At 71.3% G+C, this 114,131-nt stretch carries 100 protein-coding genes, 3 tRNA genes and 1 other RNA gene (2 of these 104 cut by a window edge); 53 read left to right on the plus strand and 51 right to left on the minus strand.

All coding sequences use genetic code 11. From position 1 onward, the window contains the following. Together BLU27_RS08535 and BLU27_RS28890 are read right to left on the minus strand one after the other, a co-directional pair. Positions 1–1,210, minus strand: partial view of a serine/threonine-protein kinase gene (locus tag BLU27_RS08535; protein WP_092652194.1) — the 5' portion only. Its footprint begins 236 nt before the window's first position; 1,210 of the gene's 1,446 nt are visible here — the first part of the coding sequence; it begins with the start codon at positions 1,208–1,210; the stop codon falls past the left edge of the window. A gap of 111 nt (positions 1,211–1,321) precedes the next feature. Then, complete coding sequence (locus BLU27_RS28890) at positions 1,322–2,284, minus strand: M23 family metallopeptidase (RefSeq protein WP_157728340.1); 963 nt, start codon at positions 2,282–2,284, stop codon at positions 1,322–1,324. 397 nt (positions 2,285–2,681) lie between these two features. Here BLU27_RS28890 and BLU27_RS08550 point away from each other — a divergent pair, with 397 nt between their 5' ends. Then, positions 2,682–4,598 carry a DNA polymerase gene (locus BLU27_RS08550; protein WP_241827856.1) on the plus strand — a complete coding sequence of 639 codons (1,917 nt, stop codon included), beginning with the start codon at positions 2,682–2,684 and terminating at the stop codon, positions 4,596–4,598. Between the two features lie 27 nt (positions 4,599–4,625). Here the strand turns inward: BLU27_RS08550 and BLU27_RS08555 are convergent, their stop codons facing one another. Next, positions 4,626–5,090, minus strand: a complete 465-nt coding sequence (locus tag BLU27_RS08555; RefSeq protein WP_241827857.1) for a Dps family protein — start codon at positions 5,088–5,090, stop codon at positions 4,626–4,628. 258 nt (positions 5,091–5,348) lie between these two features. Between BLU27_RS08555 and BLU27_RS08560 the strand changes: the two genes are divergently transcribed. From BLU27_RS08560 to BLU27_RS08570, 3 genes are all read left to right on the plus strand, one after another. Continuing rightward, positions 5,349–6,251, plus strand: coding sequence for an SDR family oxidoreductase (locus BLU27_RS08560; RefSeq protein ID WP_092652202.1), 903 nt, complete (start codon positions 5,349–5,351; stop codon positions 6,249–6,251). Positions 6,252–6,390: 139 nt separating this feature from the next. After that, a complete protein-coding gene (locus BLU27_RS08565) occupies positions 6,391–6,657 on the plus strand; it encodes a DUF6458 family protein (protein ID WP_092652204.1) in 267 nt (88 codons plus the stop codon). Next, a complete protein-coding gene (locus tag BLU27_RS08570) occupies positions 6,658–7,419 on the plus strand; it encodes an SDR family NAD(P)-dependent oxidoreductase (protein WP_092652206.1) in 762 nt (253 codons plus the stop codon). A gap of 82 nt (positions 7,420–7,501) precedes the next feature. Here the strand turns inward: BLU27_RS08570 and hpnH are convergent, their stop codons facing one another. From hpnH to BLU27_RS08615, 9 genes are all read right to left on the minus strand, one after another. Beyond that, complete coding sequence (gene hpnH, locus BLU27_RS08575) at positions 7,502–8,512, minus strand: adenosyl-hopene transferase HpnH (RefSeq protein ID WP_092652208.1); 1,011 nt, start codon at positions 8,510–8,512, stop codon at positions 7,502–7,504. After that, positions 8,509–10,023 (minus strand): 4-hydroxy-3-methylbut-2-enyl diphosphate reductase, encoded by a 1,515-nt coding sequence (gene ispH / locus BLU27_RS08580; protein WP_092652210.1) that lies wholly within the window; start codon positions 10,021–10,023, stop codon positions 8,509–8,511. The genes hpnH and ispH overlap by 4 nt, the downstream gene beginning before the upstream one ends. 11 nt (positions 10,024–10,034) lie before the next feature. Continuing rightward, positions 10,035–11,978 (minus strand): squalene--hopene cyclase, encoded by a 1,944-nt coding sequence (shc, locus tag BLU27_RS08585; RefSeq protein ID WP_092652212.1) that lies wholly within the window; start codon positions 11,976–11,978, stop codon positions 10,035–10,037. Continuing rightward, positions 11,979–13,004, minus strand: a complete 1,026-nt coding sequence (locus BLU27_RS08590; protein ID WP_092652214.1) for a polyprenyl synthetase family protein — start codon at positions 13,002–13,004, stop codon at positions 11,979–11,981. Next, positions 13,001–14,422 carry a hydroxysqualene dehydroxylase HpnE gene (hpnE, locus tag BLU27_RS08595; RefSeq protein ID WP_092652216.1) on the minus strand — a complete coding sequence of 474 codons (1,422 nt, stop codon included), beginning with the start codon at positions 14,420–14,422 and terminating at the stop codon, positions 13,001–13,003. The genes BLU27_RS08590 and hpnE overlap by 4 nt, the downstream gene beginning before the upstream one ends. Then, on the minus strand, positions 14,419–15,321 hold the full coding sequence (locus BLU27_RS08600) for a squalene/phytoene synthase family protein (protein WP_092652218.1): 903 nt from the start codon (positions 15,319–15,321) through the stop codon (positions 14,419–14,421). Before BLU27_RS08600 ends, hpnE begins: the two co-directional genes overlap by 4 nt. Before the next feature lie 7 nt (positions 15,322–15,328). After that, complete coding sequence (gene hpnC / locus BLU27_RS08605; RefSeq protein ID WP_241827858.1) at positions 15,329–16,255, minus strand: squalene synthase HpnC; 927 nt, start codon at positions 16,253–16,255, stop codon at positions 15,329–15,331. Between the two features lie 221 nt (positions 16,256–16,476). Then, a complete protein-coding gene (murJ, locus tag BLU27_RS08610; protein ID WP_092652220.1) occupies positions 16,477–18,030 on the minus strand; it encodes a murein biosynthesis integral membrane protein MurJ in 1,554 nt (517 codons plus the stop codon). Then, positions 18,027–19,550, minus strand: a complete 1,524-nt coding sequence (locus BLU27_RS08615) for a sensor histidine kinase (RefSeq protein WP_157728342.1) — start codon at positions 19,548–19,550, stop codon at positions 18,027–18,029. The genes murJ and BLU27_RS08615 overlap by 4 nt, the downstream gene beginning before the upstream one ends. 120 nt (positions 19,551–19,670) lie before the next feature. On the opposite strand from BLU27_RS08615, the gene BLU27_RS08620 reads away from it, so the two are divergent. Further along, entirely contained in the window at positions 19,671–20,357 is a 687-nt protein-coding gene (locus BLU27_RS08620) for a response regulator transcription factor (protein WP_092652224.1), read from the plus strand. Between the two features lie 198 nt (positions 20,358–20,555). Beyond that, complete coding sequence (locus BLU27_RS08625; protein WP_241827860.1) at positions 20,556–21,236, plus strand: hypothetical protein; 681 nt, start codon at positions 20,556–20,558, stop codon at positions 21,234–21,236. Positions 21,237–21,250: 14 nt separating this feature from the next. On the opposite strand, the gene BLU27_RS08630 is transcribed toward BLU27_RS08625, so the two are convergent. Then, positions 21,251–22,180, minus strand: coding sequence for a GAF and ANTAR domain-containing protein (locus tag BLU27_RS08630; RefSeq protein ID WP_172804911.1), 930 nt, complete (start codon positions 22,178–22,180; stop codon positions 21,251–21,253). A gap of 373 nt (positions 22,181–22,553) precedes the next feature. On the opposite strand from BLU27_RS08630, the gene BLU27_RS08635 reads away from it, so the two are divergent. Genes BLU27_RS08635 through fxlM form a run of 6 tightly spaced genes read left to right on the plus strand, consistent with a single transcriptional unit; the run spans position 22,554 to position 29,536 of the window. Then, positions 22,554–24,401, plus strand: a complete 1,848-nt coding sequence (locus BLU27_RS08635) for an ABC transporter substrate-binding protein (RefSeq protein WP_092652228.1) — start codon at positions 22,554–22,556, stop codon at positions 24,399–24,401. Further along, the gene (locus BLU27_RS08640; RefSeq protein WP_241827861.1) at positions 24,398–25,459 is read left to right on the plus strand and encodes an ABC transporter permease; all 1,062 of its coding nucleotides are present in this window, start codon (positions 24,398–24,400) and stop codon (positions 25,457–25,459) included. Before BLU27_RS08635 ends, BLU27_RS08640 begins: the two co-directional genes overlap by 4 nt. A 9-nt stretch (positions 25,460–25,468) precedes the next feature. Then, on the plus strand, positions 25,469–26,344 hold the full coding sequence (locus BLU27_RS08645) for an ABC transporter permease (RefSeq protein ID WP_092652230.1): 876 nt from the start codon (positions 25,469–25,471) through the stop codon (positions 26,342–26,344). Further along, the gene (locus BLU27_RS08650) at positions 26,337–27,236 is read left to right on the plus strand and encodes an ABC transporter ATP-binding protein (protein ID WP_241827862.1); all 900 of its coding nucleotides are present in this window, start codon (positions 26,337–26,339) and stop codon (positions 27,234–27,236) included. Before BLU27_RS08645 ends, BLU27_RS08650 begins: the two co-directional genes overlap by 8 nt. After that, positions 27,233–28,162, plus strand: a complete 930-nt coding sequence (locus tag BLU27_RS08655; protein ID WP_092652232.1) for an ABC transporter ATP-binding protein — start codon at positions 27,233–27,235, stop codon at positions 28,160–28,162. Before BLU27_RS08650 ends, BLU27_RS08655 begins: the two co-directional genes overlap by 4 nt. 51 nt (positions 28,163–28,213) lie before the next feature. Continuing rightward, complete coding sequence (fxlM, locus tag BLU27_RS08660; RefSeq protein ID WP_157728344.1) at positions 28,214–29,536, plus strand: methyltransferase, FxLD system; 1,323 nt, start codon at positions 28,214–28,216, stop codon at positions 29,534–29,536. 180 nt (positions 29,537–29,716) lie between these two features. Here the strand turns inward: fxlM and BLU27_RS08665 are convergent, their stop codons facing one another. Further along, positions 29,717–33,037, minus strand: coding sequence for a glycoside hydrolase family 2 TIM barrel-domain containing protein (locus BLU27_RS08665; protein ID WP_092652234.1), 3,321 nt, complete (start codon positions 33,035–33,037; stop codon positions 29,717–29,719). 143 nt (positions 33,038–33,180) lie between these two features. Then, positions 33,181–33,954, minus strand: a complete 774-nt coding sequence (locus tag BLU27_RS08670; RefSeq protein ID WP_092652236.1) for a dienelactone hydrolase family protein — start codon at positions 33,952–33,954, stop codon at positions 33,181–33,183. A gap of 89 nt (positions 33,955–34,043) precedes the next feature. On the opposite strand from BLU27_RS08670, the gene BLU27_RS08675 reads away from it, so the two are divergent. From BLU27_RS08675 to BLU27_RS08685, 3 genes are read left to right on the plus strand one after another with little or no spacing between them, the layout of a single operon-like run. Further along, positions 34,044–35,168 carry an NAD(P) transhydrogenase subunit alpha gene (locus BLU27_RS08675; RefSeq protein WP_092652238.1) on the plus strand — a complete coding sequence of 375 codons (1,125 nt, stop codon included), beginning with the start codon at positions 34,044–34,046 and terminating at the stop codon, positions 35,166–35,168. After that, the gene (locus tag BLU27_RS08680; protein ID WP_092652240.1) at positions 35,168–35,488 is read left to right on the plus strand and encodes an NAD(P) transhydrogenase subunit alpha part 2; all 321 of its coding nucleotides are present in this window, start codon (positions 35,168–35,170) and stop codon (positions 35,486–35,488) included. Before BLU27_RS08675 ends, BLU27_RS08680 begins: the two co-directional genes overlap by 1 nt. Beyond that, positions 35,481–36,866: an NAD(P)(+) transhydrogenase (Re/Si-specific) subunit beta gene (locus tag BLU27_RS08685; RefSeq protein ID WP_092652242.1), complete on the plus strand. Its 1,386-nt coding sequence runs from the start codon at positions 35,481–35,483 to the stop codon at positions 36,864–36,866. Before BLU27_RS08680 ends, BLU27_RS08685 begins: the two co-directional genes overlap by 8 nt. A gap of 55 nt (positions 36,867–36,921) precedes the next feature. Here BLU27_RS08685 and BLU27_RS08690 read toward each other — a convergent pair whose 3' ends face one another. Both BLU27_RS08690 and BLU27_RS08695 read right to left on the minus strand, forming a co-directional pair. After that, the gene (locus tag BLU27_RS08690; RefSeq protein WP_092652244.1) at positions 36,922–38,721 is read right to left on the minus strand and encodes an HNH endonuclease signature motif containing protein; all 1,800 of its coding nucleotides are present in this window, start codon (positions 38,719–38,721) and stop codon (positions 36,922–36,924) included. A gap of 371 nt (positions 38,722–39,092) precedes the next feature. Then, positions 39,093–39,644 (minus strand): cysteine hydrolase family protein, encoded by a 552-nt coding sequence (locus tag BLU27_RS08695; RefSeq protein ID WP_092652246.1) that lies wholly within the window; start codon positions 39,642–39,644, stop codon positions 39,093–39,095. Positions 39,645–39,787: 143 nt separating this feature from the next. Here BLU27_RS08695 and BLU27_RS08700 point away from each other — a divergent pair, with 143 nt between their 5' ends. Both BLU27_RS08700 and BLU27_RS08705 read left to right on the plus strand, forming a co-directional pair. Continuing rightward, positions 39,788–40,822, plus strand: coding sequence for an ABC transporter ATP-binding protein (locus BLU27_RS08700; RefSeq protein WP_092652248.1), 1,035 nt, complete (start codon positions 39,788–39,790; stop codon positions 40,820–40,822). Then, entirely contained in the window at positions 40,819–41,583 is a 765-nt protein-coding gene (locus tag BLU27_RS08705) for an ABC transporter permease (protein ID WP_092652250.1), read from the plus strand. The genes BLU27_RS08700 and BLU27_RS08705 overlap by 4 nt, the downstream gene beginning before the upstream one ends. A 69-nt stretch (positions 41,584–41,652) precedes the next feature. On the opposite strand, the gene BLU27_RS08710 is transcribed toward BLU27_RS08705, so the two are convergent. After that, positions 41,653–43,179: a glycosyltransferase family 2 protein gene (locus BLU27_RS08710; protein WP_092652252.1), complete on the minus strand. Its 1,527-nt coding sequence runs from the start codon at positions 43,177–43,179 to the stop codon at positions 41,653–41,655. Between the two features lie 153 nt (positions 43,180–43,332). Beyond that, a complete protein-coding gene (upp, locus tag BLU27_RS08715) occupies positions 43,333–43,974 on the minus strand; it encodes a uracil phosphoribosyltransferase (protein WP_092652254.1) in 642 nt (213 codons plus the stop codon). Positions 43,975–44,362: 388 nt separating this feature from the next. Between upp and BLU27_RS28900 the strand changes: the two genes are divergently transcribed. The 6 genes from BLU27_RS28900 (at position 44,363) to BLU27_RS08740 (ending at position 48,214) form a co-directional block, all read left to right on the plus strand. After that, on the plus strand, positions 44,363–44,611 hold the full coding sequence (locus BLU27_RS28900; RefSeq protein ID WP_157728350.1) for a hypothetical protein: 249 nt from the start codon (positions 44,363–44,365) through the stop codon (positions 44,609–44,611). 244 nt (positions 44,612–44,855) lie between these two features. Then, positions 44,856–45,350 (plus strand): tRNA adenosine deaminase-associated protein, encoded by a 495-nt coding sequence (locus BLU27_RS08720; RefSeq protein ID WP_092657403.1) that lies wholly within the window; start codon positions 44,856–44,858, stop codon positions 45,348–45,350. An 89-nt stretch (positions 45,351–45,439) separates the two neighbouring features. Next, positions 45,440–46,006: a tRNA adenosine deaminase-associated protein gene (locus BLU27_RS08725; RefSeq protein ID WP_197681741.1), complete on the plus strand. Its 567-nt coding sequence runs from the start codon at positions 45,440–45,442 to the stop codon at positions 46,004–46,006. A 20-nt stretch (positions 46,007–46,026) separates the two neighbouring features. Beyond that, positions 46,027–46,464, plus strand: a complete 438-nt coding sequence (gene tadA / locus BLU27_RS08730) for a tRNA adenosine(34) deaminase TadA (protein WP_092652255.1) — start codon at positions 46,027–46,029, stop codon at positions 46,462–46,464. Between the two features lie 34 nt (positions 46,465–46,498). Next, a tRNA-Ser gene (locus BLU27_RS08735) sits at positions 46,499–46,583 on the plus strand. Positions 46,584–46,678: 95 nt separating this feature from the next. Continuing rightward, positions 46,679–48,214, plus strand: coding sequence for a potassium/proton antiporter (locus BLU27_RS08740; RefSeq protein ID WP_241827863.1), 1,536 nt, complete (start codon positions 46,679–46,681; stop codon positions 48,212–48,214). 38 nt (positions 48,215–48,252) lie between these two features. Here the strand turns inward: BLU27_RS08740 and BLU27_RS08745 are convergent, their stop codons facing one another. Both BLU27_RS08745 and BLU27_RS08750 read right to left on the minus strand, forming a co-directional pair. Beyond that, complete coding sequence (locus BLU27_RS08745; RefSeq protein WP_092652257.1) at positions 48,253–48,825, minus strand: LytR C-terminal domain-containing protein; 573 nt, start codon at positions 48,823–48,825, stop codon at positions 48,253–48,255. A gap of 30 nt (positions 48,826–48,855) precedes the next feature. Then, a complete protein-coding gene (locus BLU27_RS08750) occupies positions 48,856–49,152 on the minus strand; it encodes a type II toxin-antitoxin system VapB family antitoxin (RefSeq protein WP_092652259.1) in 297 nt (98 codons plus the stop codon). Between the two features lie 208 nt (positions 49,153–49,360). Between BLU27_RS08750 and dhaK the strand changes: the two genes are divergently transcribed. From dhaK to ptsP, 3 genes are read left to right on the plus strand one after another with little or no spacing between them, the layout of a single operon-like run. Further along, the gene (gene dhaK, locus BLU27_RS08755; protein ID WP_092652261.1) at positions 49,361–50,362 is read left to right on the plus strand and encodes a dihydroxyacetone kinase subunit DhaK; all 1,002 of its coding nucleotides are present in this window, start codon (positions 49,361–49,363) and stop codon (positions 50,360–50,362) included. A 6-nt stretch (positions 50,363–50,368) separates the two neighbouring features. Next, positions 50,369–51,022, plus strand: coding sequence for a dihydroxyacetone kinase subunit DhaL (gene dhaL, locus BLU27_RS08760; RefSeq protein ID WP_197681742.1), 654 nt, complete (start codon positions 50,369–50,371; stop codon positions 51,020–51,022). A gap of 11 nt (positions 51,023–51,033) precedes the next feature. Next, positions 51,034–53,514 carry a phosphoenolpyruvate--protein phosphotransferase gene (gene ptsP, locus BLU27_RS08765; protein ID WP_092652263.1) on the plus strand — a complete coding sequence of 827 codons (2,481 nt, stop codon included), beginning with the start codon at positions 51,034–51,036 and terminating at the stop codon, positions 53,512–53,514. A gap of 24 nt (positions 53,515–53,538) precedes the next feature. Here the strand turns inward: ptsP and BLU27_RS08770 are convergent, their stop codons facing one another. Next, positions 53,539–54,798, minus strand: a complete 1,260-nt coding sequence (locus BLU27_RS08770; protein WP_241827864.1) for a PrsW family intramembrane metalloprotease — start codon at positions 54,796–54,798, stop codon at positions 53,539–53,541. A gap of 383 nt (positions 54,799–55,181) precedes the next feature. On the opposite strand from BLU27_RS08770, the gene BLU27_RS08775 reads away from it, so the two are divergent. Next, positions 55,182–55,520 (plus strand): YciI family protein, encoded by a 339-nt coding sequence (locus tag BLU27_RS08775; protein WP_092652265.1) that lies wholly within the window; start codon positions 55,182–55,184, stop codon positions 55,518–55,520. 48 nt (positions 55,521–55,568) lie between these two features. Here BLU27_RS08775 and BLU27_RS08780 read toward each other — a convergent pair whose 3' ends face one another. Beyond that, on the minus strand, positions 55,569–56,567 hold the full coding sequence (locus BLU27_RS08780; protein WP_092652267.1) for an ArsR/SmtB family transcription factor: 999 nt from the start codon (positions 56,565–56,567) through the stop codon (positions 55,569–55,571). A 102-nt stretch (positions 56,568–56,669) separates the two neighbouring features. Between BLU27_RS08780 and BLU27_RS08785 the strand changes: the two genes are divergently transcribed. Next, on the plus strand, positions 56,670–57,890 hold the full coding sequence (locus tag BLU27_RS08785; RefSeq protein WP_092652269.1) for an MFS transporter: 1,221 nt from the start codon (positions 56,670–56,672) through the stop codon (positions 57,888–57,890). A 93-nt stretch (positions 57,891–57,983) separates the two neighbouring features. Continuing rightward, on the plus strand, positions 57,984–58,691 hold the full coding sequence (locus BLU27_RS08790) for a response regulator transcription factor (protein ID WP_092652271.1): 708 nt from the start codon (positions 57,984–57,986) through the stop codon (positions 58,689–58,691). On the opposite strand, the gene BLU27_RS08795 is transcribed toward BLU27_RS08790, so the two are convergent. From BLU27_RS08795 to BLU27_RS08820, 6 genes are all read right to left on the minus strand, one after another. After that, positions 58,652–60,373 (minus strand): sensor histidine kinase, encoded by a 1,722-nt coding sequence (locus BLU27_RS08795; RefSeq protein WP_092652273.1) that lies wholly within the window; start codon positions 60,371–60,373, stop codon positions 58,652–58,654. The genes BLU27_RS08790 and BLU27_RS08795 overlap by 40 nt on opposite strands. 210 nt (positions 60,374–60,583) lie before the next feature. Further along, the gene (locus BLU27_RS08800; protein WP_172804912.1) at positions 60,584–61,828 is read right to left on the minus strand and encodes an ABC transporter permease; all 1,245 of its coding nucleotides are present in this window, start codon (positions 61,826–61,828) and stop codon (positions 60,584–60,586) included. After that, a complete protein-coding gene (locus tag BLU27_RS08805) occupies positions 61,825–62,535 on the minus strand; it encodes an ABC transporter ATP-binding protein (RefSeq protein WP_172804913.1) in 711 nt (236 codons plus the stop codon). Before BLU27_RS08805 ends, BLU27_RS08800 begins: the two co-directional genes overlap by 4 nt. Beyond that, positions 62,532–63,953 (minus strand): peptidoglycan-binding domain-containing protein, encoded by a 1,422-nt coding sequence (locus BLU27_RS08810; protein WP_157728352.1) that lies wholly within the window; start codon positions 63,951–63,953, stop codon positions 62,532–62,534. The genes BLU27_RS08805 and BLU27_RS08810 overlap by 4 nt, the downstream gene beginning before the upstream one ends. Before the next feature lie 2 nt (positions 63,954–63,955). Next, positions 63,956–64,552 carry a hypothetical protein gene (locus tag BLU27_RS08815; protein WP_092652275.1) on the minus strand — a complete coding sequence of 199 codons (597 nt, stop codon included), beginning with the start codon at positions 64,550–64,552 and terminating at the stop codon, positions 63,956–63,958. 676 nt (positions 64,553–65,228) lie between these two features. After that, positions 65,229–65,314 (minus strand) — tRNA-Ser (locus BLU27_RS08820). A 161-nt stretch (positions 65,315–65,475) separates the two neighbouring features. Between BLU27_RS08820 and ffs the strand changes: the two genes are divergently transcribed. From ffs to BLU27_RS08835, 3 genes are all read left to right on the plus strand, one after another. Then, an RNA gene (gene ffs / locus BLU27_RS08825) (signal recognition particle sRNA small type) lies at positions 65,476–65,572 on the plus strand. An 84-nt stretch (positions 65,573–65,656) separates the two neighbouring features. Continuing rightward, on the plus strand, positions 65,657–68,638 hold the full coding sequence (locus tag BLU27_RS08830; protein WP_422386079.1) for a DNA polymerase III subunit gamma and tau: 2,982 nt from the start codon (positions 65,657–65,659) through the stop codon (positions 68,636–68,638). A gap of 182 nt (positions 68,639–68,820) precedes the next feature. Then, entirely contained in the window at positions 68,821–70,074 is a 1,254-nt protein-coding gene (locus BLU27_RS08835; RefSeq protein ID WP_092652279.1) for an MFS transporter, read from the plus strand. A gap of 28 nt (positions 70,075–70,102) precedes the next feature. On the opposite strand, the gene BLU27_RS08840 is transcribed toward BLU27_RS08835, so the two are convergent. Next, positions 70,103–70,774, minus strand: a complete 672-nt coding sequence (locus BLU27_RS08840; protein ID WP_092652281.1) for a hypothetical protein — start codon at positions 70,772–70,774, stop codon at positions 70,103–70,105. A 499-nt stretch (positions 70,775–71,273) separates the two neighbouring features. Between BLU27_RS08840 and BLU27_RS08845 the strand changes: the two genes are divergently transcribed. The 3 genes from BLU27_RS08845 (at position 71,274) to BLU27_RS08855 (ending at position 73,047) form a co-directional block, all read left to right on the plus strand. Beyond that, complete coding sequence (locus BLU27_RS08845; protein ID WP_338417594.1) at positions 71,274–71,618, plus strand: YbaB/EbfC family nucleoid-associated protein; 345 nt, start codon at positions 71,274–71,276, stop codon at positions 71,616–71,618. Positions 71,619–71,687: 69 nt separating this feature from the next. Beyond that, positions 71,688–72,287: a recombination mediator RecR gene (recR, locus tag BLU27_RS08850; protein WP_092652283.1), complete on the plus strand. Its 600-nt coding sequence runs from the start codon at positions 71,688–71,690 to the stop codon at positions 72,285–72,287. After that, complete coding sequence (locus tag BLU27_RS08855; protein ID WP_241827865.1) at positions 72,280–73,047, plus strand: DUF5063 domain-containing protein; 768 nt, start codon at positions 72,280–72,282, stop codon at positions 73,045–73,047. Before recR ends, BLU27_RS08855 begins: the two co-directional genes overlap by 8 nt. Positions 73,048–73,164: 117 nt before the next feature. On the opposite strand, the gene BLU27_RS08860 is transcribed toward BLU27_RS08855, so the two are convergent. The 6 genes from BLU27_RS08860 to BLU27_RS08885 all read right to left on the minus strand — a co-directional run bounded on the left by BLU27_RS08860 (position 73,165) and on the right by BLU27_RS08885 (position 77,755). Next, positions 73,165–73,584 carry a VOC family protein gene (locus BLU27_RS08860; protein WP_092657423.1) on the minus strand — a complete coding sequence of 140 codons (420 nt, stop codon included), beginning with the start codon at positions 73,582–73,584 and terminating at the stop codon, positions 73,165–73,167. A 5-nt stretch (positions 73,585–73,589) separates the two neighbouring features. Then, a complete protein-coding gene (locus BLU27_RS08865; RefSeq protein WP_092652285.1) occupies positions 73,590–74,024 on the minus strand; it encodes a helix-turn-helix domain-containing protein in 435 nt (144 codons plus the stop codon). Further along, positions 74,021–74,599, minus strand: coding sequence for a GtrA family protein (locus BLU27_RS08870; protein WP_197681743.1), 579 nt, complete (start codon positions 74,597–74,599; stop codon positions 74,021–74,023). The genes BLU27_RS08865 and BLU27_RS08870 overlap by 4 nt, the downstream gene beginning before the upstream one ends. Before the next feature lie 87 nt (positions 74,600–74,686). After that, entirely contained in the window at positions 74,687–75,448 is a 762-nt protein-coding gene (locus BLU27_RS08875) for a decaprenylphospho-beta-D-erythro-pentofuranosid-2-ulose 2-reductase (protein WP_092652287.1), read from the minus strand. 38 nt (positions 75,449–75,486) lie between these two features. Then, complete coding sequence (locus tag BLU27_RS08880) at positions 75,487–76,842, minus strand: decaprenylphosphoryl-beta-D-ribose oxidase (protein WP_092652289.1); 1,356 nt, start codon at positions 76,840–76,842, stop codon at positions 75,487–75,489. Further along, positions 76,832–77,755 carry a decaprenyl-phosphate phosphoribosyltransferase gene (locus tag BLU27_RS08885; protein ID WP_092652291.1) on the minus strand — a complete coding sequence of 308 codons (924 nt, stop codon included), beginning with the start codon at positions 77,753–77,755 and terminating at the stop codon, positions 76,832–76,834. Before BLU27_RS08885 ends, BLU27_RS08880 begins: the two co-directional genes overlap by 11 nt. A 273-nt stretch (positions 77,756–78,028) precedes the next feature. Between BLU27_RS08885 and BLU27_RS08890 the strand changes: the two genes are divergently transcribed. Beyond that, positions 78,029–79,348: an aspartate kinase gene (locus BLU27_RS08890; protein ID WP_092652293.1), complete on the plus strand. Its 1,320-nt coding sequence runs from the start codon at positions 78,029–78,031 to the stop codon at positions 79,346–79,348. A 94-nt stretch (positions 79,349–79,442) separates the two neighbouring features. On the opposite strand, the gene BLU27_RS08895 is transcribed toward BLU27_RS08890, so the two are convergent. Beyond that, positions 79,443–81,143 (minus strand): DHA2 family efflux MFS transporter permease subunit, encoded by a 1,701-nt coding sequence (locus tag BLU27_RS08895; RefSeq protein WP_092657427.1) that lies wholly within the window; start codon positions 81,141–81,143, stop codon positions 79,443–79,445. 163 nt (positions 81,144–81,306) lie between these two features. Between BLU27_RS08895 and BLU27_RS08900 the strand changes: the two genes are divergently transcribed. After that, on the plus strand, positions 81,307–82,350 hold the full coding sequence (locus BLU27_RS08900; RefSeq protein WP_092652295.1) for a GNAT family N-acetyltransferase: 1,044 nt from the start codon (positions 81,307–81,309) through the stop codon (positions 82,348–82,350). Here BLU27_RS08900 and BLU27_RS08905 read toward each other — a convergent pair. Continuing rightward, positions 82,323–83,576, minus strand: coding sequence for a DUF418 domain-containing protein (locus tag BLU27_RS08905; RefSeq protein WP_092652297.1), 1,254 nt, complete (start codon positions 83,574–83,576; stop codon positions 82,323–82,325). The two genes, BLU27_RS08900 and BLU27_RS08905, sit on opposite strands and share 28 nt — an antisense overlap. A gap of 88 nt (positions 83,577–83,664) precedes the next feature. Here BLU27_RS08905 and BLU27_RS08910 point away from each other — a divergent pair, with 88 nt between their 5' ends. Then, entirely contained in the window at positions 83,665–84,642 is a 978-nt protein-coding gene (locus tag BLU27_RS08910; RefSeq protein WP_157728354.1) for a DprA-like winged helix domain-containing protein, read from the plus strand. A 10-nt stretch (positions 84,643–84,652) separates the two neighbouring features. Further along, on the plus strand, positions 84,653–87,652 hold the full coding sequence (locus BLU27_RS08915) for a glycine--tRNA ligase (protein ID WP_241827866.1): 3,000 nt from the start codon (positions 84,653–84,655) through the stop codon (positions 87,650–87,652). A gap of 18 nt (positions 87,653–87,670) precedes the next feature. On the opposite strand, the gene BLU27_RS08920 is transcribed toward BLU27_RS08915, so the two are convergent. Next, complete coding sequence (locus BLU27_RS08920) at positions 87,671–88,090, minus strand: ester cyclase (RefSeq protein WP_092652301.1); 420 nt, start codon at positions 88,088–88,090, stop codon at positions 87,671–87,673. 140 nt (positions 88,091–88,230) lie between these two features. After that, positions 88,231–90,339 carry an ABC transporter substrate-binding protein gene (locus BLU27_RS08925; protein ID WP_092652303.1) on the minus strand — a complete coding sequence of 703 codons (2,109 nt, stop codon included), beginning with the start codon at positions 90,337–90,339 and terminating at the stop codon, positions 88,231–88,233. A 340-nt stretch (positions 90,340–90,679) separates the two neighbouring features. Here BLU27_RS08925 and BLU27_RS08930 point away from each other — a divergent pair, with 340 nt between their 5' ends. Continuing rightward, positions 90,680–91,096, plus strand: coding sequence for a hypothetical protein (locus tag BLU27_RS08930; protein ID WP_092652305.1), 417 nt, complete (start codon positions 90,680–90,682; stop codon positions 91,094–91,096). Between the two features lie 241 nt (positions 91,097–91,337). Further along, positions 91,338–92,171, plus strand: a complete 834-nt coding sequence (locus BLU27_RS08935) for a class I SAM-dependent methyltransferase (RefSeq protein WP_092652307.1) — start codon at positions 91,338–91,340, stop codon at positions 92,169–92,171. A gap of 46 nt (positions 92,172–92,217) precedes the next feature. On the opposite strand, the gene BLU27_RS08940 is transcribed toward BLU27_RS08935, so the two are convergent. The 3 genes from BLU27_RS08940 to BLU27_RS08950 form a co-directional block, all read right to left on the minus strand. Beyond that, a complete protein-coding gene (locus BLU27_RS08940; protein ID WP_092652309.1) occupies positions 92,218–92,787 on the minus strand; it encodes a mycothiol transferase in 570 nt (189 codons plus the stop codon). A 94-nt stretch (positions 92,788–92,881) separates the two neighbouring features. Then, the gene (locus BLU27_RS08945; RefSeq protein WP_092652311.1) at positions 92,882–93,400 is read right to left on the minus strand and encodes an HNH endonuclease; all 519 of its coding nucleotides are present in this window, start codon (positions 93,398–93,400) and stop codon (positions 92,882–92,884) included. Continuing rightward, entirely contained in the window at positions 93,375–94,820 is a 1,446-nt protein-coding gene (locus BLU27_RS08950; RefSeq protein ID WP_092652313.1) for a 13E12 repeat family protein, read from the minus strand. The genes BLU27_RS08945 and BLU27_RS08950 overlap by 26 nt, the downstream gene beginning before the upstream one ends. 162 nt (positions 94,821–94,982) lie before the next feature. Between BLU27_RS08950 and BLU27_RS08955 the strand changes: the two genes are divergently transcribed. The 3 genes from BLU27_RS08955 to BLU27_RS08965 all read left to right on the plus strand — a co-directional run bounded on the left by BLU27_RS08955 (position 94,983) and on the right by BLU27_RS08965 (position 98,856). Beyond that, complete coding sequence (locus BLU27_RS08955) at positions 94,983–96,251, plus strand: ISL3 family transposase (protein WP_197681744.1); 1,269 nt, start codon at positions 94,983–94,985, stop codon at positions 96,249–96,251. 653 nt (positions 96,252–96,904) lie between these two features. Then, the gene (locus BLU27_RS08960) at positions 96,905–98,008 is read left to right on the plus strand and encodes an MASE1 domain-containing protein (RefSeq protein ID WP_157728356.1); all 1,104 of its coding nucleotides are present in this window, start codon (positions 96,905–96,907) and stop codon (positions 98,006–98,008) included. Positions 98,009–98,373: 365 nt separating this feature from the next. Then, the gene (locus tag BLU27_RS08965; protein ID WP_092652317.1) at positions 98,374–98,856 is read left to right on the plus strand and encodes a hypothetical protein; all 483 of its coding nucleotides are present in this window, start codon (positions 98,374–98,376) and stop codon (positions 98,854–98,856) included. Positions 98,857–99,665: 809 nt separating this feature from the next. Here the strand turns inward: BLU27_RS08965 and BLU27_RS08970 are convergent. Continuing rightward, positions 99,666–100,094 (minus strand): hypothetical protein, encoded by a 429-nt coding sequence (locus tag BLU27_RS08970; protein ID WP_092652319.1) that lies wholly within the window; start codon positions 100,092–100,094, stop codon positions 99,666–99,668. A 413-nt stretch (positions 100,095–100,507) separates the two neighbouring features. Between BLU27_RS08970 and BLU27_RS08975 the strand changes: the two genes are divergently transcribed. After that, entirely contained in the window at positions 100,508–101,566 is a 1,059-nt protein-coding gene (locus BLU27_RS08975) for an AI-2E family transporter (RefSeq protein WP_092652321.1), read from the plus strand. A gap of 635 nt (positions 101,567–102,201) precedes the next feature. Continuing rightward, positions 102,202–102,774 carry a tyrosine-type recombinase/integrase gene (locus tag BLU27_RS08985; RefSeq protein ID WP_197681745.1) on the plus strand — a complete coding sequence of 191 codons (573 nt, stop codon included), beginning with the start codon at positions 102,202–102,204 and terminating at the stop codon, positions 102,772–102,774. A gap of 75 nt (positions 102,775–102,849) precedes the next feature. Here the strand turns inward: BLU27_RS08985 and BLU27_RS08990 are convergent. The 3 genes from BLU27_RS08990 to BLU27_RS09000 all read right to left on the minus strand — a co-directional run bounded on the left by BLU27_RS08990 (position 102,850) and on the right by BLU27_RS09000 (position 104,413). Then, a tRNA-Pro gene (locus BLU27_RS08990) sits at positions 102,850–102,923 on the minus strand. A 16-nt stretch (positions 102,924–102,939) separates the two neighbouring features. Beyond that, on the minus strand, positions 102,940–103,503 hold the full coding sequence (locus BLU27_RS08995; RefSeq protein WP_092652327.1) for a GNAT family N-acetyltransferase: 564 nt from the start codon (positions 103,501–103,503) through the stop codon (positions 102,940–102,942). Positions 103,504–103,513: 10 nt separating this feature from the next. Beyond that, positions 103,514–104,413, minus strand: coding sequence for a metallophosphoesterase (locus BLU27_RS09000; protein WP_092657433.1), 900 nt, complete (start codon positions 104,411–104,413; stop codon positions 103,514–103,516). A 97-nt stretch (positions 104,414–104,510) separates the two neighbouring features. Here BLU27_RS09000 and BLU27_RS09005 point away from each other — a divergent pair, with 97 nt between their 5' ends. After that, entirely contained in the window at positions 104,511–104,963 is a 453-nt protein-coding gene (locus tag BLU27_RS09005; RefSeq protein ID WP_092652329.1) for a GatB/YqeY domain-containing protein, read from the plus strand. Positions 104,964–105,063: 100 nt separating this feature from the next. Here the strand turns inward: BLU27_RS09005 and BLU27_RS09010 are convergent, their stop codons facing one another. Then, positions 105,064–107,517 carry a penicillin-binding protein gene (locus tag BLU27_RS09010; RefSeq protein WP_092652331.1) on the minus strand — a complete coding sequence of 818 codons (2,454 nt, stop codon included), beginning with the start codon at positions 107,515–107,517 and terminating at the stop codon, positions 105,064–105,066. A gap of 218 nt (positions 107,518–107,735) precedes the next feature. Here BLU27_RS09010 and BLU27_RS09015 point away from each other — a divergent pair, with 218 nt between their 5' ends. After that, a complete protein-coding gene (locus BLU27_RS09015; RefSeq protein ID WP_092652333.1) occupies positions 107,736–108,059 on the plus strand; it encodes a WhiB family transcriptional regulator in 324 nt (107 codons plus the stop codon). Between the two features lie 172 nt (positions 108,060–108,231). Here the strand turns inward: BLU27_RS09015 and bagB are convergent, their stop codons facing one another. Both bagB and bagA read right to left on the minus strand, forming a co-directional pair. Next, complete coding sequence (gene bagB / locus BLU27_RS09020) at positions 108,232–109,386, minus strand: ArsA family ATPase (protein ID WP_172804916.1); 1,155 nt, start codon at positions 109,384–109,386, stop codon at positions 108,232–108,234. After that, positions 109,383–110,393 (minus strand): ATPase BagA, encoded by a 1,011-nt coding sequence (gene bagA, locus BLU27_RS09025; RefSeq protein WP_092652335.1) that lies wholly within the window; start codon positions 110,391–110,393, stop codon positions 109,383–109,385. The genes bagB and bagA overlap by 4 nt, the downstream gene beginning before the upstream one ends. A 131-nt stretch (positions 110,394–110,524) precedes the next feature. Here bagA and BLU27_RS09030 point away from each other — a divergent pair, with 131 nt between their 5' ends. The 4 genes from BLU27_RS09030 to BLU27_RS09045 are packed head-to-tail and all read left to right on the plus strand — an operon-like array spanning position 110,525 to position 112,967. Then, positions 110,525–110,680, plus strand: a complete 156-nt coding sequence (locus tag BLU27_RS09030) for a Sp36 family protein (protein WP_092652338.1) — start codon at positions 110,525–110,527, stop codon at positions 110,678–110,680. Continuing rightward, positions 110,677–111,138 carry a RidA family protein gene (locus tag BLU27_RS09035; protein WP_092652340.1) on the plus strand — a complete coding sequence of 154 codons (462 nt, stop codon included), beginning with the start codon at positions 110,677–110,679 and terminating at the stop codon, positions 111,136–111,138. The genes BLU27_RS09030 and BLU27_RS09035 overlap by 4 nt, the downstream gene beginning before the upstream one ends. 9 nt (positions 111,139–111,147) lie before the next feature. Further along, complete coding sequence (locus BLU27_RS09040) at positions 111,148–112,101, plus strand: NUDIX hydrolase (protein ID WP_241827867.1); 954 nt, start codon at positions 111,148–111,150, stop codon at positions 112,099–112,101. Beyond that, on the plus strand, positions 112,098–112,967 hold the full coding sequence (locus tag BLU27_RS09045; RefSeq protein ID WP_241827868.1) for an MBL fold metallo-hydrolase: 870 nt from the start codon (positions 112,098–112,100) through the stop codon (positions 112,965–112,967). Before BLU27_RS09040 ends, BLU27_RS09045 begins: the two co-directional genes overlap by 4 nt. 9 nt (positions 112,968–112,976) lie before the next feature. Here the strand turns inward: BLU27_RS09045 and BLU27_RS09050 are convergent, their stop codons facing one another. Then, positions 112,977–113,651 (minus strand): Crp/Fnr family transcriptional regulator, encoded by a 675-nt coding sequence (locus tag BLU27_RS09050; RefSeq protein ID WP_092652342.1) that lies wholly within the window; start codon positions 113,649–113,651, stop codon positions 112,977–112,979. A gap of 269 nt (positions 113,652–113,920) precedes the next feature. Between BLU27_RS09050 and nth the strand changes: the two genes are divergently transcribed. After that, a protein-coding gene (gene nth, locus BLU27_RS09055) for an endonuclease III (protein WP_422386098.1) crosses the window boundary here: on the plus strand, positions 113,921–114,131 show its start. Its footprint extends 533 nt past the window's final position; only the first 211 of its 744 coding nucleotides appear in the window; its start codon is at positions 113,921–113,923; its stop codon lies beyond the right edge, outside the window.

Here is a 114,131-nt window from a genome sequence, read left to right on the forward strand (position 1 = left end):
CGGTCTCCCACGGGATCTGCCAGCGCCGCCGTCCCTTCGCCGCCACCAGGCCCTGCCGGCTCACCTCCAGCGCGAACCCCCGCCGGGCGGACCGGACCAGATGCCTGAGGGCCAGGACGAACAACACGACGAAGGCGACCACGGCGACCACCCGCACGACCGGATCGGCGTCGGACGCCTGCCCGGCCCAGGTGACCAGCGCGAGCCCGACGACGATCTGGCAGGCCGCGACGATCAGCCCGGGCAGCCGGTTGGTACGGAAGCGCACCGTGCCGCCGCCGATGGCCGGCGCCGGCGGCTCGGCGGCCGGCACCTCCGCGGCAGGGGTGGTGTGCAGGTTGGTGGCGTACTGCTGAACCAGCGTCCGGACCGGCGCCGGCAGCCAGTCCGCCCCGTCCGGGCCCGGTGGGTCGATGCCACCGATGCGGTCCAGCACCTGTCCGGGCGTCGGCCGGCGGGCTGGATCGCGGTCCAGGCAGGCCCGCACCACGTCGACGAGTTCGGGAGGAAGACCGTCGAGAGTGGGCTCGTCGTGCATCGCGCGGTACATCAGCGCGTCGGTCGGTCCGGTACCGAACGGTCCCCGCCCGGTCGCGGCGAAGACGAGCACGGCGCCGAGCGCGAACAGGTCGGTGGCCGGGCCGACGGCGGCACCGCTGATCTGTTCGGGCGCCAGGAAGCCTGGCGTGCCGAGGAACTCACCCGTCGCGGTGAGCCGTACTCCCTCCAGCGCCTGGGAGATGCCGAAGTCGATCACCCGGGGGCCGTCCGCGGCGAGCAGCACGTTGGACGGCTTGAGGTCGCGGTGGACCAGCCCGGCCGCGTGGATCGCCTGCAGCGCCTCGGTCAGCCCGGCCGCCAGTCGGCGTACGGCGGGCGCGGGCAGCGGGCCGTACTCCGACACCGCCTGCTGGAGGGTGGGACCCACGACGTACTCCGTGGCCAGCCACGGCTGGGGCGCCTCCGGGTCGGCGTCGACGACGCCGGCGGTCCAGAAGCCACCGACCGACCGCGCCATCGCCACCTCGCGCCGGAACCGCTCCCGAAACTCCGGGTCGTCGGCCAGGTCGGTGCGGGCGACCTTCACCGCGACCGCCCGGCCGCCCGGAGAGGTGCCGAGGTAGACGGTGCCCATCGCGCCGCCGCCCAGGCGGCCACGCAGGGAGTAGGCGCCGACCCGGGTGGGGTCGGCTGTGCCCAGGGGCCGCACGCGCGCTCACTCCGTCTCGAGGCGTCGGCCGGATCGTTCCGGCGACTTCTCCCGCTCGGTTCTGCTTGGCATCGCTTCCAGGCCCGAGCTTAGGGTGTGCCGGCCGGAACCTCAGCAGGAGTTGGTGCTCGCCACCACCGGCTCGTCGCTGTCGGGCTGCACGGAGTACAGCACGCCCTGCAGGCGCGAGTGCACGATCTCGCCGGGGGTGTCGGCCCAGCCGTCGTGGTTGCCGTCGTAGATCTGCTCGTAGTGCAGGTGGGCGACGCCGGTGCCGACCGCGCCGGCCAGGCCGATCCGCTGGCCCTGGCCGACCTTCTGGCCGACGGAGACGTCGCGCTCCTGCAGGTGCAGGGACAGGGTGTACCACCCGTTGCCGTGGTCGATCTTCACTCCGCCCGGCTCGGAGAGCTTGACCACGGTGCCGGCGGCGGAGGCCACCACGACCATGCCGTCGGTCGGTCCGCTCTCGTTGAAGAAGTCGATCTTCATGTCGTCCGGGGCGTGGCCGGTGTACGTCGTGAACCGCAGCCTGGTGCCGCACCGGGCCGGCAGCGCGAAGTCGGGACGGCCGTCGCTGGAACGCGCCGGCTTCTTGACGACCGGCTTCCTGGTGACCGCCTTCCTGGTGGGCTTCGGCTCCGGCTTCGGCGCGGCCTTCCTGGTGGGCTCCGGCTTCGGCGTGGCCTTCTTCGTGACCTTCGGGGTCGGCTTCGGCGTGGCCTTCTTCGTCGCCTTCGGCGTGGGTGCCGTGGCGGTCGGGGTTGCCGGCGGTGCCACCCGGGTCTGCGAGCGGGAGGCGCGCTCACGCTCGACGCGTTCGCGGGCGGTGTCGACCTGCTTGCTCACCGAGTCGTACGCCGTGACCTTGGCGGCGGAGTCGTCGAGTTGCCCGGCCTGGCGGGCGAGGATCCACGGGGTCACGGCACCCGCGGTGAGGGCGAGCACACCGGCGACGACGGCGAGGGCGAGGAGTGGCCGGCGGAGGGTACGGGAGTCGTCGGGACGGCGGAGGCTGCTGGGGGCGTCGGAGCGGTGTCGGGCTGACCTGCGTCGCGGCGGTCTGGGCGGCATCGAGCGATCTCCTTCGTCAGTGGCGGCGCGTTCACGGCACGTCCTCAGGACGCGGGCAGGCGGCGCCCGCACACCCGACTCCGCCGAGCAGGCGGGGGTGCGCGGGGCAAAGGAAGATCACGCGACGAACGGTGGACGCCGGCAGATCTGCCGGCGTCTGAAGCCTTCCGGGAGCCGTGGTGCGATGGTGCTTTTGCGTTGTGTTGCCGGTTCGGCCCCCGTGGCCGACCTTGGGCAGTTTGCGGGATCCACCGGACGTCTGCCAAGCTCGCTGTCCGGATTGCGGGAATATCTGCGGGGAATTCCGGTCCGGTGAGGACCCTCGACGACCGGTCGGCGACGACGGCGGCGGCCGTGTCCGGCAGGCCTGTCGGTGGGCACGGGCAGGATGATCAGCATGGAGCCGTGGTCGACCGCCGAGCTTGCTCACCTGGTGGAAGCCACGCCCGGTCGCTGCCTCGCACTGGTCGTGGTCCGCGGCCTGGGTGTCGGACTCGCCGTCGACGGCAATCGCTGGGCCGTCCCCTGCGCCGATCCGCCCCGGTTGGTCGCCGACCTCGACCGGGAGCTACGGCCTAGGTGGGTCTGGTGGGACGCCCGCACCACCGCCGGCGAGCTGCTCGCCGCCGACGTCCGGGTCCGCGCCTGCTGGGACCTCGCCGCCGCCCATCGGGTGCTGTTCGGCGGACGGCGCGACGACCCGGCCGCGGTGTGGGCCGCGGCCACCGGCCTGCCCGAGCCGCCCCCGCCGCGCCAGGAGGTGACCCTGCTCGACTGGTCGCTCGACTGGGCCGAGCCCGCCGCCCACCCCGCTTCCCACCCTGGTGCCGGATCCGATGCCGGCGCCGATGCAGGGTCCACCGACTTCTTCACCCACGAGGGCCAACTGCGGCCCGACGTGGCCGGCCAGGACTGGCTCGCCGACCCCGTGACCGGGCCTGCCGGCGGCGTCCTCGACCGGGCGGCCAGGTGGGCGGCGCTCGCACTGCGGGTCCGTGCCGCCCAGGACACCGGCCTGCGCGCGTTACCCGATCCGCGGGCCACTCCCCGGGCGCTCCCGCTGTCCGTCCTCACCGCGTACGCCGAGTCCGCCGCCGCCCTGCTGGCCATGGAGCTCGAGCACGACGGACTTCCCCTCGACCGCGACGCGGCCGAGCAGTACATCTCGGCCTTCGTCGGGCCGCGCCCCGCCACACCCGCCGCCGAGGCAACCGCCCGGGCCGGCCGGGACGCCGCGGTGGTCGACCTCTTCCGTTCCGGCCCGGCCGAGGAGGCCGGGGCGCGCGTCGACCTGCGCAATCCCGTGCACGTACGCGAGTTGCTGGGCCGGATCGGGCTGCACGTCCCCGACACCCGCTCCTGGCGGCTGGAGCCCTTCCGCGACTCCCACCCGGGCGTGGCCGCGTTCCTCGACTGGCGCAAGGCCGAGCGCATCGCCACGACCTACGGCTACGGCTGGCTCGACCGGCACGTCGGGGGCGACGGCCGGCTGCGCGGAGCCTGGGCGGCCTCCGACGGCGCGGCCGGCCGGATGACCGCGGGCGCCGGGCTGCACAACCTCCCCGCCGGCCTGCGGGTGGCGGTCGCCGCCGAGCCGGGCCACGTGCTGGTCCGCGCCGACCTGGGCCAGATCGAGCCCCGGGTGCTGGCTGTGGTCTCCGGGGACGCCGCGCTGGCCCGGGCTGCGCGCGCCGACGACCTGTACGCCCCGGTCGCGGCCCAACTGCACTGCGACCGGCCGACTGCGAAGGTCGCCGTCCTGGCCGCGATGTACGGCCAGACCTCCGGCACGGCAGGCGCGGCCCTGCGGCGGATGGAACGCGCCTACCCGCGGGCGATCGGTTACCTCCGGGCGGCCGAAGAGGCCGGCCTGGTCGGCCGGGACATCCGTACGCACGGCGGCCGCCTGATCCGGCTCCGTCCTGGCGAGAGTGGCGAGGGTGAAGGTGACGACGGCGACGACGTGGACCCGCGCGCGGCGGACGCACCGCCGGGCTCGCGGCCGGCTTCGGCCCAGGCCCGGCGCCATGGTCACGGCAGGTTCGCCCGCAACGCCGTCCTCCAGGGCGCGGCGGCGGAGTTCTTCAAGGCGTGGGCGGCGGCGGTGCGCACCGGCCTGCGTCCGTTCGGCGGCCGGATCGTGCTGTGCCTGCACGACGAGCTGCTGTTGCACGTGCCCGCCGAGCACGCCGACCCGGCCACCGCGCTGGTGACGAGCGCCCTGGAGTCGACGGCGGCGTTCTGGGCGTCCGGCAGCTCCGTCCGCTTCGTCGCCGACGTCAGCGTGGTCGCCCGCTGGTCGGAGGCCAAGTGAGCGGGGGCGAGGCGAGCGCCGCCGGGTTCAGCCGAGCTGGGCAGCGAACATCCAGCGGTGCTTCTCCAGCGCCCGCAGGGCCTCGATCACGATGTCCTGGCTCACCGGGTCCGTCGTCTCCAGGGCCTCCATCGCTGTGCGCGCCCGCGCGATCGTGGCGTCGAGCTGGTCGACGACGGCGCCGACGACCTTGTCGTCGCTGGTGAAGCCGGGCGCCACCTCCGGCAGGTTGGTGGTCGTCGCCACTGTCGCCGGCCGCCCGTCGGCGGCTACGTCCAGCGCGACCAGGCGTTCGGCGACTGTGTCGGCAAACTCGCGGGCGTCGTCGATCACGACGTCCAGCCGTTCGTGGACGGGCAGGAAGTAGCGGCCCCGCACGTGCCAGTGCAGCTGCTTGCCGTTCTGGGCCAGGCCCACGAGGTCGACCAGAACCGGTTGCAGGACCTTCGCGACGTCCTTCCCCGAAACCTCACTGGTGGTCTTCGCGTTCACGGAACTCTCCTCACGTGTCCGGTACGCGGCAGGCACCCTCACTGCCAGCCTGCGTCCCGGTCCGGCGGCAGGCAAACCGCACACCGGACCTGAGCGGATTGCCCGAGACGGCCGGCCGGTGACCGCGGCGCGAAACGGAGCGTCGGGCGGGTCGTTCCCGTACGTGACAGGAGGCATTTACGGGGTAAGTCCCGGACACGAGCGGGCAGGGCGACGACCGGGGGCCCGCCCACCAGATGCGCACGAGCTGGGAGATCCATGACACAGCGCGACCAACCAGAGCAGGCGGCCCAGCAGGACCCGCAGCACCAGCACCCGCGCCCGGAGTTCCCCGGGCAGACCCAGGAGCACCCCGGCCTGGACTCGGAGATGGAGCCCAAGCCCGACTACGGCTACGACACCTACCGCGGGCTCGGCCGGCTGGAGGGCAAGAAGGCCCTGATCACCGGAGGCGACTCCGGCATCGGCCGGGCCGTCGCCCTGGCCTTCGCCCGCGAGGGTGCCGACGTGGCGATCGCCTACCTCGAGGCCGAGGAGTCCGACGCGGCCGAGACCGCCCGGGTCGTGGAGGAGGCCGGCCGCAAGGCGCTGCGCTTCGCGACCGACCTGAGCGACGAGGGCAACTGCCGCCGGCTGGCCGACCAGGTGGTGAAGGAGTTCGGCCAGGTCGACATCCTGGTCAACAACGCGGCGTACCAGATGAGCTTCGACAGCTTCGACAAGATCCCGTCGGACCTGCTGGAGCACACCTTCCGCACCAACATTCTGGCGATGTTCTGGCTGACCCAGGCGGTGCTGCCTTCCATTCCCGAGGGCGGCACCATCATCAACACCTCCTCGATCCAGGCCTACCAGCCCACCCCCGCCCTGTTGCCGTACGCCACCACCAAGGGCGCCATCGTGACGTTCACCAAGGGCCTCGCGGAGGAGCTCGCCGAGCGCGGCATCCGGGTCAACTCCGTGGCGCCCGGGCCGGTGTGGACGCCGATCATTCCGGCGTCGATGCCCGCGGAGAAGGCGGCGTCGTTCGGTTCGGACGCACCGCTGGGCCGGCCCGGTCAACCGGCCGAACTCGCGCCTGCGTTCGTGTTCCTGGCCTCCCAGGAGTCGAGCTTCGTCAGCGGGCAGATCCTCGGAGTCACCGGCGGCCGGCTGCCGTAACTGCCGGCAGTTGCCGGCCTCCCCCGGCACCGCTGGCCGACTCCGGTACCCCGCACGCGCCCAAGATGGGCGGGTTCCGGAGTCGGCCGCCGGAAAGTAGTTGAATAAGGGGGTACGCGACGTCGACGGAGGTTCCGACATGAGTATCGGCGCGGGCATTTTTCTCATCGCATTCGGGGCGATCCTTGCCTTCGCCGTGAAGGCCCAGCCGGACTGGCTGAGCCTGGACGTCGTGGGCTGGGTGTTCATGCTGACCGGTGCGACCATCCTGGCCATCACGCTGACGCTGTGGAACAAGCGGCGTCGCGCGGCCTCGATCAGCGAGCGGCAGGTCATCGAGAACGGCCGGCAGACCACCGCCGAGCGGCGCGTCTACCGCGAGACCGACGTCCCGCCCGAGGTGTGAGTGCGGGTCGCCCAGCGGTTCGCGGTGGTGACCGGCGCGTCCGGCGGGATCGGGCGCGCCGTGGCCGAGCGGCTGGCCGCCGCCGACTGCCGGTTGCTGCTCGTCGGCCGTGACCCTGACCGGCTCGCCGCGGTGGCCCGGTCCACCGGCGGGGAGGTGCTGGTCGCCGACCTCGCCGACGCCGGCGACGTCGCGGCTCTGGCGGCCCGGCTGGCGGACCCGGACGAGGCACCCGACCTGCTGGTCAACAACGCCGGCGTCGGTGCCGTCGGCCCGGCGGCGGACGTGGACGGCGCCGACCTGGACCGGCTGCTCACGGTCAACCTCCGTACGCCGGTGCTGCTCACCCGGGCCGTGCTACCGGCGATGACCGCCCGGGGCTGCGGCCACCTGGTCTTCGTGTCCTCCATCGCCGCGGTGCTCGGTGTCGCCGGGGAGTCCGCGTACGCCGCTGTCAAGGCGGGCTTGCACGTGTTCGCAGCCAGCTTGCGGGCCGAGGTCGCGGCCGCGGGAGTCGGGGTGAGCACGGTGGTCCCGGGGGTGGTCGACACCGACTTCTTCGTCCGCCGTGGCGCGCCCTATGCCCGGCGCTTCCCGCGTCCGATCCCGCCGGAGCGGGTGGCGGCCGTGCTGGTGCGGGCCGTCGAACGCGACCAGGCCGAGGTCGTCGTACCCGCCTGGCTGCGCGTTCCGGTGGCCGTGCGCTCGCTGGCGCCGACGACCTACCACCGGCTGGCCGAGCGCTGGGGCGGCGACGGCTGAGCCCGGCCCGTGCCTGTCGGACCTGTCGGCCGCCGCCCGTCAACGGGTACTTGTCAACGGCTTACTTGTCAACCGGATCTTGTCAGCCGCCGGTGATCGCCCGCAGCGACTGGCGCAGGGACCCCGTCGTGGCCAGCACCGCGGTCGGCTCGTACCCGCAGTGCGCCATGCAGTTCGCGCACCGCGGGTCCCGGCCCCGCCCGTAGCTGTCCCAGTCGGTCTCCTCGACCAGTTCCTTGTACGTCGCGGCGTACCCGTCGCTCATCAGGTAACACGGCCGCTGCCAGCCGAACAGCGAGTACGACGGGATTCCCCAAGCAGTACAGGGAAAGTCGACCCTGCCCTCGAGGAAGTCCAGGAACAGCGGCGAGTGGTTGAGCCGCCAGCGCGCGCGGTTGCCGTTCGCGAACGCCTTGCGGAACAGCTCCCTGGTCTGGGTGACGCCGAGAAAGTGGTCCTGGTCGGGCGCCTTCTCGTACGCGTACGCCGGCGAGATCATCATCTGGTCGACGTGCAGGTCGTCGTTGAGGAAGTCCAGCACGTCGACGACGTTCTGCGGGCTGTCGTTGGTGAAGAACGTGGTGTTGGTGGTGATCCGGAATCCCTGTGCCTGAAGGAACCTCACCGCCGCCACCGCCTCGTCGAAGCCGCCCTCGTGGTTCACCGACGCGTCGTGGCGTTCGCGCAGGCCGTCGATGTGCACGGCGAACGCGAAGTAGCGCGACGGCCGGAAGTCGAAGCGGTCCCACCACTTGCGCACCAGCAACGCGTTGGTGCACAAGAAGACGTAGATCTTCCGTTTCACCAGTTCGGCGACCATCCGGTCGATCTCGGGGTGCATGAGCGGTTCGCCGCCGGCGATGGACACCATCGGTGCGCCGCACTCCTCCATCGCGGCCACGGCCTGCTCGACCGGCATCCGGCGACGGAGCTCATCCGCCGGGTGCTGGATCTTGCCGCAGCCCGCGCACTGAAGGTTGCAGGCGAACAACGGCTCGAGTTCCACCAGCAGGGGAAACTTCTCCCGGCCACGCAGGCGCTGGGTCAGCAGGTACCGCCCGATTCGCAGGCTCTGCCGCATCGGCATGGTCATGGGTTGCGCACCTCCTTCGGCAGGGTGAACTCGATCTCCTCGGTGGTGACCACGTGCTCGCGCACGTCCACCGGGCCGAGGCCGCGCAGCGCGTCGACGGTCGCGTCCACCAGCGACGCCGGCGTCGAAGCGCCCGCGGTGACGGCGACCGTCGCCGCGTCGGTGAGCCAGGCAAGGTCGATGCCACCCGGGTCGTCGACCAGGTGTGCCGGGGTGCCCAGGCGCCGGGCGAGTTCGACCAGCCGGTTGGCGTTGGAGGAGTTCCGCGAGCCGACCACGAGGACGAGATCGGCCTTCCGGGCCACCGACCGCAGGGCCTGCTGGCGGTTGGTGGTGGCGTAGCAGATGTCGTCGGAGGCCGGCCCCTGCAGGGCGGGGAAACGCTCGTGCAGGACGTCGACGATCTCGGCGACCTCGTCCACCCCGAGCGTGGTCTGCACGAGGTAGGAGACCCGGTTGGTGTCGGGCACGCGCACGCGGGCAGCACCGGCGAGGTCCTCCACCAGTACCGTGCTTCCCGGCCGCTCGCCGACGGTGCCCTCGGTCTCCTCGTGACCGTCGTGCCCGATGAACAGCACCGTGTCGCCGCGGTCGGCGAACCTGCGTGCCTCGCTGTGCACCTTCGCCACCAGGGGACAGGTCGCGTCCACGACGGCCAGGCCGCGGTGGGCGGCCTCCTTCCTTACGGCGGGCGACACACCGTGGGCGGAGAAGACGACCGTCGCGCCAGATGGCACCTCGTCCAGCTCGTCGACGAACACCGCACCGAGGCCTTCCAGCCGGGCTACGACGTGGGAGTTGTGCACGATCTGCTTGCGGACGTAGACCGGGGCGCCGCGATGGGCGAGGACCCGCTCGACGATGTCGATGGCGCGTTCCACGCCGGCGCAGAACGAGCGTGGGTAGGGCAGCAGGACCGTCCGTGCTCCCGTCGCCGCACCCCAGTCGGCCATTGCGGGTGCGACCGTGGCGAGCGTGCGTACCGCCGTCCGCAGGTGGGCGAGCGTGGCAGGTCGCCACAACGGGCCGGTGGCCGGGTCGGCGACCACCCGTACGCACGCCGTCGCGGTGGAGGTGGGCAGGCCGGCGGCGAGCCAGCCGGACTCCAGGTCGGCGGCGAGGGCGCCGGTGTCGCGCAGCGCCGTCCGGGCGGCTCCGCTGACCAGCCGTTCCCTGCTCACCACCGGCCCGGTGCGCACGGTCAGGCCGAGCCGGGCCAGCCGGGCGGCCAGCAGTGGGGCGCTCGGGCAGGCGACGGTGCGCTCGCCCGCGCGTACCTCCGTGGCCACCACCACGTCGCCCGGTGCGAGGGCTGGGTCCAGCGCGCCTGCCACCCCGGCCACCACCACGCCCGCCGGCGGCCGGCCGGTGTGCGCGAGCAGGTGGGCGGCGCGTTCGGCGTGCCGCCGGCCCATGCCCGTACGCAGCACCGGGGCGGAGGTCGCCAGGCCACGCCGGACCGCGGCCGCCTCCAGCCGGGTCGGTGCGCACAGGACGTACTCCGCCGGCATCGCAGCTCCCCTCATGCGTGGCCCTGTGGATCGTCTGCCGGGGCGAGCAGCCGGCCGAGCGCGGTGACCGGGAACACCAGCCGGTAGAGGTGGTAGTTGATGTAGAAGTCGCCGGGGAACCCGGTGCCGGTGAACTGCGGCTCGTCCCAGCCGCCGTCGGGGCGCTGGGTGGCCACCAGCCAGGCCATGCCGGCGCGGACGGCGGGGGAGTCGCGCAACCCGGCGGCCTCCAGTGCCAGCAGCGCCCACGCGGTCTGCGATGCCGTGGACGTACCACGGCCCACCCACGAGCGATCGGTGTAGGAGCGCAGGTCCTCGCCCCAACCGCCGTCGGCGTTCTGGTGCGCGGTCAGCCAGTTCGCGCCGCGGACGACCGCGCGGTCGTGCCGGGAGAGCCCGGCGGCCACCAGTGCGGGCAGGACCGCGCCGGTGCCGTAGACGTGGTTCGCCCCCCACCGGCCGAACCACGATCCGTCCGCCTCCTGCGCGTCCAGCAGCCAGCGCACCGCGCGCTGCACCTCCGGGTCGTCGGCGTGCCCCTCGTGGGCGAACATCTCCACGATGTGTGCGGTGACGTCCGCGCTGGGTGGGTCGATGACCGCGCCGAAGTCGCAGAACGGCAACTGGTAGGCGAGTTCGCGGGTGTTGTCGGCGTCGAACGCGCCCCATCCGCCGTCCCGGCACTGCATGCCGCGCAGCCACACCCGGGCCCGGCGTACCGCCTCCTCCACCCGCGGCGACTCGGCGGTCCGGCGCAGGCCGAGCACCACCTCTGCGGTGTCGTCGGTGTCGGGATAGCCGTCGTTGTCGAACTCGAACGCCCAGCCGCCCGCGGGAGTACGCGGCCGCCGCACGGCCCAGTCGCCGCGTACGGTGATCTCCTCCGCCAGCAGCCAGTCCCGTGCCCGCACCATCGGGCCGGCCCCGGGGTCCACACCCGCGTCGCCGAGTGCGACCAGGGCGAGTGCGGTGTCCCAGACCGGCGACTGGCACGCCTCGATCCGGCGTACGGTGCCGTGCGGGGTTTCCTCGCGGATGGTGAAGCGCTCCCAGCCCGCGAGGCCCGCGGCCAGCACCGGGTGGTCCACCGGGTAGCCGAGTGCGTGCAGTGCCATCAGCGAATAGACCCAGGGCGGCTGGATGCCGCCCCAGCAGCCGTCCTTCTCCTGCCGGGCGATGATCCACTCCGCGGCCCGGCGCAGGGCCAGCTTGCGCACGGACCGGACCGGGCGGCGTTCATAGGAATGCAGAACCCTGTCCAGCCGGGCGAATGCCCCTCGCCAGGTGGCCGGCGGGTCCGGTGGCGGTGGGGGCGAACCGGTGCGGAGCTCGTCGACGTTCACACCGAGCGGGCGGTTCGGCCGGAGTGCGCCGAGGATGGTGAGGGGTACCAGCGTCTGCCGGGCCCAGCAGCCCCAGTCGTAGACGTTGAACGGCACCCAGCGGGGCGCGAGCACGATCTCGGGCGGCAGCGCGGGCACGTCGTCCCAGCTCCACTGGCCGAACAGCGAGAGCCAGATCCTGGTGAAGACCCGGCTCGCCTCGACTCCACCGTTGTCAAGGATGAATTGACGGGCTTGCTTCAGGTGCTGGTCGTCGGGGTCGTCACCGGCAAGGCGGAGCGCGACGTAGGCCTCCACCGAGGTGGACACGTCGCCCGGCCCGAACCGGAAGTTCGCCCACGAGCCGTCGTCGCGTTGCTGGCTTCGGATCCAGGCGGCGGACTGCGCGGTCTGCTCGTCGGTGCGTACGCCGAGGAACTGCCGCATCATCAGGTCCTCGGCGTCCATCGTGACGTTGGTCTCCAGCTCGCCCTTCCACCAGCCGGCCGGGTCCTGCAGGTCCAGCAGGTGCTCGACGGCACGGTCCAGCGCCGCGTGTGCCGACGCGTCGTCCACGGCGATGGGAAACCTCGGGTGCTCCGGGTGCTTCGGGTGCTGGGACAGGCCGGCCATTCAGGTGCTCCGTCCACGAAGCTGGCCCGCGATCCGGGCCAGGTCGTCGCGGACCGGGTCCGGCAGGTCGACCGGAGCCAGTGCCCGGATCCCGGCCGCGAGCTGGCGGTCCGCCTCGTCCTCGGTCCAGCCGCGGCCGCCGGCCTGTTCGACCAGGGACGCGGCCCGGGCGAGCTCGGCCTCGTCCAGCGGGTCTGGCCGGCGGTAGAGGTCGCGCAGCTCGTCCGCCGCCATCGTCGGCGCGGTGAGCGCGGCGACCACAGGGACGGACTTCTTCCGCGCCCGCAGGTCCGACAACACCGGCTTGCCCGTGCGCACCGGATCGCCCCAGATCCCCAGCAGGTCGTCGGTGAGCTGGAACGCCATGCCCACGTGCCGCCCGAAGGACGTCAGCGCCGTAAGCAGGGTGGGCGGGGCGCCGGCGAGCACGGCACCGAGCGAGGCCGAACACGCCAGCAGGGCGGCTGTCTTGTCCGCGGCCATGCTCATGCACTCCTCGAGCGTCACGTCGTCGCGTTTCTCGAAGGCGATGTCGGCGGCCTGGCCGGCGATCAGCTGCCGCACGGTCTCGCCCAGCCGGCGTACGGCCACGTGGACGTGAACGGAGTCGGCCTCGGCGAGTATCTCGTTGGCCAGGGACAGCAGCGCGTCCCCGGCGAGGATCGCGTCGGGTACCCCGAACCGCGCCCACACCGTCGGCCGGTGCCTGCGTTCGGTGTCGCCGTCGATCACGTCGTCGTGCAGCAGCGAGAAGTTGTGCACGAGCTCGCAGGCGACCGCGGCGGGAACGCCCACCTCGGGCGGGGCCTGCGCGGCCTGTGCGGACAGCACCGCGAGAACCGACCGCAGCCCCTTGCCGCGGGTGGTGGGTTCGGCCGGGAACTGGCCGTCGGAGTCCCAGAAACCAAGGTGGTAGCCGCAGGCGCGCCGGGTGCCCGCGTCGAGCCGGTCGAGTGCGGCGAGCAGGGCGGGCTCGACCAGCCGGTGGGTCTCGGCGATGCGGAGTTCGGTGGGGAGCAGCGTCATGACAGGGCCTCTCCAAGGGGTCGCGAAGTCGGGGTCCTGGTGAGGGAGAGCGCGTCCGCCGCCCGCAGGCCGCTGCGTACCGCGCCCTCCATGGTGTCCGGCCATCCCGTGGCCGTCCACGCGCCGGCGAGGGTGAGCCCGGGTAGTCCGGTGTGGGTGGGTGGACGCAACGCCGCCGTGCCGGGGCTCTGGCGGAACGTCGCGTGGGGTTCGCGGGTGACGAACGACTCGACCACCCGGGAGCTGCGCGCGCCGGGTAGCAGGTCGTCCACCGCGTTGGCGTACGTGCGGCGGAGCTCCTCGGTGGGCATGCCGACCTCGGCGTGCGCGGCCGACACCGACACCACGAGGTACTGGCCGCGGTCCACCCCCGCGGCGCGCGTACGGTCGAAGATCCACTGCACGGGCGAGTCGAGCGCCGCGGCGAACGGGAACGCCGTCACCCGCCGGTCGTAGCGCAAGTGCACGTTGACGATGGGTGCCGAACCCAGGCGGGCCCAGCGTTCCCGTCCCTCGTCTGGGACCGCGCGGGCCGGCACCAGCCGGGCGGCGGCCTGGTGTGGGACTGCCACCACCACGGCGTCGGCGGTGAGTTCGCCGGTCCGCGTACGCAGGACGAACCGATGGGTGCCGACGTCGGAAACCGGGTCGATGGCCAGGACCTTCGCGTTGGTGTGTACCTCGACATCGAGGCGTTCCAGCAGCCGGCCCGCGGGCTGGGCGTGCAACTGCCGCAGGGACACCGCGGGCACGCCCAGGTCGGCGGCCTCGGGCCGTTCGAGGAACGCGGTGCGGAACACCTTGGCGGCCAGAGCGAGGGACGCCTCGTCCGGCGGGAGGTTCAGCGCGGCGACCGCGATCAGCCCCCAGAGTCGTTCGATCGCCGGCCCCGACTGGCGGTGCTCGCGCAGCCACTCGCCGAAGGTCGCGGTGTCCCGGCGCGGGTCGTCCGGGTCGACCCGGCGCAGCGCGAACACGGCTCTGCCGGCGCGCAGCCGTTCCAACGGCGTCAACGGCTTGTACGCCGCCAGCGACCGGGCCAGGTGCAGCGGGGCCGGCCCGCGCCGGGAGCGGTAGATCCAGGCCGGCCTGTCGGGGTGCCCGTCCGGTTGCCGGTCCGGATGTCGGCTCGGGTGCAGCACCGGGATCGCCAGATGTTCCTGCACCGGCGCGAGCGCGGCCACGTCGAGGCGTTCCAGCAGCGCGCGGTAGGCGTGGTAGCACCGCAGGAACACGTGCTGGCCGGTGTCGGCGACCAGGCCGGACCGGCCCGCGACCGCCGGCCGGTCCAGGGAGTACGTCGCACCGCCCAGGTGTGCACGTGCCTCCAGCAGCCGCACCCGGGCACCCCGGTCGGCCAGCCGGACCGCGGCCGCGATCCCCGCCAGGCCGCCGCCGACCACCACGACCGACGTCATGCGTCACCTCGGGTCAGCGCCCGCGCCGCCGCCGCGAGCTTCGCCCCGGTCGGTGACGCCAGGCGCTGGTTGCGGAGGAGATCGGGGTCGGCGCTGATCCGGTCGAGCAGCCGCAGGTGGACGCCCGCGATCGCCGCCGTACACGACCGGCTGCGGCGGTCCAGCAGCGGCAGCAGGGTGAGGCCGCGGAGGTACCACGCCCGCGTGCGGTTCGCCTCGAACCGCACCAGGTCGGCGAAGCTGTCCGGGTCGAGCAGGCCCTCGTCGGCGCCGGCCCGCGGCTCGCCTGGCTCGCGGAGCTCGAGGGTGCAGGCGTAGTCCTCCAGGTCGGACGCCGGAAGGTAGATCCGGCCGCGCAGCCGGTCGTCGTACAGGTCGCGGATGGTGCAGGTGAGCTGCACCGCGACGCCGAGGGTCTCCGCCGGCGGCTCGGCCTCGGCGTACGACCGCGGGTCGAACACGCCGACCGCCAACCGGCCCACCGAGCCACCGACCTTCCGGCAGTAGGCCACCAGGTCCTCGAAGGTCTTGTACCGCATTCCCCGGACGTCGTCCTCGCACCCGTCGAGGAGTTCCAGGAAGGCGCCCAGCCGGATCGGGAACCGTTGCGCGGCGTCGGCCAGCGCGACCGTCACCGGGTCGGACGCGGACTCACCGGGATCGGGTGGCGCGCCGTCCAGCAGTCGTTCGACCTGGGTACGCACCACCGCCAGCCGCCGCAGCTTCTCGGCCACCGGCAGGTCACCGTCGCCGATGTCGTCCACGCGGCGGGCCATGGCGCACACCGCCGACAGGGCGCGCCGCTTCGGCCCGGGAAGCAGCGCGATGCCGTACGAGAAGTCCCGTGCCTCCCGGCGGGTGATCGCCGCACATTCGCGGTAGGCCTGGTCGACGTTCATCCCCTTCTCATCCCCGGCGACCGGCAGGAGTACGCCGCGAACCGAGCATGCTCCGCAACCAGGCCCCGGCGATCACCGGCGATGTGGGCCGCGGCACCCGGTGCAGCGGGTCGTACCCGGCGCGGCGAAGTGCCGAACAGGTGGCCCGCCCACCCGCGACGTAGCCCGCGACACTCACCCGCGCCCAGCCCGGCAGAGTGCCCAGCAGCGGCGCACCCGCCTCCAGCAGGTTCCGCGCCCGGGCGGTCTCGAAGGCGATCAGCGCCCGCAGCGCCTCGCTCGCCCGGGGCCGGCCGAGTTCCTCCTCCGCGACGGAGAACGCCCGCAGGTCTTCCTGCGGCAGGTAGATCCGGCCCCGGCGGTAGTCCTCGCCCACGTCCTGCCAGTGCTCCAGCAACTGAAGTGCCGTGCAGATCTGGTTCGAACGGCGGACGCGCTCGGCGGTGGCCCGGCCGAAGACGAGCAGGACGAGTTCGCCCACGGGGTCCGCGGAGTAGTGGCAGTAGTCGAGCAGGTCCGCGAACGTTTCGTACCGGTGGACCCGCTGGTCGCGCCGGTTGGCCTCGACCAGCCGCAGCAGCGGATCGGCGGGCACCCGCTGCCTGGCCACCAGCGAGGCCAGGTCGGCGACAACGGGGTCGTTCACCCGGTCGCCGTGGTAGAGCGCGCGGACGTCCGCCTCGATGCCGGCCAGCCGGTCGAGGACGCCCGACCGGTCGGCGGGCGCCACGTCCCCGATGTCGTCGACGTGCCGGGCGTAGCGGTAGACCGCCTCCAGGTCCTGCCGGATGCGTACGGGCAGCACCCGCAGCGCGACCGGGAAGTTCTCCGCCGCCTTCGACCACGGATCGGCGGCGTTGCCGGCCCCGCCGAGCCCGAACCGGGCCATCGCGGGCCCGTCCGCGCTGTGCAGGCTGTCCGGTCTGTCGGACATGGCGAGCTCCTCGGGCGTATCTCCCCGGCCCCCGTCGACCCAGGGCGACGTGGATCAGCCTAAGGGCGGGTCCGCCGGCGCGGGTCGACATTCGGGTGAGACCTTGGGAGAAATGCCGCAAGCGTCCGTGCCGTAGGTGATCCCGGGTGCAAGCCGCGCTTGCGGCAAGCCCGCCTTGACGGTGGGCGTGGACGACGAACGGCATGGTTGGCGGCGCCTGCTCAGCGGCGCCTGCTGGTCAGGTCCTGCAGGGCCGCGCGCAGATCGGCCAGAGCGGACACCCGGGTTGGTACGAGCACCACGGCGTACGTCAGCAGGCAACAGGCACCGGTCACCGCGAGGGAGACCAGCGCCTCCCGGCCACCCTCGACCGGCAGCCGGCGCGAGACCGCGACGCCCGCCACCGCCGACACCGCCGCGGCCACCGCGACCGCGAGGACGGTGCGGGCCATCGGCGCCAGCGCCAGGGCGCGGTGCCGCCGGGCGGTCAGCACGCTGAGCCAGGTCGCGGCCAGCAGCACCGACGCCGACGTGGACGCCGCCAGCCCGGTGACGCCGTACCGCACACCGAGGGTCAGGTCGCCCACGACGTTCACGCCCATCGCGCCCAGCGCGGTGAGCACCGGAGCGCGGCTGTCGCCGACCGCAAGGCTGGCCCGGGCCACCACCTCGCGCACCGCGAGCCCGAGCAGCGCGAGCGCGTACGTCGACACCGCCAGCGTGGTCAGGTGGACGGCCCGCTCGTCGAAGCTGCCCCGTCCGAACAGCAGCACCACGATCGGTTCGGCCGCCACCGCGAGCACCACTACCACGGGGGCGATCACCACCAGCACCACGCCGAGGACCCGCCCGGTGGCACGGCGAAGCTCTCCCCGGCGCTCCGGTCGGCCGAGTGCGCTGAACGCGGGGAACAACGCGGTGGCGAACGCCGTCACCAGGACGACCTCGGCCAGCGTGACCACCCGCCAGCCGTAGCTGAGCGAGGAGATCGTGCCGGCGCCCTGGGCCGAGCCGACCGCGCGGTCGACCGTCGTGTTGACGTTCACGATGGCGCTGCCCACCAGCAGCGGCGGCACCATCCGCATCATCTCCCGGAAACCGGGGTCACGGACGTGCAGCGAGGGCCGCAGCCGCAGGCCGATGCCGCGCACCGCCGGAAGCTGGGCGGCGAGGCGGGCGGCCGACCCGACGACGAAGCCCCCGGCCAACGCGGCCGCGCCGTACCTCGCGCCGAAGGCGACCATCCCGGCGATCATCACCAGGTTGAAGGGCACGCCCTGCACACCGGCCCAGAAGAACCGGCCGTGTGCCTGGGCGGCACCGGCCAGGAGGTTGGTTCCGGAGACGAACACCGTCGCGACCAGGACGATGCGGGTCGTGGTGACGGCCAGGTGCTCGGTGTGCGGGTCGAAGCCGGGCGCCAGTAAGTCGACCACCGCGTCGGCGAGGACGAACATCACCGCGGACGCCACCAGCAGAACGGCCATCGTCACTGTCAAGGCGACCTGGACAGTGCGTTGCCCTTCCTTCGGGCGCTTCTCCTCGACCGCCCGCGCCACCGGAGGCACCAGCGACCTGGCCATGGCCCCGGAGACCAGCCCGAGCACGACGTTCATCACGCCCTGGGAGACGAGGAACGCGTCCACGGCGGCGGTCGCGCCGTACACCCCGGCCATCACCGCGTCCCGGGCGAAGCCGAGCACCTGACTGACGGCGGTGAGCCCGACGAGCAGCGCGGAGGAGCGGACGACCGCGGCCCGCCTGCCCCCACTCAGCGGATCACTCGCACGTGTCCGGCGGCCGGCGTCCGCGCCGCGTCGGTGGTGGCCCCCTCGACCACCTCGGCACGCCTGTCGGCGTCACCGTTGAGCGCGGGCTCGTGTGCGCCGGCGCGCTCGCCGGCGTGCTCTGCGCCGCTGCCGACCAGCGGGATCAGCACGGTGAACGTCGCGCCGACACCGCGCGTGGAGTGCAGCACGACCCGGCCGCCGTGCGCCTTCGCGATCGCGGCCACGATCGCGAGGCCCAGTCCCGAGCCGGACCCCGGCTCCTCCTCGGCGGCGCGTTCGAACCGGCCGAAGATGCGTTCCCGGTCGGCCTCGCTCACTCCCGGGCCGGTGTCGCGAACCCACAGCCTGGCCATCCGGATGCTCTCGTCGACACCGGAGCCGAGGGCGATGGTGCCGCCCTCGGCGGTGTGGCGTACGGCGTTGTCGGCGAGCTGCAGCAGGGCCTGGGTCAGCCGCTGGGCGTCGGCGACCACGGTGGTGTCGGCGCTGGCTTCCACCACCCAGTCGCGGTGCCCGAGGGTCCGGGCCTTCTCCGCGATCTCCTTCACCAGTACACCGACGTTCACCGGAGCGGGTCGCAGGAAGTCCGGCCGGTCGGCGGTGGCCAGGGTCGCCAGGTCCTCGACGAGCCGGGCCATCCGGTCGAGTTCGTCGAGCACCAGTTCGCGGGTCGCGGCGACCTCTGCCCGGTCGTTCGGGTCCAGGAGCTCGAGGTGCCCGCGCATGATGGTGATCGGCGTACGCAGTTCGTGCCCCGCGTCGTCGAGGACCTGCCGGTGCAGCGTGAGCGGTGCGAAGGCGAGCGGCTGCCCGGTGGTGGCGCGTGCAGGCAGGCGCAGTCGGGTGAGGATCCGGCCGGTGGCCGCGAAGCCGGCCAGGGCGAGCAGCACCAGCCCGGCCAGGGCCACGAGGGCGTACGTACGGAACTCCGCGTAGAGGCCGGCATCGACCCGGGTGGTGTCGCGGGCCACCACGAGCACGGCACGAGGGTCGGCTGCGCCCGGCACCGATGTGCCGAGCACGCGCAGGTCGTCGGCGACGGCCACCTCCCCCGGCTCCGCGCCGTCGGCAGTTGCCCGCGCTGTCACCTGCGCCGTTGTCCGCGCGACGGCCAGAACACCGCTGAACGTGTCCGGTGCCGCGAGGTCGCTGCCGGCCGACCGGGCGAGCAGCCGACCGTCGACGAACCCGAAGTACGCCTCGTCCGGTCGAGGTGGGTGGGCGGCGAACGCGGCCGAGAAGTCCCGGCGCGTCGGTGTGACTGCCTGCCCGTTGCCGGGGTCGATGCGAACCGTCCGCGAGTTCACGAGTTGACGGACATCGCGACTCAGGTCGGCATCGACTTCGGCGGTCGTCCGGGCGTGTCCGATCGCCATCACGGCACCGCCGGCAGCAGCCATCACCACGGCGCACAACGCCACCAGCCAACCGAGAACGCGGATCCGTGCTGCCCGCGGTACGCGCACCAGTTGGTGCGGTGAATACCCGCCCGTGCTCACAGTCACCGATTGCCCCAGTTGTCCTCGATTGGCTCCGCTCATTATCCGAAGTTACGACTCATTTGGCGGGGGAATCGCAGTTATGGCCGGCACTTGTGCCAGACGTTTCGAGGAAGGAGTCCGGTGATGACCCACATCCTCATCGCCGAGGACGAGCAGGGCATCTCGGCGCTGATCGAGAAGGGCCTGCGGGGCAACGGGCTGGACACCACCACCGTCACCGACGGGGACTCCGCGCTGCGTCACGCCGCGACCGGCGAATACGACCTGATGGTGCTCGACCTCGGTCTGCCGGGCAAGGACGGCTTCACGGTTCTCAGGCGACTGAGGGAGGCACGCAACGCCATCCCCGTGGTGATTCTGACCGCGCGCACGTCGGTCGCCGACACCGTCGCCGGCCTGCAGGGCGGGGCCGACGACTACATGAGCAAGCCGTTCCGGTTCGAGGAACTGCTGGCCCGGATTCGCCTTCGCCTGAACGCGGTTCCGCGCCCGCCGGTCACGGTGGTACGCCACGGCGAGTTCTCGCTGGACCTGCGCACCAGGCGTGCCGTGGTCGGTGACCGGGCGGTCGACCTGACCACCCGCGAATTCCTGCTCGCGGAAATGTTCCTCCGGCATCCCGGCCAGGTGCTGTCCCGGAAACAGCTGCTGTCCCACGTCTGGGGATACGACTTCGACCCCGGATCCAACGTGGTCGACGTCTACGTGCGGTACCTCCGCCGCAAACTCGGCTCGGACCGCATCCAGACGGTACGCGGTCAGGGATACCGGCTCGTCGGCGAGAACGTCGTGGTCGGGTCCCACGGCTGACGGCGCTCGCCGGAACTCGCCGGGAAACGTGATGACCCACACGGGAAATCATCCATTGTGCCCGGCACAACGAAATCTGCTGTGCAGATTCCCGAACGAGCGGACAAATTAGAGGGATCTCATCTCCTTACCGGCGCGTTGCCTGGCGTTCAGGATGGCTTTGCCTGGCGACAGAACGCGCTGGACGGGGGGAGAGGCATGTCGGTTACTACGCCGCGGACCTGGACGAAGATCACCGTCGACGGACGGTCCTTCCAGCGGCTTCCGGTAAGAACCCACTGGCTGACGGAGAAGGACGACCTGGCCGAGGTGCTGTCGGAGTACCTCACCGAGCTGGAACCCGGTGACACCGTGGCGATCAGCGAGAAGGTCGTCGTGCTGCTCGAGGGCGGCGCGGTGCCGACCGGCGACGTCCGGGTGGGACGCGAGGCGCGCCTGCTCGCGTCGTTCGTCCGGCCCCGCCCCGGCTCCCGTGGGTTGTCGGTGCCGGAGAAGATGGCGTACGTCCTGCGGACGACCGGACGGGTCCGCATCTACGCCGCGGCGGCGGGTGGCGCGGTCGGACGGTTCTTCGGAGTCGAGGGCACGTTCTACCGCATCGCCGGGTCGCTGGCCCGCGACATCGACGGCGCACGCCCGCCGTACGAGCACCTGCTCTTCCCGCCGTTGGAACCCGTGCGCGCGGCTCACGTGTGCGCCCGCCTCGATCAGCGGCTGGGTGTGGGGGTCGCCATCGTGGACATCAACGACTTCGGCGGTTCGGTGCGTGGGGTGTCACCCCGGTCGCTGCCCGCCTCGACGCTGGCCGCAGTGCTGGCCGACAACCCGATGGGGCAGCGGTTGACGGGTACGCCGTTCGCGGTGATCCGGCCGAGCTGACGTCCCGGCCGAGCTCACGGCGTCAGGGGCGGGTCGGGGCGCGGCTGCCCGCCCGGCCGACGGGGACTCATCCTCGCCAGGTCGGCGGGTCCGGGGCGAGCCGGCTGTGTGCGCGACGGCTGCGTGCGCGTCGGCTGCGTCGGGTGGGGCCGGCCGGCAGGTGACCTTCCGGCCGCCCGTGCGGACTCGGCCGGCGCCGGACCCTTGCCGCTCGTACGCGGGTCCGGGTGGCCGAGGAGGCTGCCGTCCGCGGTGCCGTCGAGGACCTGGCCGGCCAGCGTGGCAAGCCGCATCTGGTGCCGGCGCGCATGGCCGCGCAAGAGGACGAAAGCCTGGTCGATGCCGAGGCTGCGGCGTTCGGCGAGCACCCCCTTGGCCTGCTCGATGACCAGCCGGCTGTCGAGCGCCTGCTGGAGTTGCTGGGTGAGGACGTCGGCGCGCTGTTGCCGGCGTGCGCGGAGAAGGCTGATCGCGGCGACGTGGGCCAGCGCCGCGGCGAGCTCGGCGTCGGGTTCGTCGTACGGACCGGTCCGGGTGCGACAGAGCTCGACCGCACCGAGCACCTCGTCGCGGTCGCGGAGGGGCCACGCGTGCGCGGAGGCGTATCCCTCGGCGCGGGCGGCGGTGGCGAAGGCCTCCCAGCGTTCCGGCGGTGAGTCCAGATCGGGGCAGGCCACGGGGCGGCCGAGCGCATGGGCCTCCGGCCCGGGCCCGCTGCCGACGCGCAGGCCGGTGACCTCCGCGAGCCGGACCGCCGGTGAGGAGGTGGCGGCGAGACTGAGCCGGCCGTGCTCGTCGGCGAGCATCACGGTGGCGCCGGCCGCGTCCACCAGGTCGACACATCGTTGCGCGAACAGCCGAAGGAAGGCGGCGGTGTCGTCCTGGCTCGCGGCCGTACCGGCCAACTCGACGAACGCCTCGGTGATGCGTCGCTCCCGGGACACGCGGACCTCCCACCCTTGCATGCTTCCGGCCAGTGTTCTCGGCCTTTGCGGGGATTGCCTCTCGGGTTGCCGACCTTGGACCCCCGGTCTCCGGGGATTACCCGAGGCCCTGAATTCGAAACTTGAACACAGGTCCAGATCTGGCAACCACTGTCCGTGCGCAGGCTGTTGACTCCCCCTGTCGGCAGGAATTTACTTGTGCGGCGTCACGCAGTGCAGAGTCGCCCCTCGGTCACGTTCCGTTTTCTTCCACGCCCCTCGCGGGCGTACATCGGTGTGCCCGGAGTCGCCCCGAGTGTGGGCGAGGTGTGTCCGGCCCAAGGCGCCGAAGCACTGTGCCCAACGTTCGGCGTATGCACATGGAGGTGCACCGATGGAGTCGTCGGACCGCAAGTTCGAGAACGTCGAAGAGGTGCTGAGCTATCAGCTCATGAACCGACGCGGCGCGCTGAAGGCCGGCCTCGGTGCCGGCGCCGCGCTGCTGTTCGGCGGCGGCTTCCTCAGCGGGTGTTCCAGCAGTGGGGGCAGCTACTCCGGCAATGGCAAGAAGCCGGAGGGCGCCAACGACGAGCCTGCGGTCGGCAAGGCGAACATCCCGACACCGCGGAACAAGACGCTCGTCATCGGCCAGGTCGACTACCAGGTCTTCAACAGCTTCAACCTGCGGATCCCTAACGGCAACGCGGCCGGCAACGGCTTCGACACCGTGGGGCGGGAGTACCTCTTCTACCTCAACCTGCCGACCGGTGAGCTGATCCCGTGGCTGGCGACCGGCTACGAGTACAACAAGGACTTCACCTCGCTCACCTTCAAGTTCGACCCGAAGGCGAAGTGGAGCGACAACAAGCCGTTCACCTCCGAGGACTTCAAGTTCACCGTCCTGCTGATGCGCGACAACCCCGAGCTCCTCGGCGGCGGCGGCGACCTCAAGGACTTCGTCAAGGACGTCGCCACCCCCGACCCGCACACCGCGATCATGGAGCTGTCCAAGCCGAACCCGCGGCTGCACTACGGCTTCATCTGCACGATCGCCAGTGGCTTCGACGTCCTGCCCAAGCACATCTGGGAAGGCAAGGACCCGACGAAGTTCCGCGACAACCCGCCCGTGCGCACCGCGCCGTACGTGCTGGACAAGGCCATCGCCAGCCAGAAGATGTTCGTCTGGAAGCTGAACCCCGACTACTGGAACAAGGACAAGTTCTACCCGAAGGTCCAGTACGTCATCTTCCAGTCGACCGCCCAGTCCCAGGACGCGGCCAGCCAGGCGTTCAAGAGGGCGGAGTTCGACGTCGGCTCGCTGGACGAGCAGCACGCGAAGTCGCTGCGCAGCCAGGGATACCCGCACCTCGTCACCACGCCGTTCCACGACCCGTGCCCGCGTGCGCTGTGGCTGAACTGCGACCCGGCCCGCGGCATCATCGGGGACCCGCGCATGCACTGGGTCATCTCCTACGTCATCGACCGGCAGAAGGTCGGCTCGACGGTGTGGCCGGTGAAGACGCCGACCGCGCAGTACCCCTGGGCCGACTACGACGGCAACGACAAGTGGGAGGTCGCGTCGGTCGCCGGCAAGTACAAGATGGAGTACGACCCGGCCAAGGCGGCCGAACTGCTGGACGAGATGGGCGCCAAGAAGGGCCCCGGCGGCAAGCGGATGTGGAAGGGCAAGCCGGCCACCATCGAGGTCATCACGCCGTCCGGTGTCGACGGCGCGGAGTTCGTCATCGGCCAGCTCATCGTCGGGGAGCTGAAGAAGCTCGGCGTCACCGCCAACATCCGCAGCTACAGCGGCTCGGTGCACAGCGAGAAGTTCGAGCGCGGCCAGTTCGACATCTCCTCACAGTGGGTGTGCAGCGTCTCCTGGGACCCCAACCAGCTCTACGTCGGCCTGCAGGGGAAGTACGCCAAGAAGATCGGCGTCAACTCGGTCGGGCGTAACCAGGTGCGGCTGAACGACCCCAAGCTGGACGAGCTGTCCCAGCGGCTCGCGGTGATGAACCCCGAGAGCCCGCAGGCCAAGCCGCTGATGCAGCAGGCGCTCGCGGAGTACTACAAGCGGCTGCCGGTGATCCCCGTCATCCAGACCGCCTACCCGTCGTACTACAACACGACCTACTGGAAGGGCTGGCCGACCGGCGACGACCTCTACCAGGTCCCGAACAACTGGTGGGGACAGTTCATGTTCGTGATCGGAAAGCTCCAGCCCACGGGGAAGAAGTGAGCTCGGAGGTCGCGGTCGAGCCGGGACGCATGCGGTCCTGGCTCGCCGCGCACCCCCTCGCGAGCTACGCCGTCCGCAGGTTCGGGCTCTACCTCGTCGAGCTGTGGGGCGCGGTGACGGTCGCGTTCTTCTTCTTCCGGCTGATCCCGGGCGACCCGATCCAGACGTTCATCCAGACGCTGCAGCAGAACTACGTCTACAACGCCGCGGCCAGCGCGGCCGTGATCGAGCGCTACCGCTCGGAATTCGGCCTGGACGGCAACCTCTTCTCGCAGTACCTGCACTACATGTACCGCGTGCTGTTCCAGCAGGACCTCGGCCCGTCGCTGCTCAACTACCCGACACCGGCCCAGGACGTCATCATGCGGGCGCTGCCGTGGACGGTCGGGCTGCTCGGGCTGTCCGCGGTGCTGGCCTGGGTGATCGGTCTGCTGGTCGGTGCGCTCGCCGGGTGGCGGCGGGGCAAGCCGGGCGCGGACCTGGTGACCAACGTGGCGATCGCGCTGTCGCACGTGCCGTACTACTTCCTGGCGCTCATCCTGACGTTCATCTTCGCCTACCAGCTGGCCTGGCTGCCGGCCCGCTCGGCGTACAACGCGCGGTTGACACCGGGACTCTCACCGGAGTTCTTGTTCAGTCTGCTGAAGTACGGCCTGCTGCCCAGCCTGTCGATCGTGGTGATCGGGGTGTTCAGCTGGTTGCTGTCGACCCGGATGCTGATGGTGCCGGTGCTGGGCGAGGACTACCTCACCTACGCCCAGGCGAAGGGGCTGCGGCCGCGGAAGATCCTCACGAAGTACGCGCTGCGCAACTGCTACCTGCCGCAGGTGACCGCGTTCGGAATCTCGCTGGGGTTCATCTTCAACGGCAACGTGCTGGTGGAGCAGCTGTTCAACTACCCGGGGCTGGGCGCGACGTTGGTGAACGCCATCCAGATCCTCGACTTCAACACGATCCTGGGTGTCACCAACCTGGCGATCTTCGCGGTCCTCACCGCCAACCTCATACTCGACCTGCTGCTCCCGCTGCTCGATCCGCGGGTCAAGTACTGGCGTTAGGGAGTGGGCATGAAACTGGTACGTGGCCTGGGGCGCGTGCTCACCAGCAACTGGAAGTTGACGACCGGCCTGGCGTTGCTGCTCCTGCTGATCCTCACCGCGGTGGCGAGTCCGCTGATCTCCTCCGCCGTGGGCGGCGGGCAGGACCCGGTGGCGATCGCGGCGTACGAGAAGTGGCAGGTGCCCTCGCCCGACCACTGGCTCGGCACCGACCAGTTCGGCCGGGACGTGTTCGCGATGACGATCGGCGCCCTCGCGGTGTCGCTGAAGGTCGGCGCGATCGCCGGGGTGATCTCCACGATCGCGGGTGTGCTGATGGCGTTCGTCGCGGGATACAAGGGCGGCGCGGTCGACGGGGTGCTGTCGACGTTCACCGACATGGTGCTGGTGGTGCCGAGCTTTCCGCTGCTGATCGCACTGTCGGCGTACACCAAGAACGTCGGCATCACGCAGGTGGCGCTGATGCTCGCGGTGTTCAGCTGGCCGTTCGCGGCCCGGACGATCCGCGCGCACGTGCTGAGCCTGCGGGCGCGGCCCTACGTCGAGCTCGCCAAGGTGACGAAGTTCCGCGACCTGGAGATCATCGCCTACGAGCTGTTGCCCAACATGCTTCCCTACATCGGGGTCGGCTTCGCCTCGTCCGCACTGGGCGCGATCTTCGCGCTGGTCGGCCTGGAGGTGATCGGGCTCGGCCCGGGCGAGACCATCGACCTGGGCAAGATCATCTTCAGTGCCATCGGGACCGGTGCGCTGACCCTCGGCGCGTGGCCGATGTTCGTCGCACCGATCTTCTTGCTGACCTTGTTGTTCGCGGCGCTGAACCTCTGCAACATCGGGCTGGAAGAGGTCTACAACCCGCGTCTGAGAGGAGTCGCCGGTGCCTAGGGCCAGCGCGACCGAACCCGCGACGCCTCCGCAGGCCGACGCCGCACAGCAGCGCCCGGTGCTGGAGATCAAGGGACTGAAGGTCCACTACCGAACGACCGGCGGTGACGTCGCCGCCGTCGACGGCGTGGACCTGACCGTGCGCCGGGGCGAGATCCTCGGCATCGCCGGCGAGTCCGGCAGCGGCAAGAGCACCATGGCGGTGTCCCTGCTGCGGCTGCTCCGCCCGCCCGGCTACGTCGCCGGCGGGGGGATCACCTTCCACCCGAGCGAGGGGCCGTCGGTCGACCTGCTCAAGGTGGACGAACGCCGGCTGCGGGCACTGCGCTGGCGGGCGTTGTCGTACCTCCCGCAGGGTTCGATGAACTCCATGAACCCGGTGATGCGGGTCGGCGACCAGTTCCGCGACGTCATCCTCGAGCACGCTGGCCAGCGCCGGGGCGAGGTCGACGAGATGATCCCGCGGCTGCTGCGCTCGATGGGCCTGGACCCCGGTGTGGCGCGGATGTACCCGCACGAGCTGTCCGGTGGGATGAAGCAGCGCGTGCTGATGGCGATGTCCATCGCACTCGAACCCGACCTGGTGGTCGCCGACGAACCCACCACCGCGTTGGACGTGACCATCCAGCGGGTCATCCTGCAGAGCCTGGGCGACCTGCGCGACCAGTTCGGCGTCACACTGGTGGTGATCTCCCACGACATGGGTGTGCACGCACAGCTCGTGGACCGGGTGGCGGTGATGTACGAGGGACGCGTGGTCGAGGTGGGTGACGTACGCCAGGTCTTCAAACAACCCCGGCATCCCTACACCCGCAGCCTGATCGAGTCGATCCCCCGGATCGGGGACGCGCCCTGGCAGCACCAGCAGCGGAAGGGGAGTGAGGTGCGGTGAGCCAGGCGCAGGACACCCGGGGCAGGGACGGGCGGGGCAAGGACATCGAGCTGCGACAGGTGGTGCAGCGGTTCCACGCTCGGGGCTCGGCGACCGGCTTCCTCACGGCCGTACACGAGACGTCGTTCGCGTTGCGCTCCGACCCGCCGCAGATCGTCAGCCTGGTGGGGCAGAGCGGAAGTGGCAAGAGCACCATCGCCCGGATCATTCTCGGGCTGCAGGCACCCAGCTCGGGCTCGGTGACCTACGGCGGCAAGGACATCTCGAAGTTGTCGCGCGCCGAGTACGACGACTACCGGCGCAACGTGCAGCCGGTCTTCCAGGATCCGTACGCGATCTTCAACCCCGTCTACCGGGTGGACCGGGTGCTGCGCAGCGCGATCAGGAAGTTCGGGCTGGCCCGGTCGAAGGAGCAGGCCGGCGAGCTGATGGAGGAGTCGCTGCGGGCGGTGAAGCTCGACCCCGGCCAGGTGCTCGGCCGCTACCCGCACCAGCTGTCCGGAGGGCAGCGCCAGCGGGTCATGCTGGCCCGGGTGCACATGCTGCGGCCGGCGTTCATCATCGCCGACGAGCCCGTGTCCATGCTGGACGCGCAGGTGCGCAAACTGTTCCTGGACATCCTGGTCGACTTCCAGCGCGACTACGGCATGACGACGTTGTTCATCACCCACGACCTGTCCACCGTCTACTACGTCGGCGGCGACGTCATGGTGATCACGAGGGGCCGGGTGGTCGAGCAGGGCCCGGTGGCGGAGGTCATGCACACGCCGAAGCATCCGTACACCCAGCTGCTGCTGGCATCGGTCCCACAACCGGATCCCGACGCCCGCTGGACCGACCGGATCGACGTGGACCAGGCCGAACGCGAGGAGGCCGCTCCGGAGCTTCCACCCGGCGACGAGGCGCTCGAGGCGCGGGTGCCCTGAGGTGGGCTGAGTGGCTGAGGTGGGGCTGAGTGGCAGAGGTGGGTGGGCTGAGTGACTGTCAAGCCGGACTTGCGCGCGCTGCGGGACGCGCTCGTCGCCGACCTGCGGGCGCGCGACGTGCTGCACGACGCAGCGGTGGCGGACGCGCTGGCGACGGTGCCGCGGCACCTCTTCCTGCCCGGCGTACCACCCGCCGAGGCGTACGTCGACGAGGCGGTGGTCACCCGCCGGGACGCCGAGGGTACGGCGACGAGTTCGTCCTCGCAACCGGCGATCATGGCGATCATGCTGGAGCAGCTGGACGTGCGGCCCGGCCACCGGGTGCTGGAGATCGGCGCCGGCACCGGCTACAACGCCGCCCTGCTCGCGCACCTCGTCGGCCCGGCCGGCAGTGTCACGACGATCGACCTGCAGCCCGACGTGGCTGATGCGGCCCTGGCCGCCCTGGCGGCGGCGGGATACGGGCAGGTGCGCGTGGTGTGCGGCGACGGTGCGCTGGGCGTGCCCGACGGTGCGCCGTACGACCGGATGATCGTCACCGCCGGCGCATGGGATCTGCCACCGGCGTGGTTCGAGCAACTCGCGGTTGACGGCCGGCTGGTGGTGCCGTTCGACCTGCGTGGCGTGATGCGGTCGATCGCGTTCGAGCGGCTCGGTCCGGACGGCTCGGCCGGCGGACCCGCCGGACCGCGGTGGCGCAGCCGGTCGGCGCACACCTGCGGCTTCATGCCGCTGCGCGGCCTGGCCGCCGGGCCGGGGCGGCGGCTCCGGATCGGGGAGGGCGACGCCGGCGTCTCGTTGTCGGTCGACGGCGAGCGGGAGATCGACGCCGACCGGCTGGCCGCGGCGCTGACCGCACCACCGGTCGAGTTCGCGACCGGACTGGACCTGACCACACCACAACTCGTGGACGGCCTCTTCTGCTGGCTCGCGCTCACCGAGCCGGACAGCTGCGGATTGCACGCCGGCGCCGAAGCGGTCGAACGCGGGCCCGTGGAGTTCCCGGTCGTCTACGGCGGTCCGTCCGGTCCGTCGGCCGCGATCGGCTCCGGGCTCGTGGCCGGCGCAAGTGCCGCGCTGCTGGCGAGGCCGCGTACCGAGGACCGGTCGGCGGTGGCGCCGCTGGTGGTCCGGGGTTACGGCGTCGACGGGTCCGCTCTGGCCACCCGGCTGGTGGCCGCCGCCCGGGCGTGGCACGACGCCGGCCGCCCCGGCAGTGCGGACATGCGGGTGGAGGTTCTGCCGCTCCCCGAAGGCGCGGGCGACGGCGCCGACGACACCGGTGCGTACGACGGAAGGTACGTCGTCGACAAACGGTACGTGCGGGTGCTGGTGTCCTGGCCCAGGACAGCGGCGTCCAGCCGGTGTCGTTAGGCGACGTCAACGATCCGTGAACACCGGCGGTCTTCGAGGAGAAGTTGACCAACCCGTGGAACCGCGTTCTACGTCACCACTTCGACTGGCGCCCCAGCGCAGCGGCGGCCCGACCCCGAGGAGTCGGACCGCCGCTTCGCTCGTGCTGACCAGACCACGACCAGGTGGTCAGCCGATCGTTCAGACCGCCCGGTGCACCTGCGCCGCGTCGTCGTCCGCGCGCAGCGGGACCAGCCGGTAGGCCAGGTCGTACGACGTACCCGACGGCACGTGGTAGACCTCCAGCGCGTCCGGCCCGCAGCTCGCGCCGCCCAGCCCGCGCTGGCGTACGTCGACGGTGAGGTAGGTGACGTCGTCGCGTACCAGATCGGCGGTGTGCCGCGCCGTGCCGAGCGTCCGCGCGGAGTAGTGCGACACCCCGGCCTCCACCGGCGTCGGCGCGCTCACGAGCAACCCGGCGCCGTCGGCCCGGCGCAGGGAGAGCCAGCGCACGTCGGTCTTGTTGCCGTGCTCCTGCGGCAGGATGTACGGCACGTACTGCTCGTCCACCGTCCCCGACCAGCGGCCCACCGCCGCGCCGGCCTTGCGGTCGACGTAGCTCTCGTGCGGCCCGCGGCCGAACCACTCCACCTGCTCGAAGCCCGCCGGCACGGTGGCGAGCACGCCCATGCGCGGCAGGTCGGGCAGGCCCGCGCCGACCTCGATGTGGTGGCTCGCGGTCAGGCTGCCGTCTGCGCCGATCTCCCACCGGGCCTCGTGCACGAGGCCGTTGTCCTCGGCCTCCTTGCCGCCGTCGGGGGTGAGCCGCTCGACCCGGCTGACCACGACGCCGCCGTCCTTGCCGGACTCCACCCGGACGGACTCGGTGTTCGTGACCAGGTGGTCCAGGCCGGCGTCCAGCCAGCGGAAGTACGCCTGGTGGCCGCGCTGCCAGGGGTTCTCGTCCAGCCGGATGCCGTCGTTGTCGGTCGGCGCCCGCCAGGTGTTGACCACCGGGCCGGACTCCAGCAGGTCCACGCCGTCCACCCGCCACTCGGTGAGCGCGCCGTCGGCCCGGCGTACGACGACCTCCACCCGGTCACCGCGAACGGTCCAGCCGTCCCCGGACTCCTCGACCGCCAGGCCGGACCCGGCAGCGGCTGCCGTCTCGCCTGGTGCCGAGGCCGCCGGACCGGTGCCGATCGGCAGCTGGACCCAGCCCACCTCGTGGTCGGGGCCGGCCAGCGGCACGTCGTCGGCGTGGAACCGCAGCGTGCCGTACGCCTCCTGACCCGGGCCGAGGTCCGGCCGCGTCCACGGCACGGCGACCTCCTCCTCCGCGCCCGGCGCGGTGGACAGCCCCGGCAGCGTGCCGGACTCCACCACCGTGCCGTCCACGGTGACCTCCCAGGAGATCCGCAGGTGGGACAGGTCGCGGAAGTCGTACTTGTTGCGCACGCGCAGCCGGTCGTCCCCGACCAGTGTCGCGTCGAACGGCTGGAACAGCCGCTTGGCCTCCCACATCGCCGGGTGCGGCGTCCGGTCGGGCCAGAACAGCCCGTCGCAGACGAAGTTGCCGTCGTGCGGGGTGTCGCCGAAGTCGCCGCCGTACGCCCAGTACCCCGGCTGGTCACCGGAGGAGAAGCCGGGCCGCGGGTCGTCGGGGCTCTTCGCGATGCCGTGGTCGAGCATCTCCCAGATGAACCCGCCCTGCAGGCCGTGGTAACCCTCGATCGCCGCCCAGTAGTCGGCCAGATTCCCGCAGCTGTTGCCCATCGCGTGCGCGTACTCGCACATGATCAGCGGCCGGTGGTCGGTGGTGGTCTTCGCCCACTCGACGATCCGGTCGATCGACGGGTACATCGGGCAGACAAGGTCCGAGGAGGGGTGGCCTGCCGACCAGTCCGGCGCGATCGCGCCCTCGTAGTGCACCACCCGGGTCGGGTCCACCCGGCGAACCCAGCCGGCGGCCGCGTCGTGGTTCGGGCCGTAACCGGACTCGTTGCCGAGGGACCAGGCGATCACGCTCGGGTGGTTGCGGTCGCGCAGCACCATCCGGCTCACCCGGTCGACGAACGCCGCCTGGTAGCGCGGGTCGTCGCAGATGGTGGTGTAGTTGGCGTGCGCCTCGATGTTCGCCTCGTCGACGACGTAGAAGCCGTGGATGTCGGCGAGCTCCAGGAAGTACGGGTCCGGCGGGTAGTGCGACGTGCGGACCGCGTTGACGTTGAACGCCTTCAGCACCCGGACGTCCTGCTCCACCGTCTCCTTCGGCACCGCGCTGCCGAACTTCTCGTGGTGCTCGTGCCGGTTGACGCCGCGGATGTAGACCGGGCGGCCGTTGACGAGGAGCTCACGGTCGCGGATCTCGACCGTACGGAAACCGGTGCGGACCCGGGTGGCCTCGACCTCGTTGCCGTCGGGGTCGACCAGGCTCACCAGGACGGTGTAGAGCGTGGGGACCTCCGCCGACCAGGGTGAGACCGAGGGCAGATCCGCGGCGAGGGTGACCACGCCGAGGCCGGGCAGGTCACCGGCGCGCGCGGCGGGTTCGCCGGTCAGCGGCTGCGCGAGGGCCGGCCCGCCGTCGGGGGCGTCGAGGGTCGCGGTGACCTTCCAGCCGGGGCCGGGCAGCTGGCCCACCTCGGCCTTGACCGTGAGGGTTCCCGCGCCTGTGGTGTGGTCGTAGCCGGCGGTGACCGCCACGTCGGCCAGGTAGGTCGCCTCGGTCGCGTAGAGGTAGACCGACCGGTGGATGCCGGCCTGCCACCACTGGTCCTGGTCCTCGACGTAGCTCGCGTCCGACCACTGGATGACCTGCACGGCGAGGGAGTTGGCGCCGGGGCGCAGTGCCGCCGTCACGTCGTACTCGCTGGGCAGCCGGGAGTCCTTGCCGATGCCCACCGGGACGCCGTTCACCCAGATCGAGGACACCGAGATCGCGCCGCCGACGTGCAGGACGACGCGGGAGCCGTCCCAACCCTCGGGCAGGTCGAACGTCGTCCGGTAGAGCCCGGTCGGGTTGGCCGCGGGTACGTACGGTGGCCGGTTGGGCGCGAACGGCATCTGGACGTTGGTGTACTGCGGGCGGCCGTGGCCCTGCATCGTCCAGTTGCCAGGCACCGCCACCGTGTCCCACCCGGAGACGTCCAGGTCAGCGGCGGGGAAGTCGGCCGGGGTGTCCTCGGGGCGGTCGACGACCCTGAGTGCCCAGTCGCCGTCCAGCGACAGCACCCGGGCGCCGGTCTGGGCGCGGGCCTGCTCCGCGGTCGGGTAGGGGAGCAGGGTCGCGCGGCCGGGCAGCCGGTTCGCGCCGGTGAACTCCGGCGTCTCCCACACCCGGAGCGCGCCGAGCGCGTCGGCGCCCGTTGCCGGGCCGGCGCCGGTCGCATTGGCGCCGGTCGCATTGGCGCCGGTCGCATTGGCGCCGGTCGCATTGGCGCCGGTCGCATTGGCGCCGGTCGGTTGGTCGCCGGTGGTGGTGTGGGCGTCGGGCCGCCCGGTCGGATCGTTCGCAGCCATGGGTGGCCCTCCTGGGTGGGATCGTTCTCAGACCACCGTAAGGCCACCTTCGCAAGCGGTGGAAAGCGCCTGCCCGCCAGCTGAACTCCGACCTTCCGCCGTCCCGCCCGCCCGGTGGGGCGGACAGACGGCTCCTCGCGCGGTCAGGCGGGCCGGGGGCCGGAGCGGGTGGCGATGAACTCCCGCACCCTGGTCCACGCGTCGGCGCACTCGGCCGCGTAGTCGTCGAAGCTGCGGTCGAAGAAGCTGTGCGGCGCGCCCGGATAGGTGTGCAGCGTGTGCTCCACCCCGGCGGACTCCAGCGCGGCCCGGAACTCCTCGACCTTCTCCGGCGGGATGCTCTCGTCCGCTCCGCCGAACAGGCCGAGCACCGGAGCCTTGTACTGCGCGGCCTCGCTGATCGGCGTCGGCCCGCCCTCGACCCGCTGGCGCATGCCGCCGTAGAAGCCGACCACGCCGGCGAGGTCGGTGCGCGACGCGGCGAGGAAGGAGTACGACCCGCCGAAGCAGAAGCCGACGGTGAAGACGGAGGTCACCCGGCCACGGGTCCGCAGCCGGTCGACCGCGGCGCCGACGTCGGCCGCGACCGATTCCGGTGTCGTACGGGCGACGTGGGAGCGGAAGTCGAAGTCGTCACCGCGCGCGTGCGGCGGCTGTTCGGCCGTACGACCGAAGTAGTCGATGGCAATTGCGTCGATGCCCACGCCTGCGAAGCGTTCGGCGAGGTTCTCGTAGAACCCGAACAGACCGCGCACGTCCGGCATCACCACCACACCGGCCCCACTGGACGCGGGTGCGTCCGCCTCGTACGCGCCGAACGTGGCGCCGTCGGCGGCGGTCAGCGTGATGCTGGAGCCGGTGACCGGCTCGGCACCGCCGGGCGGTTCGGGGGGCAGGGCGTCCGCGGCGAAGCACATGGGGCGCTCCTTTCGTCGGTGAGGTACCGCTGTCCGGGCACGGCTCCGAACCTACCTCCGCGTCCGAGGGTGCCGTATGGTGGCCGCCCGTGAGGATAGCCGTACTTCGGGAACGCAGGACCGGTGAACGCCGCGTTGCGCTGCTGCCGGAGCAGCTTCCCCGGCTGCTGGCGGCGGGCGTCGAGGTCTCGGTGGAGTCCGGCGCCGGCAACGAGGCGGGCGCCACCGACGACGACTACCGTGCGGTGGGTGCGCAGGTGAGCGAGGACGTGCTCACCGGCGCCGACGTCGTGGTGTCGGTGCAGCCGATCAACCTCAGTACCGCCCGCCAGATCGGCGAGGGTGTGGTGACGGTGTCGTTCCTGCCGACGGCGGAGGAGGTCCCGCTCGTCCGCCGGCTGCGCGAGCGCCGCATCACGTCGTTCTCCATGGACCTCGTGCCGCGCACCGCCCGGGCGCAGCCGATGGACGCGTTGTCGTCGCAGTCGATGGTCGCGGGCTACCGCGGTGCGATCGTGGCGGCCGAACGTCTGCAGCGCTTCTTCCCGTTGTTCATGACGGCTGCCGGTACGGTGCGGCCGGCGACGGTGCTGGTGCTCGGCGCCGGGGTCGCCGGGCTGCAGGCGATCGCCACCGCGCGCCGGCTCGGTGCGGTGGTGGAGGCCTACGACGTACGCGAGAGTTCGGCGGAGGAGGTGGCGAGCGTCGGCGGGAAGTTCGTGCAACTCGACCTGCCGCCACTCGCCGGGGCCGGGGGCTACGCGCGGGAGATGACCGAGGAACGCGCCACCCGGCAGCGGGAGCTGCTCGCCCCGCACGTCGCGGCCGCCGACGTGCTGATCACCACCGCGGCAGTGCCCGGCCGGACCGCGCCGGTGCTCGTCACCACCGACATGGTCGCCGGAATGCGCGCAGGGTCGGTGGTGGTCGACCTGGCCGCCGACCAGGGCGGGAACGTCGAGGGCAGCATCCCCGGGCACGAGGTGATGGTCGAGGGCGTGCTGGTCTGGGGTGGTTCGAACGTGCCCAGTCAGCTGCCGCGACCGGCCAGCGAACTCTACGGACACAACGTGGTCAACGTGCTGTTGCTGATGCTGCGTGTCGGCGCTCTGCATCTGGACTTCGGTGATGACATCCTGTCCGCCACCTGCGTGACCCACGCGGGTGAGGTGGTCCACCGACCGACGCTCGAACTCCTCGGGGAGGTGGGGTAGTGACCGAGGGAGTCGCTCTGCTGACCGTCTTCGTGCTCAGCGCGTTCACTGGGTACGAGGTCATCTCGAAGGTTTCCACGACGTTGCACACGCCGTTGATGTCGGGTGCGAACGCGATCCACGGCATCATCCTGATCGGGGCGATCCTGGTGACCGGCCGGGCCCGCGACACCGTGGAGCTGTGGGTCGGACTGGTGGCGGTGTTCCTCGCGACCCTGAACCTCGTGGGCGGTTTCGTGGTGACCGACCGGATGCTGGAGATGTTCCGTGCCCGGACTCCTGCCCGGACTCCTGCCCGGACCCCCAGGCGCCATGGCTGATCCCACGACGACGCCCGGGTGGGCGCAGATCGGCTACCTCGTCGCGGCGGTGTGCTTCATCCTCGCCCTTCGCGGGCTGGCCGCACCGCGCACGTCGCGGATCGGCAACCTCGTCGGAGCCGCCGGTGCGGTGCTGGCGGTGGCCCTGACGTTCGCCGCCGTACGTCCCGCCCATCTCCTTCCGATCCTGGTCGCCATCGCCCTCGGAGCCGCGGTGGGGGCAGTCGCCGCCCGCCGGGTGGTGATGACGGCGATGCCGCAACTGGTGGCGTTGTTCAACGGCGTCGGCGGCGCGTCGGCCGCCCTGGTGGCGCTGCTCGAACTCGGCGGGTTCGCCGACGCCGGCGTGGGTGTCCGGATCGCGGTGGCGTTCACGGTGCTGGTTGGCGCCGTGAGCTTCGCGGGTTCGCTGGTGACCTTCGGCAAGCTGCAGGACTGGGTGCCCGGCCGGCCGATCGTCGTACCCCACACCCGGCTGGTGTACGGCGGTGTTCTCGGCGCGACCCTTGCGGCGGCGGTGACCACCGTCGTGCTCGGGTCGGTGGTGTTCGGGATCGTGCTGGCGGTGCTGTCGCTCGGCGTGGGTGTGCTGCTGGTGTTGCCGGTCGGCGGCGCGGACGTCCCGATCGTCGTGTCGCTGCTCAACGCCTTCACCGGTCTGTCGGTGGCCGCGAGCGGGTACCTGCTGGGCAACGCGTTGCTGCTGGTGGCAGGCACCCTCGTCGGCGCGGCCGGCACGTTGCTGACCAGGCTGATGGCCCAGGCGATGGGCCGCAGCGTGACGACGATCCTGTTCGGTGGGCTCGCCGGCCCTTCGACGCAGGGTGCGACGGAGGAGAGCTCCCGGCCGGTGAAGTCGGCCGGCGCCGGGGACATCGCGGTGATGCTGGGGTACGCGCGCCGGGTGGTGCTGATCCCTGGATACGGACTGGCCGTCGCGCAGGCGCAGCACGCGCTGCGCGAACTCGCCGAGGCCTTGGCCGCGCGCGACGTCGAGGTCGTGTACGCCATCCATCCGGTGGCGGGCCGGATGCCCGGCCACATGAACGTGCTGCTCGCCGAGGCCGACGTGCCGTACGACCAGTTGGTGGAGATGGCCGACGTCAACCCGGAGTTCCGGGCCACCGACGTGGCGCTCGTCGTCGGCGCGAACGACGTGGTGAACCCGTCCGCGCGGGAGCCGTTCGGTTCGCCCATCGCGGGCATGCCGATCCTGAACGCCGACGAGGCCAAGGCCGTGGTGTTCCTGAAGCGATCGATGCGGCCGGGGTTCGCCGGCATCGAGAACCCCCTGTTGCACGACCCGAAGACGACCGTGCTCTTCGGCGACGCAAAGGAGTCGTTGACGAGGCTGGTCGCCGCGCTGCGCGCGGTGTGAGCCACGGCTGTACCCCGCTCCCCGTGCGGTACCTGCTGGGGCGGCGCCTACGCCCCTATGGCCGGCGTACTTTCTGTTGCGGGTCCACCCATTCGGGTGGGGTGTATTCGGGGTGGCCGTGGTTGCCCATGCGGACTTGCCAGCCTTTGTGGTGGACGTAGGTGTGGTGGGTTTTGCAGAGCAGTACTCCGTTGGCGAGGTCGGTGGGGCCGAAGTCTTCCCAGGCGGTGATGTGGTGGGCGATGCAGCGGCGTTCGGGGACGTGGCAGCCGGGGAAGTGGCAGTGGCTTCCGTCGCGGATGGCGAGGGCTCGTCGTTGTGGTTCGGTGAAGAACCGGTCGGCCGTTCCGATGTCGAGGATTTCGCCGTTGCCGCCGAGGACGACGGGGATGATGTTGGCGTCGCAGGCCATGCGGCGGATGGTGGCGACGGAGAGTGGTTCTCCGCGCAGGCCGAGGATCCGGGCCGATCCGCCGCCGCCGCACTTGGTGCAGCCGTCGTGGGGATCGATGGGTTCGTCAGGGTTGATGGGGTCGTCAGGGTCGATGGCAGCCTCCGGCGCCGCCGCTCCATCCTCAGGTTCGGCGTACTTGTCCGCGTCTTCGTCCGGATCACCGAAGTGTGGTTGGGGAATTGCTTCGGGTCCGTGTCCCGGTCCGGCACCTGGATCCGGTTCGGTTGCGGTGTTCTGTTGTGGCTGTTGCCCGGGTTCTCGCCGTCCGGGTATTCGCTCCGCGACAGCGGCCGGATTGTTCTTGGTGGGCTTGAAGTTGGGGGTGCCCGTCGTGCCAGCGGTATCCGTGCCGCCGTCGCTCTGCGCGCCGTTGGACTGCGCGCCGTCGCTTTGCCTGCCGTCGCTTTGTTTCCGGTTCTTTCGCTTGGCCTGGCGTGTGGCGTCGGGGGTTTGGCAGCCGCAGGGGATGGGGCGGACGGGGGTGGTGTCGTCGATGGTGCCGAACCCGGTGCCTTGTAGGAGTTGGTCCAGGCCGATGGTGACGGTGACGCAGTCGCGTCCGCGGCCGCGGTTCGGCGACGCCTGCCACTCGGCCATCCTGGCCACGAGTTCGGCGAACGCGTCCCCACGTTTTTGGTCAAGGGGACGTTCCTCGGGTTCGGGGCGGGTATCTGCGGCGATCAGCGCCTCGATGATCTTGCGGAGAGTGTCCATCTCCAGCACCGGCAGTTTGACGATCATGGTTTCGGACCCGGGGATCCCGTTGGGCAGGTATTTCAGGGAGCGTTTGCGTTCGGCGGCGCGTTCGGCGGCGTCGAGTTCCTCACCCAGCCGCCGTTCCCATTCCTCCGGGGCGAGCACCAGCAGCAGGTGCCGCCCCAGCAGCCGCACATCGTCGGGGTTACGCCGCCGGGATTCGTCGATCAGGTACTCCTCGCCCTGCACCCGTTGTTCCAGGCTGATCCAGGTGGGCAGGTCCTTGATCGCGGCGGCGATCACCTGCGCGTGCCGAAACGACACCTCACCCCGCGCCAACGCCCGCGCCGTCAACGTGACCGTGCGGTCCAGGTCACGCGCCAGGGCCACGGCGGCGGAAGCATCGTTCTTCGACATCCGCTGCGCGGTCCGCAGCCACCCCGCCGTGGTCGGCGCACCGGTCGTCTTGGCGACGTCGCAGGCCTCGGCCCGGGCGACCATGGCCAGTTTCAGTGCGGACATCTTCGCCTCATCGGCCCGGTGCAGGTCGAACAACCGGCCGAGCTTCTCAGGGCGAAGCGACAGCATCGGCGCGGCCAGCGCGTCAGCGAGGATGGTGGCGACCTCGGCCAGCGCAGCCTCCAGCCGCTGCTCGGCGTCGGTGCCGCCATCCCAGCCCGAAGAGCCCTGCGCTGTCGAATACATGTTCGAAGTCTAGTGGCCGGCACCGCCATCAAGACCGTTGTCCACAAGGAGATCCCGATCCGCCACCTGTGGACAAAAACGTGGTCCGCACTCCTCGCAGACAGCGCCGACCATGCGGCGGGCGCGCCCTGGTCGCGACAGTTGCACGCGCTCACCGCTCGACGGAGAACGAAGTCGGTGTGCCTGGATCATCGTGCCGAGCCGGTCGATCTGCCGGCCCTACTCAGGACGCGCGTCGCCGGGACCGCCGTGCACACGTGGGCACACCGAACGACGCCGAGAACACTCGGACAACTGTCAATGGCAGCTTGCGGCTACCGACCTGCGCCTCTGCTGACAGTGACAGGTGGAGAACGGCGATGCGTGGAAGCTCAGCCGAAGTCGACGGAATCGGTGGTGACCGTGCCTGCCTGCCGGCCGGGAGCGGTGTGGTTCGCCCAGTAGAGGTTCGTGTGGTCGATCACCTTGTCGGGCGTGGGTGCGCCCCACTCGGAGAGGTCCTCGGTGGTGTGGGCGTCGCCGACCAACGTCACGTCGTACCCACGGACGATCCCTCCGTGAAGCGTGGAACGGATGCACTCGTCGGTCTGCGCGCCGGTGACGACGAGGCGCCCGATTCTCCGCTCGGCGAGCACGGTCTCGAGGTCGGTGTCCTCGAACGAGTCGGGATACCGCTTGTGCACGACCGGCTCGGAATCCTTCTGGGTGAGCTCCGGGACGTACTGCCAGCCGTCGCTGCCCATAGGCAGGTTGTCGGCCGAGTGCTGCACCCACACCACGGGGACGTTCTCGGACCTGGCCCGGTCCACGAGCGAGGCGATGTTGGCGACAACGGCGTCTCGGTTGTGGGCACCTCCGACGACGTCGTTCTGCACGTCGATCACCAGCAGCGCGGTGTGCGAGCGGTCGCTCAGGGTGGTCATGGCGCTCCTCGGCAGGTGGCAGCGTTCGGGGTGCGCTCACGGTATGCCCGTCCGCCGACAAGCAACACCGACCTACGAAAGTCGCATGCGGAGGCAACCGAACGCCGTGGTGTGCACCGTCGTGCCGTACCCAGACTGATCAGGTGACCAACGAGACCTGGACCACTCCCGGCGGGAACGCCGTCGTCGTGGCGGCCCTCCACAAGAGTTACGGCCCCGTGCACGCCGTCCGCGGTGTGAGCTTCGAGGTCCGTCACGGGGAGATCTTCGCCCTGCTCGGACCCAACGGGGCCGGCAAGTCGACCACCCTGGAGATCCTCGAAGGTTTCCGTACCCGCGACTCAGGCCACGTCGAGGTGCTCGGCATCGACCCCGGCGAGCGGTCGGGCGAGCGGGAGCTGAGAGAGCGGATCGGCCTTGTGCTGCAGGACGTCGCCGTGGAGCCGCACCTCACGGTACGCGAGACCATCGCTCGCGACGCGGGCTACTACCGCGCTCCGCGCGACGTGGACGAGGTGATCGGCCTGGTCGGTCTCACCGAGCAGAGGCGCCGGAAGGTCCGGTCGCTGTCCGGTGGTCAGAAGCGCCGGTTGGACCTCGCGCTCGGCATGATCGGCGACCCGAGCCTGCTGTTCCTCGACGAACCCACGACCGGCTTCGACCCCGCCGCCCGGCAGGGTGCCTGGGACCTCGTGCGTCGGTTGCGTGCGGCCGGAACGACCATCGTGCTCACCACCCACTACATGGAGGAGGCGCAGCAACTCGCCGACCGGCTGGCGGTGATCGCGGGCGGCCGGATCATCTCCGAGGGGACTCCCACGACGCTCGGAGGCCGGGACAGTGCCCGAGCCCGGGTGCGGTTCGCCCTGCCCGGCGGGTGGACGCTCGCCCGGATGCCGTTGGCGGCGGGGGAGTCGGTGTCCGGCCCGGACCGCGGCGGCCTGGTGGCCGTGGAGACCGCCGAGCCGACGGGGACGCTGCACCGGCTCACCGGCTGGGCACTCGCCGTGGGAGCGGTACTCGACGGCCTCACGGTCGAGCGCCCAAGCCTGGAGGACGTCTACCTCCGCCTCACCGGCGCGCCGGGCCAGAGCGCAGCCGAGCCCGACTCGCCCGCACCAGACTCGCCCGCACCCGACTCGTCGCCCGGCCCCGGCCTGGAGAGGAGCGCCCGATGAGCCGCGACCTCACGCTGCTGTGGCACCAGATCCGCTACGAGCAGCTGACGTTCTGGCGCAACCCGCAGAGCGCGTTCTTCACGTTCGCGTTTCCCGTCCTGATCATCACCGTGTTCGGCATGCTGTTCGGCGGCATCGGCTCGAGCGACTACTTCTTCGGGCTCACCGCCCTGCAGTACTACGTGGGCACCATCGCGGCGACCTCCGTGCTCGGGGCGTGCTACAGCCAGCTGGCGATCGTGCTGGCGACGCGGCGGCAGAACGGCCTGCTCAAACGGGTCCGGGCCACTCCGCTGCCGAGTGGGACCTACTTCCTCGGGTTGCTGGCGCACTGCGTCCTGGTGAGCGTCGTGGACGTCGTGCTCATCCTCGGTGTCGGCCGGGTGTTCGGCGTGCCGCTGCCCGGTCCGTCCCACTGGCCGGCGCTGGCGGTGACACTCGTGCTCGGCGCGGCCGCCTTCTGCGCACTGGGAGTCGGGGTGGCCTCGCTGATCCGCAATGCCGAGGCCGCACCCGCGGTGGTGCAGTTCGTACTCTTCCCGCTGGTGTTCGTGTCCGGCACGTACATGCCGATCCACGCGGACGTGATCAACCGGGTCGCGGACTTCCTGCCGGTACGGCCGTTCAACCAGGCGTTGCTCGCGGCGTTGGGCGGGGACGGCGGGTTCGGGTGGGCCGGCCTCGGCGTACTCGCCGCGTGGGGAGTCGCCGGTGCGCTGGTGGCCGTCCGGCGGTTCCACTGGGACCCCCGCCCGGAGTGAGCCCGCCCGGAGTGAGCCCGCCCGGAGTGAGCCCGCCCGGGGTCTCGCCAGTGCGCCCGGACCGGGGGATCAGGTCGCGGCGACCCGCACGCTGAGGTTGCCCAACGTGGTCCAGTGCGGCTCGACCAGCGTGCCCGTACCCACGACCTGGCTGGGGCAGGGCGGCTCGGTCTGGTAGAGGCTCGGCCGGGCGATCCGCCGCTGCACGTCCCAGCCGCAGCTCTCCGCTCGCACGAAGCAGTCCCACAACCCGTCTTCCAGTGGGCGCCCGGCCTTCGCGACGCGCGGGTCGAGCCGGGCCGTGCCGCGCAGCATGACCTGCTCGGCCTCGTCGGCGGTGTCGGGCACCAGGTGGCTGGTCGTCGGCAGCCGGTAGTCGCCGGAGTCGTTGCGGTTCTGTACGTACACGTCCAGCCGGCTGCGGCTGATCGCGGCGGTCACGTCGTAGGCGTCCTCGGGTACATCGACCCGCAGGGGCACCGGGGGTTGCCACAGCAGCCGCCCACCGAGCCGGCGGAAGGTCACCGGCCGTCCGTCGGCGTAGCTCAACCGTCCGCTGACCCGGATCAGCAGGTGTTCGCCATCCCAGTTGACGCGTTCCAGGGTCGGTACGACGGTCAGCTCGCGTTCGGCACGGGCCAGGCGGGCGATGTCGGCGTATGCGCCGGCACGCAGCAGTTGCGCCCGGACCCGCATCGACAGCGGCAGCCAGGCCTCCACGGCCGGGCCGAACCGCTCCTCGGCGAGCTTGCCGACCTCGCGGTAGAGGAGGTGCTGGCGGTACCGCACCGGCAGCCCGCCGAACGTCCGTCCGCCGAGCAGCCGGAGCATCTCCGCGTCGTACCAGTGCGCGTAGATCTGGTCGCGCTCGTCACCGGGAGCGGTGTGGCTGTCCACGACGTCGAGCACTCCACGCAGGGCGCGGTAGTACGCTCGCGGGTCGAACCGGCGGGAGGCCTGTTCACGTTCGGGCCGGCGGATCCAGTGGCAGCACACCTCGTCGGCGAGCACGCTGATCACCTTCGCCCGGAAGTACGCCTGTGCGACGAAAAGCTGGTCACCCAGCCAGGCCGCGCCCTCGGCGAACCGCAGGTGGTGCTCGGCCAGGAACGCCGCCCGGAACAGCATGTGCGGTGTCAGCAGCCCGAACAGCTGATCCTCCACCAGGTCGGCCTGGTCCCGGGAGGCCCGGAAGACGTGCCGGGAGACCGGACGGCCGCCGTGGCCGACCAGCTTCCCGATCACGACGTCGGCGTTCGTACGGGCAGCGGTGGCGCACATGCGTTCCAGCGCGTTCGGGGTGAGCCGGTCGTCGGGGTCGAGGAAGTAGACGTACTCGCCCTGAGCGCGTTCGATCCCGATGTTGCGCGGCCGGCCGGGTCCGCCGGTGTGGGCGGCCATGATGGCGCGCAGCGGCGGATGCAGCCGGCCGAGCTTCTCCAGCCGCTGGGCGGTCCCGTCGTGGGAGCCGTCGTCCACCATGAGGATCTCGTACTCACCGGACCCCAGGGACTGGCCCAGCAGCGACTCCAGGCAGGCGTCGAGGTCCGGCCCCAGGTTGTGCACCGGCACGACGACGCTGACCTTCACGCCCATGGGAATCCCCCCATGCCGTCAGCATGGGCCGGACGTCCCGCCGACAAACCTGTGGACGGGTAAGGGACGGGTAACCGTCAGGGTTCGCTCGACAGCCCGGTCGGGCAGTTCAGCCGGGCGGCCCGGTCGGCCCGTGCGCCCGGGCGGGCTCGGTCAGCCGGCGATGCCGTACAGCCGGTCGCCCGCGTCGCCGAGCCCGGGGACGATGAAGCCGTGCTCGTTGAGGTGGTCGTCCACCGCGGCGGTGACGACCGTGACGGGGATCCCCACCGAGTCGAGCTCGCGTTCCAGGAAGCGGAGGCCCTCCGGGGCGGCGAGCAGGCACACCGCCGTGATGTGGTCGGCGCCCCGCTCGACCAGGAAGCGCACGGAGTCCGCGAGCGTCCCGCCGGTGGCCAGCATCGGGTCGAGCACGTAGCACTGCCGGCCGGACAGATCCTCGGGGATCCGCTGGGCGTACGTCGAGGCCTTCAGCGTGTGCTCGTCGCGGACCATGCCGAGGAAGCCGACCTCGGCGGTGGGCAGCAGCCGCACCATGCCCTCCAGCATCCCGAGCCCGGCCCGCAGGATCGGCACGACCAGCGGCTTGGGCGCCGCCAGCTTGACCCCCGCCGCCTCGGCCACCGGAGTGGGGACGGTCACCGGCTCGGTCCGGACGTCCCGGGTGGCCTCGTACGCGAGCAGGGTGACCAGCTCGTCGGTGAGCAGCCGGAACGTCGGCGAGTCGGTACCGGCGTCGCGCAACACAGTGAGTTTGTGCGCGATCAGAGGGTGGTCGGCGACGTGGATCCGCATGGGCGTGACCCTAGGCCATCCCGGCGCGGAGCCGGAGCCGCGGTGGAGCGGTGGTGGAGCCGGGCAGGTGTGCCGTATGTCCCGTCCATATGGGAGTTCCCGTACGCCGAACCCGCACCGTGAACGCGCCCTCTCGGAGAGCCAGCGAACCGCTCCGTGAACGCGTTGACGGCGTAAAAAGTGCGAACTCCGGCTGAAAATTCCGGCCATAGACATTGCTCCGGTCCCAGGACAAGGTCCACCTTTGGGGAGTCAGGTCGTGGGGTCGCCCGAACCCGACTGGTGGCCCCTTCATCAGAGCGGGGATCGTCTTGGATCGGCGGTCATGGTGATGAACGCAGCACAGAGACGGCAGTCGGACTCGCCTCTCCACGCGTCGGCCACAAGCGTGGCCCGCAGCGGTTGGGCCTCGCCCCCCACGCAGGCCACGAGCCCTCCCGGTGACCGCCCTTCGGCCTCCTCGGCCTCCTCCGGCGGCGAGCCGGCGGACCCGCGCCCGCTCACCGAACGCGAATGGGAACGCCTGCGTCGCCGGGCCGCGCTGCTGCGTGACCTGGCCGAGGCCAAGGACCTCCCTTACGCCATGCGGGCCAGCCAGCTCCGCCGCCGTCGCAAAGCCCTCCGCCGCGCGCTCTGAGGCGTACCTCAGGCGTACGTCCGATCAAGGCGTACACAGCTGTGCGCGTATGTCCAGCCGGCCCGCCGGCCGGCCCGCCGGGAGGCGTGAACCGGTGCCCTGACCGGCGCCGAGTATCCCGACCTGGGCATGGCGGTCCCGGTTGGATGGAACTTCGGTAGAACTTCGGCGAAAGGCACGGATCGGGCGAACAAAGGCTGGGAAAGCCGGTGCATTTTCCCGCGGGTCTGCCACCATGCCCTACATGGCCGAGGACAGCAGCACGGCGATCGACTTCGCGGTGGTCACCTACCTCGAGGAGGGCTGCTGGCGGGCGTCGTCACTGGCGACCACCGCGGCGCGCGACCTCGACACGTTGGTGCGCACGCTGCGCCAGATGCAGGGCGACATCGGCTGCATCGGCTCGGTCTCGGTCGACGACGACTTCTTCATCCTGGTCCGGGTCGTGGGGGACGAGGTGCGCTACCTCCTCTCCGACGTGACCGCGGCGACCGACTGGCCGCTGGCCCGGGAGGTCCTCGACGAGCTGGCCCTGCCGGTTCCCATCGAGGACGACGAGGAGCAGGCACAGCCCGCGGGCGACCTGACCATCGTGGCCGACCTCGGCATGGCCGCGATGGAGATGGGCGCCCTGTGCGACGACCTCGACCTCTACCCCGACGAGATGTTGTCCAAAATCGCCGAGCGTCTCGGGTACGGGCCGGCGTTCCAGCGGGCGGTCGAGGCCTCGGTCGGCTGACCATGCCGGCCGACCGGCACCGTCCTGGATCGCGACCCGTAGGTTTCGATCGCGGACCCCGGCGAAAGACAGGTCCAGACAAGCCGTAGGTGCAGATCGAGAACTCGAAGGAATGGTGCGCGGTGTCGTACTTCGCGGCGGCGTTCGCCCGCAGTGGGGACGAATGGGTGGCGAGTGAGACCGACCTCGACGACGTGGAGACCGTGGAGGACGTGGTCGACGCGGTACAGGACGTCGAGGCCGACGACGAGATCGTCCTGGTCTTCGTCGAGGAGGAGAACTGGTTCGGCGTCGTCCGGGTGGAAGGCGACGAGGAACCCCGGGTGTACGTGTCCGACGGGGCCGAGACGCTCCGCTCACCGGTCGGTGAGGCGCTGGTGAGTGAGCTGGTGGAAGAACACCGGCTCGCCTCGGTGGTCGCAGGCGACGTGGGTGCCGAGATGCCGGTGCCCGCCACCGACATCGACGAGGACGAGGACGAGCCGGTGGTGCTGCCGTCCGAACCCATCGGCGAGGCCGGGTTGCTGGACGACCTCGGCATCCGGGCCGAGGACCTGAACCGTCTGGCGGAGGCGATCGGTACGTCCCCCGCGGCGGCGGTGACGTTCCTCGCCGAGCGCCTGGGGTTCGCCGAGGCGCTCGAGGCGGTCCGCTGAGCTCCGGCTGGGACGACCCGATGCGGGCCGCCCTCGAGGAGGCCGCCATGGCCCCGGACACCGGTGACGTACCCGTCGGGTGTGTCGTACTCGGCCCCGACGGCTCCGTGCTCGGCAGGGGACGCAACGCGCGCGAGGCGACCGGCGACCCGACCGCCCACGCGGAGGTGCTGGCGATCCGGGAGGCGGCTGCCGCGCGAGGGGAGTGGCGGCTGTCCGGATGCACGCTCGTCGTCACCCTCGAGCCGTGCACGATGTGCGCGGGCGCGCTGGTGCAGGCCCGGGTCGACCAGGTGGTGTTCGGTGCGTACGACGACAAGGCCGGTGCCGTCGGCTCGCTGTGGGACGTCGTACGCGACCGCCGGCTCAACCACCGGCCGCGGGTCGTCGGCGGAGTGCTCGCCGAGGAGTGCGGTGAGGTGCTGCGGCGGTTCTTCGCGGCCCGCCGGGGCGTGTGAGGCACTTCCCACGCCGTCCGGTAACCTACCCGGCGGTGGCGTGTCCGAGCGGCCGAAGGAGCACGCCTCGAAAGCGTGTGAGGGGCAACCCTCCGTGGGTTCAAATCCCACCGCCACCGCAGCAGGAGGGCCTGGGCACGAGCACTGACGTGCCCAGGCCCTTCGGCATTGTCCTTCTGGGCGGGGTTCGACCGGGGCGGGGGAGGTGCCGGCGATGATCACCGTGGCCGAACTCAACGACTTCCTGCTGTACGGCGCCCTGGTTCTGCTGCTGGCGATCCTCGCTGTCCGCGCCTCGGTGCGGTTCGGGTTCCCCAGCCTGCTGATCTACCTCGCGATGGGCGTCGCGCTCGGCGAGGCGGGCCTCGGCATTCGGTTCGACGACGCCCAGCTCGCCCACGCGCTCGGCTTCGCCGCCCTCGTGGTCATCCTCGCCGAAGGTGGTCTCACCACCCGGTGGGCCGAGGTACGCGGGTCGATGCTGCCCGGGCTCGTCCTCGCCACCGTCGGTGTCGCGGTCAGCGTGCTCGTGGTGGCGGTGATCGTCCATGGCACGCTCGGCTTCGGCTGGCGGCTCTCCCTGCTCCTCGGTGCCGTCACCTCGCCCACCGACGCGGCAGCGGTGTTCTCGGTGCTGCGGAAGGTCCCGCTGCCCCGCCGGCTGGCCGGGGTCCTGGAGGCCGAGTCGGGCCTGAACGACGCCCCGACGGTCCTCCTGGTCACCCTGCTCAGCTCCTCGGTGTTCGCGGAGGAGAGCGTACCCCGCATCGTCGGGTTGATCGGCGGTGAGCTCGCGGGCGGCACGGTACTCGGGTTCGTCATCGGGTGGGGCGGCGCGTGGCTGCTGCGGCGGGTGGCGTTGCCGTCGTCGGGCCTGTACCCGCTGGCAGTCGTGTCGTTCGCGGTGCTGGCGTACGCCTTGACCTCGTTCGTGCACTGCAGCGGTTTCGCCGCCGTCTACGTCGCCTCCCTCGTCCTCGGCAACGCCGAACTCCCGCACCGGCCGACCACGCGGTCGTTCGTGGAAGGCCTCGCGTGGCTGGCCCAGATCGGTTTGTTCGTGATGCTCGGGCTGCTCGCCTGGCCGAACCGGATGGAGTGGAGCGACGTCCTGGCCGGCCTGGTCGGCGGGCTGGCGCTGACCTTTGTGGCCCGGCCGCTGTCGGTGCTGGTGTCGATGCTGCCGTTCCGGACGCGGTTGCCCGACCAGCTGTTCCTCGCCTGGGCGGGGTTGCGCGGCGCGGTGCCGATCGTGCTCGCCACCATCCCGCTGGCGGCCGGCCTGGCACGCGCCGACCGGCTGTTCAACGTGGTCTTCATCCTCGTCGTGGTGTTCACGCTGGTGCAGGCTCCGACCCTGCCGTGGGTGGGCAAGTTGCTACGGCTCGGGGGCGAGGAGGAGGTGCGTGACCTCGACGTGGAAGCGGCGCCGCTGGAACGCCTGGACGCCGACCTGCTGCAGATCCGGATCCTGCCCCGATCGCTGCTGGCCAACGTCGAGGTGGGGGAGCTGCGGCTACCCGAAGGGGCGTCGGTGGCGCTGGTGGTCCGCGAGGGCCGCAGCCTGGTGCCCGGGTTGCGTACGGCCCTGAAGGTCGGCGACGACCTGCTCGTGATCGCTCCGCGGCGGGTACGGGAGGCCACCGAACGCCGGCTGCGGTCGGTGAGCCGTTCGGGCCGGCTGGCGGGGTGGTTGGAAGGTCACCAGCCGACGGCTCCCTCGCGGATGCGGTGGATCCGCAGACCCTGATCCCGGCCTGTGGCCCCGGGCCCCTAGCGCGCGGGCCGTCAGCCGGCGGCGCCGCCCGGTGTGGGGCTCGGCTTCACGCAGACCGGCACGGTGGTGGTGACGTCCATGGCCGTCGGCGCCTTGGTGACGAGGCCGTGGAAATCACTGCCGAGGGCCAGATCGACGCTCGCGTCGGTCCGGTCGTCCACGCTGATCTTCTCCTTGGCGACCTGCGCGGCGACCAGGATGACCTCCGGTGCGTCCTTGGCCCGGCCGCGAACCTCCGCGACCTTCACCTTCGCCTTCTTCGGGTCGTTGGCCACGGCGCCGACGGTGAAGCCGCGCTGGCGCAGGTCGGTCGCGGTACGTTCCGCGAGCCCACCGATCTTGCTCGCGTTGTAGACGTTCACGATCACCCTGGCGGCCGCGATCCGCTGCTTCTGGCCCGGCGAAGGTGTGCTGCACACGAGGTCCGGCCCGGCGCCCGGGATGGCCTTCAGGGCCGACTGCCAGCCGAACCACCCCGCTCCGGCGACGAGGCCGATGAGGACGACCAGGGTGAGGGGGCCACGGATCCTCCGCCTGCGCCGCCGCCGGGCTCGGCGTAGCTCGGCGGTCTCGTCCCATCCCATGTGCGCCCCCTTCCCCCGTGCGGGAAATCCTCAGCCCTTGAGCCGAAGCACGCGGGCGTGCAACACCATGCGCTGGTGCAAAGCGGCTCGCAGTGCCCGGTGCAAGCCGTCCTCGAGGTACAGCTCGTTCTGGTATTCGACCACGTGGGCGAACAGATCTCCGTAGTAGGTGGAGTCCTCCGCGAGGAGGGTGTCCAGGTCGAGGGTGCGTTTCGTGGTGACCAACTGGTCCAGCCGGATCGGGCGCGGCGGCAGCTCGGCCCACTCGCGTTGGGTCGTGCCGTGCTCGGGATAGGGGCGTCCGTCGCCGACGCGCTTGAAGATCACGGTTGGGCAGTGTAGTGGCGCCTGCTGCGGGTGACCGGGCAGAAGCGTTGGGTGTCTTCACCGTAGGCCGAATCGTGCCCTGGCGCTGCCCCCTGGCCGAGTCAGGGGTCGGCGGCTGAACGCTCGGGTAGGACCAAACTCGGCAGGACCGACAGTCGGTGGGACCAAGAAGGGTGACGCCGCGAGCGCACGGTGGGAGGGTGCGGGGATGAAGAAGATCATCAACGATCCGGCGAACGTCGTCGCGGAGGCACTGACCGGCCTGGCCGCCGCACACGGCGACCTCGTGAGCGTCCATCTGGACCCCGACTACGTGGTGTCGGTGGACGCGCCCCGCCGGGGCAAGGTCGGTGTGGTCTCCGGCGGCGGCAGCGGGCACGAGCCGCTGCACGCCGGCTTCGTGGGGTACGGAATGCTGGACGCGGCCTGCCCCGGGCCGGTGTTCACCTCACCGACGCCCGACCCGATCCTCGCCGCGACGAAGGCGGTGGACGGCGGTGCGGGCGTACTCCACATCGTGAAGAACTACACCGGCGACGTCCTCAACTTCGAGACCGCGGCCGAGCTGGCCGCGGCCGAGGGTGTCGGGGTGGAGGCGGTGGTGATCGACGACGACGTGGCGGTGCGGGACAGCCTCTACACCGCCGGGCGGCGCGGAGTCGGCGGCACGGTCCTCGCGGAGAAGATCGTCGGCGCGGCCGCCCAGCGCGGCGACGACCTGGCCGCGGTGGCGGCGCTGTGCCGCCGGGTCAACGACAACGTCGCCAGCATGGGGATGGCGCTGGACTCGTGTACGGTGCCGCACGCCGGCAAGCCGACGTTCGAGCTGGGGCCGGACGAGATGGAGATCGGGATCGGCATCCACGGCGAGCCCGGCCGGGAACGCGTGCCGCTCGAACCCGCGAACGCGATCGTGGAACGCCTGCTGGCCCCGATCGTCGAGGACATGCCGTTCGAGTCCGGGGACCGTACGCTGCTGTTCGTCAACGGCATGGGCGGCACTCCGCTGATGGAGCTCTACGTCGCCTACGCCCACGCCGAGAAGGTGCTGGCCCAGCGCGGCATCGCCGTCGAGCGGCGGCTGGTCGGCAACTACATCACCTCGCTGGAGATGCCGGGCATGTCGATCACCCTGCTGCGGCTGGACGAGGAGATGATCGAGCTGTGGGACGCACCCGTGCACACGCCCGCCCTGCGCTGGGGGCGGTGACGCCGCATGCCTTCCGATGACCTGCCGATGACCACGCGGGACCTGCTCCGCGTGATCGCCGACTACGCCGCCGTGGTGGCGGCCAACCGTACGTACCTGATCGAACTCGACGCCGCCATCGGGGACGCCGACCACGGCGAGAACCTCGACCGCGGCATGAAGGCGGCGTTGGACCGCCTCGCCGAGGCCGACCCGGGTACGCCCGCCGACGTGCTCCAGACGGTGGCGACCGCGCTGATCTCCAAGGTCGGTGGAGCAGCCGGCCCGTTGTACGGCACGGCGTTCCTGCGCGCCGCCACGAGCGTCCGGGGACGTGGCGAGCTCGGCGCCGCCGACCTCGTGGGTGCCCTGCGGGCCGGGCTGGGCGGCGTGGTGGCGCGGGGGAAGGCCGAGGTGGGCGACAAGACGATGGTCGACGCCTGGGACCCGGCCGTGCAGGCCGCCGAACAGGTCGTCACTGCGGGCGGTTCGACCCGCGAGGCGCTCACCGCGGCGGCCGACGCCGCCGAGGAGGGCATGCGGGCCACCATCCCGATGATCGCCCGCAAGGGCCGGGCGAGCTACCTCGGCGAGCGCAGCGCCGGTCACCAGGACCCCGGCGCCACATCGTCGGCGCTGCTCTTTCGGGTGTTCGCCGACGTCGCCGACCACTCCTCGTAGGCGCAGCGGCGATGCCGGAGGGGCCCGTCGCCCAGGTCGGGCTGGTTCTCATCGCACACGTGGCCGCCCTCGCCGAGGGCGTACGCACCCTGGCCGCCCAGATGGCACCGGAGGTGGACATCCGCGCGGTCGGCGGCACCGACGACGGCGGGGTGGGGACCAGCTTCGACGCCATGCTGGCGGCGGTGACGTCCGTGCTGGCCGACGTGGCTCCGGACGAAGGCGCGGGCGAGGGCGCGCGCGGGGGCGCCGGCGTGGCCGTGCTGTACGACCTCGGCAGCGCACAGCTCACCGCCGAACTCGTCCTGGAGACGCTCGACCCGGGACAGTCGGACCGGGTGCTGCTCGTCGACGCGCCGCTGGTGGAGGGTGCGGTCGCGGCTGCGACCACCGCGGCTGGAGGTGCCGGCCTCGCCGAGGTCGCCGCCGCGGCGCGGGCGGCCTATGTGCCCACCCCCGCGGCGGGCGAGGCCGAGACACCCGAGACGCCCGAGGCGGCGGAGGCGGAGAAGCGGGTCGAGGCCGAGGTACGGGCGCGGACGACGTTGCGTAATCCGGCCGGGTTGCACGCCCGGCCGGCGGCGGCGCTGGCGCACCTGGTCCGGGAGTACGACGCGCGGGTCACCGTCGGCCGGCCCGGAGATCCGGGGGTGGCCGCGGCCGGCGTGCTGGGGGTGGTGGCCCAGGGTCTGCGGGTGGGCACCGAGATCGAGGTCGCCGCGTCCGGTTCGGACTCCCGGGCAGCCGTGGACGCCGTCCTGGCTCTGGCCGACGCGGGATTCGGTGAGCTGGACGAGGAGACCCCCGCAGTAGCTTCTCCGGTGCCGCCCGAGCAGCCGGCGGCGGCCGAGCCCGCGGCGACCCCGAGGCCCGAGCCCGGCACGCTGCGCGGTGTCGGCGCCTCGGCCGGCTTGGTGGTGGCACCGGTCCGGCACCTGCGGCGTACCGAACCCCGGCTGCCGTCGACCGGCGGCCCCCACGACCCGGCGGCCGAACGCAGACGGCTGGTTGCCGCCGTCGACCAGGTGAACGCCGAACTCGGCAACCGGGCCGCCGGTGGTGGGTCCGGCGCCGACATCGCCGGTGCCCACCAGGCGATGCTCGCCGACCCGGCGCTGCTGGCCGGAGCCGAGGCCAGGCTCGACCAGGTCACGCCGGCCGAGGTGGCCTGGTGGGGGTCGGTGCTCGAGGCCCGCGACCTGCTGGCCGGGGGAGCGGCCCTGGTGGCGGAGCGTGCGGTGGACGTGGAGGACCTCGGCCGCGCGGTGCTGGGCGCCCTCGGCGTGGACGTCCGGCCGTCGGTACGACCGGAGGACGTCGCCCGCGCCGTGGTGGTCGCCGAGGAGGTGTTCCCCTCCGACGTCGCGGCCCTCGGCGAGGCCGGGGTGGCCGGGCTGGCGGTCGCACGCGGCGGGCGTACGTCCCACGCGGCGATCCTCGCCCGCGGACTAGAGCTGCCGATGGTGGTGCGGCTGGGCCCAGCAGTGCTGGACGTTCCGGACGGTACGCCGGTGGTCCTGGACGCGCGTACCGGCCAGGTGCGGGTCGACCCGCCGGAGGCGGAGCTGACCGCCGCCCGGCGGGCCGCCCGCGACCTCGCCACCGGCCGTGAGCGGGCTCGCGCCGCGGCCGCGGGCCCGGTGGTGCGCCCCGACGGGACGCCGGTGACCGTGAGCGCGAACGTCGGCGGCCGGGCCGAGGCGCGCGCTGCCCTGGCCGCCGGCGCCGACGCGGTGGGCCTGCTGCGTACCGAACTCCTCTACGTCGACCGGCCTCGCCTGCCCGGCGAGGACGAACAGGCTGCCGAGCTGGGCGCGGTCCTGGCCGAGCTGGGCGACCGGCGCGCGGTCGTACGCACCCTGGACGTGGGCGGTGACAAGCTGCTGCCGGCCCTGGATCTCGACCCTTGGCGGCACGGACCGCTCGGCGTGCGCGGAGTGCGGTACGCGTTCGGACATCCGGATCTGCTGCGGACCCAGCTGCGGGCGGTGCTGCGCGCGGCGTACGGGCGGGGCGAGGTCTGGCTGATGGCGCCGATGGTGACGGTGGCGGCGGAGGCGCGGCGGTTCCGGCTCCTGGTCGAGGAGGTGGCCGGCGAACTCGCGGCTGCGGGCACGGCGTTCGCCCGGCCGGCGAAGGTCGGGGTGATGGTCGAGGTGCCGGCGGCCGCCCTGGTCGCCGACGAGATCTGCGCCGAGGTGGACTTCGTGAGCGTGGGGAGCAACGACCTCACGCAGTACGTCATGGCCGCGGACCGGACCAACGACGCGGTGGGCGACCTCTACCAACCCGGCCACGAGGCGGTGTGGCGGCTGCTGGCGACGCTGGTCGACGCCGCCCGGTCGGCCGGTCGGCACGTCGCCGTGTGCGGCGAGCTCGCGGGAGAGCCGGACGCGGCCGTGCGGCTGGTCCGGATGGGTGTCGACGAGCTTTCCATGGCCCCGAGCGGCATCCCCGACGTCAAGGCGGCCCTGCGGAGCCGGCTCGGCTGACCCCGGTTGGCCGCGCCGCCGGGCTTAGCTGATCGGCTCGGGTGCCCGGTGGGCGGGCGGCGGACCGGTGACCTCTTCGGCGGTGGCCATCGCCTGGGGGTGCAGCACCGCCCGCTCGCGGGCCTCCAGCACCTTGCCGATCAGGTCGTCGCGCCAGTGGTCGGCGTCGTACCCGATCGCACCGCGCTGGTAGCGCTCGTAGAAGAAGGCGAGTTCGGTGACCGCGGTGTGGTAGTCGCGGACAGCCCGGGCGGCCTCGGCGCCCCACCTGCGCTTCACCGCCGAGCGCCAGCCACTGCGTCCGGGCAGGCTGGACAGCAGGCGTACCTCCTCCGGCGAGATCCAGTTGGCGGCGACGAACCTCGGCAGCTGGCCGGCCACGATGCGCTGCTCGCGGCGCCGCTGCCAGAGCACCACCATCGCCACCGCGGCGAACACCGGGACCATGAAGACGACGTAGACGAGGAAGAAGCCGAACTGGCCGAGCAGCGACGCCGAGGCGTTCCACAGCGCGTGCAGGCAGACGGCGGCGAGGTAGCCGACCAGCGGGTAGAGGAACCGGATCGGTCGCCTGCTGCGCGCCATGATGCCGACGGCGAGCCCGGTCATCGAGGTGAAGATCGGGTGGGCGAACGGCGACAGCACGCACCGCAGGGCGAACAGCATGATGCCGCCGTGGAGTCCGCCCTCGGCGATGGCGGTGCCGAGATAGAGGATGTTCTCGCTGAACGCGAACCCCACCCCGACCAGGCCCGCGTAGACGATCCCGTCGACCACGCCGTCCACCTCGCGCCGGCGGGTGGCGAGGAGGGCGAACAGGAACGCTCCCTTGACCGCCTCCTCCACGAACGGTGCGGTCACCACGGTGCTCACCACGTCGCCGACCTCGGTGCCGACGGTGCGGGACCAGGCGTAGTTGAGCGCGAAGTTGCTGACCGCCGCGGCCAGCGCCGCCACCCCGGCTCCCCACAGGAACGCCATCAGCAGCAGCCGGCCGGGCTCGGGCTCCCACCGGTCGATCCACAAGAACACGGCGACCACCGGGACGACCGGAAGGAACGCGAAGAAGGTGCCGAGCGCGGCGGGCTCGGGCCCCGCACCCAGGACGGTCAGCCCGATCAGCGGGGTGACCAGCGCGGCCATCACGACGATGAGGCCGACCGGCGCGAGCACCCTGCGGCGGTTGCGGTGCCGGCCCGCCCAGGGGCGCAGCGGCACGAGGGGACGACCGCCCGGCAGTCCGGGTAGCCCGGACTGAGCGGAGGGGGAAGGGGTCGCGCTCATCCGGTAGAGCCTAGATCAGCTCACCCTTGCTCGCTGGTCGGCAGGAGACGCAGCGACGGGGCTCGCGGGGCCGGTTCCGGGCGGTCGGCTCGGGCTCCTTCTGCCGTTCGGTGCCACCACGATTGCGGAGCGTTGTCGATGTGACCGGTGTTGCCCGTCATGTGGTGGACGGCGGCGGGGAGGGGAGCAGAGGAGGGGGAGTGAGGAGGAACACGTGCGGCAACGAGGACGCGGTGAGGAACCCGTGCGCGGAGTCCGATGTATCAGGCCTACGCGATGTATGTGGAGCAAGCGCACGAACCGGTCCGCCCACCGCGGCGTCGGACGCGTGACCTCCCGACCGCCCGGCCAGGGCCCACCGAAGTGAGCGAAGGAGCGACGAGATGAAGTTCATGATGCTGGTGTGCTGGGCCGAGAGCGAGGAACTCGGTCCGGAGGAGTCGGCGGCGATGCGGCGGGACTCGATCGCCTGGACGGAGCAGATGGACGCGCGCGGGGTGCGATTGCAGGGCAGTCGGCTGCGGCCGACCGCCGACGCGAGGACCGTACGGGTTCGCGGCGACGACGTGCTGGTGACAGACGGCCCGTTCGCCGAGACCAAGGAACAGATCGCGGGGTACGACCTGCTGGAGTGCGCCGATCTCGACGAGGCGGTCGAGGTGGCCTCGAAGCATCCGGTCGCGAGGTTCGGCGCGATCGAGCTCCGGCCTTACTGGGACTGACGGCAGGGACGACCGCCGCGGGGGCTTCGCGCGGGGGCGTCGCGGGGGTCAGTCGCCCGCGGGGGTCAGCAGGGCATCGGCCACGGCCGTACGTGCGTACAGAACCGACCGGCCACTGCGGTGGGCGGTGACCAGGCCCGCGTCCCGCAGTGCGGTGAGGTGCTGGGAGACCCCGGCGGCGGACATGCCGGCCCGCCGCGCGAGCTGGGTGGTCGAGGACGGGGTGTCGAGCTCGGTCAGGATTCGCGTACGCGATCGACCCAGAACGCCGGCGACCGCCGCCGCGGACGTGGGGGTCCGCGGCTCCCACAGGTTGCCGACCCCGCGGGCCGGATATGCGAGCTGCGGCGGCTCACCGGCCACCGACCGGGTCAGGACCCGCGGCCACACGAACGCCGACGGCACCAGCAGCAGCCCGCCGCCCGCCTGGCCGCGGGTCACCGCGCAGTGCCGGCGGACGAGCCGCAGGGTGCCGTCGTCCCAGCGCACGGAGTCGTGGAGCTCGTCGAGAACGTGGGCGGAGCCGTGCTCGGCGGCCTGCCGGGCCCGGTAGAAGACGTCGGCCTCGAGGAGGTGCCGGATCCGGGCCCAGTAGGGCGCGAGGGCGAGTTCCCAGTACGCCTCGATCTCGGCGGCGACCTTCCCGAGCGTCTCCTCCGGTGCGTCGTACAGCAGTCTGAACCGGGCAGACCGGCCACCGTCTCGTCCGGCCTCGGCCGCAAGCATGTCCAGCTCGGCCCGCACCTGGCCGGCCGAGGTCGCCCGGATCGCCGCCAGCTCACCGGACAGGCCGGGGAACGGCGAGGCGGGCGTGGGATTGAGGAAGTCGGCGAGGTAGCCGGTCAGGGGGATCAGCTCCGCCAGCCAGCCGCGGTCGAGTCCGGTCCGCTCCAGCCGGGGCCGTACCTGCGCGGCCCATCGCCGGTGGAGCGGGGGATCCACCTCGGCCCGGAGCAGCCGGAAGCTGGTGACGACCTCCCACATCGGCGACACGGCGTACCTGGTCATCGCCAGGTCCGCGGTGGAGAAGCTGAGCACCGACTCCATGACGTACTCCCTGCTTCTCTCGGACCGTACCGCGTGGCGAGTTGGATTCGGGCTGAGTTTAATCAATGGTCCGGCGAGCGGACCGGGCAGCAGGGTCTCGGCATGTTCTCCTCCTTCCGCGGGCTTCCGCCCGTCGTCTGGACCGTCTTCGCCGGCACGGTCGTCAACCGGCTCGGCTACCTCGTCACCCCGTTCCTCGTGTTCTTCCTGGCCACCCGCGGCGTCACCGGAACGCACGTCTCCTACGTCCTCGGCGCGCTCGGCGCCGGCAACCTGCTCGGACCGGCGGTCGGCGGAGTGCTCGCGGACCGGATCGGCCGGCGGCCGACGATGCTCGCCGGGCTGGTCGCCGCGTCGGTGGGCCAGGGTGCGCTCTTCGTCGCTCCCGGCGTGGCCACGATGGCGGCCGCCGCCCTGCTGATCAGCGCCGCCGGGTCGATGGTCAGCCCGGCCGCGTACGCGCTGCTGGCCGACGCCGTGGACGCCGAGCACCGGCGGCGGGCGTACGCGCTGTTCCAGTGGGGCGTGAACATCGGTACGGCGGTGGCCGGGGTGCTCGGCGGATTCCTCGCCGCGCGCGGTTACTGGCTGCTGTTCGCGGTCGACGCCGGAAGCATGCTGGTCTTCGCCGCCGTGGTGGCGTTCCGGCTGCGCGAACACCGGCCGCCCACGGCGTTCGGCGCGGAGGGGGACGGAGGCGCGGGCGGGGCGAAGCGCAAGGACGGCATCGGCTACGGGGTCGTCCTGCGGGACCGGCTCGGGCTGGCGCTGCTTCCGCTGTTCGGCGTCCAGCTGTTCGTCTACTCGCTGACCGAGGTGGCGCTGCCGCTCGCCATCCACGACAGCGGCCTGTCTCCGACGGTCTACGGTGCGATGGCGGCGCTCAACGCGGTGATGGTGGTGGTCCTCCAGCCCGTGGTGACGGCGCGGCTGGCCCGGCTGCCACAGCTTCCGGTGCAGTGCGCCGGCGGCGTGCTGATCGCCGTCGGCGTGGCGATGACCGGGCTCGCGAACACGGTCACGGGGTATGCGATCTCGGTGGTCGTCTGGTCCGTCGGCGAGGTGGTCGTCGCCGGTATCGCCGCGTCGGTGATCGCCAATCTCGCCCCAGCACACGCCCGCGGCCGCTACCAGGGCGCGTTCGGCTGGACGTGGGGAACGGCGAGGTTCGGCGCTCTCACCCTGGGCGTCGGGTTGTACTCCGGTCTCGGCCCGGGTGTGCTGTGGTGGACCGCGTTGCTGGCCGGCATCGCCTGCTCGGTGGCGACGCTCGCGTTCCACGGACGGGTCGCCCGCCGGATGGACCACGTCCTCGCCGCCTGAGCGCGACCACCTTGCCGGAGCCCGGCGGAGGCGCCGGAGGCGGTGCCGTACTACCGTTCCGGAAGGTGCGGAGGCACTGCGGGGGGAGGGTCGTTGAACGCGCGGATTCTGGTTGCCGAGGATGACGAGAAACAGTCCCGACTGATCCGGATCTACCTGGAGCGCGAGGGAAATGCGGTGCAGGTCGTGGCCGACGGTCGCGCGGCGCTGGAAAGGGCCCGTTCGTCGAAGCCCGACCTCATCGTTCTCGATGTGATGCTGCCGGTGGTCGACGGTCTCGACGTGTGCCGCATTCTGCGCACGGAATCGGATGTTCCTGTCCTGTTGCTCACCGCGCGCACCACCGAGGAGGACATGCTCCTCGGTCTGGACCTCGGCGCCGACGACTACCTCACCAAGCCGTACAGCCCCCGCGAACTGACCGCACGCGTACGGGCGTTGCTGCGCCGCTCCAGAAGAGCCGACGGCGTGACGGAGTCCTCGACGCTGCTGGTGGGTGATGTGGAGCTGGACATCGCGCGCTTCGAGGTCCGGCTGGCCGGGCGTCCGGTGGCGCTGACCGCGAAGGAGTTCGCCGTGCTGGAGACGCTGGCCCGTGAACCGGGCCGGGTCTTCACCCGCGTACAGATCATCGAGCGTGTCTTCGGCTTCGACCGGGACGTGCTGGAGCGGACCGTCGACGCGCACGTGATGAACCTGCGGCGGAAGCTGGAGGCGGACCCGCGGCGCCCCCGCTATCTGGAGACGGTCTACGGGCGGGGCTATCGCCTCGCCGACGGCGGCGGCTCAGCCAGGTCCTGACCCACCTCCCGGCTCCGGCCACTCTCCTCCCGCCCCCGGGTTCCCGCGGCCGTGGCGCCGTCGCTTTCCGGAAGCCTTGGCAGGGTGACTGTGAACGTTGTGCCGGCTCCCACCGTGCTGCGTACGTCGATCGACCCGGCGTGGTCGGTGACGATCTGACGGACGATGGCCAGCCCGAGGCCACTGCCGCCGGTGGCCCGGCCGCGTGCCGGATCCGCCCTCCAGAAGCGGTCGAAGAGATGCGGCAGGTCCTCGGCCGGTATCCCCTTGCCGGTGTCCCGGACCTCGACGACGGCCTGCTTGCCACGGGGCGACAGGGCCAGGGTTACGGTGCCGCCCGCTCCGGTCGCGCGCAGCGCGTTTCCTATGAGATTGCCGAGGGCCTGGCGCAGCCGGTCCGGGTCGCCGGTCGCGTACACCTGGTTCGGCGCCTCCAGATCCAAAGCGATGCCTGCCGTCTCGGCCTGGGCATGGTGAGCGGTGCGGCTGGTCTCGAGGATCTCGCGCAGGTCGACGTCGTGGCGGTGGTACGTCAGCGCGCCGCTCTCGGCCAGGGCGAGGTCCTGGAGGTCGTCCACGATCCGCTGCTGGAGCAGCGCCTCCTCGTGGAGGGAGGCGAGGAGTTCGGGAGTCGGGTCGACGACCCCGTCCCGCAGTGCCTCCTGATAACCGCGCAGATTGGCCAGTGGGGTTCGCAGCTCGTGGGCGATGTCCCCGGTGAGACGGCGCTGGCGCTCCTCCCCGGCCTGGATGGAGTCGGCCATGCGGTTGAAGGCGCTGCCGAGCTGCGCGATCTCGTCCCGCCCCGAAACAGGGACCCGCCGGCCAAGATCGCCCTCGCCGACTCCGCGGGCGGCGAGCGTCATGGCCCTGACCGGGCGCAGGACCGCGCGGCTCAGAAGCAACGAGGCGAGGACCGCGGCCAGGGCCACCCCGGTCGCCACGGCGACGGTGGGTGCGGGGGCGAGGGTGGGCGGGGATTCGTTCCGGTAGCCGACGCTTACCTCGAGGCGAGCCGGTGCGACTGAGGCGGTCCGCTCGTCGAAGGCCCTCTGCAGGCAGGGAGCGAGGGATCGTACGGACTCGCACGCGCGGAGGACGACGACGTCCTGGGCGGTCCGTGGGTCGGCCCCGCTGGGTGACTTCTTGCACCGTGCGGGCGGGTGATCCGTGCTGATCCTGGGAATGCCCAGGCGGTCCTGCCGGGCCGTCACCTCGGTGCCCGCATCGGTCAGGCAGGCCGCATACACGGCCGCGGAGCGGTAGTCGGCGATTGCGGCGACCGCCGTCTTGACCGAGATCCTGGGCGCCTGCCCGGCCGGCAACCGCAGGACTGGCCGCGCGTCCACCAGGACCGGTGGCCGGCCGTTCAGCGGGCGCGGCTCGCGGCCCGCGAGGATGTCGGAGTCGGCGAGTAGGACGCCGGTCTCGGTGACGACCCGTATGCGCTGCCCGGTGTCCTTGGCGAGTGTGCTCACCGAGGGGGAGAGCCCGTCCCAGGTTCCGTGCTTGAAGCCGTAGGCACGCAGCTCTCCGGCGATCCGCGAGAGCTCCTGCTGCCCCGCGCTGACCGTGTCCTGGACTTGACGGTTGGCCTGACGCAGGGTCAGCCAGGCGGTGGCGGCGGTGGCGGTGAGGGCGACCAGCGTGAGCAGGCCCAGCACCCGCAGCCGGAAGCTCATCGCGGTCCCCCGGGCCAGGAGGTCGGGACGGGTGCGGTCAACGGGGCTCCTCGGGTCGGATCCGAATCGTCATGAGGCATGGACGTGCCGCCATAGTGCAGGTAGCCGCCGTCGCAGCCCCAGCCATCCCGATGGTCACCGCGACCTCGGCTACCTGGACGTTCGTGCGCCCGACGAGACCGCCCGGAGCCGTTCCTCTCCCCCTGACGCTCAGGTGCTGGACAACGCCACCGTCGGCGACAGCCTGCTCGCCCGTACCGCCGGATACAACCCGGCGATCATGCCGATGAGCAGCGTCGAGCCGATGCCGGCCGCGCTGGCCCAGGGCGGCACCACCGTCGGCCAGCCACGGCTGGCCGCGTACCCCGCCGTGATCAGCGTCCCGAGGACCGTTCCGCCGAGTCCGCCGATGAGGGACAGCAGCAGCGACTCCGTCACGAACTGCATGCGGATCTGTCCCCTGGTAGCCCCCAGTGCCCGGCGCAGGCCGATCTCCGGCCGGCGTTCCAGGACCGAGATGACCATCGTGTTGCCCACGCCGACCCCGCCGACCAGCAGCGCCACCCCGCCGAGCCCGAGCAGCAGACCGGTGAGGGCCGACTCGGTGGCCTCCCGTGCCGCAAGCGCGTCGGAGGGCCTGGAGACCAGGACCTCGCTCGGCTTCTCCGGGTACGCCGTGGCCGGCAGCACCGGACGTACCGCCGAGACCTGACTGTTCTCGGTACGGACGTAGACCATGGAGGGGTGGCCATCGAAGCGGAGATACGCCCGCGCCGCGGGACCGCCGACCAGCACGGCGCTGTCGAGTTCCGGTGCGAGCGGTACGGGATCGAGGACGCCGATCACCGCGAACCAGTAGCCGCCGATCCAGACCCGGATCCCCGGCGCGTACACGTCCAGGCGCTGGGCGGCTGTGGCACCGAGCGCGACGGCCGGGTACTTCTCCGTCGCCGCGTCCAGCCAGCGGCCCCTGTGAACCTTGCCGCCTACGGCAGGAAGCAGGCCGCGGTCGGCCGCGAGGACGGCGAGGGAACCGGTGTGGCCGACGGAGATGTGCTCGTTGCGGTAGACGTGGAAGTCGGTCGCACCGGTGGCGGCGACCCGCTGCACAGGCGGTATCCGACGGATCATCGGCACGGCCTCGTACGGGAGTCGGGCCTTCTCGCCGTCCAGGCTCTGGCCGGGGGCGATCCGCAGGAGGTTGGTGCCGAGTGCGTCGAGACGGCGGTCCACCTCAGCATGCCCGGACCCGGAGATGCCGACCACCGCGATCATGGCGGCGACGCCGATGGCGATGCCCAGGGCGGAGAGAAACACCCTCAGAGGCCGGGTCCTGAGTCCGGTGCCGCCGAGGCGTACGACATCGGCGGCGCTCAGGCGCGCGGCGCGCAGTCGTGGCGCGGGGACACGCGTGCCGGGCTCTCGCGGGGAGGAGTACTTCGTAGGGTCCGTCACCGGGGCGCTCCGCCCGACGTGACCTGCGTCGTGTCGGCGACCAGCCGCCCGTCGCGCATGTCGATCCGGCGGGGGAGCCCGCTCGCGATCTCACGGTCATGGGTGATAACCACGACCGTGGTGCCCGACGCGTGCAACTCGCGCAGGAGGTCCAGCACTGCGGCGCCCGACGCGGAGTCGAGGTTGCCGGTCGGCTCGTCCGCCAGCAGGACCGACGGCTTGCCGACCACCGCACGGGCTACCGCCACCCGCTGCCTCTCGCCGCCGGAGAGCTGCTGAGGCAGGTGGTCGAGACGGTGGCTGAGCCCCACCCGGGCCAGCGCGGCGGCGGCTCTGGCGCGGCGGCGACGCATCGGGACGCCGGTGTACAACAGGCCGTCAGCCACCGCGTCCAGCACGGGCACGCCGACCCCCAGGTGGAACTGCTGAAAGACGAAGCCGATCCGGGTGGCCCGCAGCGCGGACAGCTCCCGGTCCGACAGCCTCGCCACGTCGTGGCCGTCGACCAGTACCCGCCCCGAGGTGGGGCGGTCGAGACTGCCCATCAGATTCAGCATGCTGGACTTTCCCGAGCCCGAAGGGCCGACCACACCGACCAGTTCGCCGCGTCCGATACGCAGGCTGACCTCTCGGACCGCGGCCACACCACCCGGATAGGTCTTGGAGACCGCGTCGAACTCCACGACCACCGAGGACGTGCCGCTCACTCCGGGATCCTCACCTTCATGCCTTCGCGGATCGCGGCGCCGCTCACTTCCACCCTGCCGTCCGCGAACAGCCCCGTCTTCACGGCAAGGAACCGGCCGTCCCGGGTCTCCACGCCGTATCCGCCCTCGGCAAGCGCGACCAGCGCGGAGACGGGAACGCTCAGCACGTCCTCGACCTTGCGTCCCACGTACTCGACGGACACCGGGCCGCTCTCCAGCCTCCCCAGGGCCCGCTGGTCCTGGAGGGTGACGAACACCGAGATCGTCGCGTCACCTCCCCGCCCCGGCGAGCCGCCCTCGTCGCCACCGCCCTCCGAACTGGTCGCCTGCTTCCCCACCGAGGCCACCGCGCCCTTCACGAACGTCCCGTCGGGCAGCTCCACCCGGACCTGCGCGCCGCGCACCGCCCAGGCGGCATCCGCGGCCGAGGCGTTCACGACGACATTCCGTGAGGTGCCCGTGTAGGTCAGGGCATCCGCACTGGCCTCGGCTCCCAGGCGCACTCCCGCGTGGCCGATCCGTACCTTGCCGGAGGAGTAGATGACATCCCCGACGTCGACCGTCCCCGTCTGGGGCAGGCCGAGCGACTTCTGCCAGCGCCTGACCGCCGAGGCGGTGAGCGCGGTGAACCGCTCGTCCACGGTGAAGCCCGTGTAGCCAAGAGCCGCCAGATTGGTCTCGAACTGCAGGACGTCCATACCGGTGAGCTCGCGGGGCATCGCCGGCGGGTCGGTCGTTTCTCCGGCTCCCGTCCCTTCGCCGGTCCCCGTGCCCGTGCCCTGGGACTCGGCGATCCCTGCGGAGTCGGGAGACGCACCGGCACCGGTCCCCTGCTTCTGCGCCTCGCCCGTACTCCGAGTCTGATCGGCCTGATCGGCGACCAGGCCGATGTCCCGGTACATCGGCAGCTTCCCGTACATGAGGACGACCGGCCGGTCGTCGACCCGCAACAGCGTGCCGCCGCGCTTGACGGTCGTACCCTCCGCGGGCAGCCAGGTCACGGTGCCCGTCGCCTTGACCGGCAACGGGATCTCCGTTCCGTAACCCAACTGACCGTCCACGACAGTGCGTTCGGCCAGGGTGGTCCGAGTGACCGGGACGAGGGAGCCGGAACGGGGCGGAGTGCTCGGGCCCTCGTCCTTGTCGCCGCCGAGTCCCAGGGAGCCGGCCACGGCGGCCACAGCCACGACGGCCACGGCCGAGGCGACCAGGGCCGCACGCCGACCGCGCCGAGGACGCGGCGGAGCCGACACGGAGTCGGTCCCATCCGTCGCGTCCCGGCCGGTCGCCGCATGGCCGGTCGCCGTATGGCCGGTCTCGTCCTGACCGATCTCGTCCCGGTCGATCGCAGCCGGGCCCGTCACCGCCCCGATTCCGTCGCGTTCGGTCCAGTCCGGGTCCGTCGCCGCCTCGGCCATGGTCAGCCCTTGCCGGCCGGCGGGTTGGCGGACCGACCGAGGATCGGGGCGCAGACACGGGTGGCCCGCTTCGCGCCGGCCGAATCCTGATCCCATTCGGACTGGCCCGAGTTGTCGTTGCTGCCGTACCCGTCCGGATCCGGGTCCGGGAAGTCGGGTGCGCCGTTCTTCTGCATGCAGGCGGCGTAGTCACGCCCGACCTTGATCTGGGCTGGAGTGAGCTTGGGCTCGTTGCCCTCTTCCAGACCCTGGGGAACCGTCGCCCTGATCTTGGCGCACTTCTGGCTGGCGCCGATGAACTTCGGATCCTTCTTCAGGGCAAGGCCCTGGCCGGACATGTCGACCTGGCCCTTGGTGTTCGGGTCGGGAAGGTCGATGCCGTTATGCCGCATGCAGGCGACCCACTTGCGCTGACTGTCGACATAGGCGGCCATGTCGTCCCCGCCCGTCCTGCCGGCGGGCTTCCCGGCCCGCGCGGAGGAGGAGGAGTGACCTCCCGCCGTCGGCACCTTGGAACCGCCGTCGTCGCTGCCACAGGCGGCCGGCGCGAAGACCATGACCGACGCAGCCGCGGCCAGCAGTAACCGGTTGGTCCTCATCGGATGGATCTCCCATGCGTCTCGTCTGCCCTGCCACGACCGTGGCGGACGGAGCGACCGTAGGCCGGAGATGATGAAGAACCTTTGAAGAACCTGTCAGCTGATCATGTGGTCTCTACGGGCGAGCCCGCTGAGCCCGTGGCATCGCCCGAACCAGGGCCACGGAACGAGTAGCCGCCGGGCATCTTCTGTCGACTGCCGGTGACCCGTTCCCTGCCGGACATGCCGGCCGGACTGCTCTGGACGGCGAGGAACGCCCCCGCAACGCCCGGCAGGTTCAACCGTTAACCTCGCCCACCTCACCCCACGGTGGAAGTGCGTGGGTGCCGCGGCCGGAGTTTCTGGTCGAGCGGGCGCGCGGATGCCTCGCGGCCACCGTGCCTGGCGGCCACCGTGCCTGGCGGCCACCGTGCCTGGCGGCCACCGTGCCTGGCGGCCACCGTGCCTGGCGGCCACCGTGCCTGGCGCAGCACGACATCAGTGGTGTGCCGATCAGGACGCCGAGAGCCGACCCCGTGGACACCAGGAACATCGCGAGCCGAGGTTGGCCCCCGAGTACATCCCGGCGAGCACCAGCAAGCCCAGACTGGCGGCACCGCTCAGGAAAGGCGCCCAAGACGGGCGTCGGGCCGGCCCTGTGGAGGACCGGCCCGGACGTCTTGCCTGATCGGCGGGGCGGAGGATAGGGGATTCGAACCCCTGAGGGATTGCTCCCAACACGCTTTCCAAGCGTGCGCCCTAGGCCAACTAGGCGAATCCTCCGCGCGAGACAGTACCCGCTCGGTGGTCAACCGGGCCAACCGGGGGCGGGTGAACATCGGCCGGTAGGGGGAGATTGCGCTCTCTGAGGCGCTTGGAACTGCTCGGTCCCGGCTTGCCCGGCGGCGGTGGGCGAAGTCGTGGGGGTCTCGCGTAGACTGCTCGGCGGCTCCCCGCGCGGCGGCACCTTGCCCAACTCCCCCAGGGCCGGAAGGCAGCAAGGGTAAGCAAGCTCTACCGGGTGCGCGGGGAGTCCTTTCGTACCACCGCCGCCCTCGACGCACCTCGCGTCGACCGGCGCGCGGTGCGGCCGCGCCGAGCCGGCCCGCTGCTCCGCGACCGTCGGTGGCGCGGGCTAGGGTCCCTATCGTGGAAGCGCCGCTCGCCCTTTACCGTCGCTACCGGCCGCAGACGTACGCCGAGGTCATCGGCCAGGATCACGTCACCGAGCCGCTGCAGCAGGCGCTGCGCAACAACCGCGTGCACCATGCGTACCTCTTCTCCGGTCCGCGTGGATGCGGGAAGACCACCAGCGCCCGGATCCTCGCCCGCTGCCTGAACTGCGAGGTCGGTCCCACTCCCGAGCCCTGCGGTGAGTGCCAGAGTTGCCGCGACCTGGCCCGTGGCGGGCCCGGCAGCATCGACGTGATCGAGATCGACGCGGCCAGCCACGGTGGTGTGGACGACGCTCGCGACCTGCGCGAGCGGGCGTTCTTCGCGCCGGTGTCCTCGCGCTACAAGATCTACATCGTCGACGAGGCGCACATGGTGACCACGCAGGGCTTCAACGCCCTGCTCAAGCTGGTCGAGGAGCCGCCGGAGCACCTGAAGTTCGTCTTCGCCACGACCGAGCCCGAGAAGGTCATCGGCACGATCCGGTCCCGTACCCACCATTACCCCTTCCGGCTGGTTCCGCCGAAGGTGCTGCAGGAGTACCTCTCCGACCTGTGCGAACGCGAGGGCGTGCCGGTCGAGCCGGCCGTCCTGCCGCTGGTGGTCCGGGCCGGGGCCGGGTCCGTCCGCGACACCCTGTCGGTGCTCGACCAGTTGATCGGCGGTGCCGGAGACGACGGCGTGACGTACGCCCGGGCCGTCGGGCTGCTCGGCTACACCCACGAGTCGCTGCTGGACGAGGTGGTCGACGCGCTCGCGGCCGGCGACGGCGGCAGCGTGTTCACCGTCGTCGACAAGGTGATCGAGTCCGGGCAGGATCCCCGGCGCTTCGCCGAGGACCTGCTGCGGCGGTTGCGTGATCTGGTGATCGTCTCGGCTGTGCCCGACGCCATCGAACGCGGCCTGCTCGAAGGGCCGGCCGACCAGGCCGAACGCCTAACGGCCCAGGCCGCGCGTTTCGGCACCGCGGAGCTCACCCGGGCCGCCGACCTGGTCAACGACGGTCTGAACGAGATGCGCGGCGCGACCGCGCCCCGCCTGCACCTGGAGCTGATCTGCGCGCGGATCCTGCTGCCGGCGGTCGACGACAGCGAGCAGGGCCTGCACGCCCGGCTCGACCGGCTCGAACGCCGGCTGTCCATCGCGGGCGGGGAGAACGTGCCGTCGGCGGCCGGCCCGAGTGGTTCGGGGGGTTCGGCCGGCTCGGCACGTTCGGCCGGACCGGCTGGGGGCGCGGCCGCCGCGCGGGACCAACTGGGCAGGGGCCAGGCGGGGCAACGGCCGTCGGGGGGCGGCGGTCGCGAAGCGGCACGCAACACCCTGAACACCGAGCGCCCGTCCAGGTCGGGGTCAGGGGAGCCCGCCGGCCGCGACACGGACATCTCCGCAGCGCCGTCGGCCTCCCCGCAGCGGCCTTCCGCGCGGCCGCCGGCGGCCGGCTCGGCCGGCTCGGCCGGCTCGGTTCCGGTGGAGACCTCGCCGCCGGAATCCCCGACGCAAGGTCCCGACGCCGGTGGCGCGGGGCCGGAGTCCGCACCGCCGGACGGCCCTCGGCCCTCGGCCGCCGAGGCGGCCGCTGCCGACTGGGGCACACCCCAGGCTCCGCACGAGCCCTCCGACGCGTCGGCCGCCGGCACATCCGTCGACCAGGCCGGTTGGTCGGCGCCCGCGCCTCCCGCCGAGCCGACGGCGAGGTCCGCCCCGGGTCGAGCCGCGCCGGGCGGCTCCGGCGCAGGGGGATCCGCGCCGACGGAGTCGGACTCGGACGCCGCGGTATCCGGTGGGGCGGCTCCGGATGGCACGGGGTCGCCGGGCGCCCTGGGAATCACCGACGTACGACGGCTGTGGCCGGACGTCCTCGAGGCGGTGAAGGGAAAGCGCCGGTTCAGCTGGGTGATGCTGAGTCAGAACGCCCACGTCGCCGACCTGCATGGCAACACGCTCACTGTCGCGCTGGTCAACGCCGGGGCGAGGGACTCCTTCACCCGCAGCGGCAGCGACGAACTGCTGCGGCAGGCCCTGCGGGACGTGTTGGGCGTCGACTGGCGGGTCGAGGCGATCATCGATCCCTCGGGCGGTGCCGGTGGCTCGGGTGGCTCGGGCGGCTCGGGACCAGGTGGGCCGGGGTCGGGCGGTTCGGGCTCGGGCAGAGGCGGCCACGGCCCGCCGGCCGGCGGTGCCGAACCCCGCGGCGGTGCATCCGGCGGTGGTCCTTCGGGTGGTCGGGCGGCAGCCGACCGGGGTGGTGGCGATTCTCCGGGTTCGGCACGTACGCGGCAGGGCGGCGACGCGGCCGACGACGGCAGAGGTGAGCCGGCTGCGACGAACGGCCGCTCCTACAACAGCTTCGCCGGGGCGCCGCCCGAGGCGCGAGACCCGGCCGGTCAGGACGACGGGTGGCCGAGCCCGGCGCCGGTGCCGGGCTCCACCCCGGACCGCGAGCCTGCATCCGTTCGCTCAGCCGACGAAGGGTTCCCCGCCGACACCCCCGCAGATGAGGACCGATCTGCTGGTGACCGTTCTCCTGGTGACCGAACCCGCGGCGAGCGTGCCCGCGGCGAAGATCGGGGCGGCGCGGACCGCCCGAACCCCCCGGACCAGGCCGGTACTTCCGCGCGGGACAACGGCTCCGGCTGGGCCGACGTGGCCGTCTCCACCCCGGGCGGCTCGGCAGCTGTCGATCGCAACGCCGGCGCCGAACAGCCCCGTGCCGCCGGCAGCCAGGGGAACGGATCGCGCCCGATGTCCAGCGCCCGGGCCCGAGCCGCCGCAGCGGCGGGTAGTACCCCCCGTCCGGCCGAGCCCACGCACGATCCCGACAGCGATGTCGACCCGGACACCGACAACTCGTTGTCCGACGACCCCAGGTCCCACACCGCCCTTCTCGAGCGCGAGTTCGGCGCCCAGTTGATCGAGGAGATTCCCCTCAACTAGAGGGGACCCCCGCCTCGACCAGAGGGACCCGTAACGGACCCGCCCGGCGGACAGGGGTGCACGCTGACCAGGGGGTTTGCCCGGGCGGGCCGGCGGCCGGTCAGCGACACCGGGGTACGACGGTCCTTACCGTTGTGGGACCATCAGCGCCTGTGCGAAGACCATCCAATCCGTTCGCCGGTATGCCACGCGAGGTTTCCGTCCTCGCCGCGATCGCCTTCGCGGTAGCCGTCGGTTTCGGAGTGGTAGCGCCGGCACTGCCGGTGTTCGCCCGTGACTTCGGTGTCGGCCACACCGCGGCTGCCGCGGTGATCTCCGCCTTCGCACTGATGAGGTTCGTGTCGGCGCCGTTGGCCGGGCGGCTGGTCGACCGGATCGGCGAGCGGACCGTCATGCTCGCCGGCATCTTCTTCGTGGCGGCGTCCTCTGCCATGGCGGGACTTGCCCAGAGCTACCTCCAGCTTCTCGTCCTGCGCTCCGTCGGCGGAGTCGGCAGCGCGATGTTCACGGTGTCCGCGGTCTCACTGCTGCTGCGGGTCGTGGACGCCGACCGCCGGGGCCGGGCGAACGGGTTGTTCCAGGCCGGATTCCTCGTCGGTGGATTGATGGGGCCCGTGGTCGGTGGCCTGCTCACCGAGCTCTCGCCACGGCTGCCGTTCTTCGTCTACGGCGCGACGCTCGCGGTGGCCGGCGCGATCGGAGCTCTCTCGCTGGCGCGCACGACCCTGCACGAGCGGCTCGGCCGGCAGGACGGCGAGGCGAACCGGACGAGCCTGCGGCAGGCGTTCCGCCACCGGGCCTACCAAGCCGCACTCGTCAGCAACTTCGGCACCGGCTGGGCGTTGTTCGGAGTCCGGTCGAGCCTGATCCCGTTGTTCGTCGTCGAGGGTCTGAAGGTCGGCGCGATCTGGACCGGAATCGGTTTCCTGGTCGGATCGGTCGCCCAGGCGCTGTCCCTCGTGTCCGCCGGAAAGGTCGCCGACCAGGCCGGCCGTCGTCCGGCGATGATCCTCGGCGGGTCGGTGGCGTTCGTGGCGATGGTGGTGGTGACGGTGTCGTCCACGGTGCCGACGTACCTCCTCGCGATGGGGCTTTTCGGCGTAGGGGCTGCCTTCCTCGGTGTCGCCCCGGGTGCGGTGATCGGCGACATCATGCGTGGGCGCGGCGGGCAGGTGGTTGCCGTCTTCCAGATGTCGTCCGACCTGGGCGCGATCGCCGGGCCACTCGTGGCCGGTGTGCTGGTGGACAGCCTGTCGTTCGGGTCGGCGTTCGGTGCCACCGCGGTGATCCTGGTGTTCGGTCCGCTGCTGGCGTTGCGGATGCCGGAGACGAGATACGCCCGGCAACCGGAGCTGCCCGAGGACTCCTCCGGCCCGGAGGCGACCACGCGAGGTGAGGACACCCGGCCGGAGGAGTTCGAGCGCGGCGAGGCCTAGGGCAGACCTCGGGCCACGCACTCGCCGATCAGCGGCCGGTCACCGGCCGGATGCCGTAGGCGGTTCGGAGCAGGTCGCGAGCGCCGAACCGCTCACGGTCGACCTTCACCGCCACCCCGACGCCCGGCGCGGCCAGCCAGAACGCGACAGTGTCGTCGTGCCAGCCGGGCTGCCCGTGCTGCCTGAACGGGTCGAGCCGCCAGGTGGCGGGGTCGCGCTCGTAGTAGTCGGTGAGGTAGTCGCGCAGTGCCTTCGCACTGGTCAGCGACTCCCCGCGCAACACGTCGACGGTCAGGTCGACGTGGTAGCCGCCGTCCGCGTCCGGACCGCGCTCCCAGACCCGGCTGCGGTGCTCGACTTCCTCCCACTCGAACTCGAAGTCGGTGACGAGCTCACCGACTCCCGCCGGGACCGGCCCGACGACGAAGCCGTCCAGCGGACGGCGGGCAGTGTTGTCGTCATCGCCTGTCCACGTGGGGCACGGGATCCGGACGCCGACGCACCGGTCGACGCCTCCCCTGAGCTCCGAGTCGGGCATCGCGTTGGCGACGCGGACGGTGGTCGCTGCCTCCGCGGGAGCGGCGGCCACACCGAGAACGCACACGCCGGCGCCGAGAGTCGCACCCAGGACGGCGGTCAGCCGCGCGACCCGCAGGTGCCGACGCCGGGCCGAAGCGGATCCGGTGACGGGCGGCCGCACGGCGATGTCTGCTCCGGTACCACCAGACCGGGCCACTGAAGAGCGGGCCGGCGAGGAGCGGGCCTCGGACGAACGGGCCTGGGACGAACGAGTGAGCGACGAGTGAGTGGGCGAGGTCGTGGACGGCATGACTTTCCTCCGAGCGTGCGGACGTGACTGAGCGATCGCGATTCATGCTCGGCGGAGCGGCGGGCCGGCAGCGGCGGCTGCGCGCGCGCTGTGGAGAAACTCGCCGGTGGGACGGTTGTGGACAAAAGCCTGGCCGTCGGGCGAGCGGACCGGGCGGTCGTTCGCGGTGGTCCCGCGATCGGCTCGCGTCCCGGACAGCCCGAGGGACCGGCATCCCTCCTGGGGGTGCGGCATCGTAGGCTCGTCGTACGCCGGTCGGTTCGTCTCGAACAGGGCCCGTGTGAGGTCCGCTCGGGCCTGCGCACGGCGACCTCGGGGCGGAGATCTCCGGTGGGAAGAAGCTCCGCGGCCCAAGACGAGGGAGATCATCGTGTTCCCTGGCGGAACGCCCGACATGCAGCAGCTACTCCAGCAGGCGCAGCAGATGCAGCAGGACCTGATGTCCGCCCAGGAGGAACTCGCCCAGACCGAGGTCAAGGGCACCTCCGGAGGCGGTCTGGTGACCGCGACCGTCAACGGCGTGGGAGAGCTTCAGGGCATCGAGATCAAGCCCGAAGCGGCCGATCCCGAGGACACCGAGACGCTGTCCGACCTGGTGGTCGCCGCCGTCCGCGACGCCGCCAACAACGCGCGCGAGCTGGCCTCGCAGAAGTTGGGACCTTTGGCCCAGGGACTCGGCGGCGGGATGCCGGGCGGCCTGGGACTGCCCGGCTAGGCCGAGACACGGCGAGCCGGCCCACCCAGCGGCGGGTAGCCGCCCAGCCGCGAGAGAGCAGAGGTACGCATGTACGAGGGCGTGGTCCAGGACCTCATCGACGAGCTCGGTCGGCTGCCCGGGATCGGGCCGAAGAGCGCCCAGCGCATCGCGTTCCACCTGCTCGCCGCCGACCCCATCGACGTACGCCGGCTGGCCGAGGTGCTCGTCCAGGTCAAGGACAAGATGCGCTTCTGCGAGGAATGCGGCAACGTCGCCGAGGAGGAACGCTGCCGCATCTGCCGCGACGCCAGGCGCGATCCGTCGGTGCTCTGCGTGGTGGAGGAGCCGAAGGACGTCGTGGCGATCGAGCGCACCCGGGAGTATCGCGGCCGTTACCACGTTCTCGGCGGTGCGATCAGCCCGATCGAGGGCATCGGGCCGGACGACCTGCGGGTGCGGGAGCTCATTCAGCGGCTGGCCGACGGGACCGTGCGGGAGGTCATCCTGGCGACCGACCCCAATCTCGAGGGCGAGGCGACGGCGACCTACCTCGCGCGCATGCTGGGTCCCATGGGTCTGCGGGTGACCCGTCTCGCCAGCGGTCTGCCGGTGGGCGGCGACCTGGAGTACGCCGACGAGGTCACCCTCGGCCGGGCGTTCGAAGGAAGGAGACTGCTCGATGCCTGACGTGAACGGCCGACCTGACGTGAACGGCCAGCGCGCCGAGCAGTCGGCGCGGCGCCCGCACACGGGCCCGCGTGCATCGCGCGGCGTCGCGGGAGGTGACGCGGCAGCCGGCCCGAGGGCCGGCGCGGAGGTCCGGACGGAGACGGGGGGAAGTGAGATGACGACCGCGAGGTTCGACGAGGCAGCCACCAGCGAGGCACTACCAGGCGAGGCACTACCCGGCGAGACCCCACCCAGCGAGGTGGAGGACTTCGCGCAGGAGATCGCCGACCAGGTGGAGAGCTTCCTCATCGCCCTGCGCGAGATCGCGCGGGCGGAGGACCTCGCGACAGGCGTGCCCATGCTGCTGCTCGAGGTCAGCCAGCTGATGCTGGCCGGTGGCCGGCTGGGCGCGATCAGCGACGTCGTACCCGTCGAGCGCTTCGAACCCGACACCGGGCCTGACCCCGACCTCGACGAGTTGCGCGAGCGGCTCGGCTATCTTCTCGCCGAGGTCGACGTCTACACCGAGGTGTTCGACCCCTACACCCAGCCGCCGGAGCTGCTCAACGGCCGGCTGTCCGACGACCTCGCCGGGATCGCGGCCGCACTGGTGCACGGGCTCAAGCACCACCGGGCCGGACGGATCGACGAGGCCCTGTGGTGGTGGCAGTTCTCCTACCTGTCCAGTTGGGGAGCCGAGGCGGGCGCGGTTCTCCGCGCGCTGCACTCGGTCATCGCCCACGCTCGGCTGGACTCCGTACGCGAGGAACCCGCCTGACCGGCTGACGCCGCGACACCTACTGGCAACGACAACGGGCCGACCGGGTGGGCTCCACACCGCCCACCTCGGCCGGCCCGCGTCAGGCCGGCACCTGCCCTGGACCCCTGGACCTCTTCAGGAGGTCGGCGTCTTGTGCTGTACGAACCGGAAGTGGTTGCCGAACGGGTCCCGCGCACCGCAGTCGATGCCGTAGTCCCGGTCGGTCGGCTCGTCGGTGAACTCGACCCCCTTGGCCCGCAGCGTCTCGTACGTCTTGTGGCAGTCGTCGGTGGTGAAGCCGACGGTGAATCCCAGTGCGCCCTTGGTGACGAGCTCCCGGATCTGCGCGGCGGTGGCCTCGTCGTGGGACGGCGGCCCGGGCTTCTCCAGCAGGATGTCCCGGTCGGAGTCGCCTGGGACGCGCACCGTCAGCCAGCGCATGAAACCGAGGTCGATGTCGGCGCTGACCTCGAGACCGAGCTTGCCGACGTAGAAGTCGAGGGCCTCGTCCTGGTCGAGGACGAAGATCTGTGAAATTCGCGTGGTGGTGAACATGGGCATCAACCTACGGAGTCCGGCGTACGGCCGCTTCTCCGAAACTGCTCACTGCTGACCCGGGTCCACGCCCGCACGAAACACGACGGGGCGGCCAGCCGGGGCGACTCCGCGCGGTACTCCGAGGGCGACTTGCCCACGATGTCCCGGAACGTCCGGCTGAAGGTACCGTGGCTGCCGAAGCCGACCGCGAAGCAGATCTCGGTCACCGGCGCGTCGGTCTCGCGGAGCAGGAACATCGCGCGCTCCACCCGGCGGCGCTGCAGGTAGCGGTGCGGGGTCTCCCCGAACGTCGCCCGGAACGTCCGGATGAAGTGCGCCGGCGAGACGTGCGCGATCCGGGCCAACGCGGCGACGTCGAGCGGCTCGGCGTACGCACGGTCCATCGCGTCCCGGGCGCGCAGCATCCTGCGGTTCGACTCCTCGGTCGCCCGGCTCATCCCTGACTCCCACTCCCGGCGCGTTCGGGCTCGGCGTCGGACTCGGCCTTGGGCTCCGCGTCGGGCTCGGCGTCGGGCTCGGCGTCGGGCTCGGCCTCGGTGGGCACCGGCAGCCCGGTGTGCGGGTCGACAGGCGGGAGTTCCGGCGGCAGGAACACCCACTTCTGGTACGACCAGAAGCGGAACAGCGTGCCCAGCCCGAGCCCGACGACGTTCGCGGACAGGTTGTACGCGAGCGGTCCGTGCAGTCGCAGAACGTAGTAGGTGAACCCGACCACGGCGAGTGCGATCGCCAGGCCGACGGCGTTCAGCGCGAAGTAGAGGAGGTACTCCTTGGCCAGGCTGTGCCGCGCCCGGTGCCGCCACGTCCAGAACCGGTTGCCGAGGAAGGCGACCGTCGCGGCCAGCGTCACCGAGATCGTCTTCGAGGCGAGCGGCTCCACGCCGACGCCGAAGCGCAGCAGGTTGGAGCCCGCGATGTCGACGACCGCGGCGGCGGCGCCCACGGTCCCGAACTTCGCCACCTCGGCGAGCGCGACCTCGAACCGCCCCCACAGCCTCCTGACCAGCCTCACCTGCCGCAATCTACCCAGGTCGCCACGGCGCAGGCACCCGCGGCCGCCGTCGGGTGCCTCGGGACAGCGCAGGGCGAGGAGCAGAGGTCAGCCGGGTAGCCGGCGCCAGACCGCGCGCGGGGCGAGGCGGAGCACACCGAACACCAGGCGAAGCTTCGCCGGCGCCCACACCGTCTCCCGGCCCTGCGCGAGCCCGGTGACGACGGCCTGCGCGACCTCCTCCGGCCCGGTGGCGAACGGCGCCTCCGGCAGGCCCTCGGTCATCTGGGTACGCACGAAGCCGGGCCGCACCACCATCACCCGCGCCCCGGAACCGGCGAGCGCGTCGCCCAGGCCCTGCGCGAACCCGTCCAGCCCCGCCTTGGCCGCGCCGTAGACGTAGTTGGCCCGCCGGACCCGGACCCCGGCCACCGACGACAGCACCACCAGCGTCCCGTGTCCCTGGGCGCGCAGCCGGCCCGCGACCGCGAGGCCGAGGCTGACGTGCCCGGCGAAGTTGACCACCGCGGCGTCGGCGGCGCTCTGCGGATCCTGCTCGTACGCGGGGGTGGAGCCGAGCACGCCGGCCGCGTCGATCACGACGTCCAGGTCGCCCAACCGGGCGGCGGCAGCGTCGACCACCGCCTGGTGCGTGTCCGGGCGGGTGACGTCGAACTCCAGTCCGTCGACCAGCGTCGCGCCGCACTCGCGCAACCGGGCCACGGCGTCCGGGTCGGGCTTGCCGCCCCGGACGGCGAGCAGCACCGACCGGGCGCCGCCCTCGACCAGGCGGCGGACGACGGCCAGGCCGATCTCGCTGCGGCCACCGAACAACAGGACGGTGTCCACGCCGCCAACGGCGTTCTTCACGACGGTCTCCTTCGTACTCCTCCGTACGGTCAAAAAGGTCACAGCCCGAGCCGCCGGGCGAGGTCGGAACGCAGCACGCCGTCCGGGTCGACCCGTGCCCGGGCCTTCCGCCAGGCGGGCAGCCGCGGATACATCGCGGGCAGCAGGTCGGCGCGCAGGGTGGAGTCCTTGGCGAGGTAGATCCGCCCGCCGGCCGCGACCACGCGGAGGTCGAAGTCGCGCAGCATGCCCGGCAGCCGCCGGTCGCCGAGCGGGATGTCCAGGGCCAGCGTCCAGCCGGGCATCGGGAACGACAGCGGCGCGGGGTTGCCCGGGCCGAACCGCTTCAGGACGGCCAGGAAGGACGCCACCCCGGCCTGGGACAGATCCCGTACGACCGAGCGCAGGGTGTCCTCGGCGCCGAACGGCACCACCAGCTGGTACTGCACGAACCCGCGCCGCCCGTACAGGCGGTTCCATCCCCGCACACCGTCCAGCGGGTGGAAGAAGGAAGGGATCGAGGTGATCTCGCCGCGGCGTTCGCGAGGTGCCTTCCGGAACCACAGTTCGTTGAACGCCCGCACCGAGGCCCGGTTGAGCAGCCCGGACGGCGCCCACGGCGGTGCGGCCAGCGGAGAGCGCGGCGAGAACCCCAGCGGATCCCGGGAGGCCGAGCGCCCGAGCCGCGCCGGGTCCGCGTGCGATCCGCGGGTCAGCACGCTGCGGCCGGTCGCGGCGCCGCGGGCCAGCAGGTCGATCCAGGCGACGGTGTAGTGGTACCGGTCGTCGGTGGCGGCCATCACCGCGAGGGCCTCGTGGAGGTTGGCGGCGCGTTCGGTGTCCACGACCATCCGGGAGGTGCGCACCGGCAGGCACCGGAACGTCGCGGCCGTCACCACCCCGGTGAGCCCCATCCCGCCGACGGTCGCCCAGAACAGCTCCGGGTCGTCGTCGGGGGTGACGACGACGAGCTTGCCGCCGGGCAGCGCCAGGGTGAGGTCGACCAGTGCCGCGCCGAACGAGCCGTCGACGTGGTGGTTCTTGCCGTGAACGTCGGCGGCGATCGCCCCGCCCACAGTGACGTGCCGGGTGCCCGGGGTGACCGGGACGAACCAGCCGAGCGGCAGCAGGTCGCGCATCAGCTGGTCCAGGCTCAGTCCGGCGGACGCGCTGACGATGCCGTGCTCGGCGTCGATGGTGCGGGACGGGGCGAGGCCGGTGCAGTCGAGGACGAGCCCTCCGGCGTCCTGGGCGGCGTCGCCGTAGGAGCGGCCGAGACCGCGGGCGATCACCCCGCGCTCGGGCGGATCGGCCAGCGCGGCGGCCACCTCCTCCGCCGACCGGGGACGCACCACCCGGGCGGCCGTGGGAGACGTACGCCCCCAGCCGGTGAGCAGCGTCGGCTCAGAACGCATAGACACCCACCGCGAGGCAGGCGACCACGAGCAGACCGGACACCAGCAGCATCCGGTCGTCGAAGACGATCTCCTCCGGCGCCTCGCCCGAACCGCCGTCCACCAGCATCGCGTACCGCAGGATCCCCACCGCGAACGGCACGATCGACAGCCCGAACGCGACCTTCGACATGCCCTCGTGGAGCTCGAACGCCCACAGGCAGTACGCCACCAGCAGGGCCCCGGACGTGGTGGCCCGGACGTAGCCGAGGAACTCCCGGGTGTAGAAGCGCAGCGTGAGCCGGGACCCGCCGAGCTCGGGGTTGCGCAGGCCGGCGTTGCGCAGCTCGGCCTCCCGCTTGCCGGCGACGACGAACAGCGAACCCAGCGTGGCCACGGTGAGGAACCAGCTGGACACCTCGACGTGCACCGCCGCCGCGCCCGCGACGGCCCGCAGCACGAAGCCCGCGGCGACGCTCACCAGGTCGACGATCGCCAGGTGCTTCAGCCACAGCGAGTAGGCGGTCGTGAGGGCGACGTACGCGGCGATCACCGCCGCCAGCTCCCAGCCGCCGGTGAGCAGGGACAACGCGACCCCGAGCATCAGGAACGCGACGCCCAGCGCGTACGCCAGGCCGACGGGCACGACGCCGGCGGCCACCGGACGGGTGCGCTTGCGGGGGTGCACCCGGTCGGCCACCGCGTCGCGGGCGTCGTTGACGAGGTAGGTGCCGCTGGCGGCCAGGCAGAAGGCGACGAACGCGAGAACGACGTCGAGCACAGCGCTCGGCCGGCCGAGCACGCCGGCGGCCGCCGGGGCGGCCAGCACCAGGAGGTTCTTGACCCACTGCCGGGGGCGGCAGGTGCGGACGAGTCCGCGCAGCCGCCCGGCCGGTGCCGGGGCGGCCGTTCGCCTCGGGGCGGTGGTCGTCACGCAGGCATCCTAGAGTCTGCCCTCCCGGTCCCCCTGTGATCACAGCCGCCGCGCGGTGCCCTCCTCCCGGCGCTCTCCGGGGCTTCCCGGTGCACTCTCGGTGCGCTCTCGGTGCACTCTCGACATTTGGACGCTCCGACCGCCTGGTGGGCAGCTCGCTAGACTGTCGGCCGTGACCGGCACCGGTCAGCAGGTCGGTGGTGCCGCGCACGCCGCCGTCCCGGCCGGTGCCCCACCGGTGCGGGAGTCCGATCCGCTGAGCAGGAGCATCCCGTGGGCCTTGTCGTGCAGAAGTACGGCGGGTCGTCGGTGGCCGATGCCCAAGGCATCAAGCGAGTCGCGCAACGCATTGTGGCGACCAAGAAGGCCGGCCACGATGTCGTCGTGGTCGTCTCGGCCATGGGCGACACGACCGACGAACTCACCGATCTCGCTCAGCAGGTGACCCCGCTCCCGCCGCCGCGGGAGTTCGACATGCTGCTCACCGCCGGTGAGCGCATCTCGATGGCCCTGCTGGCGATGGCGATCGCGCAGTTGGGCCAGGTCGCGAAGTCCTACACGGGCAGCCAGGCCGGCGTGCTCACCACGTCCCAGCACGGCCGTGCCAAGATCATCGACGTCACGCCGGGGCGGATCCGGCAGGCGCTGGACGAGGGCGCGATCGCGATCGTGGCCGGCTTCCAGGGCGTCTCCCAGGACACCAAGGAGATCACCACCCTCGGCCGCGGCGGCTCCGACACCACCGCTGTGGCGCTGGCCGCCTCGATGGGCGCCGACGTGTGCGAGATCTACACCGACGTCGACGGGGTCTTCACCGCCGATCCGAGGATCGTGCCGACCGCCCGCCGGATCCCGCGCATCAGCTACTCCGAGATGCTGGAGATGGCGGCCTGCGGCTCCAAGATCCTGCACCTGCGGTGCGTGGAGTACGCCCGCCGCTACCACATCCCCATCCACGTCAGGTCGTCGTTCAGCACCAAGATCGGCACCTGGGTCGCCGATCCGGAGGTCGTGGAGACCGCCCGGCGGGCCCACGTCACCGACACGCCGGACCCCATCGAGGAGGCCGAGATGGAACAACCGATCATTTCCGGGGTCTCGCACGACCGCACCGAGGCGAAGATCACGGTGGTGGGCGTCCCCGACAAGGTGGGCGAGGCGGCGCACATCTTCAGGACGCTGGCCGACGCCGAGATCAACATCGACATGATCGTGCAGAACGTCTCCGGCGTGGCCACCGGCCGTACCGACATCTCTTTCAGCCTGCCCCGGGTCGACGGCCAGCAGGCGATGACGTCGCTGGCCAAGATCAAGGACACCGTGGGGTACGAGCAGTTGCTCTACGACGACCGCATCGGCAAGGTCTCGCTGATCGGCGCCGGAATGCGCACCAACCCGGGGGTGGCGGCGCGGTTCTTCCAGGCGATCTCGGAGGCCGGCGTCAACATCGAGATGATCTCCACCTCGGAGATCCGGGTGTCGGTCGTGGTCGACGAGGACGGAGTGGACGCCGCGGTGGCGGCCGCCCACCACGCGTTCGACCTGGACGCCACCGAGGTCGAGGCCGTCGTCTACGGCGGCACCGGCCGCTAGCTCCAGGGCCGCAGACCCTGGTCGGCGCGCCGGTGAGACTCAGCAGACGGGCGGCGTCGGTGCGGTCGATCGTCCGGTAATTGTCCCCGGGTGCTCACCTCGAGCGGGCCGGTGCATCGGCGTCGCTGGTCGCCCGGTGGCGACCGGTGGTGTAGCTACGCGGCCGCATCGCCAGGCACGCGACCACACCGGCGGCGAGCACGACCACCGGCAGCAGCAGCGTGGTCCGCATGGCAGCAGTGAACGCGTGGTCGAACACGCTCGCGCCGAGCCGGCGTAGCTGGTCGGCGGCGGCGGCCGGAATTCCGGGCGGCAGCGGGGCCCGGGCGGCGGAGGAGAAGTCGCCGTTGCCGGCAGCCGCCCTGGCGAACGCATGCTCGAACTGCTCGCGATAGGCGGCGGGCAGCTTCGCGGCGGCGGCCGCGGCCTGGGCCGGTAGCTCGACGGCGAGCCGGGCCTGCAGCAGGACCCCGATGGCGGCGCTCCCGATCACGCCGCCCACCTGCCGGGAGGTGTTGAAGATCCCCGACCCGGCGCCGATCAGCCGCGGGTCCAGGCCCGAGGTGGCGAGGTTGGCCAGCGGGGAGAAGATGCAGCCGACGCCGAGTCCGGCGACCACGAAGGCCGGCGTGAGTGCCCAGCCGGTGCTGTCGAAGTGCGCCAGCATGGTCAGCATCAAGATGCCGAGCGCGAACGTCGCGATGCCGCCGGCGACGATCCACTTCCCGCTGACCCGGTCCGACATCCGCCCGGCGAAGGGCGCGACCACACCGGACACGAACGACAGCGGCGCGGTGATCAGGCCGGACATGATCGCCGAGTAACCCAGCACCGACTGGATGTAGATCACCAGCGGCAGGAACATGCCCGCCATCGTGAATCCCACGGTGATGTTGGCGAGGTTCGACATGGAGAAGTTGCGGTGCCCGAACACCGCCAGCGGCAGCAGCGGCTCGTTCCGGTTGACCCGCTGCCACACCATGAACGCCACCAGCAGGAGTACGCCCGCCCCGATGATCTCGGGCACGGTGACCGGACCGGCGATCGTTCCCCAGTCGTAGCGCTGCCCCTCCTGCAGGCCGAAGACCACGCAGAGGAGCCCGACGCTGCTGAGCGCGATACCGATCGGGTCGAAGCGGTGGCTGTGCCGGGGCTGCCAGTCGGGCACCAGGAGGATCGTCGCCGTGATGGCGAGGACGCCGATCGGCACGTTGACGAAGAAGATCCACTCCCAGCCGAGGGTCTGGACGAGGACGCCGCCGAGCAGTGGACCGGTGATGGTGGCGACGCCGGCCACCGCGCCCCACAGGCCCATCGGCGCGCCCCGCCTGCTGGGTGGGAACAGCCGGGTGACGAACGCCATCGTCTGCGGCGTCATCGCGGCCGCACCGAGGCCCTGAACCGCCCGGGCCGCGATCAGCGTGGCCGCACTGCCGGCGAACCCGCACGCGGCCGAGGCCAGGGTGAAGACGACCAGCCCGCCGAGGAAGAGCCGCTTCGGCCCGAACCGGTCGCCGAGCCGTCCGGTGAGCAGCAGCGGTACGGCGTAGGTGAGCAGGTAGACGCTGTTGATCCAGATGACCTCGGACAGGCTGGCGTTCAGGCCGTTGATCATGGCCGGGATCGCGATGTTCACGATCGTGGTGTCCAGCATGATCATGAAGAAGCCGGCACACAGGGCGGCCAGGGCCAGCCAGGGCCTGTCGACCTCGCCGGACGCGCCGCCGCCGGGCCCGCCGGCTGCCCCGCCGGACGCACCGCCGGCCGCGAAGTGTCTCGGGTTCGATCCGCTCATCCGGTCGTCTCCTCGGTTTCCGGCTCGCAGCCCGGCGGTCGCGGCCGGTTCGGCCGCCCGCATCGCCAACTCATAGTTGACATCAGGCCGGACCGGGTCGGCCACGGAACCCCTCCGGAAAACCCCGCGCCCGGCGGGGGCGTGCGGCCGTACCCTGCCGACCATGAACGCCGACCACGGGGACGTACGCGAAGCCACCGCACCCCGATCCGCTGGGCACGAAGCCACCAGGCGAGGCCGGCCCGACCTCTCCGTCCGGCCGATCGGGTCCGCCGACCTGCCCGCCTGGGCGAACCTCTTGCGGGCCGTGGAGATCGTGGACGACCAGGGCGAGCACTACGACACGGAGGACCTCGCCGAGGAGATGTCCGACGCCACACTCAGCGCCGCCGACGACACCCGTGCGCTGTGGGACGGCGAGGAGATGGTCGGCTACGCCGTGGTGCACGCCAGGCCGGGCGCCCAGGAGACTGACCGGATCCGGCTGGAAGGCGCGGTGCACCCGTTGTGGCGTCGGCGCGGTCTCGGCACGCGACTGCTGGACTGGATGTGCGACCGCGGCCGTCAGGCGCACACCCAGAAGAACCCCCAGGTGCCGGGGCTGCTCACCACCGGGACCGGAGCCGGCAACGCCGGTGCGCGCACGATGCTGGAGCGGGCCGGCTTCACGCCCGCCCGCTACTTCTTCGGGATGCGGCGGGTGCTGTCCGAACCCATCCCGGCGGCGGAGATCCCCGAAGGCCTCACGCTGACCACGTTCCGGCCCGAACTCGACGCCGCGCTTCGGGCCACGCACAACGAGACGTTCCTCGACCACTGGGGCTTCCAGCCGCGCGACGAGGAGGTCTGGCGGATCTGGATGACCGGGTCCCGGTCGTTCCGGGGCGCCACGTCCCACCTGCTGCTGGACGGTGACCGGATCGCGGCGTACGTCCTCACCTACGAGTACGAAGCCGACACCGCAGTCACCGGTGTCCGCGACTGCTACATCGGCCAGGTCGGCACCCGGCGGGAGTACCGCGGCCGCGGCGCCGCCCGTGCGCTGCTCAGCCGCACTCTGCTGGCGGCCCGCGACGCCGGGTTCGACGAGGCATCGCTCGGGGTGGACTCGGTCAATCCGACCGGCGCCCTCGGTCTGTACGAACGTCTCGGCTTCCGCACCAGGCGGGAGTGGGTCAACTACGACCTGGCGCTGGACGAGCCGTAGACGATCCGGCGCAACGCCACCTCCGCCGGACCACGTCGGCCGTGCCGGGCCAGCCAGGCCGAGCCGAGCACTGTCGCCAGCCAGGTCGCCACGGCCAGCAGGGCCGTCGCGGCACTGCCCAGCCGGGCGCCCAGGCCGAGCGCCCACGGCGACAGCAGCGGGACCAGGACGACCGACTGGGCGAGGTAGCACGACAGCGATCTCGCCCCGCAGGCCGCCAGCCCCGAGATCACTCGGCTGGTGGCGGAGGCGCGGGCGGTCCCGGCCGGGTGGGCTGTGCGGGCCGCGACCAGCCCGGCGAGGGCGGCCAGCCCGAGGCCGCCCGCCACACCGGTGCCGGTGTGCAGCACCGCCAGGCCGAGATCGACGCCCAGCGAGGTCGCCGGCCACACCCCGGCCACGACCAGCGCGAACGGAACACCGCCCAGCACGCCAACGCCGATGCCGGCCCAGGCCGCCCAGCGCAGCGTCCGCGCGTACCGGTCCGGTTGGTCCAGGTGCCCGCGCCGGCCGGCCCACACGCCCAGGCAGATCGGGACGAGCATGCCGAGGGCGCTGACCGGCGTGGCCGGCAGCCACTCGCCCAGGCGGAGTGCGGCCGCCGTCAGCGGGGATGGCTCGGCAGCCGACGGCAGGTAGTGGACATGCGGTTCGGGCGGTACGCCGTACGTCGCACCGACCGCGAGGAACGGGATCGCGAGCAGGCCCGCGGTGAGCAGCAGCCGGCCGCCGCTCATGGCGAGCAGGGCGACGATCACCAGCCCGGCCAGGCCGTACGCGCCGAGCACGTCGCCGGAGAACAGCGCCACCGCGTGCACGAGACCGATGCCGAGCAGGGCGAGGTGCCGGCGGCGCAGCAGGCGGCGGACGGCGGCGTGGGTCGCGCCCGCGTCGAGTTGCCGGCGGACGAGGGACACCACGCCGTAGCCGAGCAGCGCGGCGAACATCGGGTACGCCCGGCCGTCGACGAACGCCGTGGTCGCGAACGTCACCAGCCGGTCCGCCCAGCCGGCCTCGGCCAGGTGGCCGCGCAGGCTCAGCGGCCGGTCGTACAGCAGGACCGGCGCGTTGGCCAGCGCGATGAGCAACAGCATCGCGCCCCGGGCGAGGTCGGGCGCCAGATGGCGCTCGGCCGCACCGACCGGTCCGCGCGTACCCGGAGGTCCGGCCACGTCCTGCGCGGGACGCAGGTCGAGAGGCCCCACCGCCGGATCGAGACGCCCCATACGTGGTGAATGTACGTGACGTGACGGCGTGGCCGAGCGCGCACGAGCGTGCTGGGTGGTGCACACGCTCGAGGCCTACCGTTGTGGCGTGAGACGTCGGCCGTTGCTCCTCTTCCTCGTCGTGGCGACGGTCGCCCTCGTCCCGTGGATCGGCTTCCTGCTGGTGACCCTGCCCGACCAGTACCAGACCAGGCACTGGCGGCTGGCCTGGGTCGGCTTCGACCTGGCCCTGGTGGTCCTTCTCGGCCTGGCGGCGTGGTTCGGCTGGCGGCGGCGCCGCGCGGCGGTGCCCCTCCTGGTGGCCACGGCCGCGCTGCTGTGCTGCGACGCGTGGTTCGACGTCGTACTCGACTGGAACAGCCCGGACCGGTGGTTGTCGCTGGCCACCGCCGTCCTGGTGGAGGTCCCGATCGCGGTCCTGCTGGCCGTACGGGCGCGCACCATCGTCACCGCGGGGGTGGCCTCCCGGGAGCTGACCGTCCACGACATCGAACTCGTCCTGGGCAATCCGAGCGCGCAGCGCCTGCTCACCCTGTTGGGTACGCGGGTGATGACCACCGACGAGCTGGCCGCCGCGGCGAGCCTGTCGCGGGAGGAGGTCCGGGCGACGCTGCGCGAGCTGTCCCGGGCCGGGTACGTCGAGGCGGCCGGGCAGGGGTGGCGGGACGTGCCGCTCAACCTGCGCGCCCCACGGCCCGAGGACTTCGCCGAGGCGGACCGGCCCCGGTTCGAGGCGTTCTGGGACGCCAGGCTCGCGCACGAGCTGAAGCTGTTCCGGCGGGCGTTCCGGCACCCGGAGCGGTTCGGGCCGTGGGCCCAGGGCTCGCGGGCGCGGCTCCTGCTGTCCCAGGGCGAGCTCCGCCGGTTCGCCGACGAGTACCTCGAGCTCCTGGACCGCTACCAGCTCCTCCACGCGGACGGCGGGGGTGACGGCGACGGCGACGGCGAGGTGCGGGCGGTCGCGCTCCGCTTCTACGCGTTCCCGGACGATCTCCTGACGGCGGATACCGACAGTGCGTCCGGGCGCGCAGTCCCGGTCGACGGCCCCGGGCGCGACACACCATAGGGTGGTCCGCGTGGCAACTGTGGTGACGATGCAGGACGCGCTCCTCGCGCTGACCAACTACTGGACCGAGCGCGGCGCGATGATCGTGCAGCCCTTCAACACCGAGGTCGGAGCGGGTACGTACAACCCCGCCACGATCCTGCGGGTGCTGGGGCCGGAGCCGTGGCGGGTGGCGTACGTCGAGCCGAGCGTCCGCCCCGACGACGCACGGTACGGCGAGAACCCCAACCGCCTGCAGACCCACACGCAGTTCCAGGTGATCCTGAAGCCCGACCCGGGCGACCCGCAGGAGGTCTACCTCGGCAGCCTGGGCGCGCTCGGCATCGACGTGGACGCGCACGACATCCGGTTCGTCGAGGACAACTGGGCGTCCCCGGCGCTCGGTGCGTGGGGCCTGGGCTGGGAGGTCTGGCTCGACGGCCTGGAGATCACCCAGTTCACGTACTTCCAGCAGGCCGGCGGCAAGAACCTCGACCCGGTGTCGGTGGAGATCACCTACGGCATCGAGCGGATCCTGATGGCGCTGCAGGGCGTCGCCCACTTCAAGGACATCGCCTACGCGCCCGGGATCTCCTACGGCGAGGTGTTCGGCCAGTCCGAGTACGAAATGAGCCGGTACTACCTCGACGACGCCGACGTGGCCACCAACTGGCGGCTGTTCGAGGACTACGAGGGGGAGGCCCGCCGGTGCATCACCGAGCGGCTGCCGGTCCCCGCCCACAACTTCGTCCTGAAGTGCTCCCACGTCTTCAACGTGCTCGACTCCCGCGGCGCCATCAGCACCACCGAGCGGGCGAACGCGTTCGGCCGGATGCGCTCGCTGGCCCGGCAGGTAGCCACGCTGTGGGCCGAACGCCGGGAGGAGCTGGGTCACCCGCTCGGTCTGGCCGAGCCACCGGCGCTCGCGGAGGCGCCCGCCGACGACTCGGCGTACCCGAAGATCGACGAGCCGAGCACGCTGCTGTTCGAGCTCGGCACCGAGGAGCTTCCGCACGCGGAGGTACGCCGGACCGCCGAGGCCGTCCGTGAAGGGCTGACCAGCCGGCTCGCGGGTACCCGCCTCACCCACGGCGACGTTCGCACCTACGCCACGCCGCGGCGGGTGGTCGCGGTCGTCGAGGCGGTGGCCCCGCACGAGCCGGACGCCGAGCGCACGGTCCGCGGGCCACGTGTCTCGGCCGCCTACGACGCCGACGGCAACCCGACCAAGGCCGCGCAGGGGTTCGCCCGCGGCCAGGGTGTGGACCCCGCCGACCTGACCCGGATCGAGCAGGGCGGCGCGGAGTACGTCGCCGCGGTCCGCACCGAGGTCGGCCGGCCGGCGGCGCGGGTGCTGTCGGAGGTGCTCGGCTCGCTGGTGGCCGACCTGCGCGCCGACACGAACATGCGCTGGAGCGACCCGAAGCTGTCGTTCACCCGTCCGATCCGCTGGCTGCTGGCCCTGCTCGGCGAGCAGGTCGTCCCCGTCGCGGTCTCCGCGCTGGCGTCGGGGCCGACCACCCGGGTGCGGCGTACGGCTGCCGAGCCGGTGGTCACCGTGCCGTCCGCCGACGGCTACCTCGACTTCCTGCGCCGGCACGAGATCACCGCCAGCCCGGACGAACGCCGTGAGCTCGTCGTGGCCGCGTCCCGGTCCCTCGCCGCGCAGGTGGGCGGCGTGATCGACCTGGAGGGCGAGGCTGCCCTGGTCGAGGAGATCGTCAACCTGGTCGAGCACCCGGTGCCGATCCTCGGCTCGTTCTCGGCCGACTACCTCGACCTGCCGGCGGAGATCCTCACCACGGTGATGCGCAAGCACCAGCGCTACCTCCCGGTGCGTGCGGGCGACGGCACGCTGCTGCCGCACTTCGTCGCCGTCGCCGACGGTTCCTGCGACGCCGACGTCGTGCGCGCCGGCAACGAGGCGGTGCTGCGAGCGAGGTACGAGGACGCGGCGTTCTTCTGGCGGGCCGACCTGGACGTGCCACCGGAGCAGCACCGCAGGGGCCTGGCCAAGCTGGCGTTCGAGAACCGCCTCGGCTCGATGGCCGAGCGCGCGGACCGGATCGCCGCCGTCGCGGGCCGGCTCGGTGAGCTCGTGTCGGTGTCCGGCGACGACGCGACCACGCTGGCCCGGGCGGGTGAGCTGACGAAGTTCGACCTTGCCTCGCAGATGGTGGTCGAGCTCACCTCGCTGGCCGGGACGATGGCCCGGGAGTACGCCCGGCGGGCCGGGGAGACCGACGCGGTGGCGTCGGCGCTGTACGACATGGAGCTGCCGCGCACCGCAGGTGGCCCGCTGCCGGCGACCCGGCCGGGCGCCCTGCTGGCGCTGGCGGACCGGCTGGACCTGCTGGCCGGGCTGTTCGCGGTCGGTGCCAACCCGACCGGAAGCTCCGACCCGTTCGCGCTGCGGCGGGCCGCGCTCGGCGTGGTGAGCATCCTGCGCGACCGGCCCGACCTCGCCGCCGTCACCGTGGAGCGCGGGCTGGCCGAGGCTGCCGAGCGGATTCGCGCACAGGGCGTGGAGGTGCCGGAGCAGGCGCTGGCCGATGCGCGTGAGTTCGTCGTACGGCGGTACGAACAGCAGTTGCTGGACGCCGGGCACGAGTACACCCAGGTGCAGGCGGTCCTGCCGCTGGCGGGGACGCCGGCGCTGGCCGACCAGACGCTGCGGGAGCTTTACCGGCGTACGTCCGACCCGGCGTTCGGTGACGTGGTGACGGCACTGCAGCGGGTGCGGCGGATCGTGCCGGCCGACGTGGCCCGCGGCTACGACCCGGCCGCGCTGACCGAGCCGGAGGAGCTGGCGCTTCACCAGGAGCTGGGCAAGGTCGCCGACACGCTCGGGCCGGAGTACTCCCTGGCCGAGTTCGCGGACGCTGCCGGTGGGCTGGTCGGCCCGGTCAACGCGTTCTTCGACGCGGTGCTGGTGATGGCCGACGACCCGGCGGTACGCGCCGCCCGGCTTGGGCTGCTGGCCTCGATCCGCGACCTGGCCGCGCCCGTGCTCGACTGGGACGCCCTGTAGAGGTCGTACGCCGATAGGTCAGATGAGCGCCACGGCGTCGAGCTGGCGGAGCAGGCTGAGCTCGTCGGACAACGTGGTGATCGCGCTGACCCGGCCGCCGGACACGGTGAGCAGGTCGATCACCCGGATCTCCACCATCCGCCCGGTGGGCGCGACCGGGCCGAGCGGGGTGGCCAGCGCGCCCACGTGCCGTCCCCGCATCCGGACCGCCAGCGCGATCCGGCCGTCCGCCTCGAACGACTCGATGACTTCGGTCGTACGTCCTTCGTAGGTCTCCTGCAGCGCCAGTGCCCGGCTCACCAGGTCGGGCACGGCCAGCTTCACGTCGTTGACCACCACCGGGTCGGCATACACCGCGTGGAAGGCGGTCTCGGCCGCCGCCCAGTCGACGATCGGTTCGTCCCACAGCCGCAGGATCTGCCTGACGAGGGAGTTCATGGCAGCAGTCTGCGGCGCCGGGGCCCGGTGAGGACACGCCAGAACGCCCGACTTCGAAGGCCGAAGGCCATGTGGTTCGACGTGCGACGCGGCCGGGCCCCCGGCGGGAGGCCCGGCCGCGACCGGGGGAGGGGGGTCTCTCAGGTGATGTGCTTGTCGGGGTTCTGCCAGAAGTACGTCTCCGGGTCGTACACCGCGGGCGTCGGGTGCTGCCACGGGTTGACGAACCCGCCCTGGGAGAGGTTCTCCTTGCGGGGCACGTTGCGCAGATCCTTGTGGGCCAGCATGACCGCCGGGGTGTTGGCGATCGTGCCCATGAAGAACGGCCCCTCCTCGATGTGGATCTTCACCATCTGGAACGCGATCTGGCGCCGCCTGATCTCGTCCGGCTCCAGCTTGGCCTGGTCGTAGAGCTTCCACAGCCGGTCGATCGGCCCGCCCTTCTCCGGTGCCATCCGTGGCGGCGTGCGCTTGAACGGGTCGACGTCAAGCTGTTCTTTCTCCGCCGGCGTTCCCCGCAGGTTGTACATCTGGCCTTCCAGCGGAGCCCACCGGCTGGGCTCGACCGGCACCATCCAGGCGACCTGGGCGAGGTGGTCGGGTCCGCTGCTGACCTCCCACGCGCACTGGGAGGCGAGCTTGCCGTTGGCCCACTGGTCGCCGTAGCCCTCCGGCGCCACCGGGTTGAGCTTGACCGTCAGCCCGACGGCTTCCCAGTCCCGCTTGAGCATGTTGTTCTTCTGCTGGTGTTCGGTTCCGGTGTCGGCCGGAAAGTCCAACCGGATCGCCAGCGGGCTGCCGTCGGGCATCTCCCGCTTGCCGTCGCCGTTGGTGTCCTTGAGGCCGAGCTCGTCAAGCAGCGCTTTCGCCTTGTCCGGGTCGTACTTCACATAGGAGTCCCGCCACTGCTTGTAGACCTTCTGACCTTCGGCGCCGGACTGGTACTCCTTGGCCTTCGGACTCATCGTCCCGGTGGAGAGTTCGCCGGTGTTGAAGTAGATCTGCTTGCGGGCGTCCTCGCGTTTGAACGCGTACGACAGCGCCTGCCGGAACTTCGGCTTGCGGACGAGAGCCCGCATCTTCGGGTCCTCGTAGTCATAGTTGAAGAAGAACATCGAACCGGTGCCGGTTCCGCTGTCCCAGAAGAAGAGCTGCATCCCGCTGCGCTTCTCGGTCTGCTTGAACCCGGAGACGTCTCCGAGCGTCAGCCCGGTGAACGGCCCGTGCACGTAGTCGACCTTGCCCTGCTGGATCTGCAGCTTGCCGACCTCGACGTCCTTGTTGGCGCGGAAGGTGATCTGGTCGACGTTGGGGAGCTGGCGGCCTTCCCGGTCGACAACCCAGTAGTAGGGATTGCGTTCCCAGACGGCCTGGCGGCCCTCCTTGTAGGACTTCAGGACCCAGCCGGTCATGACGGGGCAGCCGGGAGTCTGTACCTGGTTGCGCTTCTTCTCGAACTCGCCGTCGGCGCTGGCCCAGTTCTTCGAGACGGACTTGTTGTAACGCGGGTGGTACTGCTTCAGGTAGTGCTTGGGCTCCATCCAGGTGGAACCGTTGCCACGGTTGACGTATCCCGCGAGTCGCATCGGCGTGAGGGGAGCGGGCGCGTCGTAGGTGAGCACCAGGGTGTACTCGTCCGGTGCGGTCATCTTCATGACCGTGCCCTTGCCCGACTTCGCCTCGTCGGGCGGAACCTCCGTGTGGTCGGTGTTGAGGACCATGTCCTCCCACCAGAACATGATGTCGGCGGTCGTCCACGGCTGCCCGTCCGACCAGTGCAGTCCCTTGCGGAAGTGCAGTGTCCACTCCGAGGCGTCCTCGTTGGACTCGAAGCTCTCCACCAGACCTGGGCCGATGTCCAGCGCGTCGTTGAGGAAACGCAGCAAGGAGTGGCCGTACATGTACTCCAGGATCTGCAGGTCGTTCGTCTCCGGGACGAGGATGTTGAGGTTGCCGCCGTACTTCGCCGGCTCCAGCCACTTGTGCGGAACGACGTACGGGCTGGAAGGAATTCGCCTGGCCAGCTCGGGGAGCTTGCCGGCCTTCACCTGGTCGGCCAGCATCGGCGCCTCGGTGAGCTTCTTGGGTGGCGAGAGCGGCTTGCGCTCCGAACCCTTGCCCGAGCTTGCCGCCGGCTTGCTCGCCTTGGATTGGCCGCTCTGCTCGCCCTCACCCGAGGAGCACGCGCCGAGCATCACGGCGCCGGCCGTGAGGCCCGTGCCGTAGAGGAATGTGCGCCTGTCCAGCATCCTGTCGTCTCCGCTTTCTTCGACTGCAGAAGTTCGTTACAACGTGGTACTGCCGTGAAGAAGTGTTCAGGTTCTAAGGCCGGAAAGCCCCCTGTTGTCCTCAGTTGGCTGAGTTTGTGCCGGTTCTGGTTGCCGGCTCCCTTGACTGCGAGACGTGGTGTGCGCGTGGGTGGCCGGCGCGTAGTCGCTCGGGCGCGCATGCGGGGTGTTGCCGTCAGGAAGTGATTGCGGGGGTGACTCGCGAAATCGCGGTTGCCAACCGTGTCCGCTGTAGCGGATAGTACTGGTATCCATAATGGATAGTCTCGCTATCCACTTCCCCGGAGGAGAGTCGTACGCCATGGAGTCCCTGGCGCTGGCCGCCCCGTCCCGGATCATCGCCGGAGCGGTCCTGCTCACCCTGCTCACCATCGAGGTCGGTGGCTGGTTCATGACCCGGATCGCGCGCGGCGCGGTCCCGATGACCGACTTCCAGAAGTCCTTCGCGCGTGCGGGGCACGGGCATGCCGGGGTGCTGGTCATCCTCAGCCTGGTTGCGTTGCTGTACGTCGACGTGACCAGGCTCACCGGAGTCCTGCTGTGGATCGCTCGGCTGGGCGTCCCGGTGGCGGCCGTCCTGATGTCCGGTGGATTCTTCGCCGCCTCCATGGGGCGTGACGTCACCAGGCCCAATCGGTTCGTCGTCCTGCTGTGGGCAGGTGCGACCTCCCTCGCCGCCGGGGTGTCGAGTCTCGCCATCGGCCTGCTCATCGCGTGAAACCCGTTGTCCCGATGGGCAGCCGTACCGACAACGACGCACGACCTGCTCGACGTGGCCTCATCCGACCAGGGCTTGCCGTGACCGCTACGGTGATGGCGTGCGAGATAGCAACTAGCCCAGCCCTGGCGCCCGGACTCGGTTCCTAGCCGAGAATCCCGGCGCCGCGCCGACGGTGACTTGCGCGTCGGCGCGTTCCGCGTTGCCCTCGTACCTTCGTCTTGGAACAGGACCCTCATTCATGGATCCACGTCGTGCGGTTTCCTCGGCCGAACCCGTCGACTCCTCGCACCCGACCGACACCTACGAAGCCCTCGTCGCGGACGCCCTGGCCGCCGCGGAGGCGATGAGCGGGTGGAACTTCTCCTACCTGCAGGGGCGGACCAGCGGCGGCCGGCTTTCCTGGTCCTACCCGGACCTTGCCCGCGAAGCGGTAGCGCACTCTGCCGCCCTGCTCGACCTCGACACCGGCGGTGGGGAGATGCTGGCCTCGCTGGCACCGCTTCCGTCCCACACCGTCGCCACCGAGGGCTGGGAGCCGAACGTGCTCGAAGCCAGGAAGCGTCTCGAGCCGTTCGGTGTCGACGTCCGCAGGGCACAGGAGGGAACCCGGCTACCGGTTGCCGACGGTGAGTTCGACCTGGTTCTCAACCGGCATGGCGCGTTCGACATCGACGAGGTGTGGCGCGTCCTGTCACCGGGTGGGATCTTCCTGACCCAGCAGGGCGGAACGCGCAATGATCTCGAGCTCAACGCCGCGCTCGGGGCACCGCCCGCCCAGGACGCGGACTCGGACGCCTTCGCCGAAACCGTTGCGGCGTTGGAGAATCGCGGCTTTGCGATCCTCACTGCCCAGGAGGAGTTCTCGCCCTACGCCTTCCACGACATCGCGGCGGTGGTCTACCACCTGACGGTGGTGTCCTGGGTGATCCCCGACTTCGACGTACGCCGGTACGACGCGAAGCTTCAGGAACTCGACCGCCACCTCCGCGCCGACGGGCCGCTCGTGGTGCACAACCACCGCTACCTGGTCAGGGCGGCAAAGCCCGGTGACGGCATGCCGTCCGCCCGCTGACTCCCTTCGACCGGTCGTGACCCGTCCGCCCGGCGTACTTGCTGGTTCAGGCGTGCCAGCCGGGCGGCGGGTCCTCACCGACCACGCCGTCCACGGCCTCGCGGAGAAGGTCGGCCTGCCCGGTGTGCCGGCCGTACTCCTCGATCAGGTCGAACACCAGCCGGCGCAGGCTGGCGTGGCGGCCGTCGGCTGAGGAGGCGTGGACGAGCTGGTCGAGCCCGCCATCGGCCAGCGCGGCGTCGAGCCGTGCCTTGGAGCGTTCGACGGCGCCGTCCCACAGCGCGTAGAGATCTGCGGGGGAGTCGTCGGCGGCGGAGACGAACACCCAGTCCGGTACGTCGTCCCGGTAGATCGTCTCCCACGGCTCGCCCGGCGACTCGCCGCGCAGCTTGCCGGTGAAGGTGTAGTCCTCGACGAGTGCTAGGTGCTTGAGCAGGCCGCCGAGGGTCAGCGAGGAGCCTCCGATGCGGGTCTGCAGTCCGGCCGCGTCGAGGTGGCCCGCCTTCCAGCGGAACGTCGTACGCAGTCGGTTGAGCGCGCCGAGGAGATGCTCGGTCTCGGTGCCGGCAAGGGGTGGCTCCCAGGGCGGATCGATGCTCTGGTCGGTCTCGGTCATGGCGGCACCCTAGAACCTATCCCGGACGTCCCGCTTCCGAAGAGCCGCTGTGCGCTGGCGTCGGTTCCTCGGATCGCGGATGGGCAGAAAGCTGTCAGAACGGAGGTAGGTCATTGTCGGCCGTTCCCGTTGTGGCGCTGACCGCTGGGTCGTCGACGGCCGGGTCGGTGAGGGATGGTGTTCGGCTGTGGTAGTGCCGGCCGTGGGGGTCGGTGAGGGTGTGTTCGCCGGGTCCGGTCTGGTGGAGTTTCCAGTCGCGGCCGGTTTTGGCTTTGTGGTGGCGCGGGCACAGCGGTGCGATGTTCTCTACGGACGTCGATCCGCCGTGGGCGTGTTCGGTGTTGTGGTCGAGGTGGCAGGTGGCGGCGGGTCTCCTGCAGGTGGTCCATGCGCAGCGTTGGTCGCGGGCATGCACCAGCTCTGCCTGCAGCCCGCGCAGGAATCTCGCCGGGATGGGATGCAGATGCAACAACCGCCCGGTGACCGGGTGGGTGACCCCGACACTGAATCTGGCTTCGGGGTTGTCGAGGTGGTTGGCGACGACGCGGCGGGCGACTTCGGTGATGACGGGTCCGAACCCGCCGAGCTCACCAGGCTGGCTGCTGAGTCCCATCAGGGTGGTCAGGGGGATGTTCAGCTGTATCTTCGCCCGCGCGTGCGTATGGGCCCCCAGCTCGGTTGTGAGGAGGACCAGGGTGGTGTTGGTGGTGTCGGGTTGCCTGTCGGTGGATCAGGCGGACCTGGCGGGTCGGCCGTTTCGTCGGGTCGGCGGTTCTGCCGCGGGATCTGACCCGCGGCTGGGTTCGTGGCATTCGTTGCCGCGTGGCGCTCTGCGGCGTCGTGTGCTGCGGTGTCGTGCGCGGTGGAGCAGTCGCAGGGGGTGTAGTTAGCCGTTCCGGTTCCGGCGGGAGAGCAGTCACCGCAGTCACATCCGGCGCTGTGCAGGTCGTGGTCGGGGAACCGGTGAACCGCACAGGACCCTGCTCGCCGCGCTCCTGCCAGGCGTCGCCTTCCGCGGTGCACTGCCCAGTGTCCCGCGGCGTCTCGTCCTGCCCAGCCGCGTCCTGCCCAGCCGCGTCCTGCCCAGCCTCGTCTTGTTCGGCCTCGTCCTGCTCAGCCTGGTGCTGCTCAGCCTCACCCTTCTTGGTCTGCTTCTGCACCGCGCCCTGCGCTGCCTGGTCCTGCCTGGTGTGGTTGGTGGCCGCTGGTGCTGAGCAGTCTTTGATGTCGGCGGTGCCGGTGAGTAGGGCGGCGGCGACGTCGGCGCGGAGTTGGCTGAGGGTGCGTGGGTCGCCGGACGATTTGACTGCGCGGGCGATGGCGTCGATGTAGCCGTACGCCTCGGCGGCCTGGCCTGCGGACAGGCCGCGGATGGCGAGGTCGGCGACGCCGTCGACGGCGGGCCAGATCGCCACGTTCCGCCCGGACCTGGCCGCCCGGTGCCGTTTGGCGGCGGCTTCGGGGTCTGCCGTGACGACCTCGGCCTCGACCTTCGCCCGCAACAACCCGCCCCGCAATTCCAGGACTTTGGGGAAGATCGCCTCCTCTATGGCACCCCACACATCGGGTTCGGCATCGGTGATCCGATCCACGATCACCCGCACATCGTTGAGCTCCAGCCCACCGGACGCGAGGGCCTCACGTACCCGCGGCAGCCGGGGCAGCGTGGCGGCCAGGGCCACGTACTGGTGCGCCCGGTAGCCGGTCCACCCCAGCAACGGCTCCAGGACCTCCGGGGTCATCGGATCCGGGGTGACACTGCGCCCGGCCGGGCCGTCAACCCTGCCGGGCTCGGCGTAGACCAGCTCGTTCACCGCGGTCAGGCACTCAGCCTCCACCCAGCAGCCCAGCCGCCGTAAACCCTTGATCAGCTCCTCCAACTCGAACCCGTTACACCCGGCCACGTCGACCGACGCCACCGCCGCCGCCAACCCAGGACCCGCCGGCAGATCAGCAAACCCCGCAGGCAGCACCCGACGGCCACCGGGCTGCCCGCCCAGGTGGCCGTCGAAGCACCCACCGTCATCGCTCACGCGTCCCTCTCCTCGGCTTGGTGTGGGTTGCTGGCCGGGCCGGGAGGGGCGGTTGGTGTGGATGGCTTGGGGTGTGGGGTGCGGGGCGGGGCATGAAAGGACGCGCACGTGGTTGCCCTTAGGTTCTGGGTGTCGAATCCTTAACCGTCTGGAGCAACGCACGTGCGCGTCAGCACAGTATTCAACCGCATCCTGGGTCTGCCCGGGGCATCGGTGTGCTCGGTGGGGTTCACCGGCGACGGCCTGGTTGTGGGTCTTCGGCGCCGGCGGGGTCGCCGCTACCGGTGCCCGTGTGGGTACTCGACCCGGGCCCGCTATGACATCTCCCGCCGCCGCTGGCGCCACCTGGACTTCGGGGCCACCAAGGTGTGGCTGGAAGCCGACATCGCCCGGATCGCCTGCCCCGCATGTGGGATCCGCACCGAGACCGTGCCGTGGGCGCGGCCGAACGCCCGGCACACTCGCGACTTCCAAGACGTGATCGGCTGGCTGGCCCAGCGCATGGACAAAACGAGCGTCGCGCGGCTGCTTCGGTGCTCGTGGGAAGCGGTCGACCGGGCAGTGAGAATGCTGGTGGCCGAGCACCTGCCCACCGACCGGCTGGACGGGCTGTATCGGATCGGGGTGGACGAGATCTCCTACAAACGTGGCCACCACTATCTGACCATCGTCTGCGACCACGACACCGGCCGGGTGGTGTGGGTCACCAAGGACCGCACCCGCAAAGCGTTCACCGACTTCTTCACCGCCCTGGGCCCTGACCGCAGCGAACAGCTCACTGCGATCACCATGGACGGCTCACCGATCTACATGCCCGTCGCCGAAGAGAACGCGCCCCAGGCCGCGGTGTGCCTGGACCCCTTCCACGTCATCAAGTGGGCCAACGAAGCCCTCGACAAAGCCCGCCAAGCCAACCCCGCCATACCGCCCACCCCGGCCACGCCGATCAAGCGGTCCGGGCCGCTCACCGTGGCCGAACAGATCAACGCCCCCGCCAAGGCGTGGCGACGACTGAAGACAGCGCTGCGCTCAGGTGCTGAGAACCTCACCGACGAACGCCGCGCCCTCATCAACGCCCTGCGCCGCCACAACTACCAACTCTTCCGGTCGTGGACCCTCAAAGAACAACTACGAGACCTCTACCGCATCCCACCCGAACAGGCCCGCCGATACCTCAAAAGGTGGATCATCCGCGCGTTCCGATCCACGATCCCCGCGATGCACCAACTGGCCACCCGCCTGACCAAGTACTTCGAACAAACCGTCGCAGCCGTCGAACTCGGCCTGTCCAACTCCCGAGCAGAAGGCATCAACAGCAAGATCCGAGTCATCCAACGCCGCGGCTACGGACACCCAGGACCCGACTCCCTCACCGCCATGATCTACCTCTGTCTCGGCGGGATCACCCTCAACCTCCCCACACAAACCTGAGGAGAGGGTCACGCGTTCGATTCTACCGAACAAGATCGACCCGCGCGCGCCGGAAACCCCTTACCCACAAGAGGAATCCACGTCAACTCCAACTTGCGCGACTCGTTCGGGGCAGCCAACTTCAGCCGTGCCGAGTGCCCCTCACGTCGAACGTACGGCAGACCCCCTCACAGCCTCGACACGCCTTTTCGCCGGCCGGCGCACTCGTACGAGGAAGCGGCCATGAGGGGGATCCGGAACGTACCGCCAGGCCGGCCGGTTGTTGGTGCTGTTGCAGGAACAGCTTTCGGTCGGATGTCGCGGGGGAGCCCGTCGATCAGCTCCCGGTAGCGCCCGGGTGAGGTCATCATCCCTGGCTCCTGGTAGAAGTCGAGCGTCGTTGGATCCGTGGTCAGCACGGTGGGGCTCCTTCGGTGATCCCAGGCGGTGGTCCCAACCTCGTCCTTGACCCAGGGGCAAGGGCAACCAGTAGATGCAGACCCCGCTCGGCCCCAGCGGCACGGCGGTGAGGGAGGTTGCGGAGGTCAGCGCAGGTGGCCGTGGCGGCGAGCGCCGGGCCGGGATGCGACCGGCGATGCTTCGTGGGTCGGTCTTGGTCGGATGGATCACCCCTCGGGTGCAGGGGTCTGTTGCTCGGGCGTAGCGTCGCATTCATGGCGAAGGGCCAGCCCTCTCGTCGGCGCCGTGTGGAGACCGTGTTGGCGATTGTTGTGACCACGGGGGCCTACCTGCTGGCGGCGCAGCCCGGCCTGCTCAAGCAGTTCGGCGGGTCGGGCATGGCGAGTCTGGTGTGGCCGGCAAGCGGGGTTGCCTTAGCGGCAGTTCTGATCTTCGGGCTGCGGGCGTGGCCCGGAGTCGCATTGGGGGCCTTTGTGGCCACCTGGGTGGCATTCAACCGGCCGCCCTTGGTCGCGCTGGGGATCGCGGTCGAGGCCACGGTTGGGGTCGTGCTTGCGTACGTTCTGCTGCGGCAGGCAGGTTTCAGGAACGATCTCGCCCGGGTGCGAGACGCGGTGGCGCTGGTGGTGTGTGGCGTGATGGCCGGCATGGTGACCGACGCGGCCATCCGCGGCGGAGTCTTGGTGCTGGCCGGCATCGACCCGGCCCGTGAGTACGGGCCGCTGATGCTTCGTAGTTGGCTCGGGTCCGGACTCGGAATCCTGGTTGTCACGCCGTTCCTTCTGGTGCTCCGCAGAATCTCGCTGCGTCGGGTGCTTCCTGACGTGTGGCGCCTGGTGGAGGCCGGCGGGCTGATTGTGTGCACGCTGGGCGTGACATGGTGGGTGATCACGGGAGGCCACGGCCGGGAAAAGCTGTTTCTGGTCTTCCCGCTCCTGATCTGGGCGGCGTGGCGGTTCCAGCTCGAGGGTGCCGCACCCTGTGTTGTCGCCGTTTCGGTTGTCACCGTGTACGCGACGGTGAGGGGTCTCGGTCCGTTCAACGGGACCGACCCACAGGCGGCGCTCATCACGGCCCAGACGTTCGTCGCCGCAACCACCCTTGCCACCCTCTTCCTCGCCGTCGCGGTGACCGAACGCAACGATTCCCGCGACGAGATGGATCTGGCCGCCCGCGAGCTCGTGAGAGCGGTGAATCTCCTCGGCGAGCGCCTCCGACCGGACAAGGCCTCCAGCGCCGAGCGGGTTCAAGCAACGCCGCAGCCCGTCAATCCGCGCATTCGCGAACGCTCCTACTCCACCGACGATGACACTCGCGCGGTCCGCACCGAACGTATCCAGCACCCGCCGGATGACTGAGCGGCCCAGCGGGAAGGGGCGCGGTCGCTTGGAGGGGCGGAGGGTTTGCCGGTGGCCTGGCTTGGTCCGGGAGAGTGGAGTAAGGCCCCTAGCCTCGTCCGGCGCGGTGGGCAGCTTGGCTGCCCGCCCTTGACCGCCCACCGTGGGCCGCCGCTCTTGGGGTCCCGGAGCAAGCGAGGTGGCTGAAGCCTCCGGCCGTAGCCAGCCACGCAGCCATTTGGTCCCGCTGAGCGGGACGTGATGAGGATCGCCAGCGTTCTGATGTCGAACGCCGCGCCATCTTGGGCCGGCATAGGTCAGCGGTGGTTGCTGGCGTGGCTGTACATCGCTGCTGTACTCGTGTTGGCGGGAGGTAGCCTGCGCCCGTGGCAACCGAGGAGTCTGCACCGGCGTGGTCGGCCGACGGGATAGGGCGGCGGCTGCGCTCGTTCGCGGACGAGCTTGAACGCGAGCTGGGCCACACCTGCAAGGTGCGACGCCAGTGGGAGAGCTTCGAGGAGGGCGCCGGCGGTTTGGTGACCAAGCTGATCCCTTCCCGGACCGACGCGCTGGCGGTGACCTGGATCGACTTCGGTTCGGGCCTCCAGATGGAAGCAGGCCTTGGTCCGGGCGGCTTCTGGGAGCTCGACGAACGAGACGACCAGGCCGTGGAGTTCATCCAGTCAACAGTCCGCGCCATTACCGCTGGCCGGGTCAGCGAAGTGTTCGGGAAGAGCCGATCTCGGGTCGAGGTGACGTATGAGGATGGGTCCACCGACCACGAGACTGGCTATGGAATCTGCGGCATCCTCCCGCAGCCCGGATGGCGCCGCCGCGGCCGCAAGGTCACCTATGCGCCCTACAGGTAAGACGAGTTACTCGTACGTGGGCTTTGGCGGCGGAGGTTACACACGTGCGCCCCGACGGCAACAGGTGGCGGCAACCACTCTCCCCCGTCGTCCTCGCAACCAGCCAGATTGAAGGTCGCAGCGGAGGCGGTCAAGGGTCGGCGATCACGAAGTGACGCCGCAGGAGCCGTTGAGGGCCGGGTGGAGGCCGGAGACTGGCCTGCGAGGAGGATGGGGACGGTCCCTTGCCAGCGGGCCATTCCACGTGTCACCTTCTCGGCTATGAGGCACCGCGCTTCCGGTGGAGACTCCCGGATGTTGGCGTGGATCGTGTTCACCGGCGAGCGGGTCCTGGACGTGCTAGGCGAGGCGGCGGTCAAGCTTGCCGCATGTGGCCTGGTCGCGCTTGTGGGCCTTGGCCTCGTAGCGGCTCCAGCGCTCACGGTCGCGGTGGTCGTGCCGGTGCTGCTTCTGGCTGGCTACGGCTGTGTCGAGTGGCTTCGTGCGTCGCGACGGGGCGTGCGGGTTCGGCATCGCCGCCTGGTGACGGGTTCGGTTGTGACGGCTGCCGTTGTCGGCTGTCTGGCCCTATATGCGGTTGCATACTGTCGTTGCTCGAGTTGGTGGTGACGGGTCGCACGGTGAGCCCGAGGACGGCGCCCTGGCGCCGCCCGCAGGGGCGGCCGGGGCGGCTGCGCCGCGTCAGCGGCGCCTTACCTAAGAAAGCCGGAATCGGCAAAATGGCCCGTACATCGTCCTTGCTCTGAAATGACTCCTATTTCTGATCGGCGCAGACGAAGCGGTTAGGCGGATCTTCTCGCAGGGAATGGTCAGCGCCGGCCGCCCACGAGTTCGTTTGCTTTCTCGCGTCTGAGAGCAGCTTCGAGGGCGGCGTACTCTGCCTCGTCGATGGCTGCTCTGGCGAGGTCGATAGCGAAGGAGGCGTCATCTTCTGCCATGTCGGCCTCGTCAGCTGCCCTGTCGGCGTCAAACTCCTCCCGTTTCGACTCGATCTTGGACCGGATTTGCTGGACCTGGCTGTCCCATTGCTGCTGAACGTCCCGCCACCACGCGGAGGCTCCGGCCTTGGCCTGGCCGGCACGTTCCCTGAGTTCGTTGTTACGTTGCTGTGCCCCGGCCCGCGCCTTGGCGACCTGCTCTTCCAGTTTGGTGTGCTGGTCGGTCTGTGCGGCATGGAAAGCGTCTTCTGCTTCCTTGGCTTTGGCTGACATAGCGGCTAGCTGTTCCGAAAGTGTCATCTGCTTCTCCTTCAACTCCAGCGAGGCTGAGGTGCTAGACAGGCAGAACTACCTCCCGCCCTCTGGACCTGTGCGCCATTCGGCCCGTAGAAGTGCCCGTCACTGTTGAACTGCCCGCACTCGCCTGCCTCACTTCGAACGTACGAAGCCGCAGACATTCGGTTACAGGGACCAACGTCACCGAAGCGGACCGCCCCGATGTCCTGACATGACGAGTCCTCAGGTGAACACACGCTAAGGTCCGAGCGGTCGATGACTTCGAGCCGGCCCTCAGTCCGCAGGTCCAACCGACGTTGGCTCGTTTGTCCGATCCTCATCGTGGAAACGTCGACCACGAGATGGCTGAAGGAGCCCAGCCGCGCCGCTGGGGGTGGGTATGGCTGCCCACAGGACGGCAGGCCCAAGGAGGGCTAATGTCGGACAAGGCGGTCACGCGATCGGCGATGTCGCGACCGATCACGCTCCTGGTAGGACTAGCGGCCACGTTCCTTGTGATCTCGGGTCTGCGAGACACTGCGAACCTCGTTGGGCCGACCTTTTTGGCCTTGGTGCTCACCATCGCGGTGCATCCCCTGCACAGCTGGGCTAAGCGTCACCGGCTACCTGGCTGGGTCGGAACAGTCGGTGGCCTAATCGCCATCTACCTCTTCCTGTTCACCCTCACGGTCTCCTTCGGCATCGCGATGGCACGCTTCGCTATGCTCCTGCCCACTTACCAGGTGCAGATGAGCCGACTGCTTGATCGCGCTCTGGCCTGGCTCTCGGATCTGGGGGTAACCCAGCGCCAGCTCGAGAAGATGGCCGGCACACTCGACATCAACAAGCTGGCCACGGTGGCCGAAAGCGTGGCGGGCGGTCTGCTCGGCGTACTGACCAGTCTCGGCTTCATCGCAGCTCTGCTGCTGTTCATGGTCTCCGACGCCGCTGGCCTCGCGCACAAGCTCTCCGCCGTGCCCGCCGAGCGACGTCCGTTGGTGCGTGCGCTGAGCACCTTCGCGTCCGGCACCCGAAGGTACCTCTTGGTATCCACAGTCTTCGGACTTGCCGTAGGTGTTGTCGACGTCCTTGCCTTGCTCGTGATCGGCGTACCAGCTGCCGTGCTGTGGGGCCTACTGTCATTCATCACCAACTACATCCCGAACGTCGGCTTCGTGATCGGCCTGATACCACCGGCAATCCTCGGGCTCCTCCAAGGCGGCCCCAAGATGATGATCGCTGTCATAGTGGCGTACAGCGCCGCAAACGTCCTCATCCAAAGTGTCATCCAGCCGAAGGTCGTGGGCAACGTCATAGACATGTCCGCCACCCTCACCATGCTGTCCTTGGTCTTCTGGGCCGCGACACTCGGTGCCATCGGTGCACTGATGGCCGTCCCACTGTCCCTTCTGGTCAAGGCACTGCTCGTCGACGCTGACCCGGGCTCGGCCTGGCTACAGCCCCTTCTGTCCGCTCAGAAGAGGTCAGCGAGATGAAGCCGCGCGGCTAGGGCGCAGCCTGACTAGTGGCTGGATGGTCCGGATGGCTGTCGCCATGTCTTCCATGCTGTCGATAACGGCGGCGGGTTCGGCCGCGAGGAGATTGGTTCTCCGGTCGGGCGACTTCGCTTGGCCGATGCTGTGGACTCGTGTCGAGTGGGCGACGTCGATGTCGGTGAGTGAGGCGCCGTTGAGGACGCACTCCCTGCCGGGCGCTGCGATGATCTCCAGCGCCTGTCGCACCGGTTCGGGGTGAGGCTTCATCAGGTCCGGTCGCCCCGGCGGTCGTCCCACGATGGCCAGGACCAGGCCGTCGACCTCGTGCAGCTGGAGGTAAGCCGCGACTGCCAGGCGCGGACTTGTTGCTGACGATGACGACGGGCCGCCCCTGTGTCGTGGCACGCCTTCACCGCTTTCGCCGAGCCCTGCGTGGGGATGGCGTCCTCCGCCGCCCGGAGTTCGCCCGCTCGCCGCGTAGGAGAGGGCACCCCGCGTGTGATAGGCGCCAGGCCCATGACGCCGAGCGACTCAGGCGCTACGGGCGTTGCGGCTCGGTCGGCGCACAACAGGCGAGCATCGAGTACGGACTTGTCCTCACTCTGTGACAGTCAGGGCGGGAGGTGTTGTCCGTCGTGGCTGCGGATGGCTGGTCGGGGCTCGTCTGTGGGGAGGGCGTCGCGGAGTCGGATGGCGTCGGTCTGGAGTGGGGCGATGTGGACGTGGAGGAGGGCGAGCTGTCGATCTCCCGCCAGCTGCAGCGAGTGGGCAGGCAGCTCCTGCACCGCGAGACGAAGACTTCGGCCTCAGATGCGATGCTGCCGCTTCCTGAGATCTGTCTGGCTGCCCTAGACCTGCGCCGGCGTGCCCAGGACCGGGAACGGCTGTCTGCGGGGGAGTTGTGGCATCCGTCGGATCTGGTGTTCACCACCCGTTACGGCGGGCCGGTCGAGCCGCGCAACTTCAACCGCGAGTTCGCTGCGTGCATCGTCAAGGCGGACGTGCCGTACATCACGGTCCACGATGCTCGCCGGACCTGCGCGTCACTGCTGGTGGACCTTGACGTGCATCCCAGGGTGGTGATGCAGATCCTCCGGCATGCCCAGTTCGCGGTGACCATGGAGATCTACAGCAAGGTGTCCTCGAAGCGGACGCGGGACGCGCTCAAGCGGCTGGGGGCGATCCTCGGTGACAGCGGTTCTGGGTAGCCGTTGCTGTACTTGGCGGCTGTACAGACGCTCAAAGGCCCCGCCGGAAGACTCCGGCAGGGCCTCTGACCTGCGTCGGGGTGGCGGGATTTGAACCCACGACCTCTTCGTCCCGAACGAAGCGCGCTACCAAGCTGCGCCACACCCCGAGAACGCCAGGCGAGTCTATCGGGCTCCTTCGCGAGCCTGCGACGGGGTATCGGTCATCGCGTCCGGGATGCCCCGGTAGACCGTCAGCAGCCACTCCTGGAACCGCACCTGGCGCCAGTACGTCATCCCGAGCTTCTCCATCACCCGCACCGACCGGACGTTCGCCGCGACCGTGATCGCGATCAACGACCGGAGCCGGAGCTGGCCGTACGCGAGATCACGAACGGCCATCGCCCCCTCGGTGGCCAGGCCGCGGCCCCAGGCGGACGGGGCCAGCCGCCAGCCGATCTCGACTTCCTGCGGGACGGCGAGGTGCTGGTGCAGGCCGATGAACCCGGCCAGCTCTCCCGTCGACCGCAGCTCCACGGCGTACAGCCCGTAGCCCCGCTCCTGCCAGTGCTCGTCGATGCGCTCGGCCAGCTGGTCACTCTCGGCCTGGCTCATCGGCGTACCCATGATGTGCTCCATCACCATCGGGTCCGCGTTGAGAGCCGTGAACGCCGGCCGGTCCTCCGCGCGCCACGTACGCAGGACCAGCCGTGGTGTGGTCAGCCGGGCCGGAACCCTGAGCAGCCTCACGCAGGCACCCTCACCTGGCGGGTCGCAGGGTCAGCAGGCTGGCTTCGGGATAGCAGGCGAACCGGATCCGGGCGTACGGCGAGGTGCCCAGGCCCGCGGACACGTGCAGCCACGACGGGCCCCAGCGGGACAGGCCCTTGGCCCGCTTGGTGTCCAGGTCACAGTTGGTGACCAGCGCGCCGTACAGCGGTACGCACAGCTGGCCGCCGTGGGTGTGCCCGGCCAGCAGGAGGCGGTAGCCGTCGGCAGCCATCGCGTCCAGGACCCGGCGGTACGGCGCGTGGGTGACCCCGATGGTGAGCTCGGCGGACTCGTCGGCCGGCCCCGCGACCTCGGCGTACCGGTCGGCGCGGATGTGCGGGTCGTCCACCCCTGCGAACGCCCACCGCCGGCCGTCGGCCTTCAGCTCACCGCTGGCGTTGTTGAGGTCCAGCCAGCCGGCCTCGGTGAAGCCCCGCCGCAGCCCCTCGATCGGCAGCTTGGGAGCGACGATCGGCCGCGGTCCCTTTCGCCTGAGGTAACGGAACGGGTTCACCGGTGACGGTGCGTAGTAGTCGTTCGACCCGAAGACGAACACGCCGGGCAGCTCCAGCAGCCGCTCGTAGGCGTGCAGCGCCACCGGGATCGACTCCGGGTCGGAGATGTTGTCACCGGTGTTGACCACCAGATCGGGCTCCAGGGCGGCGAGCCCGCGGACCCACTCCACTTTGTCCTGCTGGTCCGGCATGAGGTGAAGGTCGGACAGGTGCAGGATGCGCAGCGGCCGGCTTCCCGGCGCCAGCACCGGTACGTCGAACCTGCGCAGGCGGAAGGCATGCGCCTCGTACGCCGCGGCGTAGGTCACGCAGGCGGCACCGGCGGCGACGGCACCGGCGGCTGTTCCCAGGGAGTACTTGAGCAGCGGATGCACCCGGCCAGCGTCCCACACCACGCTGCGCTCGGCGAACTCGCGCGGGGGCCCGGCTCGGAGCCGCCGCACCGGAGCGTCCCGACCGTAGGATCGGCCCATGAGCGACCTCAAGGACCGTCTGCGCACTGACCTGACCGCCGCGATGAAGGCGCGGGACGCGTTGCGCGCCTCGACGCTGCGGATGACCCTCACCGAGGTGACGAACGCCGAGGTGGCCGGAACCTCCGCGCGGGAGCTGAGCGACGCCGAGGTGCTCGAGGTGCTGGACCGGGAGGCGAAGAAGCGCCGGGAGGCGGCCGACGCCTACGAGGAGGCCGGTCGCGGCGAGCTCGCCCGCAAGGAGCGCGCCGAGGGCGAGATCATCGCGGAGTACCTCCCCGCCCAGCTGTCCGACGAGGAGCTGTCGGCGATCGTGGCCGGCGCCGTTGACGAGGTGGGCGCGAGCGGCATGAAGGACATGGGCAAGGTGATGAAGGTCGTCCAGCCGCAGGTGAAGGGCCGGGCCGAGGGCGGCCGCGTCGCCGCCGCCGTGCGCTCACGGCTCGGCTGACCGGAGCGCCCTGGCCAGGACCAGAAGGGCCGCCCGGCCACCGGAGAGATCCGGCGGCCGGGCGGCCCTCTTTCGTGCTCTGTGCGTACGGCCGTCGGGCTCAGCCCGCGCCCAGGATTCCGCCGAGCGGCCCGTGCGGACCGTGGGGTTTGTCCGGACCGGGACCCCCCGGGCCGGGCGGCAGGTCCGGACCCTTCGGCGGCTGCGGTTGCGGCTGCGGGTTGGGCTGCTGCGGCGGCTCCGGCTGCGGGGGCGGCGCGGGTGGTGAACCGTCGGAGATGTAGACGACGACGGTCGATCCCGAACCGGCCTTGCTGTTGGGACCTGGGCTCTGCCGGGCCACCGTGCCGCGGGGCAGCCCGGAGTCGACGTAGGAGCCGATGGCCATGCTGAACCCGGCCGCCTCGATCGTCTTCTGGGCCTGGTCGCGGCTCATCGAGATCACCGACGGGACGTCGGTCGGTACGCCCTGCACGACGTCTGGGTTGGGCTCGACGAAGTCCGGGCTCTTCTTGCCCTCCAGCGCGCCCTTCATGGCGGCGGTCCACATCGGGCCGGCGAGCTTGCCACCCCAGACCTGGTCGCCGAAGACCCGCCTGCCGCCGATCTCCTTGCCGATCAGGGTGGTCTGCGGCGCGTCCGCGTCGGTGATCACCGACGCGGCGGCCATGTTGGTGGTGTAACCCATGAACCACACGCCGATGCGGTCCTCGCTGGTACCCGTCTTACCGGCCGCCTGGCGTCCGTCGAGGTGCATGTCGGCACCGGTGCGGCCCGGGTCGGGGCCGTCGATGACCTGGCGGAGGACGTAGTTGACGCCGTCGGCGACGTCACGCGGAAGCACCTGCTTGCAGTCGGGTCCCTGCACCTTGACCTGGTTGCCGGTGCGGTCGGTCACCTCGGTGATCGGGACCGCGTTGCAGTGCAGGCCACGGGCGGCGAACGTGGCGTACGCCTCGGCCATCGACACCGGCGCGATCTCGTTGACGCCCAGGGTGAACGGCTTCACCTGCTGCAGGGGCCTGCCGTCGGCGCGCACCGCGCCCATCCTGGCGGCGAGGGTGGCGGGCTCGCAGATGCCGGTCACCTTCTCCAGCTCTGCGAAGAACGTGTTCACCGAGTGGGTGGCGCCGGAGATCATCGTGCTGGTCGAGCCGGCGCTGGTGGAGTTGCTGACCTTCCAGGGCTCGGTGACCGCGCCCGGTTTGCCGCCCGGGCAGGTCTTCACCGGCCCGGTGATCACCGTGCTCCCCGGCGACGGGAACGACTTCGTGATCGGGATGCCCTGCTTGATCGCGGCGGCCAGCACGAACGGCTTGAACGTCGAACCCGGCTGGTAGCCGAGCGTGCCGTTGTACCTCTGCGGGACGTTGAGGTTGATGAACGTGTTGCCCTTGCCCTGGCCGTAGCCCCTGGACTGGGCCATCGCCTTGATGTAGCCGGTGCCCGGCTCGACCATCGACACCGCTCCGATCGCACCGTCGGTGGGGCGGACGTTGTCGTGCACCGCCTTCTCGGCCGCTGCCTGGGCCTTCGGGTCCAGCGTGGTCTGGATCGTCAGCCCGCCCTGGTCGATCATCTGCCGGCGCTGGTCGCGGGTCTTGGCGAGGTTGGTGTCGTGCAGCAGGAGTTGCTCGACGTAGTCGCAGAAGAACGGGTACTTCGAGTAGTAGCAGCCGCGGGGCGTCTTGTTCATCTTCAGCCCGAGGGGGGTCGCGCGCGCCTCCTGGTAGGCCTTCGGCGAGATCATCCCGAGGGTGGCCATGCGCGAGAGCACGAGGTTGCGGCGGTTCACCGCGGCCTTGGCGTCGGCGACCGGGTTGACGTTGTTCGGGTCGCGCACCAGCCCGGCGAGCATGGCCGCCTGGGGCACGGTGAGCTTGGCCGCGGTGGTACTGAAGTAGTGCCGGGCGGCGGACTCGATGCCGTAGGCGCCGTCACCGAAGTAGACGATGTTGAGGTACTTGCCCAGGATCTCGTCCTTGGTCATCTTCTTCTCGAGCTCGACGGCGTAGCGCAGCTCCTGGAGCTTGCGGCCGTAAGAGTCCTCGATGACCTGGGCCTTCTCCTCCGGGGTCTGGGCGTTCTCGAACAGCACCTGCTTGACGTACTGCTGGGTGATGCTCGACCCGCCCTGGGAGACCCCGCCGGACTGCTGGTTTCGTACGAACGCGCGCAGCGTGCCCTGGATGTCCAGCGGGCCGTGCTGGCGGAAACGGGCGTCCTCGATCGCGACGATCGCCTGCTGCATCGCCGGGGCCACCCGCTTCAGGGGCACCTCGACGCGGTTCTGGTCGTAGAACGTCGCGATCACCGAGCCGTCGGCGGCCAGCACGCGGCTGCGCTCGGGAAGCGGCGGGCTGGTGAGGTTGCCGTCCATGTTCTCGAACGCGTCGGTCGCTGACTGGGACGAAAGCCCCAGCAGACCGGCGAACGGGACGGCCAGCCCGGCGACGAGCGCGCCGGTGAGCGCGCTGATCCCGACGAACAGCAGGATCTGCGAGACGAAACCCCGCTCACCGTGTGTTCGCGACATGGCTCGGATTGGGCTCATGACGGCATAGCCTACGCGGTCGTCCTGCGTGATCGCTTCGTCAAGTCGCCGACCTCCCGAGCCCTACTTACCCAGCCCGACGGTCGACACAATCTCAAATCTGGCCTTCGGGGGCTGTCGCTTTGGGCTCTCGTGGCCTTACCGTTCTGCCAGGACGTTGGGGGAACGTCCGCGCATCGGTCACCTTGCGTGACCGACGTCAGGGGAGGGACAAGAGAATGACATGGAATGGCGACTGGGTCCGGCTGGCCGCCTGCCGCGGAAGTGACGAACCCGACCGGCTGTTCGTCCAGGGGGCCGCTCAGCACGATGTCAAGACCGTCTGCATGGGGTGCCCGGTTCGTACCGAGTGCCTCGCGGAAGCACTGGACGGTCGGATCGAATGGGGGGTCTGGGGAGGAATGACCGAGCGCGAGCGTCGTGCCGTGCTCCGTCGACGCCCCACCGTCACGTCGTGGCGGCAGCTGCTCGAGACCGCTCGCACGGAGTACGAGCGGGCCTACACCGCACACGGACCCGCCCGGGTTCGTGCCCTCGGGTAGGCAGGGGAGCAGCGCGAAGTAGCACTTCAGGTCGGTGCCCTCGTCCCGGACCATTGACGGGGGCCCGGCGTATCGCTTTCTTTCACCACGAAACCACCATCTTCGGCGTACGCCGGCGGGACAGGCGCACGCCGATCACCTCGGCGTGCGCCGGTCGTCTCGGGTACGGCGGTCACTCGCCGCTGAGCCGGGCACCGATCTCGCGCAGGCCGTCCAGGTCGTGCACGTCGGACGACAGCGCGGGTACGCCGGCCACGGCGACACCCGGGTGCGCCGAGGCGAACCTCTCGGCCAGGTGGTGTTCGCGGGCGGCACGGCGCATGCGTTCGCCGTGCAGGCCGAGCACCGCGGCGGCGACCGGGTGCCTGCCGGCCTCGGTGAGCGCCTCGGCCGCGGACAGGCTGCGTTCGGCGGAGACGTGGGTCGCCGCCGGCGAGGTCATCCGGTTGAGCACCATTCCGGTCAGCGGCATGCGCTCGTCCCGCAGGCGTTCGACGAAGTAGGCCGCCTCGCGCATCGCGTCGGGTTCGGGTGCGGCCACCACGAGGAACGCCGTGCGTTCCTCCTGGAGCAGTGCATAGGTGCGTTCGGAGCGGGCTCGGAAGCCACCGAACGTCGTGTCGAGCGCGGCGACGAACGTCTGGATGTCGGTGAGCACCTGGGCGCCGAGGAGCTTGGTGAGCATTCCGGTGACCAGGCCCATCCCGGCGGAGAACATCTTGAGTGGGCCGCGTGCGGGTGCGCTCAGCAGCCGCAGCAGCCGGCTGTCCAGGAACGACGACAGCCGCTTCGGCGCGTCCAGGAAGTCCAGCGCGGACCGCGACGGCGGGGTGTCGACGATGATCAGGTCGTACCGCCCGTCGGCCAGGGCGTCGGCGTGCAGCTGGCCGAGCTTCTCCATGGCCATGTACTCCTGGGTGCCCGCGAACGACGACGACAGCGCGACGTAGAACGGGTTCTCCAGGATCACCTTCGCCTTCTCCGGCGAGGTGGTGGCCAGCACCACCTGGTCGAAGGTGCGCTTCATGTCCAGCATCATCGCGTCGAGGTGACCGCCGCGTTTGGTGTCGATCCCCTCCACCCGGCGCGGGGTGTCGTCGAGTTCGGGCAGCCCCATCGCCTGGGCCAGCCGCCGCGCGGGGTCGATGGTGAGTACGACGACCTGCCGGCCGCGTTCGGCGGCGCGTACGCCGAGGGCCGCCGCGGTGGTTGTCTTGCCGACCCCGCCGGAGCCGCAGCAGACGATGATCTCCACGGTCCGGTCGTCCAGAAGCGCGTCGATCTCCAGGCCGTGCAGCCCGTCCACGGTCTTCCTTCGCCTGCTCATGCCATCCCCTGCGCGGTGAGTGCGTGGCTGAGCTCGAACAGCGCGCCGAGATCAACTCCGTCGGTGAGGCGGGGTAGTTCGTACGTCGGCCGGCCCAGCCCGGCGACCTGCGCCCGGAGCTCGTTCTCCAGCTCGACCCGGACCGCGTGCTCGCGGGCGTCGGTGAGCAGCCCGTTGACGGTCTCGTCGTCGGCGGACAGCCCGGTCTCGCGCAGCGCGGCGGTGAAGTCGTCGCGGGGGAGCGAGCCGCCCGACGCCGCGGTGAGCGCCTTCGCGTCGAGTGGGCTCTGCTCGGCCAGGTTGACCACGACCGCGCCGACGGGGATCTTCGCCTCCCGTAGCTCGGCGATCCCGTCCGCGGTCTCCTGTACGGGCATCTCCTCCAGCAGCGTCACCAGGTGGACCACCGTCTGGGGCGAGCGCATCATCGTCATGATGCTGTCGGCCTGGCGGCGGATCGGGCCGACCCGGGCGATGTCGGCGACCCCGGCGTTGACTCCGAGGAAACGGGCGATCCGGCCCGTGGGCGGGGCGTCCAGCACCACAGCGTCGTAGACCCGGGCGTGGGTGCGCTTCTTCTCCTTGCGGCGGACGGCCTCGTAGACCTTCCCGGTCAGCAGGACGTCGCGGACCCCGGGGGCGATCGTGGTGGCGAAGTCGATCGCGCCCACCTTGTCCAGGGCCCGAACGGCGCGGCCCATGTGGTAGTACATCTCGAGGTACTCCGCGAGCGCCGCCTCCGGGTCGATCGCCAGGCCGTAGACCTCGCCGGCGGTGGCGTTCTCGTCGGGCACGGCGGCGATCCGGTGCTCGTCGTAGGTGCGGTTGGGCGCGTCGAAGAGCCGGGCGATGCCCTGGCGGCCTTCGACCTCGCACAACAGGACCGTCTGCCCGCTGGCCGCGAGGGCGAGCGCGAGTGCTCCGGCGACCGTCGTCTTACCGGTGCCGCCCTTGCCCGTCACGATATGGAGGCGGACACCCTCCCAGTCACTGTCACCGCGTGTCACGCTCGTCGAGACTAGCCGCTGCGACGGCCACGTCGGTACCGGACCGCCGGACCGGGGCTCGTGTGGCCCGACACCCGAGGGACATTCCGGGCGGGCGGAGTCCGTCGGCGCGGTGCCATAAGCTCGCGGCCATGACGAAATGGGAGTACGCCACCGTCCCGCTGCTGGTGCACGCGACGAAGCAGATCCTCGACAACTGGGGCGAGGACGGCTGGGAGCTGGTCCAGGTCGTGCCGGGCCCCAACCCCGACAACCTGGTCGCCTACCTCAAGCGGGCAAAGGCGTGAGCGGACCCGAGGGCAGGCTCGCCGACCTCGGGCTGGAGCTGCCGCCGGTGGCCGCGCCGGTCGCGGCGTACGTCCCGGCGGTCCGCACCGGCAGCCACGTGCACACCTCCGGTCAGCTGCCGATCTCCGGCGGGTCCCTGCTGGCGACTGGCAAGGTCGGCGCCGACGTCAGCCCGGAGGACGCGTACGGGCTCGCCCGGCAGGCCACCCTCAACGCGCTCGCCGCGGTGCGCGCGGAGCTCGGTGACCTGTCGTCGGTGACCCGGGTGGTCAAGGTCGTGGTGTTCGTGGCCAGCGCGCCCGACTTCACCGGGCAGCCGAAGGTCGCCAACGGCGCGTCGGAGCTGCTCGGCGCGGTGTTCGGCGACGCCGGCCAGCACGCCCGCAGCGCGGTCGGCGTCGCGGTGCTGCCGCTGGACGCTCCGGTCGAGGTCGAGCTCGTGGTGGAGACGGGGTGAGCACCCCCGGTGGACGCGGACGCGGGTGAGACGGGGGCGCTCGGCGGGCCGGCGTACGACACGTCGGTCCGGGCCGTGCCGCCCGCCCTGGTCGAACGCGCCGCCCGGCTGGATGCGGGGGAGTTCACCCCGGTCAGGCCGCGGCACGCGTCCACCGTCGTGCTCCTGCGTGACGGTTCCGCCGGCCTGGAGGTCTACCTCCTGCGCCGGCACACCTCGATGGCGTTCGCCGCGGGGATGTACGCCTTCCCGGGAGGCTCGGCCGACGCCCGTGACGCCGACGCCGCGGTGGGATGGGCCGGCCCGGCACCCGCGGAGTGGGCTGCACGGCTGGGGTTCGCCGACGAGCGGCTCGCGCGGGCCTCGGTGTGTGCAGCCGTACGCGAGACCTTCGAGGAGGCGGGCGTCCTGCTCGCCGGCCCCGACACCGGCACCGTGGTCGCCGACCCCACCGGGGACGACTGGGAGCGCGACCGGATGGCTCTGCTCGGCCGGGTGCTGCCCTTCGCCGAACTGCTCGAACGCCGCGGCCTGGTCCTGCGTTCGGACCTGCTGGCAGCGTGGGACCACTGGATCACCCCGCGGGTCGAGGAACGCCGGTTCGACACCAGGTTCTTCGTCGCGGCGCTGCCGGCCGGCCAGCAGCCCCGGGACGTGTCCGGCGAGGCCGACCGGGTGGCGTGGATGCGGCCCGCCGACGCGCTGGCCTCGGTTCACCGTGGCGAGATGCGGATGCTGCCCCCCACCTATCTCACCCTCGCCTCCCTCACCGACCTGCCCGACGTCGAGGCGGCGCTGGCCGCCGCCGGCGAGCGGACCATCCGGCCGGTGCAGCCGCGGGTCCGCCGCACGCCCGACGGCGGGCGGTGGGTGCTTCCCTGGGATGCCGACTGGGATTCCCGCGTGACCGGAGACGCGGCCCCGGCCGACAGCTCGGCGTACGACGAGGGGGAGTTGCGGTGACCGCGGCGGGGTGGTGGACGGGTGGGCCGGTGGGCCCGCGGGCGGTGTGCGTGCTCGCGGACAACCCGGGTCCGATGACGCTCTCCGGCACCAACACGTGGGTGCTGTTCGGCTCCTCAGGCGACGCGCTGGTGGTCGACCCCGGCCCTGCCGACGAAGGTCATCTGCGGCAGGTCCTTGCGGCGGGTGCGTCGCGCGGCGGCCGGGTGACGGGGGCGGTGCTCACCCACGGCCACCTCGACCATTCCGAGGGCGCGCGCCGGTTCGCCGAGCTGGCCGGATGCCCGCTGCGCGCGGTGGCCCCGGCGTACGCCCGGGACGGCGGACTGGCCGACGGCGACGTGCTGACGGTCGACGACCTCGCCCTGCGGGTGGTCGCCACGCCGGGACACACGTCCGACTCGGTGTCGTTCCTGGTCCCGGACCTGGCCGGCACGGACCCGGGGGACACGGCTTCGTCGGTCGGCGGCGCGGGCGCGGCCGTTCTGCTCACCGGCGACACTGTGCTGGGCCAGGGGACCACGGTGGTGGCCCACCCCGACGGAGCGCTCGGGCCCTACCTCGCCTCGCTGCGCCGGCTTCGCGACCTGGTCGCGCAGGTGCCCGTACGCCAACTCCTGCCCGGACACGGCCCGCCGGTCGAGGACCCGCGTGGCGTCCTCGACCACTACCTCACTCACCGGGCCGAACGCCTGGAGCAGGTGCGCGCGGCCGTCCGGTCGGGTGCGCGGACGCCGCGGGAGGTGGTCGAACGCGTGTACGCCGAGGTCGATCGGTCGTTGTGGCCGGCGGCAGAGCAGAGCGTCCGCGCCCAGCTCGACTATCTCGACGCGCTCGCCGACGCGGCCGGCGCCGCCGACGCCTGACCGGGCCGGTCAGCGGGCGCGGTTGCTGAGCCGCTCCACGTCGAGGATCACGACCGCCCGCTGCTCCAGCCGGATCCAGCCCCGGTGCGCGAAGTCCGCCAACGCCTTGTTGACGGTCTCCCGGGACGCGCCGACGAGCTGGGCGAGCTCCTCCTGCGTCAGGTCGTGGTGGACGTGGATGCCGCCGTCGGCGGGCCGGCCGAACCGGCGGGCCAGGTCCAGCAGCGCCTTGGCGACCCGGCCGGGTACGTCGGAGAACACCAGGTCGGCGACCGCCTCGTTGAGGGCGCGAAGCCGCGAGGCGAGCTGGTGGAGGAGGTTGCGGGACACCTCGGGCCGGCCGGTCAGCCAGGTCATCAGCTGGTCCTGGCCCAGCACCAGCAGCGTGGTGTCGGTGACCGCCGTGACCGTGGAGGACCGCGGGCCCGGGTCGAAGACCGACAGCTCGCCGAACATCTGGCCCGGCCCGAGCACCGAGAGGAGGTTCTCCCGGCCGTCGGAGGATGTCCGGCCCATCTTGACCTTGCCGTCGATCACGACGTACAACTCGTCACCGATGTCGCCCTCGTGGAAGAGCGCGTCGCCGCGGCGCAGTCGGATCTCGTGCATGGCGGCGCGCAGAGCCGTCGCCGCGGCGTCGTCCAGGCCCGCGAACAGCGGCGCTTGCCGCAGCACGTCGTTCACTCGGTGATCCTCCTCCGGGCCCGCGCCCTGCCGACCCGCGGTCTAGTGTGCCGCGCCACACCGTGATCGCGGTAGCTAGGCCACGTAGGCTGACCCGCGTGACTCCACCCGCCGCGGGTTCGGCCCGCTCCACGACCCGCCCCGGGCGCGGCTCCGCGAGTTCGCCGAGCAGCTCAGCGGACAAGCCCGCCGGCAGGGCCGCAGGCAGGACAGGCAGGACAGGCAAGGCCGCGGACAAGCCCGCGAAGGCCGCGGACAAGCCCGCGAAGATCGCGGGCAGGGCAGCGAAGGGCGCCGGTCGCCCCGAGGAGAGCCGGCTGGCGCTGGTCCGCCGGGCGCGGCGGATCAACCGGATCCTGGCCGAGACCTACCCCGACGCGCACTGCGAGCTCGACTTCGCCGACGCGTTCCAGCTGCTGGTGGCCACGATCCTGTCCGCCCAGACCACCGACAAGCGGGTCAACCTCGTCACTCCCACCC

The sequence above is a fragment of the Actinopolymorpha singaporensis genome (assembly GCF_900104745.1).
GTDB lineage: Bacteria > Actinomycetota > Actinomycetes > Propionibacteriales > Actinopolymorphaceae > Actinopolymorpha > Actinopolymorpha singaporensis.

Excerpts from the sequence above, each read along its gene's own strand:
- BLU27_RS09030 (WP_092652338.1), top strand. The coding sequence starts at position 110,525 with ATGACGAAATGGGAGTACGCCACCGTCCCGCTGCTGGTGCACGCGACG.
- ptsP (WP_092652263.1), top strand. The coding sequence starts at position 51,034 with ATGCCGGAGGGGCCCGTCGCCCAGGTCGGGCTGGTTCTCATCGCACAC.
- BLU27_RS08920 (WP_092652301.1), bottom strand. The coding sequence starts at position 88,090 with ATGAACTCCCTCGTCAGGCAGATCCTGCGGCTGTGGGACGAACCGATC.
- BLU27_RS08810 (WP_157728352.1), bottom strand. The coding sequence starts at position 63,953 with ATGGCCGAGGCGGCGACGGACCCGGACTGGACCGAACGCGACGGAATC.
- BLU27_RS08740 (WP_241827863.1), top strand. The coding sequence starts at position 46,679 with ATGATCACCGTGGCCGAACTCAACGACTTCCTGCTGTACGGCGCCCTG.
- BLU27_RS08720 (WP_092657403.1), top strand. The coding sequence starts at position 44,856 with ATGGCCGAGGACAGCAGCACGGCGATCGACTTCGCGGTGGTCACCTAC.
- BLU27_RS08625 (WP_241827860.1), top strand. The coding sequence starts at position 20,556 with ATGTCGGTTACTACGCCGCGGACCTGGACGAAGATCACCGTCGACGGA.
- BLU27_RS08970 (WP_092652319.1), bottom strand. The coding sequence starts at position 100,094 with ATGACACTTTCGGAACAGCTAGCCGCTATGTCAGCCAAAGCCAAGGAA.
- hpnE (WP_092652216.1), bottom strand. The coding sequence starts at position 14,422 with ATGACGTCGGTCGTGGTGGTCGGCGGCGGCCTGGCGGGGATCGCGGCC.
- bagB (WP_172804916.1), bottom strand. The coding sequence starts at position 109,386 with ATGAGCAGGCGAAGGAAGACCGTGGACGGGCTGCACGGCCTGGAGATC.
- tadA (WP_092652255.1), top strand. The coding sequence starts at position 46,027 with ATGCGGGCCGCCCTCGAGGAGGCCGCCATGGCCCCGGACACCGGTGAC.
- BLU27_RS09015 (WP_092652333.1), top strand. The coding sequence starts at position 107,736 with ATGACATGGAATGGCGACTGGGTCCGGCTGGCCGCCTGCCGCGGAAGT.
- BLU27_RS08925 (WP_092652303.1), bottom strand. The coding sequence starts at position 90,339 with ATGCTGGACAGGCGCACATTCCTCTACGGCACGGGCCTCACGGCCGGC.
- BLU27_RS08935 (WP_092652307.1), top strand. The coding sequence starts at position 91,338 with ATGGATCCACGTCGTGCGGTTTCCTCGGCCGAACCCGTCGACTCCTCG.
- BLU27_RS08860 (WP_092657423.1), bottom strand. The coding sequence starts at position 73,584 with ATGTTCACCACCACGCGAATTTCACAGATCTTCGTCCTCGACCAGGAC.
- BLU27_RS08945 (WP_092652311.1), bottom strand. The coding sequence starts at position 93,400 with ATGGGACTCAGCAGCCAGCCTGGTGAGCTCGGCGGGTTCGGACCCGTC.
- BLU27_RS08690 (WP_092652244.1), bottom strand. The coding sequence starts at position 38,721 with ATGTATTCGACAGCGCAGGGCTCTTCGGGCTGGGATGGCGGCACCGAC.
- BLU27_RS08745 (WP_092652257.1), bottom strand. The coding sequence starts at position 48,825 with ATGGGATGGGACGAGACCGCCGAGCTACGCCGAGCCCGGCGGCGGCGC.
- BLU27_RS08565 (WP_092652204.1), top strand. The coding sequence starts at position 6,391 with ATGAGTATCGGCGCGGGCATTTTTCTCATCGCATTCGGGGCGATCCTT.
- BLU27_RS08795 (WP_092652273.1), bottom strand. The coding sequence starts at position 60,373 with ATGAGCTTCCGGCTGCGGGTGCTGGGCCTGCTCACGCTGGTCGCCCTC.
- BLU27_RS08685 (WP_092652242.1), top strand. The coding sequence starts at position 35,481 with ATGGCTGATCCCACGACGACGCCCGGGTGGGCGCAGATCGGCTACCTC.
- dhaK (WP_092652261.1), top strand. The coding sequence starts at position 49,361 with ATGAAGAAGATCATCAACGATCCGGCGAACGTCGTCGCGGAGGCACTG.
- BLU27_RS08900 (WP_092652295.1), top strand. The coding sequence starts at position 81,307 with ATGAACGCCGACCACGGGGACGTACGCGAAGCCACCGCACCCCGATCC.
- BLU27_RS08710 (WP_092652252.1), bottom strand. The coding sequence starts at position 43,179 with ATGGGCGTGAAGGTCAGCGTCGTCGTGCCGGTGCACAACCTGGGGCCG.
- BLU27_RS08590 (WP_092652214.1), bottom strand. The coding sequence starts at position 13,004 with ATGACGCTGCTCCCCACCGAACTCCGCATCGCCGAGACCCACCGGCTG.
- BLU27_RS08780 (WP_092652267.1), bottom strand. The coding sequence starts at position 56,567 with ATGGAGTCGGTGCTCAGCTTCTCCACCGCGGACCTGGCGATGACCAGG.
- hpnH (WP_092652208.1), bottom strand. The coding sequence starts at position 8,512 with ATGACCATGCCGATGCGGCAGAGCCTGCGAATCGGGCGGTACCTGCTG.
- BLU27_RS08895 (WP_092657427.1), bottom strand. The coding sequence starts at position 81,143 with ATGAGCGGATCGAACCCGAGACACTTCGCGGCCGGCGGTGCGTCCGGC.
- BLU27_RS08560 (WP_092652202.1), top strand. The coding sequence starts at position 5,349 with ATGACACAGCGCGACCAACCAGAGCAGGCGGCCCAGCAGGACCCGCAG.
- BLU27_RS08975 (WP_092652321.1), top strand. The coding sequence starts at position 100,508 with ATGTCGGACAAGGCGGTCACGCGATCGGCGATGTCGCGACCGATCACG.
- BLU27_RS08705 (WP_092652250.1), top strand. The coding sequence starts at position 40,819 with ATGAGCCGCGACCTCACGCTGCTGTGGCACCAGATCCGCTACGAGCAG.
- BLU27_RS08550 (WP_241827856.1), top strand. The coding sequence starts at position 2,682 with ATGGAGCCGTGGTCGACCGCCGAGCTTGCTCACCTGGTGGAAGCCACG.
- BLU27_RS08785 (WP_092652269.1), top strand. The coding sequence starts at position 56,670 with ATGTTCTCCTCCTTCCGCGGGCTTCCGCCCGTCGTCTGGACCGTCTTC.
- BLU27_RS09010 (WP_092652331.1), bottom strand. The coding sequence starts at position 107,517 with ATGAGCCCAATCCGAGCCATGTCGCGAACACACGGTGAGCGGGGTTTC.
- BLU27_RS08665 (WP_092652234.1), bottom strand. The coding sequence starts at position 33,037 with ATGGCTGCGAACGATCCGACCGGGCGGCCCGACGCCCACACCACCACC.
- shc (WP_092652212.1), bottom strand. The coding sequence starts at position 11,978 with ATGGCCGGCCTGTCCCAGCACCCGAAGCACCCGGAGCACCCGAGGTTT.
- BLU27_RS08865 (WP_092652285.1), bottom strand. The coding sequence starts at position 74,024 with ATGAGCCGGGCGACCGAGGAGTCGAACCGCAGGATGCTGCGCGCCCGG.
- BLU27_RS08880 (WP_092652289.1), bottom strand. The coding sequence starts at position 76,842 with ATGCGTTCTGAGCCGACGCTGCTCACCGGCTGGGGGCGTACGTCTCCC.
- BLU27_RS28890 (WP_157728340.1), bottom strand. The coding sequence starts at position 2,284 with ATGCCGCCCAGACCGCCGCGACGCAGGTCAGCCCGACACCGCTCCGAC.
- BLU27_RS08645 (WP_092652230.1), top strand. The coding sequence starts at position 25,469 with ATGAAACTGGTACGTGGCCTGGGGCGCGTGCTCACCAGCAACTGGAAG.
- BLU27_RS08635 (WP_092652228.1), top strand. The coding sequence starts at position 22,554 with ATGGAGTCGTCGGACCGCAAGTTCGAGAACGTCGAAGAGGTGCTGAGC.
- BLU27_RS08770 (WP_241827864.1), bottom strand. The coding sequence starts at position 54,798 with ATGAGCGCGACCCCTTCCCCCTCCGCTCAGTCCGGGCTACCCGGACTG.
- BLU27_RS08620 (WP_092652224.1), top strand. The coding sequence starts at position 19,671 with ATGACCCACATCCTCATCGCCGAGGACGAGCAGGGCATCTCGGCGCTG.
- hpnC (WP_241827858.1), bottom strand. The coding sequence starts at position 16,255 with ATGTCCGACAGACCGGACAGCCTGCACAGCGCGGACGGGCCCGCGATG.
- BLU27_RS08695 (WP_092652246.1), bottom strand. The coding sequence starts at position 39,644 with ATGACCACCCTGAGCGACCGCTCGCACACCGCGCTGCTGGTGATCGAC.
- BLU27_RS08905 (WP_092652297.1), bottom strand. The coding sequence starts at position 83,576 with ATGGGGCGTCTCGATCCGGCGGTGGGGCCTCTCGACCTGCGTCCCGCG.
- BLU27_RS08930 (WP_092652305.1), top strand. The coding sequence starts at position 90,680 with ATGGAGTCCCTGGCGCTGGCCGCCCCGTCCCGGATCATCGCCGGAGCG.
- dhaL (WP_197681742.1), top strand. The coding sequence starts at position 50,369 with ATGCCTTCCGATGACCTGCCGATGACCACGCGGGACCTGCTCCGCGTG.
- BLU27_RS08855 (WP_241827865.1), top strand. The coding sequence starts at position 72,280 with ATGCCTGACGTGAACGGCCGACCTGACGTGAACGGCCAGCGCGCCGAG.
- BLU27_RS08960 (WP_157728356.1), top strand. The coding sequence starts at position 96,905 with ATGGCGAAGGGCCAGCCCTCTCGTCGGCGCCGTGTGGAGACCGTGTTG.
- BLU27_RS08835 (WP_092652279.1), top strand. The coding sequence starts at position 68,821 with ATGCCACGCGAGGTTTCCGTCCTCGCCGCGATCGCCTTCGCGGTAGCC.
- BLU27_RS08600 (WP_092652218.1), bottom strand. The coding sequence starts at position 15,321 with ATGAACGTCGACCAGGCCTACCGCGAATGTGCGGCGATCACCCGCCGG.
- BLU27_RS08670 (WP_092652236.1), bottom strand. The coding sequence starts at position 33,954 with ATGTGCTTCGCCGCGGACGCCCTGCCCCCCGAACCGCCCGGCGGTGCC.
- BLU27_RS08815 (WP_092652275.1), bottom strand. The coding sequence starts at position 64,552 with ATGAGGACCAACCGGTTACTGCTGGCCGCGGCTGCGTCGGTCATGGTC.
- recR (WP_092652283.1), top strand. The coding sequence starts at position 71,688 with ATGTACGAGGGCGTGGTCCAGGACCTCATCGACGAGCTCGGTCGGCTG.
- BLU27_RS08775 (WP_092652265.1), top strand. The coding sequence starts at position 55,182 with ATGAAGTTCATGATGCTGGTGTGCTGGGCCGAGAGCGAGGAACTCGGT.
- BLU27_RS08940 (WP_092652309.1), bottom strand. The coding sequence starts at position 92,787 with ATGACCGAGACCGACCAGAGCATCGATCCGCCCTGGGAGCCACCCCTT.
- upp (WP_092652254.1), bottom strand. The coding sequence starts at position 43,974 with ATGCGGATCCACGTCGCCGACCACCCTCTGATCGCGCACAAACTCACT.
- ispH (WP_092652210.1), bottom strand. The coding sequence starts at position 10,023 with ATGCCGGCGGAGTACGTCCTGTGCGCACCGACCCGGCTGGAGGCGGCC.
- BLU27_RS09005 (WP_092652329.1), top strand. The coding sequence starts at position 104,511 with ATGAGCGACCTCAAGGACCGTCTGCGCACTGACCTGACCGCCGCGATG.